This is a genomic window from Falsiroseomonas sp. HC035, from assembly GCF_050563525.1.
Taxonomy (GTDB): Bacteria; Pseudomonadota; Alphaproteobacteria; order Acetobacterales; family Acetobacteraceae; genus Falsiroseomonas.
Genome location: NZ_JBNXUN010000001.1, coordinates 444,067 through 553,348 on the forward strand (window position 1 = coordinate 444,067; position 109,282 = coordinate 553,348).

The window sequence follows — 109,282 nt, forward strand, 5'->3', positions numbered from 1 at the left end:
CGCCTGCTGCGCCTGGTGCCTGCCGCGCTGCGCTGCGTCGGGCAGATCGCCCCCGGAGACCCGGTGCCCGGCCCGCTGCTGGACGAGGATCCCGAGCCGATCGAGGACCATCACCTCTATGCCGCGACCAGCGAACTCGTGGCCCGCCTGGCTGCGACGGCCGGCGAGGAAGGGGAGGCGCTGGCGGCGGCAATGCGGCGCCGCCCGCCCGGCCCGGACATGTTCGAATCGGCCATCGCCCACTGCATCACCGCCGATGGCCTGCCGATGGCCACCATCGCACCGCTGGCCCGCCGGCTGCAATTGCTGGCCAATGCCCATGCCCGTGTCCTGGCCGCCGCCGCGGCCCAGCCCGACTACGCGGCGATGGAACGCATGATCCGCCGCACCCGCGACTCGCTCAACAACGACCGCCGCTGGGTGGGCGATCTGCTGACGCGGGCGATGGACGGGCTCATCCCGCTGATCGCCCGCCCCGGCCGCACCGCCACCGCGCTGCTGCGCCATGCGGAGGAGGCGATGCGCCGCCCGCTGCCGCTGGAGGCGCCCACCCGCCTGATCCGCGAACAGCACGCCCTGCGAGACCGGCTGCTGGACCTCGCCGTGTTCTGGCACCGCCTGGCTGCCGCCTGGCTCGCGGTGGACCCGACCACCACGGACCGGCGGGAGATCGAGTCCCTGTCCCGCAACGCCCTGCGCCGCCTGGCGCTGGAGCCGCTGTACCGCAAGCCGGAGGAGTAGCCCTACTCCTCCACGTCCAGCGCATAGCCGGCGGAGCGCACGGTGCGGATGATGTCCGCCTCCTCCTCCCCGTTCACCGCCTTGCGCAGCCGCCGGATGTGCACGTCCACGGTGCGGGGCTCGACATGGATGTCCCGCCCCCACACCGCATCCAGCAATTGTTCCCGCGTGAAGACACGACCGGGGTGCTGCAGGAAGAATTCCAGCAGCCGGTATTCCGTCGGCCCCAGGTGCAGCGACCGCGCGCCGCGCGTCACCCGATGCGCGTCCTGGTCCATCACCAGGTCCCGGTAGCTCAGGCGCCCCTTCACCGGCACGCTGCCGGATCGCCGCAGCAGGGCCCGGATGCGCGCCATCAGCGCATCCATGACGAAGGGCTTCGAGATGTAGTCGTCCGCCCCGGTATCCAGCGCCCGCACCGCGTCCTGGTCCTCGGTCCGCGCCGTCACCATGATGATGGGCAGGTCGCGGGTGTTCGGCCGCCGGCGGATCTGCCGGCAGACCTCCAGCCCCGACAGCGCCGGCAGCATCCAGTCGAGCAGGATCAGGTCGGGCCGACCCTCGGCCACCCGCATCAGCGCCTCCTGCCCGTCCGTCGCTTCCTCCACCCGGAAGCCCTGCTTTTCCAGATTGTAGCGCAGCAGCGTCAGCAGCGGCGCCTCGTCCTCGACCACCAGGATGGTCGGCTTGGCCAGGCTGCCCAGGGCATCCGGCATGGTCGCATCCCCTCCGTTATTCCGGTGGCCGGACCACGGCATAGGCGGAGCTGTCCGCCTTCGGCCGCTCATCCGGCAGGCTGTCGCCGCGCACGGCGTAGTGCACGGTCTCGGCGATGTTCGTCGCGTGGTCGCCGATGCGTTCCAGGTTCTTGGCGATGAACAGCAGATGCGTCGCCGCGGTGATGTTGCGCGGGTCCTCCATCATGAAGGTCAGCATCTCGCGGAAGATGCCGTTGTAGACATCGTCCACCGGCTCGTCATTGCCCCAGACCCGCGCCGCGGCCTCGGCATCGTCGTTCACCAGCGCGTCGATCGCGGCCTTCAGGTTCTCCTGCACCAGGCGCGCCATGCGCTGGAAGCCGTTCAGGCTGCCGAGCGCCGGCTGCTGCGCCACCACCACGCTGCGCTTGGCGGCGTTGCGCGCATAATCGCCGATGCGCTCCAGGTTGTGCGCCACCTTCATGGCGGCCACGATGAAGCGCAGGTCGATCGCCATCGGCTGGCGCGTCGCCAGGATGCGGATGCAGAACGCCTCGATTTCGCGTTCCAGCTGATCCAGCGCCGCGTCGCGCCCGATCACCTCCGCCGCCAGCGTGGCATCGCGCCGGGTCAGCGCCACGGTCGCATCGTTCACCTGCCGCTCCGCCAGCCCGCCCATGCGCGCCAGCATGTCCCGCACGCGCCGAAGCTGCTCGTCATAGGACCGCACGATGTGGTCGGATTGCGCTTCCATCGGCATCTGCCTGCTCCTCAGCCGAACCGGCCGGTGATGTATTCCTGCGTGCGGCGTTCGCGCGGCGCGGTGAACAGCTGCGCCGCTGGCGCGACCTCCACCAGCTCGCCCAGGTAGAAGAAGGCCACCTGGTCGGCGCAGCGCGCCGCCTGCTGCATGTTGTGGGTGACGATGCAGATGGTGAAGTCGCGCTTCAATTCGTCGATCAGCTCCTCGATCTTCAGCGTGCTGATCGGGTCGAGCGCGCTGGTCGGCTCGTCGAACAGCATCACCTCCGGCCGCACCGCGATGGACCGCGCGATGCACAGCCGCTGCTGCTGCCCACCCGACAACCCCATGGCGGAGGATTGCAGCCGGTCCTTCACCTCGCCCCAGATGGCCGCGCGCGTCAGCGCCCATTCCACCCGGTCGTCCATCTCGGACTTCGAGAGCTTCTCATGCAGCCGGATGCCGAAGGCGATGTTCTCGTAGATGGTCATCGGGAACGGCGTCGGCTTCTGGAACACCATGCCGATCTTGGAGCGCAGTTCGTTCAGGTCGACATCGGCATCGAGCATGTTGCGCCCGTCCATCATCACCTGGCCTTCCGCGCGCTGGCCCGGATACAGGCTGTACATCCGGTTCAGCACCCGCAGCAGCGTGGACTTGCCGCAGCCGGAGGGCCCGATCATGCCCGTCACCTGCCGGTCCGGCAGGTCCAGGTCGATGCCCTTCAGCGCCTTGTTGGTCCCGTAGTAGAAATCCAGGTTGCGCACCGAGATCCGCGCCTGGACGTTGAGCGCCTCGGCGGAACGCGCCTGCATGCCGCCGAAGCCGGAGGTGGTGGCCGGCGCCCGCTCAGTGGTGGAGTCCATCGACCCGTCCCTTCTGCGTCAGTTCCGCCCGCGCAGCACGGCGCGGGCGATGATGTTGATGGCGAGCACGCCCAGCGTCACCAGCAGCGCGCCGGCCCAGGCGATCTCGATCAGGTCCGGGAAGCCGCTGTTGGCCTGCTGGTAGATGGCGATCGGCAGGCTGGCCATGGCGCTCGACAGGTCGAGGCTGGTCACGTTGTTGCCGAAGCTGGTCAGCAGCAGCGGCGCGGTCTCCCCGGCGATGCGCGCCACCGCCAGCAGGATGCCCGTCAGGATTCCGGACGCCGCCGCCTTGTAGCAGACCAGCGTGATCATCTTCCACTTCGGCGCGCCAAGGCCGATCACAGCCTCGCGCAGCGTGTTCGGGATCAGTTGCAGCATGTCCTCCGTCGTCCTGACGACGACGGGGATGACGATGATGGCCAGCGCCAGCGCGCCGGCGATGCCGGAGAAGGCGCCCATCGGCAGCACGACAAGCTGGTAGATGAACAGCCCGATCAGGATCGACGGCGCCGAGAGCAGCACGTCCGAGACGAAGCGCACCGCATTGCCGAAGGCCGACCCCCGCGCATATTCCGCCAGGTAGGTGCCCACCAGCAGCCCGACCGGCGTGCCGATGGCGGTGCCGATGGCGGTCTGGATCAGGCTGCCGATGATGGCATGCCGCAGCCCGCCCGGCTCCGCCGTATCCTCGCCGTAGCTGGTCGGCCGGAATTCCGAGGTCAGCGTGGTCCAGTCGAGCGCCGCCAGGCCGCGCCACAGCAGCGTTCCCATGATCGAGGCCAGGAAGAACAGCCCCGCCACCGTCGCCAGCAGGCAGAGCCACTTCACCGCCGCGTCGACCAGCCTGCGGCGGCGCCCCAGCGCCCGGGCCGCCGCCTCGTTCCGCGCCCGCGCCAGCGGCGGCATCATCGTCGTGCTCATGGCGTCAGGCCTTCAGCCGGGACCGCAGCAACCAGCGCGACAGCGCCAGCACCAGGAAGGAGATCACGAACAGCAGGAAGCCCAGCGCGAACAGCGCCGACTGCTTCATGCTGCCGGACAGGCTCTCGGGAAACTCCATCGCGATGACGGAGGCGATCGTGGTCGCCGGGTCGAAGACGCTCTGCGGCATGCGGTTAGCGTTGCCGATGACGAAGGTCACCGCCATCGTCTCCCCCAGCGCTCGGCCCAGCCCCAGCATGATGCCGCCCACGACGGAGATGCGCGTGTAGGGCAGCACCACGCCGCGCACCACTTCCCACCGCGTCGCACCCAGCCCGTAGGCGCTTTCCTTGAAAACCGGTGGCACCTGCAGGAACACGTCGCGCATGGTCGCCGCGATGAAGGGCAGGATCATGATGGCGAGCACCAGCGCCGCGGTGAACAGCGACGTGCCGGCGAAGGAGCGGCTCTCGAAGATGAAGCCGACCAGCGGGATGGCTTCCAGATACTCGCCGAAGGCGATCTGGATGTGCATCTGCACGAAGGGCACCACCACGAACAGGCCCCACATGCCGTAGATGATGGAGGGTACCGCCGCCAGCAGCTCGATCGCCGTTCCCACCGGTCGCCGCAGCCATTCCGGCGCAAGCTCGGTCAGGAAGAACGATATTCCGAAGGCGACCGGCACCGCGAAGATGATGGCCAGCACGGCGCTGACCACGGTTCCGAAGATGGACACCAGGGCGCCGTATTCCTCCCGGTGGTCCTCCACCGGGTTCCAGGCATCGCTGGTGATGAAGGCCGGGCCGTAATGCAGGAAGGCCGGCAGCCCGCCCAGGAACAGCGTCAGGATGATGCCGCCCAGCACCAGCAGCACCAGCACGCCGGCGCCGGTGCATAGGCCGGCGAAAAGCCGGTCGCCGAGCCTGCCGGTGCGCCGGCGGGTGCCGCCCGTGGGAAGGGCCGGCCCATGGGCCGTCAGGGTTTGCTGCAAGGCGGGGCTTCCCGGGTGGTGCTCAGGCCATCATGACAGAAGTCGCGCCGGACGCGCGAGGCGTCCGGCACCAGGCAGCCTCAGCTTACCGGCCAGAGCGACTGGCCGTTCGGACCCTTGACGTTCGCGGCCCAGGCGGTGCGGATCGCATCATGTGCGCCGGTCGGCAGCGGGATGTATTCCAGCCGCGTCGCCGCCTCGCTGCCGTTCTTGAACGCCCAGTCGAAGAAGCGCATCGCGTTCTGGCTGCCGGCCACCTTGTCCGCCGGAGGATCCGTCGGCAGCAGGATGTAGGTGGGCGAGGTGATCGGCCACACGGTCGCGCCGGCCAGGTCGATCGTGTCGGCCTGGAAGTTCGGCACGTTCCAATCCGCCGCGGCCGCCGTCGCGATGAAGGCCGGCGATTCGGCCCGGACGAAGTTGCCGGACTTGTTGCGGATCTGCGTCGTCGGCATGCGGTTCACCACCGCGTAGGCGTTCTCGATGTAGCCGATGGTGCCGGGGCTGTTGCGGATGATGTTGGACACACCCTCGTTGCCCCGCGCCCCATTGCCGACCGGCCAGCGGACGGAGGTGCCGGCGCCCGGGCCGTTCTTCCATTCCTCGCTGACGCGGGACAGGTAGGTCGTCCACACCCAGGTCGTGCCCGAGCCATCGGCGCGGTAGGCCACGCTCAGCGGCATGTTCGGGATGGTCACGTCGCGGTTCAGCTCGACGATCTTCGGGTCGCGCCAGCGGGTGATCTTGCCCAGGAAGATGTCGGCGATCACCTCAGGCGTCAGCTTCAGCGCCTGGTCGGCGACGCCCGGCAAGTTTGCCGACAGCACGACGGAGCCCATCACGGTCGGGAACTGCAGCAGCTTGCGCTCGGTCAGCTGTTCCTGCGTCAGCGGCGCGTCGGAGGCGCCGAAATCGACGGTGCGTGCCGTGATCTGGTTGATGCCGCCGCCCGAGCCGATCGACTGGTAGTTCAACTGCGCCACGCCGGCGTCGCGCGCCTGGGCGGACCACCGCTCATACAGCGGACGCGGGAAGGTGGCGCCGGCGCCGGTGACCGTCGCCGGCTGTGCGAAGGCGTGGCGTGCTGGGATGATCCCGGCCCCGAGCGCCGCGCCGGTGCCAAGCAGAAGGGTGCGCCTGTTCACTGTGTCTCTCCGGTCCTGTTCCAGCGGGGGTGGCCGGAAGCCGCGATCCCCGTGGCGCGCCTTCTAGGCGCGGCAGGCGACCGCCTGATTGCAGTTCGATGAAGCTTCGATGACACCCACCCCCACAACCATTGCGTGTTGTCTACAAGCCGTCCGCACCTCAGCCCAGCCGCACGCTGAAATTCACCCGATTGCCGCCCTCCGGCAGGGGCAGGTACCGCAGCCCAGATGTCATCTTCCGCACCAACCCCAATCCAAGGCCGCCGACCCGATCGCCCTCCAGCCGCGGCGCCGCCGCCTCCCGCGCCCGGGTCGGATCGAAGGGCCCCGCCGCATCCTCCAGCACCGCGGTCAGGCTGCCCGGCCGCCAGGCCACCTCCAGCCGCGCCGGCACCGGGCCCGCCGGCCAGGCCGCGTGCTCGACCAGGTTTGCGACCAACTCCTCCACAACCAGCCGCAGCCGCAGCGCCGCCGGCCGCGGCACGCCCGCCGCCGCCGCCCAGTCCTCCAGCGCATCCTGCGCCGCGGCCAGGCCTTGCAGGTCGATCGGGATCTCGATCTGGAAGAAGGTCAGGGCAGCAGCGCCCGCGCCTCGGCTTCGGTCGCCACCAGCGGCAGCACCTCCTCCAGCGCCATCGCGTCCATCACCTCCGCCACCATCGGCTGCGCGCCGAACAGCACGACCCGCCCGCCCCGCCGCGCCACCACCCGCGCCGAGGCCAGCAGCAACCGGATGCCGAGGGAGGACAGGAACTCCAGCCCCGTCAGGTCGAGCACCGCGCTGCGCCCCGATGCGGCGACGGCGGCGGTGAACCGCGTCTCCACCGCCGCGGCGCCGGCCGCGTCCAGCCGGCCCAGCATCACCACCTTGTTGACCGAGGGCGAGATCTCCACCACGTCGAACTGCACCAGCCGTCTCCATCAAGCCCAGCCGCGATGATCTAGCGGCGCCACCGCCGGCACGGCGTGACAGTTTGCTGACAGCGACCGCCGCTGCCAGCATCCCCGGCAACGAAAGCCGGAGGAACCCCATGCTCGACCCCGCACCCGAAGCCCCGCTGCCCTCCCCCGCCGCCAGGCTTCGCGCGGTACTGGATGCGCCCGGCATCGCCGTGGTCCCCGGCTGCCATGATGCGCTCGGCGCCCGGCTGATCGCCCGCGCCGGGCTGCCGGTCGCCTTCCTGTCCGGCTACGCCGTCAGCGCCGCCCGCCTCGGCCTGCCGGATGCCGGTCTTATCTCGTACCGGGAGATGCTGGATGCCGGCCGGGAGGTCTGCGCCGCCACCACGCTGCCCATCATAGGCGACGCCGACACAGGCTTCGGCAACCCGGTGAACGTCCGCCGCACCGTCGCCGGCTACCACCAGGCCGGCTTCGCCTGCGTGATGATCGAGGACCAGGTCTTCCCCAAGCGCTGCGGCTTTGCCCAGGGGCTCGAAGTCGCGCCGCGCGCCGAAGCCCTGCTGCGCCTGCGCGCCGCGCTCGACGCCCGCGATGCCATCCGCCGCGCCGGCGGCGACCTGCTGGTGATCGGCCGCACCGACAGCCGCGCCGCCGTGGGGCTGGAGGAGGCGCTGTGGCGCGCCGAGGCCTTCTGCGACCTCGGCGCCGACATCGTCTATTTCGAGGCTCCCCAATCCACGGCCGAGATGGCGGCGCTGCACCGCGTCACCGGCGCCACGCCGACCATGCTGGCACAGGTGGAAAAGCCTGGCCGCCCCTTCCTGGCGCCGGCCGAGGCGGAGGCGATCGGCTACCGCATCCTGCTGCTCGGCATCACCCTGCTGAACGCGACGATCCGCGCCCAGCAGGACGCGCTGGCGCTGATCGCGCAGGGCACGCATCCCGGCCCGGACCGGCTGCTGCCGTTCGACGAGCTGTACGACCGCGTCGGCTTCAACGCCTACTACGACATGGAAGGGCGCTACGCCGCGCAACCGGACTGACGGCCCCTTCAACACGCAACGATGATTGGCATGGCGTGCTGGCCCAGGCAGGATCGCCCCAGGTCCAACGCATCGGCAGTGCGAGGGAGGCATGGCGGAGCCGGCTCCGGGACGATCCTGGTGGACGACCCTTCCGGGCATCCTGACCGGCGTGGCCGCGCTGCTGACCGCCGTGACCGGCCTGCTCGCCGTACTGCTGCCCCTGCTTCAAGGCCGTGCCGAGCCCCGGGGCAATACCGTGGTGACGCCCGCGGTCTCTCCGCCACGCCCTGCGCGGCCGGCAGAGGTTCCGGTGCCGACCCGGCCCGCGATCCCCACGACGCCACCCCCGGCACCCGCCACGGCCGGCGTCCCGGTCGCCATCGCCGACGCGTCCTTCGAGGTCCTGACGGTGGACAGCCACGCCCGTCGCGGCGGCCTGCGGGACATCCGCGTCACCTTCCGCGCCACCGCGGGAGCGACCAGGCTAGAACTCGCCCGCAGCAATGTCCGCATCCTGACACCCGGCCAGGTTCATCAGCCGGTCGAGGGCTTTGCCCTGACGACCCTGCCAGCGGGGGCCAGCCGCCAGTTCTGGGTACGCTTCGAAATCAGGGAGCCCATCCTCAACCCCATCCTGAGCCTGACAGACGACATGTCCGCGCCCCGGGGGGAAGCCCGCATGCCGATCGGGCCGCAGGTCGCGGCGCGGCCAGATGCGCGCGCGGATGGCCCGCCGCCCCTTGTCCTGGGCCAGGTGCAGGACATCGCCGGCGCCGCCTTCGAGGTTCTGGACGTCCAGAACGACGCCCTGCACGGCGACCTGCGCGAAATCCGGGTGACCTTCCGCGTCACCGCCCGCGAGACCCGGATTGAACTGGCCCGCAGCAACGTCCGCATCCTGACACCCGGCCGGATCCACACACCCATCGAGGGCTTCGCCCTGACGAACGTGCCACCCGGCGCAACCCGTCAGCTGTGGGCCCGCTTCGAGATCCCCGGGCCGCTCCTCGACCCGGTCCTGAGTCTGACGGACGACATGTCGGCCCCACGTGGCGAGATGGGCGGCGCCCTTTAGCCAAGCCGCCTCAATCCGCGGTGGCGCCCGAGCTTCGGATCACCCCGGCCCATACCTCCGCTTGCGCCCGCACGAATGCCTGCGCCGCCTCCCCGGACAGGCCCGGATCGGTCAGGGACAATGCCGCCAGCCGCGCCTTCAGGTCCGGCGCCGCCATCGCCTTCGGCACCTGGTCCAGCAGCAGCCGCATCGCCTCCGGCGAGGTGCGTGCCGGGGCGAACAGGCCGAACCAGGTGCTCGCCTCGAAGCCGGGAAAGCCCTGCTCGGCCACCGTCGGCACATCCGGCAGCGTCGGGTCGCGCTGTGCGCCCGCCACCGCGATCGGCCGCACGCGGCCATCGCGGATCAGCGGCAGCGCCGGCGGCAGGCTGGTGCTGCCGATCGGCGCCTGGTTGCCCACCACCGCGGTCGCCGCCTGTGCCGGCCCGAAGGCCACCGGCGTCGCCTGCACGCCGGCCAGCGTGCGGAACAGCAGCTCCGCCCCCAGATGCGGCGTGGTGCCGGTGCCGGAATGCGCGTAGCCGATACCCGGATTGGCCCGGATATGCGCGATCAGCTCCGCCAGGTTCGTGGCGGGCACGGAGGGATGCACGAACAGCGCGTTCGGCGCCGTCGCCACCACCGCGACGGTGGCGAAATCCTCCAGCGTGTAGCCGGCATTGCGATACAGGTTCGGGTTCACGCAGATCGCCGTCGAGTGCATCAGCAGCGTGTGCCCGTCATTCGCCGCCTTCACCGCGAGCGTGCCGAGGTTGCCGCCGGCGCCCGCCCGGTTCTCGACCACCACGGCATGGCCGGTCTGCTCGGTGAACTTCTGGCCGAGCGCGCGCGCCACCACATCGGTCGAGCTGCCAGGCGGGAACGCCACCAGGATGCGGATGCTGCGTTCCGGCCAGGCCGCCAGCGCGATGCGCGGTGCCGCCAGCAATCCCACGGCGCCGGCCATCGCCGCGCGCCGCCCCATCCCGATGCTTCGCATTCTTTTTGTTCCTCCCCAATCCGGCCGGCCCGTTGCCGCCAGCCCGTGTCAGAAGGCCGGATCATCCGCGATGCTGTTGCGCAGCACGCCGATGCCCTCCACCTCGACCTCCATGGTCATACCCGGTGCGAGGAACAGCGGCGGCTTGCGCGCATAGCCGACGCCGGACGGCGTGCCGGTGGCGATCACGTCGCCCGGCTCCAGCGTCATCACCTCGGACAGGATCGCGATGCAGCGCGCCACCGAAAAGATCATGTCGCCCGTCGTGCTGTCCTGCACCGTCTGGCCATCGACGCGCGCGGTGATGCGCAGCGGTGCTGCACCCGGCGGCAGCTCGTCAGCCGTCACGATCTCCGGCCCGAAGGACCCCGTGCGGTCGAAGTTCTTGCCCATGGTCCATTGCGTCGACTTGCGCTGGTAGTCGCGCACGGAGCCATCGTTGAACAGCGAATAGCCGGCGACGTAGTCCAGCGCCTCCGCTTCGCTGACCTTCCGCGCCGTGCGGCCGACGATGATCGCCAGCTCCGCCTCGTAGTCCAGCTTCTCGGACGCCCCCTTCGGCCGCAGCATCGGCTCGCCCGGCCCGGTGAGGGAGGTCTGCACGCGCAGGAACACCGCCGGATAATCCGGGATCGGGTTGCCGCCTTCCTTGGCGTGCAGGGCGTAGTTCAACCCGATGCACACCACCTTGCCCGGCCGCGCGATCGGCATCAGCAGCTTGAGGCCGGACAGCGCCCGATGCGTGGCAGCCGGTGCCGCCTTGGCCGCATCCTGCAGCCGCGCCAGCATCTCCGGCCCGCCTTGCAGCACCGCCAGCGCGTCATCCGGAAAGCCCGACAGCGCCGAGACCGGTACGACCTGATCCCCAAACCGCACGCCGAGCGCCACGCGCCCCGCATCCGCAAAACTCAGCAACCGCATTCTGCTCATTCCCGACAAAGCTGGCGTGCGAATACTTTTGTCGATAAACCTTTCCCGTGCAAGAGAACTCCGAAAACACCCTCGCCACCCTGGTGCATCGCCGCCTGCGCGCCGACCTGCTGCGCGGCGTCCTGCCGCCCGGGTCCAAGCTCAAGGTCCAGGCGCTCGCCGCCAGCTACGGCGCCGGCCCCTCCCCGGTGCGGGAGGCGCTGGCCTCGCTGGCCGCCGAGGGCCTGGTCGAGCGTCTGGACCAGCGCGGCTTCCGCGCCGCCGCCGCCACGGTCGCGGATTTCGACGAGCTGGTGCGGGCCCGCTGCTGGCTGGAGGAAGTGGTGCTGCGCGAAAGCCTCGCCGCCGGCGACACGGCGTGGGAGGAAGCGCTGGTCCTCGCCCACTGGCGCCTGAAGCGGCTGGAGCGTGCCGACCCGGCCTGGGAGTCGGCCCATGCCGGCTTCCACCAGGCCCTGCTCGCCGCCTGCCCCTCCACCACCTTGCAGGCCAGTGCCGAGACGCTGCGCGAGCGCGCCGAGCGCTACCGGGCGCTCGCCCGCCGGATCGCCTACCCTGGCCGCGACGTCGCCGCCGAGCACGCCGCCATCGCCGATGCGGCGCTCGCCCGCGATGCCGGTCGCGCCATCCCGCTGCTGCAATCCCACTATCGCAGCACGGCGGCCTTCGTGCGGGAGGCGCTGGCGGCGCGAAGCTGACGCCGTTCCGCCTTCAGTTCAGGAACGGATTGCGCGCCCGCGCCGGCGCCTGTGCCGGTCCGTAGTGCCGCGCCAGGTAGTCCACGATGGTGTCGCGGAACTCGCCCTCCAGCGGGTTCATCCCGTGCCGCTCCGTCATCCAGTCCATCAGCCCGTCCCATTGCGGGCGGGTGAAGCGGCTGCGGCGGATCAGCGCGGTATTGTGGCAGGCGGTGCAGTAGCCGAAGGTCTCGGAGCGTCCTTCGCCCTCGGCCAGCACCGTCTCCTCCTCAGCCGTCTGCTCGATGGCCCGCGCCTGGTCGGCCTGCCGCGCCGCATCCGCCTGCGCGAAGGCGGGCGCGATGAAGGCCAGCCACAACGCGGCCGCACGAAGCCACATCATCCGACGAGGATGGCCGCGCGGCTGATCGGATTGCCGCCATAGCCCTGCGGATTCCAGTTGGCCGCCTGGTGCGGCTGCATCCGCCCCTCGCTGTCGGTCGCCCGGTACCAGACCTCGTAGTAGCCATCGGAGGGCAGCGCCACGCGCCCGGTCCAGCGCTGCCAGGCATGGGCATTGGCCGGCGCCGCAACCTGCATCTCGGTCCAGGTCGCGCCGAAATCGACGCTCGCATGCACCGCCCGCACCGTCTGGTCCCCGGCCCAGGCCGCGCCGCGCAGATCGAGGCTGCGCGTCCCGGCCGGTAGCCGCGAGCCGTGCGCGTGCGAGGACAGGATGGACCGCACCGGCATGCTGGTCATGTCGACGAAATCCGCGCCGTTGTTGCTGCTGCCCGGCACGATCGGCCGCACCGGCACGCGGTAGCTGGTGCCGCCCATCCCGGGTCCGTCATGCGGCTTGTCGCGCACCCACACCCGCGTCAGCCATTTCTGGCTCAGGCTGCCCGGCCAGCCCGGCGTCACCAGCCGCGCCGGCGCGCCATGCAGATGCGGGATCGGCTGGCCGTTCAGGCGGAAGGCGATCAGCGTATCCTCCGCCATCGCCTTGTCGATCACCATGCCCCGCGCGATGGAAGGCCGTCCCGGCTCGCCGCTCAGATGCGGGTCGGCGCCGTAGTGCCCCGTCGCCACGGCCGAGGATTTCAGGCCCGCCGCGCGCAGCACGTCGCGCAGCCGCACGCCGGTCCATTCGCCGTTGCTGATGGCGCCGTTGCCCCATTGGTTGCCGCGGGTCTGCGGCGCGTAGAAGCTGCGCCCGTTGCCGCCGCATTCCAGCTGCAACTGCCGCGTCACCACCTCGAAGCGACTTTCCAGCTCGCCGACCGTCAGTTCCAGCGGCGTGTTCACCTCGCCGTCGATGGTGATCTTCCAGGCGCGCGGATCGGCCGGCACCTCCGGCACGCCGCCATTGTTGCGGACGAACATGTTCGCCGCCGAGGTTACCGGCTCATCGAGCAGCGTCTCCGGCGTCTCCGCATTCAGCGGCCGCTCGCCCTGGAGGATCAGTGGTCCCTTGCCCTCCATCCGCAGCACCGGTGTGTCCTGCGCCGCGGCCGGCCGCGCGAAGATCGCCGGCAACGTGCCGCCCGGCATCGAGCCCGCGAACGGAATGGCGGCGCCGACCGCGCCCCCCATCGTCGCCAGCGCCGCGCCCTTCAGCACGCCGCGCCGCCCGAAGGCCACGGCATCCGCCCGCTCCGGGTCGTCGCGGTACAGCTCCTGCACCGAACGTTCCAGCTTGCGCGCCATGGCTTTCTCCTCCGTTGGTTGCGGAGAGAATTGGCCATGCGCGCAAGGCTGGCAAGCCGCTGGAATCTACTCCGCCGCCATCGGCAGCGCTGGCTTGCCCCAGCCATACTTCGCATCCAGCCCGAGCGCCCGGACGATGCCGAGCCCCTTCGCCAGGTGGTCCGGCTTCAGCCCGGACAGCGGCCGGCGCAGATCGCCCGCCGGCAGGCCCACGGCCTTCATCAGCGACTTCACCGCCACCGGGTTGATGGCGCTGTAGGTGAAGTGCAGCAGCGGCAGCAGCCGTATGTACGTTTCGCGGAACACCACCGACTGTGATGGGTCCGCCCAGGGCGTCGACAGCAGTGCCATGCCCGCCGGGTCCAGATTCCCCGTCATGTTCGCCGTGCCGTGGCCGCCGAGCGACATGGTCGGCACCACAAGACCCAGGTTCGGGCTGTCGCAGCACATCACCGCCGCATCCGGATTGGCCGCCAGCACCTGCGCCACCTGGCCGACCCGCGTCGTGCTTTCCTTCAGCACCACCACGTTCGGGTGCTTCATCAGCCGCAGCAGATGGTCCCAATGCAGGTCGGTCTTCACCCGCGGCGGGTTGTTGTAGATGCCGATCGGCAATTCCACCGCATCGGCGCATTCGGCGAAGAACGCCTCGATGTCGTCCTCCGGCGCGCAGATATAGGCCGGCGCGGCCAGGATCGCGCCATCTGCGCCCGCCGCCTTGGCGTGCTTCAGATAGGCGATGGTCGCCGCCGTGCTGGTGCCGGTGCAGCCATAGAAGAACTTCATGCGGGACGCCGCGCCGGTCTTCATCGCCGCCGTCCGCTCCACGATCTCCCGCCGTTCCTCCGGCGACAGCATGGAAACCTCGCCGGTCGAGCCCATGATGAGCACGGCGGAGGTGCCGTTCGTCGCGTGCCAGTCCAGCAGCGTCCGGAAGCCGCCGAAATCGACGCTGCCATCCGCATTGAATGGGGTGATGAGGGCCACGAACGACCCCTCGATCCGCATCTTCGCCATCGCTGCTCTCCAACCTGATGCGCCGAGCCTAGCAACTTCCGGCCGCCGCTTGCTACCGCCCCTTCCGCAAACGTCCTGCCCGCGCAATTGTCGCGCCACCCTGCCAGGAGTCGCTCCATGCCCTCGCGCCGCACCCTGCTCCGTGCCTCCGCCCTGCTGCCGCTGGCAGCGCCCGGCCTGGTCCAGGCCCAGGCGCCCTGGCCATCCCGGCCCGTCACCATCGTCGTGCCCTTCCCGCCCGGCGGTTCCAACGACCTGCTGGCCCGCCCGGTGGCGCTGAAGCTGCAACAGGCGCTCGGCGGCCATCCGGTGGTGGTGGAAAACCGCGGCGGCGCCGGCGGCACCGTGGGCGCGCAGATGGTCACCCGCGCGGCGCCGGACGGCCACACCCTGATGTGGGGCCATGTCGGCACACTGGCGGTGAACCCCTGGATCTACCCCAACATCCCCTACGACGTGCTGCGCGACTTCGCCCCGGTCGCGCTGGTGGCGACCCTGCCCTCCATCCTCACCATCCACCCCTCCCTCCCCGCCCGCACGCCAGCCGAGTTCATCGCCTATGCGAAGGCGAACCCGGGCGCGCTGGACTACGGATCCGCCGGCAACGGCGCCGCCTCCCACATCACCATGGCGGCCTTCTGCGACGCTGCGGGCATCGAGCTCACCCACATCCCCTACCGCGGCAACGGCCCGATGCTGGCGGACCTCATCGCCGGCCGTCTGAAGGCCAGCTTCGCCGGCGCGCCCGTGGTGCTGCCCTCGGTCCGCGACAACCGCCTGCTGGCCTTGGGCATGAGCGCGCTGACGCCCTCCCCCGCCTTGCCCGGCATCGCCCCGATTGCTCAGGCGCTGCCGGGGTTCGAGGTGGTGCAGTGGCACGGCCTCGTCGCCCCCGCCGCAACCCCGCCCGAGGTCGTCGCCCGTATCAACGCCGCCGTGAACGGCCTTCTCGGCGACGCCGATCTCGCCGCGCGCCTGACCCTGGAGGGCGCCGATGCCGCGCCACGCTCGCCGGAGGCCTTCCGAACCCTCATCGCCAGCGAGCTGGAGCGCTTCCGCGCCCTCATCACCCGCGCCGGCATCAAGGCTGACTGACCTTGCTGACCCTCACCGTCGCCTGCGCCCCCTATGACCGCACGCGCGCCTTATTCGATGGGCGCGTGAAGATCCCAGGCGTGCGCCTGGTACAGGTGCCGATTCATTCGGAGCAGAGCTTCCCGCGCGCCTTCGGCCGTGCCGAATTCGACGTGACGGAGCTTTCGCTGTCCTCGCACCTGCTGCAGGTGTCGCGTGGCGAGGCCGCCTACGTCGCCATTCCCGCCTTCGTCTCCCGCGCCTTCCGGCACGGCTGCATCTACCTGAGCCGCGACGCCGGCATCACCGAGGCGAAGCGGTTGGACGGCCGCCGCGTCGGCATCCCGGAATACCAGATGACGCTGGGGCTGTGGCTGCGCGGCATCCTGGCCGACGACCACGGCGTCGACGTCAACGGCATCAGCTGGCGCACCGCCGGCACCAACGCCGCCGGCCGTCGCGAGCGCCTGCCCCTGGAACTGCCCCCCGGAATGGACGTGCAGCCCCTGCCCGGCACGCTGAACGACGCGCTGCTGGCTGGCGAGATCGACGCCATCCTGTCCCCAACCGAGCCCGCGTCCTTCGCCGCCGGCGACGCCCGCATCACCCGCCTGTTCCCGGACCCGCGCGCCGCCGCCACCGCCTGGCACCGCCGCACCGGCTTCCACCCCATCATGCACCTGGTCGGCATCCGCCAGGACATCCTGGCGCGCGAGCCCGGTCTCGCCCGCCGCCTGTACGACGCCTTCCTGGAGTCAAAATTTCTGGCGCTGGCCGATATCGAGGCCGACCTCCGCCACTCCTCCCTGACCCGGATGGTGCCCTTCCACGCCGAGGAATGGGCCGCCACCAAGGCCCTGCTCGGCCCCGACCCCTGGACCTACGGGGTCGAGGCCAACCGCGCGGAGCTCGACGCCATCTGCCGCTGGTCCCACGCGCAGCATCTGTCGCGGCGGCGGCTGGCGGTGGAGGAGGTGTTCGCGCCGGATACCGTGAACAGCTGATCCGCTGCCGTCCCGCCGATCCCGCGCCTAGCCTTGCCCGCACCGGGTCGCAGACGCCCGGACGATGGGAAGGAACCGACCATGACGCCACGCCGGACTTGGCTGCGCGGCCTGCTCGCCGCCTGCACCGCCCTTGCTCTCCTCGCCACGCCCGCCCATGCACAGCACGCGCATGACGCGGCGGAGGTTCCACCGAACTTCCAGGTGGACCCGTTCTGGCCGAAGCCGCTGCCGAACAACTGGATCATCGGCGCCGTCGCCGGCGTCGCGGTCGACCGCCGCGACCATATCTGGATCATCCACCGCCCGGCCTCGCTGGCGCCGCGCCAGGTGCTCGCCGCCACCACCCCGCCGCAGACGCTGTGCTGCGTCGCCGCGCCACCGGTGCTGGTCTTCGACATGTCGGGCAACCTGGTCCGCGCCTGGGGCGGCCCGGCGCAGGGCTTTGAATGGCCGCAGAGCGAGCACGGCATCTACGTGGATGCGGAGGACAATGTCTGGCTCGCCGGAAACGGACCGCGCGACCACCAGATCCTGAAGTTCAGCCTCGACGGCCAGTTCCGCATGCAGATCGGCCGCGCCGGCGCCTCCAGCGGCAGCAACGACACGCAGAACCTGAACCGGCCGGCGGACACCGAGGTCGATGTCGTGGCCAACGAGATCTTCGTCGCCGACGGCTACGGCAACCGCCGCATCGTGGTCTTCGATACCGAGACCGGTGCCTACAAGCGGCACTGGGGCGCCTATGGCGAACGTCCGCACGACAACCCGATGCCCGCCTTCGACCCGGCTCAGCCGCCCTCCCGCAGCTTTGCGAATCCCGTGCACTGCGTGCGGCTGACGCGCGACAACCTGGTCTATGTCTGCGATCGCGTGAACAACCGCGTGCAGGTGTTCCGCCGCGATGGCACCTTCGTGCAGGAATTCTTCGTCGCCAGGGAAACCCGCCTGAACGGCGCCATCGCCGACCTCGTGCCCTCCCCGGACGCCGGCCAGCGGTATCTCTACAGCGTCGACAACACCAACAGCGTCGCCCGCGTGCTGCGCCGGCAGGATGGGGAGGTGCTGTCCACCTTCGGCCGCATGGGTCGCTACGCCGGGCAATTCATGGTGCCGCACAACGTCGCCGTGGACAGCCAGGGCAACCTGTACATCTCGGAAGTCGATACCGGCCAGCGCGTGCAGCGCTTCCGGCGGATGGACGCGCAGCGATAGGTTCTCGGAAGGCGGGCGGCGATCCTCTCGCCGCCCGTCGCTTCAGATGCGCCCCATCAGCAGCAGCACCACCACGATCAGCAGCACCACGCCCAGCACGCCGATCCCGCCGCCGCCGAAGCCGTAGCCCCGGCCGCCGAAGCGCCCGCTGAAGCCGCCAAGCAGAAGCACGACCAGCACGATGGCAAGGATCAATCCGATGGACATGTCACAGACTCCCGTAGGCAGTTCAGGCCAGGCGACGGTTCAGCGGGTCTCGACGCTGATGCTGCGTCCGCCGACGCTCAGCTCCACGGCATTGCTGTTCTGCTCCTGGTAGACCCAGAAGCCGAGGGCGCCCACGGCGACCAGCAGCACGCCAAGGACCGGATAAAGCAGGTTGCGGCTCATTCTCTTGCGTCCAATCTCGTCTCCCGCCGGCAGGCCTTGCCACCGAAGCGGTTGGGTACAGATCGCGCCAGCGTCACGAAAGTTCGCGCCGTTCCACACCGAAGCGAAATAAATTTTTTGGAGGTTGCCGGATGGCGCCGTGCCGCCGGCCCGCGCACCATGGGCCGATGCGCCCCGGCCGTTTCCTCGCCGCCATCGTGACGGCCCAGGTGCTGGCACAGATCGGCGCCTTCATCCTGCCCGCGCTGCTGCCCGGCTACATGGAGGCGTGGTCGCTGTCCGCCGCCGAGGCCGGCTGGCTGATCGGCGCCTTCTTCGCCGCCTATGTCCTGTCCGTGCCGGTGCTGGTCGGGCTGACGGACCGCGTCCCGGCGCGCCGCATCTACCTGGTCGGCGCCGCGCTGACCTGCGCCTCCCACCTCGGCTTCGCCCTTCTGGCGGAGGGGTTCTGGTCCGGCCTGCTGCTGCGCCTGCTGGCCGGCGCCGGCTGGGCGGGCTGCTACATGCCGGGGCTGAAGGTCATCGCCGATGGCCTGCAAGGCGCCGCGCAGTCTCGTGCCGTGTCCTGGCACGCGCTCGGCGTCGGCATCGCCGGCGCGCTGTCCTTCGCCGTCGCCGGCGCGCTGGATGCACTCGACGGACCGCAAGCCGCCTTCCTGTTCGGCGCCGCCGCGGCCGCCACCGCCGGGCTGATCGCGGGCTTCGCCATGCCGAGGACGGCACCGGCCGCCACGGGCAAGGCCGGCGCGCTGCTGGATTTCCGCCCGGTGCTGCGCAACCGTGCCGCCATGGCCTGGATCGCAGGCTACACGGTCCACACCTGGGAACTCGCCGCGCTGCGCGCCTGGGGCGTCACCTTCCTGGCCATGGTCATCGCCCGCAACGGCGCACCCGCTTGGCTGCCAGGCCCCACCGCGCTGTTCACCGCCGCGGGCCTGCTCGGCATCGCCGTCTCCATCCTGGGCAACGAGACGGCGCAGCGCATCGGCCGCGCCCGGCTGGTGGCGGCCGCGATGGGCAGCGCCGCGGTGCTGTCCCTGCTGGCGGGCGCCTCCGCCCTGGTCTCGGCGCCACTGGCAGCGGCTTGCGTCCTGCTGTGGAACGCCGCCATCTACCTCGACAGCGCCGCGCTGACCGCCGGCACGGTGCAGGCCGCCGGCGAGGGAAGGCGCGGCGCCACCATGGGGCTGCACAGCATGTGCGGCTATGCCGGCGGCTTCCTGGGTCCGCTCGGCGTCGGCCTGGCGCTGGACCTCGTCGGTCCCGGCGCGCTCGGCTGGGCGCTCGGCTTCGGGCACCTGGCGCTGGTCACGCTGGCCGGCCTGCTGGTGCTGCGCCGGCTCACCTGATCAGGCGCTGAGCCGCTCCATCGCCGCCGCATCCACCTCGAAATTCGCGAACACGGTCTGCACGTCGTCCTGGTCGTCCAGTGCGTCGAGCAACTTCAGCACCTCCCGCGCCCGGTCCTCGTCCAGGTCCACGGTCGCGGTCGGCCACCATTCCAGCTTCGCCGCCTCGGCCGTGCCGAACTTCGCCTCCAGCGCATCGCGCACGCTGGCGAAATCCTCCACGGCACAGGATACCTCGTGCCCGTCCTCGCCGCTCTCCACGTCGCCGGCCCCGGCCTCGATCGCCGCCTCCAGCATGGTGTCGGCATCCGCGGCGGCGGCCGGGTAGCGCAGCACGCCCTTGCGCTCGAACTGGAAGGCTACCGAATTGGTCTCGCCCAGCGCCCCGCCGCCCTTGGCGAAGATGGACCGCAGGTCGCCACCGGTGCGGTTGCGGTTGTCGGTCAGCGCCTCGACGATCACGGCGACGCCGTAGGGCCCGTAGCCCTCGTAGCGTACCTCGACGTAGTCCTCCCCCACCCCCGCCGTCGCGGCGCGCTTGATGGCGCGGTCGATGGTGTCGCGCGTCATGTTCGCGACAAGCGCGGCCTTCACCGCGGCGCGCAGCCGCGGGTTCATCGCCGGGTCGGGCAGCCCCTGCTTGGCGCTGACCGAGATCTCGCGGATCAGCTTGCCGAAGGCCTGCGCCTTCTTGGCCCCCTGCGCCGCCTTGCGGTGCATGATGTTCTTGGCGTGCGAATGGCCGGCCATCGCCCTGATCTCCGTCAATCCAGGGGGCTTCGCCCCGCCCGGTTCCGGCGTCGCTATACCGGCGAGGCCCCCGGCCCGGCAAATCGCACATCGCATGCAGTCGTCAACGCCGGGTTCACACAACCGGCGCAGTCTGCGCCACATGGCCCGCTCTCCGCATCAGCCTGCCGCCGCCGCCGACTCCGTCCAGCGCCTGATGCTGTGGCTGAGCCTGTTCGTCGTGCTGCTGACCCTGGCCGCCGTCGGCGTCAATCAAATCCTGCTGCACCGGCTGCTGATCGGCTTGGCCGCCGTCTGGACTCGCGGCCTGGCCGCCGACCTGCTGCGTGAAGACCCCGCGCTGCCGCAGCTGCTTCGCGGCGCCGAGCCAGGCCCGGGCCAGCTCGACCGCCTCGGCCGCATCGCCACCGCCACCGAGATCGCGAGCTTCCGCCTGCTGCGCCCGGATGGTTCGGTCCTGTTGGCCGCACCGCCACCGGACGTGCCCGCCGCCACAGCCCCCCGCCGGCGCCACCAGTCCATCCCCCGCGAAGCGGCCTCCCAGGCCCCGATCCCCTCCCCGGACAAGGCCGAGCCGGCCGGCACCCTGGTCATCTCCCTGCGCGAGAACGGCCGCCGCGCCGAGTTGCGCGATGCCTTCGGCCTGGCGCAGTTCGGCATCGGCGGCTTCGGCGCCAGCATGCTGCTGCTGCTGGTCTGGCTCGGCCATCGCGGCCGACGGGCGGAGGCCGAGGCAACCCGCACCCGCCACCTGCTGCGCCACGACCGCCTGACCGGCCTGCTCACCCACGCCGAGCTGCGCGAACGCCTGGCGCTGGCCCTGGCCGCGGCGCAGCCGCTGGACCAGCAGGTGGCCGTGCTGGTGCTGAACCTGCGCGGCTTCCGCCAGATGAATGCCCTGCATGGCCGCGCCACCGGCGATGCGGTCCTGGCAGCCCTCGCCGGTCGCCTGCGCACGCTTGTGCGGCGATCCGACACCGTGGCCCGCCTGTCGGCCGACCGCTTTGCCGTGGTGCAGACCTCGCCCGAGGCCGAGGAGGATTCGGCCGCCCTGGCACATCGCCTCGCCGCCGCGCTGGCCGGGCCGCTGGTGCTGCCGAACGGGCAGTCCCTGGCGCTGAAGCTGCAGATCGGCTTCGCCACCGCACCGAAGGACGCCCAGGACGCGGAGCTGTTGCTGGCCTGCGCGGAGGCCGCCCTCTCCTCCGCCGGCACGGACGCACAGCCCGACATCTGCGGCTACGACGCCGCCATGGACACGCTGCTGCGCCTGCGGCGTGAGACCGAGGACGACCTGCGAATGGCCATCGAGCAGGGCACGCTGACGCTGCACTACCAGCCGCAGCGCCGCCTTGGCGACCGCGGCCTGCTGGGGTTCGAGGCGCTGCTGCGCTGGCCTCACCCCACCCGCGGCCTGATCAGCCCCGCCGAGTTCATCCCGCTCGCCGAGCAGACCGGCCTGATCGTGCCGCTCGGTGCCTGGGTGCTGCACACCGCCTGCGCCGAGGCGGCGCAATGGCCCGGGGAGGCGCGCATCGCCGTCAACCTCTCCCCGGCGCAGTTCCGCCACGGCGACCTGGTTGCCACGGTGGCGGAGGCGCTGGCCACCACCGGCCTGCCGGCGCGGCGGCTGGAGCTGGAGGTCACCGAAAGCCTGCTGCAGGACGACCCGGAGGATGTGGTGCGCCTGCTGCGCGACCTGCGGGCGATGGGCGTTTCCATCGCGATGGATGATTTCGGCACCGGCTGGTCCAGCCTGGCGCATCTCTGGCGCTTTCCCTTCGGCAAGCTGAAGATCGACCGCGCCTTCATCACGGAGATGCCGCGCGACCCGAAGCTGCGCGCCATCGTCACCACCATCGTGGGCCTCGGCCGCATCCTCGACATGACCGTGATCGCGGAAGGCGTGGAGACCGAGGAACAGGCCCGGATGCTGGCGGCGGAGGGCTGCGAGCAGGGCCAGGGCTGGCTGTTCGGCCGTCCCATGCCCGCCGCCACCGCCCGCCGCCTGATCGCGGAGGATCAGTCCCGCGTCGCCCGCAGCGCGGCGTGACGGTTCGGCGTCGCAGGCCTAGCCTTCGCCAATGCTCATTCGCCCCGCCGCCCTGTCTCCGCATCTGCCGGAGGTCGCCACCTGGCTGCACGCCGAATGGTGGCAAGGCGAGCCCGTGGAGGCGACGGAAGCCTATCTCCGTGCGGCCACTGGCCCGGCAGCGCCCTGCGCCCTGGTCGCGGAAGATGGCGGCCGTCCGGTCGGCACCGCGACGCTGGAGCGCGAGGACCTGCCGAGCCGCCCGGACCTCTCGCCCTGGCTCGCCTCCGTCCTGGTCGCCCCGGCGCATCGCCGGAAGGGTGTCGCCACGGCACTGGTCCAGGATGTGCTGCGCCGGGCGCGGCAGCAGGGCCACCGCCGCATCTGGCTGTTCACCCCGGACCAGGCGCCCTTCTACGCGGCGCGGGGATGGGCAGCGGCAGGGACGGAGACGTATCGGGGCCGCGCCGTGACGCTGATGTCTTTCGCGCTGGCGCCGTAAACTTCGGCTCCTCCCCGCGATCCAGCGCCGCCAGGAAGCCCGCCGCCTCCGCGCGCATCGCCGCCACCTTCTGCCGGTCCATCTTCCCCAGCGTCCGCAGCGGCATCGCCATCCGCATGTTGCGCGCGAAGCGCTCCGCATGCCGCGCCACGAAATCCCAGTAGAGGAAGTTGAACGGACACGCCCCCGGCCCCGTCGCCCGCTTCACGTCATAGGCGCAGCCGCGGCAATGGTTGGACATTCGGTTGATGTAGGCGCCGCTGGCCGCATAGGGCTTCGATGCCATGACCCCGCCATCCGCATGCAGCGCCATGCCATGCGTGTTCGGCAGCTCCACCCATTCATAGGCGTCCGCGTACACCACCATGTACCAGTCGTTCACCTCGACCGGATCGAGCCCCGCCAGCAGCGCGAAGTTGCCGGTGACCATCAGCCGCTGGATGTGGTGCGCATACGCCAGGTCACGCGTCTGGCTGATGGCGGATTTCATGCAGGCCATCGCCGTCTCGCCCGACCAGTACAGCCAGGGCAGGCGGCGTCCGGCCTCCAGCGCATTGGTCCGGACATAGTCCGGCATCTTCAGCCAGTAGATTCCGCGCACATATTCCCGCCAGCCGAGGATCTGGCGGATGAATCCCTCCACCGCATTCAGCGGCGCCTCGCCGCGCCGATACGCCGCCTCCGCCGCGCGGCACGCCGCCATCGGGTCGAGCAGCCCGCAATTCATCGCCGCCGAGATCAGCGCGTGGAACAGCGTCGCCTCGCCTTCGGCCATCGCATCCTGGAAGTCGCCGAAGCGCGGCAGCCGGCGCGCCACGAAATCCTCCAGCGCCTGCTCCGCCTCGGCCGCGGTGACCGGCCAGCCGAACTGCGCGCAGTCGCCGAAATGGTCGGCGAATTCCCGCTCGACCAGCGCGATCACCTCCCGCGTCGTCGCATCCGCAGGAAAGCGCCGCGGCGCCGGCGGCACCACGCCGGCCGGCATCGCGCCACGGTTTTCCGCATCGTAGTTCCAGGCCCCGCCGGCGGGCTCGTCCGGCGCCGCCATCAGCAGGCCGGTGGCGCGCCGCATCTCGCGGTAGAAATACTCCATGCGGAGCTGCTTCTTGTCCCCGGCCCATTGCCGGAAGCGCGCCATGGAACACAGGAACCGCGTATCCTCCCGCAGCTCCACCGGCAGGCCGGTCGCTGCCTCCCAGCCGCGCATGTCCTGCAGCACCCGCCATTCGCCCGGCTGGGTGCAGATGATGCGCGCAGCGCCGACCTGCCGCGCCACCCGCGCCACCTCCCCGGCCAGGGTCTGGGTGTTTGCCGGATCATCCAGCCGCGAGTAGGCGACGCGAACGCCACGCTGGCGCAGCGCCTCGGCGAAGTGCCGCATGGCGGACAGCACCAGCGCGATCTTCTGCTTGTGGTGGCGGACATAGGTGCATTCGGCCCGCACCTCCGCCAGCAGCACCACGTCCCGCACCGGGTCCAGCCCCTCCAGCGCCGAAAGACCCTCGGAACACTGGTCGCCCAGCACCACGCGCAGGATGGTCATGCCCGCGCGTAGCGCACCGCGCTGCCATCCTCCCCGGTGGTGGCGAAGCCGGTCCAGGTGCCGGCGGCGTCGTACAGCACCTCCGCCCCCTCGCCACCGACCAGCACCACCCGCGTGCCGCCGGCCACCGCCGTCAGCCGCAGTTCCGGCTCCACGGCGATCGCCTTGCGCGGGTCGAACAGCGGTACGCCCGGGCGCAGCGTCGCCTTGCGCCACCAGGTCAGCGGGGCGGCCTGCGCCGGCATCCGCACCTCCCCCGCCGGCCCGCGCAGCACCAGCCCGGCGCCGACCAGCCGCGCCTCGCAGAAGCCCGCCGTGCCGTTCTTGTCGATCCGCGAGTTCAGCCCGACCAGACGGTCGCCGCGCCAGCTTTCCACCGTCTCATGCAGGTAGCGATAGACGGTGAAGCCCATCAGCTTCACCTCGATCCGCACCTCGCTGCGCGCCTCCAGCAGCCCGGCTTCCTCGCGGAAGCGCACGGTGTGGCGGCCGACCTCGCTGCCCTCCCGCACCACGCGGAAGGACAGGTCGGGCGGTGCGGCCCGCGCCGGCTCGGCCAACGCCAGAAGCGGCAGGGCCAGCACGCCACGCCGCCGCATCACCCGCGCCCCGCGATATGGCCGCGCCCGCCATCGACGCCGATCACCTGCCCGGTGATCCAGCCGGCGGCCTCGGACAGCAGGAAATCGGCCAGCGCCGCGCTGTCCTCGCCCTCTCCCAGGCGCGGTATCGGGTGCTGCTTCGCGATCGCATCCGCCATCTGCGGGCTCCTCGTCAGGGGTTCGGCAAGTGCCGTGCGGGTCAGGCTCGGCGCGATGCAGTTGACGCGGATATGTGGCGCCAGTTCGGCGGCGAGCGCCACCGTCACGCCCTCCACCGCCGCCTTCGCCGCCCCGATCGCCACATGGTTCGCGAACCCCATGCGCGCAGCGACGGAGGAAAACAGCACCACCGACCCCTTGCCGCGTGCCAGCGCCGGCGCCGCCGCCTGCACCGCCAGCGCCGGCGCCGCGGCATTCAGCCGGAAGGTCTCGACCAGGTCGGCCTCCGTCATCCGCGCCAGCGGCTTCAGCAGGATGGAGCCGACGCAGAAGGCCAGCCCGGCCAGTTCGTCTCCCGCCGCCGCCGCCGCCGCCTTGCGCCCCTCCGCCTGCATCACATCCGCGGCAAGGTGGCCGCAGCCCAGTTCGCCCGCCAGCGTGGCCAAGGCCTGCTCCCCGCCGGTATTCCCCCGCGCCACCAGGAAGGGCTCGACGCCACGCGCCACCAGCCGCCGCGCCAGCGCCGACCCAACCCCGCCCGTCGCCCCGAACACCAGCACCCGCCCAGCCATCACGCGCATCCCGATCCAATGGTCCGCTCAGATGGCCCTGCCCTGCCGGTCTCCAAGCGCGCACGCCAAGCAGGGGGCCATGCAGCCCGTCGCCAATCCCGCGGCGGCATGGCATGGTGCCGACAACATGCGCCAATTGCTGCTGCTGCGGCACGCGAAGTCCTCCTGGGACGATCCGCGCCTCTCCGACCACGCCCGCCCGCTGAACGCGCGCGGACGGCGTGCCGCCATCGGTATGGGCGCTGCGATGCGCGACCTCGGCCTGGCGCCGGACATCGTGCTGGTCTCCTCCGCCCGCCGCACCCTTCAAACGCTGGAGGCGCTGGCCCCGCTGGAGGGCCCGCCTTTGGTCGAGCCGATGGACGACCTCTACCTCGCCGCCTGGCCATCCCTGCTCGACGTGCTGCGCGGCGTGCGGGAGACGGCGCGCAGCGTGCTGCTGATCGGCCACAACCCCGGCCTGCACGACCTCGCCATGGCCCTCGCCGGTCCGGCCGCCATGGCCGCCGCTACCCCCACGACCCGCCGCCTCGCGGAGGGCTATCCCACCGCCACCCTCTCCGAATTCGCCCTCGCCTTGCCCTGGCGCCGGCTGGAGCCAGGCGGCGCGCGGCTGCTACGCCTGCTGTCACCCGCCGACCTGCCCTCGACCGAACCCGGCGACACGCCCGAGATGACGGCCTGAGCCTCCCATGCCAACCCTGACCCTCGAAGCCACGCTGCCGGCCGAGGCCGCCGCCACCCTGTTCCGCCAGCCCGCGCTGGCCACCCGCCGCGCCGGCCGCACGCGCTCCGTCGCCGCCGACTTCGCCTGGCTCGACACACCGCAGCATGCTCTGGCGGAGCAGGGAATGGCGCTGGAGGCCCCCGCCAACCCCCGTGCCGCGCGCCGCCTGGTCCGCAGCCTGCCGGAGGCCGGTGCCCCCTGGTGTCCCGCCACCCCCGCCGAGACACTGCCGCCCGAGGCCCTGCCGGAGCCTGCCGAGCTGCCACTGGCCGCCTTCGCAGGCCGCCGCGTCACGGTGCCCCTGGTCGATGCCGTCGAGGCCACCCTGCTGCACGGCACTATCCGTGCCCTGTCGCGCGATCTCCCGATCGCCCGCCTGACCCTCACCGGCCCGGCCGAGGCGGTGCTGGAGACCATGCAGGCCCTCGCTGCCGACCTCCCCCTGCTGCCGCCGCGCAGCAGCCTGGCGGAGGAGGCACGCGCCTTCGCCCTGGACGACAAGCTGCGCCCCCGCCGCCTCGGCGCCCCGCGTCTCGACCCCGATCTTGGCGTGGAAGCCGCGCTGCGGCTGCTGCTCGGCCACCTGGCGGAGGTGCTGGTCTGGTTCGCCCCCGTCGCCGAGGCCGGCACCGACCCCACCGGCGTGCACCAGATGCGCGTCGCACTGCGCCGCCTGCGCTCCGCCCTCAAGGCCTTCCGCGCCGCCGCGGACGGACCTGCCCTGCGCCGCTTCGATGCGCAGGCGAAGGCGCTGGCCGGCAGCCTCGGCCCGGCGCGGGACTGGGACGTGTTCCTGGCCGGGCTCGCCGCGGAACTGGCGGAGGCGCTGCCGGACGAGCCGCGCATCGCCGCCCTGCTCGCCACCGGCCGCCGCCACCGCGACGCCGCCTACGCCGCCTTGCGCCTCCAGCTCTCCGGCCCGGCCTTCCGCCGCCTGGCCTGGGACGCCGTGGCGCTGGATGTCCGCACCCCCTGGCGCGCGGAGGCATCGGAGGAGGCCGCCGCACGCCGCGACGCTCCGCTACCCAACCTCGCCGACCACCTGCTGGCCAGGCGCTGGCGCCGCCTGACCGCCGTCGGCCGCGACATCGCCCCGCTGCCGGATGCCGAGTTCCACGCCCTGCGCCTGGACGGCAAGCGAATGCGATACCTGGCCGAGCTCTTCGCCCCCCTCTACGGCCGCAAGAAGAGCCGCCGCTTCCTGGACCGGCTGGCGGAGGTGCAGGAACAGTTCGGCCTCGCCAACGATGCCACCGTGGCCCGCGCCCTGGTCGGGCCGGAGGCCGATGGACCCGGCGCCTGGGCCGCCGGAGTGGCCGAAGGCTGGGTTCGCGCACGCTCCCGCCGCGCCCGCAGCCGCTCGGCGAAGGCCTGGGCGGAGCTGCTGGCGGCCGAACCCTTCTGGAATCAAGGCTGAAGCCGCTCAATCTCAAGTAGAAATTAAGGTTTCTGAATAGCTTGCGTGGCGAGGCATGCATGGGTTACGCGTGGGTCCCACGCACACCCCTGCCAGGCATCGCATCCTCCCCGTGTTCCGACGCCGCCGCATCTTCCGCCCCGCCGCCACGCCCCGCCGCTGGCGCGCCCCTCTCGTGGCCCTGGCCGGCGCGATCATCGTCGCCGCACTGTCCGGCATTGGCCTGCCGCCGGACCTGATGGGCTCCGCGCCGCGCGAGCAGGAATGGTCGGCGCTCGCTGCCGAGGTCCGCGTCGTGGATGGCGACACACTCCGCCTCGGCGATCGCACCCTCCGCCTTTCCCGCATCGACGCGCCGGAGCGCGGGCAATCCTGCACCGATGCCGCCGGCCGCTGGTTCGATTGCGGCGCCGCGGCGGCGGAGGCGTTGTCCCGCCTCGTCAATGGCCGCTCCGTCCTGTGCCGCGTGCAGGGCCGCGACCGCTATGGCCGCGGCCTGGGCGAATGCACCGCCGGCGGCGCCGAGTTGAACAGCGGCCTTGTGATCTCCGGCTGGGCCCTGGCCTATGAGGGCGACGACCTGCCCATGCAGGCCGCCGAACTCGCCGCCCGGATCGCCGGCCGTGGCCTGTGGGCCGGCGACTTCACCCGCCCGGACGCCTGGCGCCGCCGCAACAACTGACGCGGCCCCTGGCGCTGCATTCATCAAGCGTTTACCTGTCTCCGGACCCTCGCGCCAGAATGGCGGCCTGCACCGCAAGGATCCGGCGATGCGACACCTCACGCCTTGGCCAGCCCTGGCCACAGCCGGCCTGCTGCTGTCGGCCCCACCGGCCCTCGCCGCCTCCGACCCACTGGAGGGATTCAACCGCCGCATCCACGACTTCAACCTGATGTTGCGCGAGCGCGTGCTGGACCCAGCGGTCGCAGCCTATGTCGCCCATGCCAGCCCCGCCTTCCGCGCCGGCGTCGCCAACGCGTTCGCCAACCTGCGTGAGCCGGTGACAGCCGCGAGCGGCCTGCTCGCCGGGCAGTTTGATGTGGCGCTGAACGCGGCGGCACGCTTTGGCATCAACACCAGCCTCGGCCTCGGCGGCGTGCACGATGCGGCCGCCGATCGCGGCTATCCAAGGCAGGATTTCACCCCGGCCGATGCGGTGTGCCGCTGGGGCGTGCCCGGCGGCCCCTTCCTGATGCTGCCGCTGCTCGGCCCCTCGACGCTGCGCGACGCTGGCGCGCTGGTCGGCACCGGGCTCGCGCTGTCCGCGACGCTGGGGCCGGAGATCGCGTTGTCTTGGCGCGGCAGCGACGCGCTCGTCGCCTATGCCGGCATCGCGGAGGATTTGGCGCGCACAGACGCGCAGGCGCTCGATTCCTACGCCATCTACCGTAGCGCCTACCTCCAACGCCGCGCCGCCCGCTGCGGCGTCGAGGTGACCGAGGATTCGGCAACCGACTGAGCCAGCGCGGCTTGATGCGGCGCCACGCTCCGTCCTAGCCTGCCCGCAAGCGTGACGGACCAATCTGTCGCGCATTGAGGGAGACCTGTCCGATGCCGATCCTGTCCCGTCGTACCCTGCTGGCCGCGAGCGGAGCGGCCCTCGCCGCCCCCCTGGCCGCACCGGCCCTCGGGCAGGCCAACTACCCCAGCCGCCCGATCCAGCTCCTCGTGCCCTGGGGCGCCGGCGGCGGCACGGATGCCACTGCGCGCATCATCGGCAGCCTGCTGGAACGCGACCTCGGCCAGCCGGTCAATGTGGTGAACCGCACCGGTGGCTCCGGCGTCGTCGGCCACTCCGCCATCGCGACGGCGCAGCCGGATGGCTACACGATCGGCATCATCACGGTCGAGATCGCCATGATGCACTGGCAGGGGCTGACCCAGCTCAACCCCACCTCCTTCACGCCGCTCGCCCTGATGAACGAGGATCCGCCCGGCGTGCAGGTCGCCAACAACTCGCCCTATGCCGACATCAAGGCGCTGGCGGATGCGATCAAGGCGCGGCCGGCCGGCAGCTTCAAGGCCAGCGGCACCGGCCAGGGCGGCATCTGGCACCTGGCGTTGGTCGGCTGGCTGCAGGCGATGGGCCTGCGCGGCGACCATGTCCGCTGGGTCCCCTCCAACGGCGCGGCGCCGGCGATGCAGGAACTGGCGGCCGGGGGCGTCGACATCGTCACCTGCTCCGTGCCCGAGGCCCGCGCCATGATCGATGCCGGCCGCGCCAAGTCGCTCGCCATCATGGCAGCCCAGCGCAACCCGCAATTCGCCCAGGTGCCGACGCTGAACGAGACACTCGGCATCAACTACTCCACCGGCGCCTGGCGCGGCATCGCCGGGCCGAAGGGCCTGCCGGCGAATGTCCAGGAACGGCTCGGCACGGCGCTGAAGAAGGCCTACGACAGCAGCGAGTTCAAGGACTTCATGGCATCCCGCGGCTTCGGCGTGGTCTATGCCGACCAGGCCGGCTTCACCGAGTTCATGGCCAAGGCCGATGCCGGCATGGGCGAGGCGATGCGCGCCGCGGGTTTGGCGCGCGGCTGACCGACCGACGGAAGGCCCACGCCCATGCGGGTGAACGATGCCCTGCTGGGCGCGGTGCTGCTGGTGTTCGCGGGGTGGATCTGGTGGCTGACCACCTTCTTCCCCGCCTTCCCCGGCCAGGATTACGGCCCGAACCTGTTCCCGCGCATCCTGGCCGGCGGCATCGCCATATGCGCCGCGGTGCTGGTCCTGCGCGGGCTCAAGGCACGGGGACGGCTTCTGGTGCTGGAGGATTGGGTGCGCCAGCCGGCGCGCCTCGCCTCCTTCCTCTCCATCCCCATCGCGGCGCTGGCCTATATCCTGCTGTCCGACCCTGTCGGCTTCATCCCGACCGCCTTCCTGCTGCTTTTGGCGCTGGGGCTGTGGTACCGGGCGCGGCCGGTGGTGGCGGTGCCAGTCGCGGCCGGGATGACCCTGCTGGTGCATTGGTTCTTCGCCGGGCTGATGCGCGTGCCGCTGCCGCGCGGCATCCTGGACAGCGTTCTGTGAGGACCAGCCCATGGACGCGATGATCCAGGCCTTCGGGCTGGTCTTCGACCCCTTCGTGCTCGGCGTCATCGGCGTCTCCGCCATCTTCGGCATGTTCGTCGGCGCCATGCCGGGGCTTACCGCCACCATGGCGACCGCGCTGCTGGTGCCCGTCACCTTCTTCATGCCGCCGGTGCCGGCGCTCGGCGCCATCGTCACCGCCACCGCCATGGCGATCTTCGCGGGCGACATCCCGGCGGCGATGCTGCGCATGCCAGGCACCCCGGCCTCGGCCGCCTATGCCGATGAATCCTACGCCATGACGCAGAAGGGCCAGTTGAACCTCTGCATGGGCGTCAACCTGGTGTTCTCTGTCGCCGGCGGGCTGATCGGGGTTGCGGTACTGATCGCCTTCGCGCCGATGCTGGCCGAGGTCGCAATCAATTTCTCCTCCTACGAATACTTCTGGCTCGCCTGCCTCGGCCTGACCTGCGCCGTCTTCATGTCCAACGCCGACCCGGTGAAGGGCTTCCTGTCGCTGTTCTTCGGCCTGCTGCTGGCCACGGTGGGCATCGACCCGGCCGCCGGCTTCCCGCGCTTCACCTTCGAGAATGTCGACCTGATGTCGGGCATCAACTTCGTGCCGACCATGATCGGCATGTTCGCGGTCAGCGAGTTGATGCGCGGCGCCGTGACCGTCGATGTCGCGGCGAAGGTGGTGACCCAGGCCGTCGGCAACCTGTTCCGCGGCGTCGGCGGCGTCTTCCGCCGCTACTGGTGGAACTTCCTGCGCGGCAGCGGCATCGGCACCGCCATCGGTGCCCTGCCCGGCGCCGGCGCCGACATCGCCGCCTGGATCAGCTACGCCGTCGCCAAGCGCTTCTCCAAGCAGCCCGAGAAATTCGGCACTGGCGAGATCGAGGGCATCGTCGATGCCACATCCGCCAACAACTCGGCCTTGGCCAGCGCCTGGATTCCCGCCCTGGTCTTCGGCATCCCCGGTGACAGCATCACCGCCATCGTCATCGGCGTGCTCTACATGAAGGGCATGAACCCCGGGCCCACGGTGTTCCAGGAAAACCCGCAGCTCATCTACTCGGTGTTCCTGATCTTCATCCTCGCCAACCTCATCATGCTGCCGCTCGGCTGGGCTGCCATCAAATCGGCTCGCCAGATCCTGCGCGTGCCGCGCAACCTGCTGCTGCCGGTCATCCTGCTGTTCTGCCTGGTCGGCAGCTTCGCCATGACCAACAGCCTGTACGGCGTGGTGCTGATGCTCGCCATGGGCATCCTCGGCTGGGTCATGGAGGAACACGGCATCCCGGTCGCACCCCTGATCCTCGGCCTGGTGCTGGGGGAGATGCTGGAACAGACCTTCGTGCAGTCCATGATCAAGGCGGATGGCGCCTGGCTGGAGTTCTTCGCCCGCCCCATCGCCGGCACGCTCGGTGTTGCGACTCTCGGGATCTGGCTGCTGATGCTGGCCCGCGGCTTCCGTCGCGCACCGGTTCCTGCCACGGCATGACGCCACTCCGCTCCGCCGACGACCTCGCGCCAGGGATGAGCTTCGACCTTGGCGGGTTCGTGCTGCCGCGGGCGGAGGTGCTGGAATTCGCCAGCCGATACGACCCGCAGCCTTTCCACCTGGATGAGGAAGCCGCGCGGCATTCGGTGTTCGGCCGCCTCGTCGCCAGCGGCCTGCACACCTATTCGGCTTCGCTCGGCCACCTGATCCGCAGCGGCCTGCTGTCCGAGATCAACCTGGCCGGCGGCGGCGCGCAACTCACCTGGCCGGCGCCGCTGGAACCGGACGAGCCCGTTACGATGAAGCTGGTGGTGGAGGAAATCCGCGCCAGCCGCAGCAAGCCGGAGATGGCGGTGGCGAAGCTGCGCTACGTCGTCGCCACGGCCCGCGAGGGCGTGGTGGTGCTGGATGCCGTCGGCACCCACTTCCTGAAGCGGTAGGCCGGAACGCCAAACGGCGCGGAGGTTGCCCCCCGCGCCGTTCGCGCCAGCCGGACCCGGATGGGGTCAGGCGGACTTCTTCATGATCTCGTCGGCGACGTTGCGCGGCACCGGGTCGTAGTGGTGGAACTGCATCGAGAAGCTGGCGCGGCCCTTCGTCATGCCGCGCAGGTTCGAGATGTAGCCAAACATTTCCTTCAGCGGCACATGCGCCCGCACGATGACCGAGGTGCCGGCCATGTCCTGCGACTGGATGACGCCGCGGCGGCGGTTCAGGTCGCCGACGACGTCGCCGACATGGTCGGACGGCGTGGTGACTTCCACATCCATGATCGGCTCCAGGATCACCGGGCCGGCCTTCTTCATGCCTTCGCGGAAGCAGGCCTTGGCGGCGATTTCGAAGGCGAGCGCGGACGAGTCGACGTCGTGGTACTTGCCGTCCACCAGCGTGTACTTGAAGTCGACCGTCGGGAAGCCGGCCAGCACGCCAGTGTCGGCCTGCACCTTGATGCCCTTTTCCACCGCCGGGATGTATTCGCGCGGCACGGAGCCACCGGTGGTGCCGTTGACGAACTCGATGCCTTCGGTGCGCTCCTTCGGCTCGAAGACGATCTTCACCTCGGCGAACTGGCCCGAGCCACCCGACTGCTTCTTGTGGGTGTAGGTCTCGGTGTGGCTCTTGGTGATTGTCTCGCGATAGGCCACCTGCGGCGCGCCGATATGCGCATCCACGCCGTATTCGCGCATCAGGCGATCGACGATGATCTCGAGATGCAGCTCGCCCATGCCGGACAGGATCGTCTGGCCGGTTTCCTGGTCGGTCCGCAGGCGCAGGCTGGGGTCTTCGCCCGCCAGCTTCTGCAGGCCGAGCGTCATCTTCTCAACGCCCTCCTTGGTCTTCGGCTCGACGGAGATGTCGATGACCGGCACCGGGAAGGCCATGCGCTCCAGGATCACCGGGTCGTCCTGCGACGCCAGCGTGTCACCCGTGCCGGTGTCCTTCAACCCGACGAAGGCGGCGATGTCGCCAGCGAAGACCTCCTTGATCTCCTCGCGCTTGTCGGCGTGCATCTGGAACATGCGGCCGATGCGCTCGCGGCTATCCTTGGTGGTGTTCATCACCATGTCGCCCTGGCGCAGCGTGCCGCGATAGACGCGCACGAAGGTCAGGTTGCCGTACTTGTCGTTGATGATCTTGAACGCCAGGCCGGCGAAGGGCGCGTCCGGGTCGGCCGGGATCACAGCGCGATCGGCGGTCTCGTCCTCGCCCTCGGCGGGGGCCACCTTGATGCCCGGGATGTCGATCGGGCTCGGCAGGTAGTCGAGCACGGCATCGAGCAGCGGCTGCACGCCCTTGTTCTTGAACGCCGTGCCGCACAGCACCGGGCGGAACTCGCCGCTGATGGTACCCTTCTTGATGCAGCGCTTCAGCGTCTCGACAGAGACATCGCCCTTGTCGAAGTATTCCTCCATCGCCGTCTCATCGATGCCGACGCAGATGTCGATCATCTTCTGGCGATATTCGGCTGCCTTCTCGGCCATATCGGCCGGGATGTCCTGGTATTCGTACTGCGCGCCCAGCTCGTCGCCGAACCAGATGATCGCCTTCATCTCCACCAGGTCGACGACGCCCTTGAAGGTGTCCTCGATGCCGATGGGAAGCTGCAGCGCCACCCAGTTGATGCCGAGCTTCTCCGTCAGCGTGTCCGCCGCGCGGTAGAAGTCGGCGCCCGTGCGGTCCAGCTTGTTGATGAAGATGATGCGCGGCACGTTGTAGCGGTCTGCCAGGCGCCAGTTCGTCTCGGACTGCGGCTGCACGCCGGCCACGCCCTCGATGATGAAGATGGCGCCGTCGAGCACGCGCAGCGAACGGTTCACCTCGATGTTGAAGTCGATGTGGCCGGGCGTGTCGATGATGTTGATGCGGTGGTCCTTCCACATCGCGGTCACGGCCGCGGAGGTGATGGTGATCCCCCGCTCGCGCTCCTGCGCCATGTAGTCGGTCGTGGTGTTGCCGTCATGGACCTCACCGATCCGGTGCGACTTGCCGGTGTAGTACAGGATCCGCTCGGTCGTCGTCGTCTTCCCGGCATCGATATGCGCCGTGATGCCGATGTTGCGGATCAATCCCAGTTCAGTGCGCGCCACGGTGGGTCTCCATAGGCAAAAGCGGGTCCGGCAGCGGGCGCTCTCGCCCGTTGCCGCCCGCGCAATGATTCCAAGTCAAGGCTTCTCGCCGCGGGACATGCCCTCTCCCGGCCGCATTTGCAAGCACCGATCCTTGTCGGCCGACCTGTCACGCATCGTCACGAAGGTGACGAAGACGCTGGCTGCGGCCTCTGCTATACTAGAATGCACATGGACAAGAGCGGCGAGATCGCGGCGATTCGATTCGGGCACGGCATTCGCCTCGGCGAGGCGCCACCGGCCGACCCCAAGGGCTGGCTGCTCGGCCAGCTGGACCAGCCAGACCAGGCCCCGCCAGGTCCAAGCCTCACCGAGGGTCTCCAGGTTCGTACGGCAGACCTGCTGGCAAGGCGGACCATGGACCCGGTCGGCGACCCGGAGGAAACCCGCCGCGCCTTCGTCGCGCTGACCCGGGCGGAGGTCGAGTCCCACGCCGCCTGGCGCCTGGAATCGCCGCAGCCCTTCCGGGACCGGCTGGTCGATTTCTGGCTTAACCACTTCACCGTCAGCCGACGGGATTTCAACCTTTCCGTGCTGATGGGCACCTATGAGCGCGACGCGATCCGGCCGCACGTCACCGGCCGCTTCGCGGACATGCTGCTGGCGGTGGCGCGTCACCCCGCCATGCTGCTCTACCTCGACAGCACCGTCTCCATGGGCCCGTCCAGCCCGGCCGGCCAGCGCAGCCGGCGCGGCCTGAACGAGAATCTCGCGCGGGAGATGCTGGAGCTTCACACCCTGTCGCCCGCCGGCGGCTACACCCAGGGCGACGTCCAGGAACTGGCGAAGATCCTGACCGGCTGGAACATCCAGACGAGCCGCGAGCCCTTCGGCTTCATGTTCCGCCCCTCCATGCATGAGCCCGGAGACAAGTTCCTGCTCGGCCGCCGCATTCCTGCCGGCGAGGAAGGAGGACATGCGGCGCTGCGACTGCTGGCCGAGCATCCGGCCACCTACCGGCACCTGGCCGTGAAGCTGGCGCGGCATTTCGTCGCGGATGACCCGCCGCCCGAAGCGGTGCGGGCGCTGCACATGGTGCTGCGCGATACGAACGGCGACCTCGGCGCCACCGCCCGCGCCCTCGTTGCGCTGCCGCAGGCCTGGGCGCCGCCGCTGGCCAAGTTTCGTACCCCCGCGGACTACGTGCTGGCCACTTGCCGCGCGCTCGGCGCCACCTCGGCCCAGGCTGGCCTCGTGGTGCAGGGCATGGCGCAACTGGCGCAGCCGCTCTGGACCGCGCCGCAGCCGAATGGCTGGTCCGACACCGCCGCCGAATGGGCTACGCCGGAGGCGCTGATGCGGCGTGTGGACTGGGTCTTCACCATCGCCGGGCGCATCGGCCGCCGCGATCCGGGCGAGGTCGCGGAAGCGGCGCTCGGGCCGCTGGCGCGGGCGGAGACGGTGGCCGAGATGCGCCGCGCCGGGTCTGCCCGGGACGCGCTGACCCTGCTGCTGGCCAGCCCGGAGTTCCTGCACCGATGAACGCCGCTCCGCATGCCTCCTTCCAACCCGGCCGCCGCGGCCTGCTGCTCGGCCTCGGCGCCAGCTTCGCCGTCGGCCGCGCCCGCCTCGCCTTCGGCCAGGCGCCGGGCGACCGCCGGCTGGTGGTGATCCTGCTGCGCGGCGCGGTGGATGGCCTGTTCGTTGTGCAGCCCTACGGCGATGCCGCGCTCGCCGGGCTGCGCGGCCCGCTGGCACTGCCCGAGCCAGGGCAGGCGGACGGGCTGCTCGACCTCGGCGGCCATTTCGGCCTGCATCCCGGCTTCGCCAACCTGCACGCGATGTTCGCGGCGCATGAGGCGCTGGTCCTGCACGCCATGGCCGGCCCGTATCGCAGCCGCAGCCATTTCGAGGCGCAGGACCTGCTGGAAGGCGGCACCGGCCAGCGCCTGGCCAGCGGCTGGCTGAACCGCGCGCTGGAGGCGATGCCGCATGGCCAATCCTCCCCCCGCACCGGTCCCGCCCGAACCGGCCTCGCCATCGGCACCGGCGTGCCGCTGCTGCTGCGCGGCGCGGTCCCGGTCGGCGCCTATGCACCACCCGGCCTGCAGCACCCGCCGGAGGAGTTGCTGCACCGCCTGGCCGCCCTGCAAAGCCAGGATCAGCGGACCGGCCCGGTGTTCGAAGAAGGCCTGCGTGCCCGCGGCTTCGCGACGCAGACCCTCGGCGCGCCGACCGCCGACCGCGAACGCGGCAGCTTCCCGGCGCTCGCCGCCGCCGCGGGGCGCCTGCTGGCGGAAACCGATGGGCCGCGCGTGGCGGCGCTGGAACTCGGCGGCTGGGACACCCACGTCCAGCAAGCCGGTCGCATCCTTGGCCCGATCCGCGCACTGGACGCCGGCCTCGGCCGGCTGCGCGACTCGCTGGGCGCCGAATGGACCCGAACCGCCGTGCTGGTCGTCACCGAATTCGGCCGCACCGCCCGCGTCAACGGCAATCTCGGCACGGACCACGGCACCGGCGGCATCGCGCTGCTCGCCGGCGGTGCGGTCCAGGGCGGCCGCGTCATCGCCGATTGGCCGGGCCTTGCCGAAGGCCAGCTCTTCGAGAACCGCGACCTGCAGGCGACGCAGGACCTTCGCAGTATCGCCAAGGGTCTGCTGCGCGACCACCTGCGCCTGCCGGAAGCCGCAGTGGCGCAGGCCTTCCCCGGCAGCGCCGATGCGCCAGCCATGTCCGGCCTCATCCGGGCCTGAGCCGGCCACCCTGGGCAACCGCCCGTTCGTTCCGGCGTTGCCATGCCGACGGAACAGGAGCCATCCATGGCGGAACGCATCGCGGTCTATCGCTACCAGGTCGAGACGGAGGGTGAGCCGGCCGAGCTGCGCTACACCCTCGCCCCGGTCGAGGGCGTCGGCTACGCCGGCCGCGGCACCCCGCCCGACGCCGAAGAGACCGGCGAGCAGCACGCCACCCGCGCCCGCCCCGCCGGCCACCTGGAGGCACCCGACGGCACCCAGGTGGTCGATGTCGAGCCACCCACACTCGAAATTCCCGGGCGCGGCCGGGTCGACGTCTCCGCCGTGCTCGGCGTGACGGAGGGCGATGCCTCCGAACTCGGCCAGTACCTGCGCTGGGTCCCCGCCTGACGCCCGGGCGGGCCTCCAAACTGGACAAGCCGGCGGCCGGGCGCCACATGCCCGCGCCATGCCAGATCTCCCCGCCCCCCCGCCGCTGCGCACCGGGGATTTCGACTTCGACCTGCCCGAGCGGCTGATCGCCCAGGCCCCGGCCCGGCCGCGCGATTCGGCGCGGCTGCTGGTGGTCGGCCCGGACCGGCTGGAGGATCGCGGCATCCGCGACCTGCCCGCGCTGCTGGCACCGGGCGACCTGCTGGTGGTGAACGACACCCGCGTCATCCCCGCGCGGCTCCAGGCCCGCCGCGGCGACGCGCGCATCGAGATCATGCTCAACCGCGCCGAGGGCGGCGGCATCTGGCAGGCCCTGGTGCGCAACGCCCGCCGCCTCCGCGCCGGCGACCAGGTGACCATCGAGGGCGCGCCCGGCTGCGCGGCGCGGGTGCTGGAAGCCCCCGAAGGTGGCTCCGTCCGCCTCGATTTCGGCCCCGACCAGGCGGCCCTGGCCGCGGCCCTGGACCAGGCCGGCGCCATCCCCCTGCCCCCCTACATCACCCGCGCGGATGGGCCGGATGCGCAGGACGCGGCGGACTACCAGACCGTCTTCGCCCGTACCCCCGGCGCCGTCGCCGCTCCCACCGCCAGCCTGCACTTCACCGAGGCGCTGCTGGCCGCCCTCGCCGCGCGCGGCATCGGCCGCGCCACCATCACCCTGCATGTCGGCGCCGGCACCTTCCTGCCGGTGCGGGACGACGACCCGCGCGCGCACCGCATCCACCGGGAGTGGTGCGAGGTCTCGCCGGAAGCCGCCGCCGCGATCAACGCCGCCCGCGCCGCCGGCGGCCGCATCATCGCCGTCGGCACCACCGCCCTGCGCACGCTGGAAAGCGTGGCCGATGAGGATGGCCGCGTCGCCGCCTTCCAGGGCCTGACCGGCATCTACATCCTGCCTGGCCACCGCTTCCGCGCCGTGGATGCGCTGCTGACCAATTTCCACCTGCCGAAATCGACCCTGCTGATGCTGGTCTCCGCCTTCGCCGGCACCCGCCGCATGCGCGCCGCCTACGCGCATGCAATCCGGAGCGGCTACCGCTTCTTCTCCTACGGCGACGGCAGCCTGCTGTTCCGCTGCGACCAGGATTCTGCCGGATGACCCTGCACTGGAAGGTGGCCGCCCGCGACGGCGCCGCCCGCGCCGGCACCCTGCACACCGCGCATGGGGAGGTACCGACCCCCGTCTTCATGCCGGTCGGCACCGCCGGCACGGTGAAGGCGATGACGGCCGATGCGGTGCGCTCCACCGGCGCCCGCATGGTGCTCGGCAACACCTACCACCTGATGCTGCGGCCGGGCGCGGAACGCGTCGCCCGCCTCGGCGGACTGCACCGGATGATGGACTGGCGCGGCCCGATCCTGACCGATTCCGGCGGCTTTCAGGTGATGAGCCTCTCCGGCCTGCGCAAGCTGGACGCGGATGGCGTCACCTTCCAGTCCCACATCGACGGATCAAGGCACCGCATCACGCCCGAGCGGTCCGTGCAGATCCAGCACCTGCTCGGCGCTGACGTCACCATGTGCTTCGACGAATGCACCCCCTTCCCCGCCACCCCGGACCAGGCCGCCGACAGCATGCGCCTGTCCATGCGCTGGGCCGCGCGGTCGCGGGAGGCCTTCGTGGCACGCGAAGGCCACGGGTTGTTCGGCATCGTCCAGGGCAGCACCTACCCCGACCTCCGCGCCGAAAGCGTCGCCGCGCTGACCGCCATCGGCTTCGAGGGCTATGCCATCGGCGGCCTCGCGGTTGGCGAGGGCCAAGCCGAGATGCTGCGGATGCTGGACGTCACCACGCCCCTGCTGCCGCAGGCCGCGCCGCGCTACCTGATGGGCGTCGGCACCCCCTCCGACCTCATCGCCTCCGTCCGCCGCGGCGTCGACATGTTCGACTGCGTCATACCCACGCGTTCCGGCCGCACCGGCCGCGCCTATACCAGCCGCGGCGTGCTGAACCTGCGCAACGCCCGCCATGCGGAGGATCTGTCGCCGCTCGACCCGGATTGCGACTGCCCAGCCTGCCGCAACCACTCCCGCGCCTACCTGCACCACCTGATCAAGGCGGAGGAAATGCTCGGCCCGATGCTGCTGACCTGGCACAACATCCGCTACTACCAGACCCTGATGACCCGCCTCCGCGACGCCATCCTCGCCGGCCGCTTCGAGGCCGAGGCGGCCGCCATCGAGGCCGGCTGGGCGGAGGCGCCTATTCCTGTGGAGACCACCCCCGCAGTTCCATGAACACCTGCCGCACCGCCGCCGGGATCCGGCTCGGTGGTGCCTCCCCGGGCCAGGAGACGCCGACCAGGCGGCCCCCCACCTCCTGCGTCAGCGAACAGGTCACGTTGCCGGGGCGGTTTTCAGCCAACCGCGCAAAGCCGGCCGCCTCCAGCGCCGCGACCCAGCGCTGATACGCCTCCCAGTCCCGGCCGAGCGGCGTGTGCACAAGCGGCACGCCCGCGCGCGGCTGCTCCAGCCGCGTCACCGCCCCATCCGCCATGATACGCGTGCCACCGCCACCGCCGGTGACGCCGCCGCCGCAATGCGCCGTCAGGCTGCCGACGGGGCGCGGCTGCGGCGGCGCGACCGGCCATTGCTGCGAAAGCGCCGGCTGCGCGCCTATCGTCAAGGCCAGCAGCGCCCCGTACCCCAGCCCCCGAAGGCTCCGCCCCGTCCCAGCCCTGCGCATCGCCGCCCCCTGCACCCTTCGCTGCTATACGCCGCGCCCCCGTTGGCGCTAAGGAGCGCCCTCGGTCGGCATCCCGAAGCACAAGGCTAGCGCATCTTGGCGGCGAACAACTCCCCCGGTTCTCCACCCCCCGCTTCAACGGTTCCTGAAACGGGCATCGCCACGGACACCAGCGGCCTCACCCTGCTCGGCCGCAGCACCGGCGCGCCGGACCATCCGGACGCCGCGGTGCTCGAACGCGTGCCCAACCCGCATCCCGGCCTGCGCTACTGCGTCCGCTTCACCGCGCCGGAATTCACCTCGCTCTGCCCGATGACGGGCCAGCCGGACTTCGCCCATCTGATGATCGACTACATCCCCGGCGCCTGGCTGGTCGAGAGCAAGTCGCTCAAGCTGTACCTCACCGCCTTCCGCAACCACGGCGCCTTCCACGAGGCCTGCACCGTCGGCATCGCGCGCCGCCTGATGGCGGAGATCGCGCCGGAATGGCTGCGCATCGGCGGCTACTGGTACCCGCGCGGCGGCATCCCGATCGATGTCTTCTACGCGACGGGCGACGCACCGATTGGCGTCTGGATCCCGCCGCAGGACGTGCCGGGATACCGTGGGCGAGGCTGACGCGATCCGCGCCGAGGCGCTGCGCCTCGGCTTCGACGCCGTCGGCTTTGCCCGTGCGCATCTGGCGCCGGAGGCTCGTGCCCGCCTGCGCCAGTTCCTGGCGGAGGGTCTGCATGGCGGCATGGCCTGGATGGAGCCGCGCGCCGACCAGCGGGCCCATCCCCAGGCTCTCTGGCCCGAAGCCGTCAGCGTCATCTCCCTCGGCCTGAACTACGGGCCGGACTCGGATCCGCTCGAATCCCTCGCTTGGCGCGACCGCGGCACGATCAGCGTCTATGCGCGCAACCGGGACTACCACGACGTGGTCAAGAAGCGCCTGAAGGCGCTTGGCCAGTGGATGGCGCAACGCTTCAAGGGCCAGCCGCTGAAGGTCTTCGTCGACACCGCCCCGGTGATGGAAAAGCCGCTGGCGCAGCAGGCCGGACTCGGCTGGCAGGGCAAGCACACCAACCTGGTCAGCCGCACGCATGGCTCCTGGCTGTTTCTCGGCGAGATCTTCACCACGCTCGACCTCGCGCCCGATGCGGCCGAGCGCGACCATTGCGGCTCCTGCCGCGCCTGCCTCAATGTCTGCCCGACGGACGCCTTCCCCGCGCCCTACCGCCTCGATGCGCGCCGCTGCATCTCCTACCTCACCATCGAGCATCACGGCCCGATCCCGCACGAACTGCGCCCGAAGATGGGCAACCGCATCTATGGCTGCGACGACTGCCTCGCCGTCTGCCCCTGGAACAAATTTTCACAAGTTCACGCCGAGCCAGGATTCGCGCCGCGCGCCGAACTGACGGCGCCGCGCCTGGCCGAACTGGCTTTGCTGGACGAGGCGGCATTCCGCGCAAAATTCTCCGGCAGCCCCATCAAGCGCATCGGCCGCGACCGCTTCATCCGCAACGTCCTCGTCGCCATCGGCAATTCTGCCGACCCGGCGCTGCGCCCCGTGGCGCAGGCACTGTCCGAGGATGCCGACCCCACCGTCGCCGAATGCGCCCGATGGGCCACCGAAAGATTGCCTGCATGACCGAGAAAGCCCTGGTCCTGTTCAGCGGCGGCCAGGACAGCGCCACCTGTCTCGCCTGGGCGCTGGACCGCTTCGACCATGTCGAGACGCTCGGCTTCGACTACGGCCAGCGCCACGTCGTGGAACTGGAAGTCCGCGGCGCCGTGCGCGATGCCATGGCCGGCCACACCGGCTGGGCCGCGCGCCTCGGCCCCGACCACCTGCTGGACCTGGGTGCCTTGGGCGGCATCAGCGAAACCTCCCTCACCCGCGACGTCGCGATCGAGATGGAAACAGGCGGCCTGCCCAACACCTTCGTGCCCGGCCGCAACCTGATCTTCCTGACCTTCGCTGCCGCACTCGCCTTCCGGCGCGGCATCCGCCACATCGTCACCGGCGTCTGCGAGACCGATTACTCCGGCTATCCCGATTGCCGTGACGACACCATCAAGGCCCTCCAGGTCGCCATCAACCTCGGCATGGAGCGGCGCTTCGTGCTGCACACCCCGCTGATGTGGCGCGACAAGGCGGCGACCTGGGCGCTGGCTGAAACCCTGGGCGGCGGCACCCTCGTCGAGCAGATCCGCGCCCTGACCCTGTCCTGCTACCTCGGCGACCGCACGCCCCGCGACTGGGGCGCCGGCTGCGGCACCTGCCCGGCCTGCGAGTTGCGCGCCCAGGGGTGGAGGCGGTATCGCGCCGCATGACCGCACGACAGGAAGGCTTCCTCTATCTGCTCGGCTTCGCGCTGTGCATCCCGGCCGCGAACTGGATGATCGGCAACGTCGGCACCGTCTGCGTGCCGCAGGGGCCGTGCCTCATCCCGGTCGCACCGGGCGTCATGGCACCCTCCGGAGTGCTGATGATCGGCCTGGCGCTGGTGCTGCGGGACCTGGTGCAGCGACGGCTCGGGCTGGCCTGGGCCTTCGCCGCCATCCTGGCCGGTACCGCGCTGTCGGCCCTGCTGGCGCCGCCGGCGCTGGTGCTGGCCTCCGCCGTCGCCTTCCTGCTGTCGGAGGTCGCGGACCTCGGCGTCTACACCCCCCTGCAGCGCCGCGGCCTGGTGCTGGCGGTGCTGGCGAGCGGCCTGGTCGGGCTGCTGGTGGACAGCCTGGCCTTCCTCTGGCTGGCCTTCGGCAACCTGGACCTGCTGGCGGGCCAGGTGCTTGGCAAGCTTTGGATGGTGCTGGCCGCCCTGCCGCTGCTGCACTGGCTGCGCCGCCGCGATGCGCGGCTGGGACTGGCGGCATGAAGATCCTGGTGGTGCGCAATTCCGAAACCGCGCCGGAAGGCGCCTTCGGCGACTGGCTGCGCGACCAGGGCCACGACCTGTCAGTCGTCGCCGGCGCCGACCTGACCCCCGAGGCGATGCAGCAGGCCCCGCTGGTCGTCCTGCTCGGCTCCCCCCACGGCGTCTACCAGACCGAGATCCCCTGGATCGCAGGGCAGCGCGGGATGGTCGCCGCACGCCTCGCGGCCCGCCGCCCCCTCATCGGCATCTGTTTCGGTGCACAAATGATCGCGGTGGCCGCCGGCGGCGAGGTCGGCCGCATGCCGGATGGCCGCTTCTTCCGCGGCTGGCTCGGCCTCGACCAGGCCAGCGACCCTGCCCTCGCCGGCCCCTGGCCCCGCTGGCACGGCGACGCCATCACGCCGCCGCCTGCCGCCGAAATCCTGGCCCGCGACGCCGGCACCGTGCAGGCCTTCGCCCTGCCCAACGCCATCGGCGTGCAGTTCCACCCGGAGGCGACGCCGGCCCTTCTCGCCGATTGGGCGCGCCTGTCCCCCGACGGCAGCGTGGACGCCGAGGCCCTCGCCGCCGACAGCACGCGCCACTTCGCCGCCCGCCACGCCGCGCGCGACGCCCTGTTCGCCCTGCTGCTGCGCCGCACAGGCGCATGATCCCGCGCCTCGACACGCCGCGCCTGGTCCTGCGCCCCCACACCGCCGCGGATTTCCCGGCACTCGCCGCCCTCTGGGCCGACCCGGAAGTGACCCGCCACATCGGCGGCCGCCCCTTCACCGCGGAGGAAAGCTGGTCCCGCCTGCTGCGCTACGCCGGCCTCTGGCCGCTGCTTGGCTTCGGCTACTGGGCGGTGGAGGATCGCGCCACCGGCGCCTATCTCGGCGATGTCGGCTTCGCCGATTTCCATCGCGCCCTGGACCCGCCGGTGGAGGCCCTGCCCGAGATCGGCTGGGTCCTTGCCCCCGCCGCCCACGGCCGCGGCGTGGCGTCGGAGGCAGCCGGCGCGGCCCTGTCCTGGCTGCGCCGCGACTGCTTCTGCATCATCGCCCCGGCCAACGCCGGATCGCTGCGCGTCGCCGCCAAGCTCGGCTTCCTCCCGCGCGGACCGGCGCGCTACGGCGCCACCCCCATGCTGGTGTTGGAAAGGCCCTGCGCCCCCGGTCCTTAGGCCACCGGTCCTTAGGCGCCCGGTCCTTAGGCGCCCGATCCTTAGGCGCCCGGTGTCTGCAGTACGAAATAACCGTGCCGCCGCCGCGCCTCGGCCAGATCCACCCCGGCGCGGATATCCTTGAGGATCGCCTCCTCCTTCGCCTCGATCGCCTCCGCCACCCCCAGCACATCCGCCGCGCGGCTGGCCGGCACCACGACGACGCAGCTGTCGTCGGCGCAGATCACATCGCCCGGATCGACGCGGATGTGGCCCAGCACGATCGGCACGTTCACCGCCTCCAGCGCCACGCGGTCCTTGCCGGTGCGCGAATGGTTGGCCCGCGACCAGATCGGGTAGCCGTATTCCCGGCTTTCCCCCACGTCACGGTTCACACCCTCGATCACCGTGCCGGCGATGCCCTTGGCCTTCGCCGATTCCGTCAGGATGTTGCCCCACACGGTGCAGTCCAGCCGGCCGCGATTGTCGATGCAGATCACGTCGCCGGCCTCGGCCAAGTGCAGGAAATCCCCCACCGTGCCTCCGGCCGGCCCGACCGGCAGGTACAGCAGCGTCACCGCCTGCCCGCAGATCGTCGCCCCGTTCAGCATCGGCCGCAGCCCATCCACCTGTCCGGGCAGGCCCAGTTTATCCAGCGCGTCGGAGACGCAGGAGGTCGGCAGCTTGCCGAGGCGCTTGAGGATATCGGCATCCAGACGGTTCATCAGGTTCAATCCGGCTGAATGTTGGCGGCGCGGACCAGACCGCCCCAGGTTTCGACCTGGCCCTTGAAGAAGGTGCCAAGCTCGGCGGGCGAGGACAGGATCAGCCGCGCCTGCTGCGTCTCCGTCATCACCGTCTTCGCGCGTTCCTCGGACAGCGCCTCGCGCAGCGCGGTGTTCATGCGCGTGATCATCTCCGCCGGCGTGCCCTTCGGCGCGAACACCGCCCACCAGGCTTCGGCCTCCATGTTCGGGAAGCCCGCCTCCGCCGCGGTCTGCGTCTCGGGCAGCTTGGACAGGCGCTGCGGGCCGAACTGCAGCAGCGGCCGCAGCGACCCGCCGGAGATATGGGGCAGCATCAGCGCCGCGCTGCCGATCATCATGTCGACATGGCCGGCGACGGCATCGTTCACCGCCAGCCCGCCGCTGCGATACGGCACATGCGTGATGCGGATGCCCGCGCGCTCCGCCAGCCGGATCATCGACAGATGCCCCAGCGTGCCGTTGCCGGTCGATCCATAGGACACAGCATCCGGCCGCGCCTTCGCCGCCGCCACCACATCGGCGATGGTCCGGTACGGCTTGTCCGGCTTGCAGGCCACCGCATAGGGCGACCCGCCGATCAGCATCACCGGGTCGAGGTCGGTCAGTACGTCGAAAGGTGGGTTGCGCAGCAGCGCCGGGATCGTCGAATGGCTGTCGAAGGTCAGCAGCCAGGTCAGCCCATCCGGCCGCGCCTTGGCGACGATATCCGCCCCGATCGAACCCGCGGCGCCGGAGCGGTTCTCCACCACCACCGTCGCGCCGAGCCGTTCCGTCAGCCCCGCCGCCGCCAGCCGCGCCACCGCATCGGTCGATCCACCCGGCCCGAACGGCACGACGATGCGCATGGTCTGCCCCTGCGCGCGGGCGATGTGCGGCGTCGCGAGCAGGGCCGCCATGGCGCCCAGGCCCGTGCGGCGTGTGATGCTGGTCATTCTTGTGGTTCCTCCCGTTTGTCGCCGGCGCCTTCAGGTGCCGTGCGTGGTCGCGTCGAACAACTCCTCCACCCCAACCACGCGCGAAGTCAACCCATCCGCCTCGGCGTAGCGGCACATGGCGGCGAGTTCCGCACGGTTGCGGCCGAAGCCGTAGGGCCACGGATCGCCGCCCATCAACGCCGTCTGCGCTGCCGCCTCCGCCGCGATCCAAGGCAGCGAGACGCGCAGCACGTTGATCAGCGCAAGGTCCGCCAGCGCCTGCGCCTTGGCGCCGTTGAAGGCGGCGAACACCGCACCCGCCAGCCCGGGATGAGCCGCCGCCACGTCGCGCCGGATCGCCATGCAATGCATGATCGGGAAGAAGCCGGAGGCACGGAGATACGCCTCCTCCTCCGGCCGGCTGTCCGGCCACAGCCGCGCCACCGGCGCCGTGCCATTCACGAAGCAGGCAGGCGGCCGCGGCCCGATGATGGCGTCGATCCGCCCCTCCGCCAGCATCGCATCCAGCGTCTCGCCCGCCGCGATCTCGTGCATGTCGATGCCAGGCGGCAGGTCCAGCTTCGTGCGCTCGCCGGAGGATTTCCAGGCGATGCCGGACAGGTCCACGCCGTAATGCTCCCGCAGCATCCCGCGCACCCACATCGCGGCTGTCTGCTGGTATTCCGGCACGCCGATGGTGCGCCCCGCCAGGTCGCCCGGCCCGGCGATGCCGCGATCCGTCCGCACATAGACCGCCGAATGCCGGAAGGCGCGGGAGGGAAACACCGGCACGCCGATGTATCTCGAATCACCACGTCCGACCGACAGGATATGGCTCGCCATCGACAGCTCGGTGATGTCGTAACGCGCCTCCCGCATCGCGATGCGAAACAGCATCTCCGGCTCATCCGCCGTCGCCTCGATACCGAAGCCTTCGATGGCCCTGCGGCCATCCAGCACCGCCTGGGTGCGGTCGCTGCGGTGGCAGGCGAGCGTCAGTCTGGTCATGGCAGCGCCTTTGCGATGTTGTCCGGCGTGAAGGGCCAATGCGAAACGCGCACGGACAGCGCATCGGCGATGGCATTGGCGATGGCCGCGATCACCGGCCCCATGCTGCATTCCCCGGCGCCCAGCGGTGGCGCCTCCGGCCGCGCGATGATCTCCGCCTGCACCCGCGGCACCTCCGGGAAGCGCAGGATCGGGTAGGTCTCCCAACTGTCGGAGGTGACGTTGCGCGCATCGTGCCGCACCGCCTCCAGCAGGCACATGGAGGTCGCCTGGATGGCACCGCCCTCGATCTGGTTCAGCGTGCCGTCGGGGTTGATCACCTCCCCCACATCGGTCGCGAGCCACAGCCGTCGGCAGAAGATCCGTTCACGCGCCTCGATCTCCGCGACGGCCGCGCACCAGGCGCCGGTACCCTTGTAGCGCGCCACAGCGAGGCCCATCCCGAAGCCCTCCCGCGCCTCGCGCCCTGCCCATCCCGCCATCGCCGCGGCACGCGACAGCACGTCCCGCGCCCGCGCATCGTCCAGGTGACGCAGCCGGTGCGCCAGTGGGTCCTCCCCCACCGCCGCCGCCATCTCGTCCATCACGCTCTCGATCGCCCAGACATTGATCAGCGCGCCGAGGCCGCGCAGCGCACTGCTGCGCATCGGCATGACCGAAAGCTGCGACATGCCGACGCGCAACGCCGGCACCCGGTATTGCGGCACCGCATTGCGCTGCGCCCCGCCGCCACCCGCCAGCGCCGGGTTGATCGACAGCGGCACGGGAAACGCCTCCGCGATCATGGAGGCCGCCAGCAGCGTCGGATGCTGCCCGCGCCCGGGCCGCCCGGAATGGCCGTTGGAGGTCACGTGCTGGTCCCAGCGCAGCAGCGTCCCTTGGGCATCCGCCTCCGCCGCCACATCCACCAGCATCGCCGGCGACATCGGCCCCCAGCCCAGCTCCTCCGCCCGCGACCACAGCACGCGCACCGGCACGCCGGGATGCGCGCGGGCCACCAGCGCGGCGTCCAGCGCCACGTCATCGGCGCCGTTGTGGCCGTAGCAGCCGGCACCTTCGACATGCTGGATCAGAATGTCCTCGGCCGGCATCCGCAGCGCCTTCGCCAGGTCGCTGCGCAAATTGTAGATGCCCTGGCTGTGGCTCCACACCCGCACCGTCTCGCCATCCCACTGCGCGATGGCGCAGCTCGTGCCGATCGAGCCATGCGTCACGAAGGGCCGGAAGAACGTCCGCGCGATGCGATGCACGGCTTCGGGCGTCTCCGCCGCGCGCTCCGCCACCACGGACCGCTCCGCCGCCGCGTCGCGCAGCCAGGCTTCCAGCGCGCCGTCCTCCGGCAGCGTATCGCGCTGCTCCCACTCCGCCCGCGCCGCCACGCGCGCCGCCGCGGCTTCCGCGTGGTATTCCTCCGCCGCCACCACGGCCAGCACGCTGCCGTCGCGGAACACGCTGGCCCCGCCCGGCAACGCGCCGTCCCGCACCGCCAGCAGCCGCGCGCCGCGCGCCACAGGCCGCACCATCCGCGCATGCAGCATCCCAGGAAAGCGGAGGTCGTGGATGAAGCGCGGTGCGCCGAACACCTTTTCCGGCAGATCGAGCCGCGGCGCGGAAGTCCCGGCGATGCGCCGCGCCGACGCGGGCCGCGCCGCCACTTCGGGCGTCGCCTCCACCGCCAGCAGGTCGCTGTTCGCGAGCGACCAGTAGCTGCCCAGCACGCGCCCATCCGGCGCCACGAAATCCCCGTTCCGCACCGCGATGTCGTCGCGCGACACGCCACTGCGCTGCGCCACCACGCCCAGGAAGATGCCGCGCGCCTCGGCGCAGGCGTGCCGCACCGCCATCCCGGATTCCTGCACGGACAGGCTGCCGCTGGTCACCGCCTCATCCGGGCTCTCCGGGGTGCTCGCCGCCTGCACGCGAATGCGCGACAGCGCCACCTCCAGCTCCTCCGCCGCGATCTGTGCCAGCGCGGTCAGGATGCCCTGGCCGAGTTCCACCTTGCCCGGCGTCAGCACCACCACCCCATTCGGCAGCAGCCGCAGCCAACGATCCAACCGCCGGTTCACATGCAGGCTGCCCGGCAGCCTGGGCCGCCCATCGGCCGCCGCCGTGCCGTGAAAGGCGAGGTTCATGCCGCCATCTCCGCCGCCGCCTGCATCAGCGCACGCAGGATGCGGTTGTGGCTGCCGCAGCGGCACAGATGCGGCGCCAATGCCTCCCGCCACTCCTCCTCGCTCGGCCGAGGATTGTCGCGCAGCACCGCCACCGCGCGGATCTGAATGCCGGACAGGCAGAAGCCGCACTGCCCCGCCTGATGATCCAGCAGCGCGCGTTGCACTGGATGCGGCACCTCGGCCGTGCCGAGGCCCTCCACCGTCACCACGCGCCGCCCGGCCACGTCACCCACCGGCAGCGTGCAGGCGGTGCGCGGCACGTCATCCACCAGCACCAGGCAGGCGCCACACTGCTCCGCGCCGCAGCCAAAGCGCGTGCCCGACAACCCGAGCGGCCCGCGCAGTTCCGCCAGCAGCGACGCCTCCGGCTCGATCGGCGCGGAAACCTCCGCGCCGTTCAGGATGAACGCAACACTCAAGCCGGCGTCATCTTCGCCATGCGGATGAACTCCGCCTGCCGCGTGATGTCAGCGCGCAGATAGGCATCAAAGGCCTCGATGCTCATCGCCAGCGGCTGTGCGCCGAGCCTCGCCTGCGCCTCCTGCGTCGCCGGCAGCGCCAGGATGCGGTTGACCTCCGCGTTGATGCGCTGGCGCAGCTCCAGCGGCGTCGCCGCCGGCGCCATGAAGCCGAGCCAGATGGAGGCCTCGTAGCCGGGGATGGTCTCCGCCACCGCCGGCAGGTCCGGCATCAGGCTGCTGCGCGTCGGGCCGGTCGTCGCGAAGCCGCGCACCCGCCCACCCTCGATCTGCGGCCGCATGGTCGGGATCGCGTCGAACATGATCGGCACGGTGCCGGAGATCACGGCGGTACGCGCCTCGTTCGATCCCCGGAAGGGCACATGCGTCGCGGTCGCGCCGGCCATCGCCAGGAACACCTCCCCCGCCACGTGATACGGCGTGCCGGGGCCGGAGGAGGCGTAGTCGTACTTCCCTGGATTGGCCCGCAGCAGCGCGATCAGCTCCGCCAGGTTGTTCGCGGGTACGGAGGGATGCACCGCCAGCACGTGATGCGCGATGTTGATGGAGGCGACCGGCGCCAAGTCCCGCATCAGCACATAGGGCCGGTTCGGCAGCAGCGTCTCGTTCGCCGTGTGGGTGTTCGACATCAGCAGCAGGGAATGCCCATCCGGCGCCGACTTCGCGATATTGTCGGTGCCGATGGTGGCGCCGGCGCCCGGGCGGTTCTCCACCACGAAGGGCTGCCCGAAGGCCTGCGCCAGCGGCTCCGCCAGGAAACGCGCCGCGACATCCGCCGATCCGCCGAGGCCGAACGGGACCACGATGCGCACGGGCCGGTTCGGCCAGGCGCCCTGCGCCCGAAGCAGTCCGGGCGCCGCCAAGGCGCCCGCGGCGCCGAGCATCAACCTGCGTCCGATCATTCTTCGTTCCTCCCGTGCAAACTGTCAGCAGAAGATTGCGCCACTGCGCCGGAAGGGCAAGGCCCAGCCCGGGACGGGCAACGACCAAGTCAGAACCGCGCCAGGCGCCCGCGCACCCGCGCCAGGAACGCCGCCCGCCGCGCGTCGGAGGCCCGGTTCATGTCGTACAGCGCATGGTAGTCGATGGCCGCGCGCCCGGCGGTGATGACGCGGAGGTAGCGCGTCACCGCCATGCGCGGCGGATCGCCCACCAGCATCGCTGTCCAGCGCGGCCTGCCGTAGGTGCTGATCCCGGCGATCTTCCGGATGTGCAGCAGGTTCGGCTTCGCCACGCCGCCCTCCAGCCGGAAGGACACGCCGGGCAGCAGCACGCGGTCCATCCAGCCCTTCAGGATCGCCGGCAGCCCGAAGCACCAGGTCGGGAAGGACAGCACCAGCGCCTCGGCGGTCTCCAGCCGGCGCACGTAGTCCTCCACCGGCGCCCGGTTGCCCGGCACCTCATGGTAGCCGCGCCGCTCCGCCGCACTCAGCACCGGATCGAACCCCTCCGCATACAGGTCGCAGAGATCCGTCTCGTGCCCGGCGGCGCGCAGCCCGTCCCGCGCCGCATCGCGGATCGCGGCATGGAAACTGTCCTCCAGCGGATGCGCGTACAGGTACAGCACGCGCATCAGCGGTGCGTCCCGGCGATCACAGCGATATCCTCCGGCGCCAATTCCACCGGAATGCCGTTGCGGATGAGTTCGGCGAAGCCCTCGTTCGGCGCCATGAAGGTCAGGCAGTACAGTTTTTCCGCGGTGTCGTTGACGACCACATGCTCCACCCCCGGCCGCAGCACGAAGGCATCGCCCGGCCCGACCGGCATCTCCACGCCATCCGCATAGGCCTTGCCCGCACCGGCGAGGACGAAGAAGCATTCCTCCGCCGCCGCATGGGTGTTCGGCGGCGTCCGCCCGCCCGGCTCGAAGATCTCCACCACCATGGTGAAGCTCACCCCATCCGCCACCGGGTCGAACAGGCAGGCGAAGTAGTTGCTGTCCCCCGCGGCGATGCGGAAGCCGCGCAGACCGGCGGCGCGGCGCGCGAGCACGGGAGCGGACATCATCGGCGCGGATTCTCCATTGCAGGCCAGCACCGGAAAGTTGCATCACCCGCGCCGTCCCCAACAAGGCCCGATGCATGCGCGTGCTGATGATCTACTGCCACCCCCGCCCGGACAGCCTCTGCGCCGCGCTGCGCGACGCGGCGAAGGCGGCGCTGGAGGCGAAGGGTCACCAGGTGGATCTGCGCGACCTCTACGCCGAGGGTTTCCAGCCGGTGCTGACGGCCGAGGAACGCGGCCGCTACCACGACCCGGAAACCAACCTCGCCGGCATCGAGGACCATGTCGAAAGCCTGCGCCGCGCCGACGCGCTGCTGCTGGTGCACCCCACCTGGTGGTACGGCATGCCGGCGATGCTGAAGGGCTGGTTCGACCGCATCTGGGCGCCTGGCGTCGCCTTCCGGCTCGGCGAGGGCGCCATCGAGCCGTTGCTCACCAACATCAAGCGCATCGGCGTCATCACCACCTACGGCTCGCCGCACTGGCTGCTGTGGTACATCGGCCGCATCGACCGCAAGCTGCTCGGCCGCGGCATCCGCCGCCTGTGTGCCAAGGGCTGCCGCACGGATTGGTACACGCTGACCAGCATGGACCACCGCAGCCCTGCCGAATGCGCCGCCTTCGTCGCCCGCGTCAGCCGGCAGATGGCGCGCTGGTGAGGCAAAGCAGCGCCGCCACCGCCTGCTCCGGCCGCTCCACCGCCACCGCCCCGGCCGCCGCCAGCACCGCCAGCTTCGCCGCCGCCGTCTCCCGCGCCGCGCCGGCCAGCGCGCCGGCATGGCCCATCCGCGTGCCCTCCGGAGCGTGGCGCCCCATCACCAGCGCGACCAGCGGCTTGCCGAAGTCCTGCAGCGCCGCCGCCAGCGCGTATTCCTTGTCGCCGCCCAACTCCCCGCAATACAGCACCGCGCGCGTCGCCGGATCGGCCGCCAGCAGCGCCAGGTAGTCCTGCGGGTTGCGGCCGATCACCAGATCGCCGCCCATATGGATCACGGCGCTCTGGCCGATCCCCGCCTCGGTCAGCAACCGCGCCAGCGCCAGGGTCAGCGTGCCGCTACGGCACAGCAGGGCGACAGGACCTGGCGTGCAGAACTCCGGCGCGATGGAACCCAGCAGCGTGCGCTCCGGAATGCACAGCCCCAGCGTGTTCGGCCCGACCAGCCAGCACCCGCCGGCGCGGGCTTCCTGCGCCGCCTTCAGCCCGTCATGCACCGGCACGTATTCGGCCGCCGCGACAATCAGGGGAATGCGCGCCGCAACGGCCGCCCGCACCGCATCCAGCACCCCCTCCGGCGGCGTGTAGAGCACCGCCGCATCGGCGGGCGCGTCCAGTTCGGAAAGATCATCGAGCAGCGGCAGCCCGTCCAGCATGGTGCCGCCACGCCCGGGCGCGATGCCCGCCACCAGCGCCGTGCCCGCCGCGCGCATGGCGGCGACCTGCGCCATGGCGTAGCGTCCGGTCGGGTTGACGATGACGACGCGCCGCGGCGCATCGTGCAGGAAGTTGAACGGCATCACGGGGCGGCACGATGCGGCTGACGGAGTGGGACGGCAAGGTGGCGCTGCGCCGCCATGGCATCGCGGTGCCGCAGGGCCTGCTGCTGCACGACCAGGCCGCGCCAGCCGGCTGGGTGGACGCTGTGGTCAAGGCGCAGATCCTGGAGGGTGGCCGCGGCAAGCGCGGCCTGGTGCAGCGCGGCGATGCCACGATCCTGGCGCACGACATCCGCCATCGCCTGGACGACCCGGCGGCACCGCTGCTGCTGGAACGCCCGCTCGCCATCGCGCAGGAGATCTTCCTGGCACTCCGCGTCGACGGCACCGCGCAGGCGCTGGAAGTGCTGTGCTCCCCCGCCGGCGGCATCGAGGTCGAGGACGGCCCGCCGCCGCTGCGCTGGCACCTCCTGCCGGATTCGCCCACCGCCCCCGCCGACAGCCTCCGCGCCCTGCGCCAGGGCTTCCCCCCTGACCTCGCCGCCCGCCTCGCCCGCCTCGTGCTGCGCCTGGCGCGGCTGATGGTGGCGGAGGATCTGGAGAGCCTGGAGATCAACCCCCTCGCCCGCCTCGCCGATGGCACCCTCATCGCCTGCGACTGCAAGGCGGTGCGCGACGAGGCCGCCGGCTTCCGCCACGATGCGGAGGCCACCGCCCTGTCCGCCGCCCTGGACTCCGCCGCGATGACGCCGTTGGAACGCCGCGCCCGCGCCGAGGGCTTCCAGATGGTGGAACTGCCCGGCGGCCGCGTCGCTATGGTCACCGCCGGGGCCGGGCTCGGCATGATGATGCTGGACCTGCTGGGCGATGCCGGCTGCCCCGCCGCCTGCTTCATGGACAACGCCCAGGGCGGTCCCGCCGAGACCGCGCCCCAGCGCTTCGCCCTGGCCTTCGAGATGGCGGAGCGGCCGGAGGTGGAGGCGGTGCTGTTCTATACCACCCTCGCCTCCCGCCCCCTGCGCGGCCGGGTGGAGGCGCTGGCCGCAGCCCTGCGCCAGCGCCCCTCGCCGAAGCCGCTGTTCGTCGGGCTGGCTGCCGGGCACGCCGCGCTGGCAGGATATTCCATGGCGCAGGCCGCGGCGGATCTCGCCGCCGTCGGCGTCACGGCGCTGGAGGCGGACCCGCACGCCCTGGTAAGGCAACTGGCCGCGACGATCGGCCCGAGGAGTCCCGCATGACATCCCTGCCCGACCTCTTCGCCCCGCTCGACCCGGCCACCCAGCCGGTGGTCCCGGTCGAGGGCTACCCCAACACCATCCGCCGCAACCCCGCCCGCGCCGCCTTCCGCCGGCCGCTGACCCGGACCGAACTGACGGGACCGCTCGACCTCTCCGCCAAGCTGCGGCCGGGCGACGACAACCTGGCGGTGCTGGAACCCGGCCGGCCAGCGCAGGGCCAGTTGATCCATGTCGGCGGCCGGGTGCTGGACGAGGATGGCAGGCCGGTGGCCGGTGCCATCGTCGAGCTGTGGCAGGCCAATGCCGGCGGCCGCTACTTCCACCCCATCGACCAGCGCGACGCCCCGCTCGACCCGAACTTCATCGGCAATGGCCGCACCTGCAGCGACGACGAGGGACGCTATGGCTTCTTCACCATCAAGCCCGGCGCCTATCCAGTGCCCGACAGCGGCCGCTGGTGGCGACCGCCGCACATTCACATCTCCGTCCTCGGCCCGGGCTCACTCATGCGCCTCGTGACGCAGATGTACTTCCCGGGCGACCCGCTGAACGCCATCGACCGCATCCTGAACTCGGTGCCCGACGCCGGTGCCCGCGCCCGCTGCATCGCCGGCGCCTTGCGGCCAACGGAAGTCGCCGGCGACTGGCTCGGATACACCCATGATTTGGTGCTGCGCGGCCGCCACGCGACGCCGCCGCTGTGATGCGAACCAACGCCCCGCTGGTGCCGACCGCCTGGGCCACCATCGGCCCCTTCTTCCCGCAGACCTTCTTCCACGAGGGCGACAACGACCTGACCCGCATGGCGCCCGGCGCGCCGCCCACCGCACGCGGCGAGCCGATGTGGCTCACCGGCCGCGTGCTGCAGGAAGGCGGCGGCGCCTGCGTCAATGCCGTGCTGGAAGCCTGGCAGGCCGATGCCGAAGGTCGCTTCCGCCACCCGCGCGACCCGGACTGGCAGCTTGCCGACCCCGGCTTCCATGGCTGGGGCCGCGCCTGGACCGATGCCGAGGGGCGCTTCGCCTTCCGCACCATCGTCCCCGGCGCCTATCGGGACGCGGCCGGCCCGCGTGCCCCGCACATCAACCTGACGCTGATCGGCAGCGGCATCATGGGCCGCCTGTCAACCTGCGTCTTCCTCCCCGGCGAGGCCAATGCAGCCGACCCCGTGCTCTCCACCCTGCCCGCCCCGCTCCGCCCCCTGCTGGTGGCACGGCCGGACGGCGTCGCGGAGGATGGCGCCAGGCGCTTCACCCTCGACCTGCTGCTGCGCGGCGCGCCGGAGGCCGAGACACCCTTCTTCGAGGACTAGCAGACAGCGCAATTTGTCTGGAGAAGCTCTCTCCCCACTTCATCGGGGAGAGGGCTTTTCCGCAGTCAGGCCACCCCATCCTCCGCCTGCCGCATCATCGCATCGATGCGCTGCGCCAGCGCCGGCTGGGTCCGGTCCTGAAACCGCGCCGCCTGCGACGGACCGACCAGGTTGCGGCAGAACTCCGCCAGCAATGGCCCCATCAACTGCATGTCGCCAGCCTCGAAGGCATGCACCCTGCCGCGGCCGTAGGCCTCGTCATAAGCCTGGATCCGCCCATGCATCAGCACCACTGCATTGTGCAGCAGGCTGCGCTGCGGCGGCGACATGTGGTCGGGGTTGCGCGCCTGCGGCGCGATGCGCAGCGCCACGTGGTTCGCGGTGCATTCCTGGCAGGCCTCCGCCAGCCGAAGCACCGCGTCCTCCGCGATCCCGCAGCCGCGCAGGGCCACCAGATGCGCCCACAGCGTCAGGATCGCGGGCTCCAGCACCTGCTGGCCCTCCGCCGGCCATTCCGCCCGGCGCCGCACCTCGATCACCTCCTTGTCAAAGGCCACCAGCCGCGGCGGCAGGTCCCGCAGCAGGGTCTTGTGCAACCGGCTTTCGCGGGAAAACCCGAACGCCATCGCCGCTACAGCACCGCGTAGACGTCATAGACCGGCCCGGCCGGGAACCGGTGGCCGACGGCGACCGCCAGCACCCGGTTCAGCCATTCATGCGGCCCCGGACCGGTTTCGAAGCGGATGGCGGTGCGCATGTAGTAGCTGCCCGGCGGCACCTCCTCCCCGGCCGCCATCCGCGCCGCCACCTCCGGCGGGGCGTGGCGGATGCCCTGGTAGGTCGCGCCGATCAGCTGGCCGTCCTCGGCCTGCAGAACCACCCGAACATCGAGCCGGGTGCCGCCATCCGATTCGGTCAGCAGCCAGTCCGAACCGCCCGGCAGCACCGTCCCGGTCAGCCCTGGCCCGCGGAAATGCCCGCCGGTGATCAGGAACACCCGCCGGTCGCCGATCGGCCCGGTGCCGATCGCCTGCGGCCCTTCCACCGTCAGTTCCATGCGGAACAGGAAATCCGAATGCAGCGGCATGCGATCCATGGCGGCGCCCTCAGCGCTGCCGCCAGGGCAGGCCATCGGCCTTCCAGCCGGCGACGCCCCCGCGATGCCCCTCCGCATCCACCGGCCCCTCGAAGCCGTCGGCGACGTTGAACGCATGCGGAAACCCCGCCTGCTGCGCCGCCTGCCCGGCCGCCAGGCTCCGCGCCCCGGACCGGCAGATGAAGTACAGCTTGGACAACGGCGAGGCCCCGGCTCGGCGCAGATGTTCCACGAAATTGCCGTTCACCTGCATGCCCGGATAGACCTGCCAGGGGATCAGCGCGACCTCCTTGCCGACCCCGCCCAGTTCCGGCAGACCGACGAAGTTCCACTCCGCGTCGGTGCGCACATCGACCAGCATCGCATCGGGGTCCTCGGCCAGGGCCTTGTAGGCGGCGCGGGGGCTGACATCCGGAACGCCGGGCATGGCTTCCACTTCCTCAAGTTGGTACTGTAGGGAGGATGGGGCCACGGCCCGCGCGGCACAACATCCGGCGCCCTGCGTGCCGGGCATAAGGGAAGATGAAGACATGTCCGAGCCTCAGCCGACCCACGATTTCCTCGGCCGCAAGATCGTGAACTCCAAGACCGAGGCCTTCAAGCACGACCTGCCGTGGATCATCGCGCTGATTGGCGTGACGATCTTCACCATCATGGCGCTGGCCGGCTACTTCCGCCTGTAGCACCTCCTGTAGCAACTCGTCCGGCGCGGCCCCCGAGTCGCCGCGCCGACCGACCTGCAGGCGCCCTTCCGGCTGGGGAGCGGGCGCTACCCGCGCAGCCCCAGCTCCCGCACCAGCCCGCCCCACTTGGCAACCTCCGCCGAAAGATGCCGCGCCGCGGCTTCCGGCGAATTGTCGGCATAGGCATCCACCCCCGCCTCGTTCAGCCGCCGCAGCGTCGCCGCGTCGCGCAGCGCCGCCGCTGCCGCGTCCGAAATGGCCTGGATCGCCGGCGCCGGTGTGCCGGCCGGCGCGTAGATCGCCTGCCAGGCTGCGGCGTCGTAGCCCGGCACCCCGGCTTCGGCGATGGTCGGCAGGCTGGGCAGCAGGCTCGAGCGTTCGGCGCTGGTCACCGCCAGCCCGCGCACCCGGTTGTCCGCCATCAGCGGCGCCAGCAGGGTCTGGCTGTCGATCATGAAGTCGATCCGCCCCGCCGTCAGGTCCGCCACCGCCGCCGGCGTGCCGCGATAGGGCACCACCGTGAACGCGACCCCTGCCATCTTCCGCAGCAGCTCCGCCGCCAGGTGGGAGGACGCGCCGATGCCCGCGGTGCCGAAATTCGCCTCGCCGTTACGCGACTTCAGCCAGGCGATGAAGCCCGCCAGGTCCGTCACCGGAATTGCGGGATGTACCGCCGCCACGAAGGGCTGCCGCGTCACCAGGGACACTGGTGCGAAGCTCGTCACCGGATCGAACTGGAAGCTGGCATACAGGGCCTTCATCGCCGCATGGCCGACGCTGCCGACCATGATGGTGTTTCCATCCGGCGCCGCCCGCGCCACCGTGGACGCCCCGATGGTGCTGCCCGCGCCCCCTTGGTTGTCGATCACCATCGGCCGCCCGAGCGTGCCCGACATGTGCTCCGCCAGGATGCGCGCCACCACGTCGGTCAGCCCGCCCGCCCCGAACGGCACCACGACGCGCAGCGGCCGCGCCTGGGCCAGGGCAGGCGTGGCGAGCAGGGCCGGCGTGGCCAACAGCAGGCGGCGTGACAGCAACATGACAGGGGTCCCTTTCCGTGGATGCACGCGTGTTGTCTCATGCGATGACAAGATGGAGAACCGCGTGACCCCCATTACCTTGCAAGAGCCGTTCCGCGCGCTGTTCTACAGCCCGTTCTACGCCGCCCTCGCCCGCGGCGACTTCGCACGGGAAGGCGTGGAGGTCCGGATCATCACCGTCGGAGAACCGGACCGCGCCGTCGCCAACCTGCTGTCCGGCGCCGCGGACCTCGCCTGGTCCGGCCCGATGCGCGTCATCCGCGACCACGCCGCGAACCCGGCGAGCCCGCTGGTCAGCTTCGCCGGCGTCGTCATGCGCGACCCCTTCCTGCTGGTCGGCCGCGCGGCCCGCCCCGGCTTCACCCTGCCCGACCTGAAGGCACTCCGCCTCGGCGTGGTCAGCGAGGTGCCTACCCCCTGGTGGTGCCTGCAACACGATCTTTCACAAGCCGGCATCCGGCCCGACGAAATCATCGTCAGGGCCGGCCGCACCATGCCCGAGAACACCGCCGCCCTGCTGGCCGGCGAAATCGACGTGGCGCAGTTGTTCGAGCCCTTCGTCAGCCAGGCGGTCGCCGCCGGCGCCGCGGTCTGGCACGCCCAGGCCAGCCGCGGCCCCACCTCCTACACCGCCTTCTACGCCACCCGCGCCGCCCTCACCGCCAGGCGCCCCGCCCTCCTCGGCATGGTCCGCGCCCTGGCCACCATGCAGTCCTGGCTGCACGCCGCCCCGGTGGCGGAGGTCGCCTCCACCGTCGCGCCGTATTTCGAGGGGCTCGACCGCGCCGTGCTGGAATCCGGCATCGCCCGCTACCGCGACCTCGGCGTCTGGGCACGCGATCCGGTCTTTCCGCAGGCCGCCTTCGAGGCGCTGGAAGCCGCCATGTTCGGCATCGGCGCCATCCCCCGCCGCCCCGGCTTCGCCGCCTGCGTCGACACGGACCTGGTGGCGGAGGCGCTCGGATGAGCAAGCTCCTGCCAACCCGGGATGCTTTCCGCTTCTTCCTGGAAATCCCGACGCGCTGGATGGACAACGACCTCTACGGCCACGTCAACAACGTCACCTACTATTCCTGGTTCGACACCGTGGTGGCGCGCTTCCTGCTCGACAGCGGCGCCATCAACCTGGTGGACAGCCCCGTCATCGGCGTCGTCGTCGAAACCCAGTGCCGCTACCACGCCCCCATCGCCTTCCCCGACCCGATCACCGCCGGCCTGCGCGTCGACCGCCTCGGCACCACCTCCATCCGCTACGCCATCGGCATCTTCCGCGCAGGCGATGCCACCGCCAGCGCCGACGGCCACTTCGTCCACGTCTATGTCGACCGCGCCACGCAGCGCCGCCCGACCCCGCTGCCGGAGGTGCTGCGCCGCGCCGCGGAGGCGCTGGTGATCCCGGGTGGATGACGCGCTCAAACCCGGCCTGCTGATCGCCGCCGCCGCTGGCCTTGCCGCCGGTGGCGTCCTGTACCTCGCCAGCCTTCCCGCCTGGTCCAGTGCCGCCCTCGCCGCAGGCACCCTCGCGGTGCTCGCCGCCCTCCTGGTCCAGATCGCCCGCAGTATCGCGAAGCGGGACTTTGCGCTGGATATCGTCGCCGCGCTCGCCATGGGCGGCGCCCTGCTGCTCGGCGAAGTTCTCGCCGGCGCCGTCGTCGCGCTGATGTTCGCCGGCGGCCAGGTGCTGGAAGCCCGCGCCGGCGCCCGCGCCCGGCGGGAGATGACAGCCCTCCTCGCCCGCCAGCCCCGCAGCGCGCTGCGCCAGGTGGATGGCCGGCTGGAGGAGATCCCCATCGCCGCCCTCGCCCCCGGCGACCACCTGCTGGTCCGGCGCGGCGAAGTCCTGCCAGCCGATGGCGTCCTCGCCGCCCCCGCGACCCTGGATGAATCCGCCCTCACCGGCGAGCCGCTGCCGGTCGCCCATCCGGCCGGCGCCGCCGTGCGCAGCGGCACCACCAATGCCGGCGACAGCGTGCTGTTGGTCGCCAGCCGCCCCGCCGCCGCCAGCAGCTATGCCGCCATCCTGCGCATGGTCGAACAGGCCGCCTCCGCCAAGCCGCCGATGGCCCGCCTCGCCGAGAGCTGGTCCGTCGCCTTCCTGCTCGCGACCCTTGCCCTGTCCGGCGGCGCCTGGCTCGCCACCGGAGACCCGCTGCGGGCGCTCGCCGTCCTGGTCGTCGCCACCCCCTGCCCGCTGCTGCTGGCGGTGCCCGTGGCCCTGGTCGCCGGGCTGAACCGCGCCGCGCGCGCCGGCGTGATGATCAAGTCCGGCGCGGCGCTGGAGGCGCTGGCCCAGGTCTCCATCCTGGTGCTCGACAAGACCGGCACGCTGACCGAGGGCACTCCCAGCCTCGTCGCCATCCGCCCCGCTCCCGGCTTCACCGAAGCCGAGCTCCTCCGCCTCGCCGCCGCGCTGGACCAGGCGAGCGGCCACGTCCTCGCCGCCGCCCTGGTCCAGGCGGCGCAGGCGCGCGGCCTGGTCCTGCCGACGCCGACGCAGGTGGCCGAAGCCGCCGGCGCCGGCCTCGCCGGCCTGGTGGAGGGTCGCCGGGTCGCGCTCGGCGCCCGCCCCTTCGTCGCCACCCACGCCACGCTGCCGCCCGCCACCACGGAGCCCCCCGGCACCGCCTCGGTCCAGGTCGCGGTAGAGGGTCGCCACGCCGGCACCCTGCTGTTCCGCGACGCGCTGCGCCCCGATGCCGCCGCCATGGTCGCTGCCGCCCGCCGCGCCGGCATCACCCGCGTCGTGCTGCTCTCGGGCGACGACCAGCTCGCCGCCGAGGCGGCCGCCGGCCAGATCGGCGCCGATGCTGTCTTCGGCAACCACGACCCGGCCCAGAAGATGGCCGCCATCGCCTCCGAACGCCGGCGCGGCCGCGTGCTGATGGTCGGCGACGGCGTCAACGATGCACCGGCCCTGGCCCTCGCCGATGTCGGCATCGCCATGGCCGCCCGCGGCCAGGCTGCCAGCAGCGAGGCCGCCGACGCCATCATCCTGGTCGATCGACTGGACCGCGTGGCCCTCGCGCTGGTCGCCGCGCGCCGCGCCCGCGGCATCGCCCGCCAGAGCGTCGCCGCCGGCCTCGGCCTCTCGGCCCTCGGCATGATCGCCGCCGCCTTCGGCTATCTCACGCCCGTCCAGGGCGCGCTGCTGCAGGAGGCCATTGACGTGGCGGTGGTGCTGAACGCATTGCGGTCGCTCGGACCAGGTAGAAACCAGCAAGGAAACACCAGGGCATGACTTCGCTGAGCCGACTCGCGATCCTCGACGACTACCAGGGAGTGGCGCTTGAGATGGGCCCCTGGTCCCGCCTGCCCGGCCTGAAGGTCGAGGCGTTCCACGACGCCCTGGCGGACGAGGACGCGCTGGTGCAGCGGCTGCTGCCCTTCGACGCCATCCTCGGCATCCGGGAACGCACGCCCTTCCCCGCCAGCCTGCTGCAGCGCCTGCCGAACCTGAAACTCCTGATGACGACCGGCGAACGCAACCGCTCCTTCGACGTCGCCGCCGCCAACGCCGCCGGCATCACCGTCTGCGGCACGCCGAGCGCCGGCGCCCCCACCGTCGACATCACCTGGGGCCTCATCATCTCCCTGCTGCGCGACCTGCCGGCGCAGACCGCAAGCCTGCGCGCCGGCACCTGGCAGGCCAGCGGCAAGCCCAACAGCATCGGCCGCGCGGCGGAGGGTCTGACCCTCGGCATCCTCGGCCTCGGCAAGCTCGGCACCCGCGTCGCCAAGGTGGGCCAGGTCTTCGGCATGAAGACCATCGCCTGGAGCCGCAACCTGACCACGGAAGCCGCCGCCGCCGTCGGTGTCGAGCGCGTGGACAAGGCTACGCTGTTCGAGCGTGCGGATGTCGTCACGCTGCACCTGATCCTGTCACCGCAATCCCGCGGCGTCGTCGGCGCCGACGAACTCGGCCGGATGAAGCGCGACGCCGTCATCGTCAACACCAGCCGCGGCCCGCTGATCGACCAGCCCGCGCTGATCGCGGCCCTCACCGAAGGCCGCATCGGCGGCGCCGGCCTCGATGTCTTCGACCGCGAGCCGTTGCCGACGGACCACCCGATCCTTTCCGCGCCGAACACGGTCCTGACCCCGCACCTCGGCTACGTCTCCCGCCAGAATTTCGCTGCGTATTTCGAAGGCGCGGTGGAGACGGTGGAAGCCTACCTCGCCGGCACCCCCGTGCGCGTGCTGACGCCATGAGCGCGCTTCCCGACTTCTGGGCCAGCGCCAGCCAAGCGGAACGCGACGCCGCCTACAACAACGCCGAGGCCGTCGCCGACAGCCCGACCCTGATCGCCGAGCGCGACGCCGCCGCCCTGGCCTTCCGCGCCGACCACCCCGGTCACCTCGACCTGCTGTATGGCGAGGGCGAGCGCGAGGCCTGGGACCTTTTCCCCGGCCGCGATCCCGCCGCGCCGTGCCTGGTCTTCATCCATGGCGGCTACTGGCAACGCAACAGCCGCGAGAACTTCTCCCACCTTGCCGAGGGGGCGCTGGAGATGGGCTGGTCCGTCGCCATGAATGGCTACACCCTGGCCCCCGACGCCTCGCTGACGCGCATCTCCTGGCAGATCCACGCGGCGCTGGACTGGCTGTCCCAGCACGGCCCGCAACATGGCATCGCCGGCCCCCTCGTCGCCTCCGGCTGGTCCGCCGGCGGGCACCTGACGGCGCTGGCACTGGAACACCCCGCCGTCACCGCCGGCCTCGCCATCTCCGGCATCTTCGAACTGGCCCCGATCCGCGACACCTACCTGAACGCCGCGCTGCACCTGTCCGACACGGAAATCGCCGAACTCTCCCCGATGCGCCGCCCGGTCGTGCAGAAGCCGCTCGCCATCGCCTACGGCACCGCGGAACTGCCCGAACTGGTGCGCCAGAGCCGCGATTTCCACGCCCTGCGCAGCGCCGCCCACGCCCCAGGCCCGCTGGTGCCGATCCCCGGCGCCGACCATTTCCGGGTGCTGGAAGCGCTGCGCCAGCCGGGCGGATCGCTGCTGCGGCTGGCGGAGACGCTGCTCAGCTGAATGTTGATCCGGCCGGGCAATTCGTCAGAATCAGTGCGCGGCCCGATGGAGCCCGGCGCGGACCTGCCGCATGATGCCCGCGCACCCGCCGCGCATGGCGGATGAGCAGGAGGTCGCCACGCGCATGATCCGCGCCGCCATCATCGGTCTTGGCACCTGGGGGCAGCACCTGGTGCGCTGCGCCGAGGGCGCCAGCGACATCCGCTTCACCGCCGCCGCCACGCGCACCCCGGCCAAGGCGCAGGATTTCGCCGCGCAGCACGGCCTGCGCATGCTCGACAGCTACGAGGCCGCGCTGGCCGATCCCGACATCGATGCGGTGGTGCTGGCGACGCCGCACACGCAGCACACGGACCAGATCGTCGCCGCCGCGCATGCCGGCAAGCACGTCTTCTCGGAAAAGCCTCTCGGCGTCGATGCCGCCAGCGCGCAGCGCGCGGCGCAGGCCTGCGCCGATCGCGGCGTGACGCTCGGCGTCGGCTACAACTGGCGGTTCCAGCCGGCGCTGCAGGCGATCCGCGGCATGATCGAGGACGGCACGCTCGGCCGCGTCCTGCACATGGAGGGCAATTTCTGCGGCCCGAGCGCCTACCGTTTCCCGAAAGGCCACTGGCGGCACGACCGCAGCGAGGGTCCGGCCGGCGGCATGACGGGGCGCGGCGTGCATGTGGTGGATGCGATGCTCTACCTCGCCGGCCATGTGCAGCAGGTCACCGCGCAGAGCTTCCGACTGGTGCAGGATTTCGGCATGGACGACACCACCTCCATGTTGCTGCGTTTCGCCAGCGGCGCGACCGGCTATGTCGGCACCGTCATCGCCACCGCGGAAACCTGGCGCCTGCAGGTGTTCGGCAGCAATGGCTGGGCCGAGGTCGGCGATGTCGAGCATCTGACGACCTGGGACCTGAAGGTCTGCCTGATCGACCGCGACAACATCGGCCTCAAGCGCCGCCCCGAGATCCGCAGCTTCCCGAAGACCAGCACGGAACGCGCGGAACTCGACCACTTCGCGCGCGAGGCGCTCGCGGGCCGGAAGCTCGCCCTGCCGGGCGGCGACGCCGTGCACAACGTGGCGCTGCTCGGCGCCATCCTGTCCTCGATCGAGACCGGGCGGCCGGTCAGCCTGAGCTGAAGGAAACGGGAACATGGCGCAGATCAATCGTCGCGACCTGATGCTCGGCGTGGCCGGCCTCGCAGCCGGGACGTCCAAGGCCCAGGCCCAGGGCGCGCCGGGATACCCTGACCGGCCGATCCGCGCCGTCGTCCCCTCCCCGCCCGGCGGGCCGCCGGACCTGATCCTGCGCATCCTCGCGCCGCGCCTGTCGGCGGCGCTGGGCCAGCCCGTGGTGATCGAGAACCGCCCCGGCGCCGGCGGCGTCGTCGGTACCGCGCATGTCTCGCGTCAGCCGGCGGATGGCTACACCTGGCTGTTCACCACGGCCTCGCACGTCAACACGCCGCCCTTCAACCCGAACGTCAACTTCGACCCGATCGGCGACTTCACCCACGTCACGCTGGCCGTGCAGAATTTCGGCCAGGCCCTGGTTGTGCATCCCTCCGTTCAGGCGACCAACCTGGCGGAGCTGATCGCACTGGCGAAGCGCGAGCCCGGCCGTCTCACCTACGTCAACGCCGGCAACGGCACCGCCAGCCACATCCCGGCCGAGCTGCTGAAAAGCATGACGGACACCGACATCCTGTCCGTTCCCTATCGCGGCGTCGGCGAAGGCGTTTCGGATCTGCTGGCCGGGCGGGTGGACATGTTCTTCGTCGGCACCAACGTCGCGCTCGAACATGTGCAGGCCGGCCGCCTGCGCGCCATCGCGCTGACCGGCAGCCGCCGCTGGAAGGGCCTGCCGGAGGTGCCGACGATGCAGGAGGCCGGGCTGCCCGGCTTCGCCGTGGTGAACTGGTTCGGTTTGTGGATGCCCGCCGGCGCGCCCGCCGAGATCGTCCGCAAGGCGCATGCGGCGATGGCCACCGCAGTCGCCGACCCGATGGTCCGCCAGCAATTCGAGACCCAGGGCCTGGAAGGCATCGCCATGCCACCGGATGGCTTCGCCGCCTTCGTCGCCGAACAGGCCCGCGTGGCGCAGGAGATCGGCCGCCGGGTCAACGCCCGCCCCGGCTGAGCGTCAGGCGTTCGCACCCAGGCACCGCGCAGCACCCGCCGCCAGCACCTCCACGCACAGCGCCAGGTCCTCGTCCTTGGTATCCTCCGCCCAGTGGTGGCTGATGCCGCCGATGGAGGGCGAGAACAGCATCGCCGCCGGCATCCGCTTCGCCAGGTACTGCGCATCATGCCCCGCGCCGGAGGGCATGTGCCGCCACGCCCCCGGCGCCAACTCCTCCGCCGCCGCCGCCAGCGCCGCCTGAATCGCGTCGTCGCACAAGGCGGGCTTGGACAGGCTCATCGCCTCCAGCGTCGTGGTGCAGCGCTCCCGCCGGTTGCTCTCCTGCACGCAGGCGCGCAGGCAGGCCTCCATCCGGTCCAGCATCGCCTGGTCCACGTCGCGGAACTGGAACAGCACCTCCGCCCGCCCCGGGATGATGGAAGCCGCGCCCGGCTCCAGCGAGATCCGCCCGCAGGTCCAGGTGCTGCGCGGCCCGCAGGCAAACGGCATGCGCGCATCCAGCATCGCCAGCAGCCGCACCGCCGTCAGCCCGGCATCGCGGCGTTCCGCCATGGTGGTGCCGCCCGCATGGTCCTGCATGCCCTCGATCACCAGCTTCCACTGCCAGATCGCGACGATGCCCGTCACCACGCCGACGCGCAGCCCCGCCGATTCCAGCTGCGTTCCCTGCTCGATATGCAGTTCGAGGAAGCCCTTGTGCCGGCCCGGCTCAAGCTGGATGCGCGGCAGCCCCTCCAGCCCCGCCTCCCGCAGCGCCTCCCGCAGCGTCTTGCCATGGTAGCGGTTGGCCAGCCGGTCGATCTCCTCCTCCGGTAGTTCGCCGATGAAGGACCGGCTGCCGATGAAGCCGCCGTAGTGGCCTTCCTCATCCGCCCAGGCCGCCACGTCCACCGGCAGCCCGGCGCGCGCCAGCGCCACCCCCGCCACCACGCCAAGCGCGCCATCCAGCCAGCCCGCCTGGTTCTGGCTCTCGATATGGCTGCCCACCAGCAGCTTCGGCCCCGGCCCCGGATGCCGCCCGATGACGTTGCCTATGCCGTCCATCATGGGCTCCAGCCCGCACTCGGCCATCCGGTCCATCAACCAGCGCCGGCTTTCCATGTCCTCCGCCGAATAGGTCGGGCGATGCACGCCGGTGCGGTAGGCGCCAATCTGCCGCAGCTCATGCAAATCTTTCAGGAAACGGGCGGTATCGACCTGCGGCATGTCGTGAAAATCCGGGCTGTTGCATCGCGAGGATGGAACGCGCCTCCTGCCGCCGTCCAGCCAGGGAATCCGCCGCCATGCCCGAGATCAGCCGCTTCATGCCGCCCGCAGGTGGCCGCCAGTACCCGCCCTTCGCCATCTCCGTTCGCCACGGCGCCACACTGTATGTCTCCGGCATCGGCCCGATGGGCCCGGACGGCGTGCCGGAAGGCGATTTCCCCGCGCAGTTCGCCCTGGTCATCGCGCATCTGAAGCGCGCGGTGGAGGAAGGCGGCAGCAACATGCGCAGCATCCTCAAGGCCAACGTCCTGCTGACCCGTGCCTCCGACGTTGCCGAGATGAACCGCCTCTACGCCGAGGCCTTCCCTGCCGACGCCCTGCCCGCGCGCACCACTTGCGTCGTCGCCGCCCTGCCGGTGCCGGCCTTCCTGCTCGAGATCGAGTGCATCGCCGCCGTCTACTAGGAAGCCCGCCATGGGCTGGTGCGCCAGATCTCGGCGTAATTCGCATTCTCGCGCCGCACAAACTCCGTCATCGCGGCGCGGTCCATGTAGCGCAGGATCAGGTAGTCGCGGTCGGTCAGCGCCTTGAACTCCGGGTCCTGCGCCGTCCGTCGCACCGCCTCCTCCCACCGCGCCAGCACCGGCGCGGGCGTTGCCGCCGGCAGCGCGAAGCCGCGCGCGGACCCGGCATTGACTGGCCAGCCATGTTCCGCCGCCGTCGGCAGGTCCGGCGCGCGGTCCCAGCGCTGCGCATCCATCAGCGCCAGCACGCGCAGCGCGCCCTGGATATGCGCCCGCACCGTCAGGCTGACGGTGGAGATGGAGCCCGCGACGTGCCCGCCCTGCACCAGCTGCATCGCCTGCCCCGCACCCGGCGTCGGCACCCAGGTGAACTTCACGCCGGCGCTGCGTTCCAGCTGCATCAACGCGAGATGCGGCGCGCTGCCGACGCCCGCGCCCGCCATCGTCACATGCTCCGGCCGCTCCCGCGCCGCGGCGATCAGCTCCGGCAGCGATCTGTAGGGAGACTCCGGCCCGACGAAGATGGTGTAGGGCTCATCGGTCAGCAGCCCGACATAGGCGAAGCTGTCCACCGTGTAGCGCGGCCGGTTGTCGTACAGCGCCGTCACCAGCGCGGGAAACGACACCAGCGCCGCCGTCCGCCCGTCCGCCGCCGCCGCCGCCACCTCGTTCAGCATCACCATGCCGCCGGCGCCCGGCCGGTTCACCACGATGATCTGCTGGCCTAGGAACTTCTCGAAGAACGGCGCCGCCATGCGCGCCGCCAGGTCGATGTTGCCGCCCGGCGCGAAGCCCACCATGAGCTGCACCGGCCGGTCCTGCGCCCGAACAGCGAAGGCCGGCAAGGCAAGGCCACCGGCGAGAATGGCGCGACGCGTTGCCATGGCGGAAGGCCTCCGGATTGCTGCGCCGCGATCCTAGCACCCGCACGGGCGCGTGACGCAACAACGAAGGTTGCCCTCCGCACCCGCTCTGATAGGCTCGCCCAAACCCTGCGGGAGCCACGACGGATGCTGCGTTTCAGCAACTTCCTCTTCCCCGAAAGCCGCGACCCGGACCGCGACGCGACCGCGATCCGCGAGGCGATGGAGGAAGCGCAGCTCTGTGAGGCGCTCGGCTTCGAGGTCATCTGGCTCGCCGAGCACCACTTCGACGGCAACTGCGCCTATGTCGACCCCGTCACCTTCGCATCCGCCATCCTGTCCGCGACCAAGCGCATCAAGGTCGGCTTCGCCGTGGCGCAGGTCTCGTTGCACCACCCGGTGCGGCTGGCGGAACAGATGTCGCTGCTCGACAACCTCTCGGGCGGCCGCGTCATCGTCGGCCTCGGCCGCGGCACCGCCTACAACGTCTACGAATACCAGGGCTACGGCATCCCGGCGGAAGAAGCGCTCGAGCGCTACGAGGAAGCCGAGGGCATCATGCTCAAGGCCTGGACCAGCCCGCAGGGGATGCGGCACGAGGGCAAGTTCTGGCAGCTCAACATCCCGCGCCTGCGCCCCACGCCCTTCACCAAGCCGCACCCCTACGTCATCCGCGCCGCATCCTCGGAAGCCGGCGCGCTGCACCTGGCCCGTCGCGGCGTGCCGTTCCTGATGAACGTCCAGTCGCTGGAGACCACCGCCGCGCGCCTGGTGCAATACCGGCAGACCATGCTCGAATCCGGTTTCGACGAGGCGCAGGTTCAGGCATGCCTCGCCGGAAGCTGGTGCTGGCGCAATATCTTCGTCGCCGACACCGATGAGGAAGCCCGCAGCATCGCCGTGCCCAACTTCCTCGCCATGCAGGACCAGCGGAAGGCATTGCGGGAGAAGATCTACCGCGAGCAGGGCATCATCATGAAGAAGGAAACCGCCCCGCCCGCCCGCGTCGATCCCGACAAGGCCCTGATCGCCGGCTCGCCCGCCACCGTCGCCGCCCGCATGGCGGAACTGGAAGCGACCGGCATCGGCGGCGTCATCGGCAGCTTCCGCCTTGGCCCGATGCCAGCCGACCTCGCCGCCCGCTCGCTCCGCCTGTTCATGGAGGAAGTGGCACCCCGCTTCCAGGCAACGCCGCAGGCGCTGGCGGCGGAATAATCACCAAACCCGCGCCCGCAGCCGCGCATCGCGCAGCCACAACCCGAACCAGGCCAGCACGCCGAGATACACGCCGAACAGCGTGTGGCTGAACAGCGGGCTGCCGATGCGCGCATGCGCTGCGACCGCCCCGCCCAGATACGCCGTCAGCACGATGGCCCCGACCAGCGCCGTACGCGGCCAGGCATACAGCAGCGTCGCACCGATCAGCATCGTGCCCAGCCCGCGCCGCGTCAGCACATCTTCGGCCAACCCAGCGTCGCCACCGTGGATCACCGGCTGGATCGGCACCAGCTTGATGACGCCATCCAGCCGCAGGAACAGGATCAGCAGGCCGCTCGGCAGACGCTGCGGCGCGGGCCCGCGCTCAGGCCGCGTCGCCCTTGGCCATCGCCGCCGACGCGGCCGCCATGTCCATCCACATCACCTCCCAGATGTGCCCATCCGGATCCTCGAAGCTGCGGCCGTACATGAAGCCGTGATCCTGCACCGGCGTTGGATCAAGGCTGCCGCCCGCCTCCTCGGCACGCCGCACCATCGCGTCCACCTCATCCCGGCTGTCGGCGGAGACGCAGATCATCACCTCGCTCGCCTTGTGCGCGTCGACGATCGGCTTGCTGGTGAACTGCCGGTACTTGTCGTGCGTCAGCAGCATGGCGTGGATGGTCTCGGAGAACACCAGGCAGGCCGCCGTGTCGTCGCTGAACTGCGGGTTCTTCCGCGCGCCGACCGCCTCGTAGAAGGCCACGGCGCGGCCGAGGTCGCTTACGGGCAGGTTCACGAAGATCATCCTGGGCATCTGGCTCTCCTGATCGGCGCTGATGCCCTTTGGTAAACCATTCAGTTAAGTTTTTTCACCCGTTTGCCCAGCGGCCTGTCCTCACCTTCCCGTGCGCGAACGCCCCTCAGGTCGTCAGCCCGCCGTCCACCACCACCGTCTGCCCCGTCACCATCGCCGCGCCGGCGAGCAGGAAGACGATCACCTCTGCCAGATCCTCCGGCGTGCAGCGCCGCTTCAGCAGCGCGTTGTCGATCGAGGCGGCGCGCTGCTCATTCGTCCACTCGATCATCCAGGTGCTGTCCACCGCCCCCGGCGCCACCGCATTCACCCGCACCTCCGGCGCCAACCCGCGCGCCAGGTTCTTCGTCAGGCTGATCACCCCCGCCTTGGTCGCCCCATAGGCCATCGACGACCCCGCCGAGTTGATCCCGGCGATCGACGCGATGTTCACCATCGCGCCGTGCGCCTTCCGCAGCGCCGGCCCCGCCGCCTTCGCGCAGCGGAACACCCCGAGCAGGTTCACCTGCAACACCGTCGCCCAGAGCTCCTCCGTCAGCCGATCGAACTCATCCGGCGCGATCGCCGTCGGCGTCCCCGGCGTGCCGGCATTGTTCACCAGGTAGTCCAGCCGCCCGAGATCGGCCACCGCGCGCTCCACCATCCGCACCGCATCCGCCGCATCGCCGACGTTGCCCGGCGCCGAGATGATCCGGCTGCCGGTCTCCCCCGCCAACCGCTCCACCGCCTCCGGCCCTCGGCTATCGCCCTCCAGATGGTTGATCGCCACCGTGCAGCCGCCGCGCGCCAGCATGGTCGCCGTCGCCAGCCCTATGCCGGACGCACCGCCGGTCACCAGCGCCGCCTTGCCCCTCAGATCATAGGTAATCATGCCTCGCGCCCTTCGCCCGCCATGGTGCCGATCTGCCGCAGCGCCCGCTTCAGCGCCATCAGCCGCCGGTCGCGCGCCTCCAGCACCTCCGCCGTTTCGCCCGGCCAGTCATAGAACCCCGCCCCCGCCATCACGCCCGTGCGCCCCTGCGCCACCAGCGCATCCACCGTGTCGCAGCGCCCGCGCACCGGCGGCGGCTCGTACATCCGGTTCGCCAGGCTGGTCTGGGTGAAGGCCAGCCCGGTGAAATCCGCCTTCGCCAGCACGCCGAGAATCGGCAGCCGCAGGGCGATGCCCTCGATGATCGCGGTATCGATCTCGGAGGCCGTCGCCACCCCCTCGTCCAGCAGCTTCTGGACCTCCAGCGCGATCGCGGACTGCACGCGGTTGGCGATGTAGCCCGGCACGAATTTGCGCATCACCACCGGCCGCTTGCCCATGTCGCGGCAGAATTGCACGCAGAAAGCCACCACCTCCGGATCGCATTCCGGTCCGCCCACCACATCCACCAGGTCCACCAGGTAGGGCGGCGTGTACCAGTGCAGGATCAGCGCGCGCGATTGCCGCCGGACCGGGATCAGCGGAAACGGGTCGAGGTAGGACGTATTGCTGGCGATGATCGAGGTCTCCGGCGCCAGCCGGTCGATCTCCGCGAACAGCGCGCGCTTGGCGTCCGGCTGCTCGATGATCGCCTCGATGATGAGGTCCGCCTCTTCCACCGCCTCCGCCAGCACCGGCAGCCGTGTCACGGCATGATGCAGCCATTCGGCATCGGCCTCGCGCGGCGCCTCGCCCGCCATGGTCAGCGTCGCCAGCGCCGTCTCCATCAGCCCGCCGGCCTTGTCGAGCACCGTCATGCTGCTGTCGGTCAGCCGCACCTCATGCCCGCCGAGCGCGAACACCAGGGCCAGCGCATGCCCCATCGTGCCGGCGCCGATCACCGCGACCTTCAATCCCATGCCGCGCGTCCCCATTCCCGAATCAGGCGGCGAAGGTGACGCGCGCCGCGCCCTCGGGCAAGCCGCCGTTCAGCGCAGCTTCGTGCGCGTCCAGGCCGCACAGAAGGCCGGCAGGAGCCCGCCCGCGACAAGTTGTGCCGCCACATCCGGCTCCCGTGGTGGCAGCGCCGCCACTGGTGCCGCAAAGATGACCGCGCCCGCCAACCCCAACGCCAGCACCCGGCCCGCGCCGCCACCCCGCCCGCCATCCGGCCGACCGCCAACCCAGGTCCCGAGCGCCACCGCCACGCCGCCCAGCCCGAAGAACAGCAGGTCCCACGGCAGCGGGTCCGCCACATCCTGCCGGATGCGGTGCAGGCCGAGGATCCAATGATTCAGCACCGCATCCAGCAGGTGCCACGCTCCGAAGCCGATCAGCGCGCTGCCCGCCAGCACCGCGCCCGCCACCGCCGCATGGCGCCGCCGCACCAGCAGCAGCCACAGTCCGATCACCGCCAGCAGGTAATGCGCCGCATGGAACATCCCGTCCCACAGCATGTGGAAGCGCAGACGGCCCGGGTCGACCACACCACTCAGCAGGTGGTGCCATTGCAGGATCTGGTGCAGCAGGATTCCATCGAAGAACCCGCCGAGGGCGAAGCCGATCAGCAGAGCGGGCAGCTTGAGGCGGTTGGCATCGGGCTCCATGCGCAACGGAACGCCACACAAGCCGCCCGCGTTCGTTCAGCTTCCGCGATAGGTCGCGTAGGACCAGGGCGAGCACAGCAACGGCACGTGGTAATGCCCCTGCCCCGCCTCCAGCCGCACCAGGATCGGCACCACGCCGAGAAATCCCGCCCCGCCGAAATGGGCCCCGACGTGGAAGCGCAGCTCATAGGTCCCGGCCTCGAACTCCCACGCCGCCAGCAGCGGCGCATCCGTGCGCCCATCCGCATTGGTCAGCGCCTCGGTCACTTTCACCGTCCCCGCCGCCTCATGCCGGAACAGCTCCACCCGCACCCCCGCCGCCGGCGCCCCCGCCGCGGTGTCCAGCACATGCGTGGTCAATGCGGAGGCCTTCATTCCCGCGGCGCCCCGGCGGCGACCCAGGCCACCAGCGCGGCGCGCTCCTCAGCCGTGATATCCGTGAGGTTGCCTGGCGGCATCGCCTCCGTCGAAACCTGCTGGCGGATGGATTGCGCCCAGCGGCGGATCTGCCCCGGCTCGTCCAGCCGCACCCCCTTCGGCGCCTCCACGAACCCCTCCTGTGTCGGATGCGCCGCGTGGCAACTGGCGCAGCGCGCCGCCACGATGCCCTGCACCTCGGCGAAAGCCGGCGCCACCACCCCCGCCGGGCCGCGCGCCGGCATCAGCGCGAAGGCCAGCAGGCAGACCACCGCGGTTGCCGCCGCCGGCAGCGCCCAGGGGCTGCGGCCGAACTGCCGCTGCACGAAGAACTGCCGCACCAGCGCGCCGGCCAGGGTAATCGCCAGCAGCACCACCCAGTTCCACGGCCCCGACCAGGTCATCGGGTAGTGCGGGCTGATCATCAGGAACAGCACCGGCAGCGTCAGGTAGGTGTTGTGCACACTGCGCTGCTTGCCCCAGCGCCCGTATTTCGGGTCCGGCTCCTGCCCCGCCTGCATCGCGGCCACCATCTTCCGCTGCCCGGGAATGATCACCATGGCGACGTTCGCCACCATGATCGTGCCCGTGATGGCGCCGACCTGCAGGAACGCCCCGCGCCCCGAGAACACGTGGCAGGCGATGAAGGCCACCACCACCAGCAGCCCGACCCCGAAGGCCGACAGCAGCCGGTCATCCTCCCCCCACTTGGACTTGCAGGCCAGGTCGTACACCACCCACCCCGCCACCAGCATCGTGGCGGAAACCGCCACCGCCACCTCGGGTGAAAGGTCCAGCACCGCCGGATCCACCAGGTAGGTGCTGGCCTGCCCCCAGTAGATCAGCATGAACAGCGAAAACCCAGACAACCAGGTCCAGTACGCCTCCCACTTGAACCAGTGCAGCTTCTCCGGAAGCTGCGCCGGCGCGTTGAGGTACTTCTGCTTGTGGTAGAACCCACCCCCATGGATAGACCACTGCTCGCCCTTCACGCGCGGGTTGCCGTCGCGCGGTGGGTCCAGCTGGTTGTCCAGGCCGATGAAGTAGAAGCTGGTGCCGATCCAGGCGATGCCGGTGATCAGGTGCAACCAGCGGATCAGCAGGTTGGCCCATTCGGAAAGGTAGGCGAGGTCCATCGTGTCGGGCGTCCGGGTGCGCCGGGGCATCCGGCCGCGCATATTGCAGAGCAACATTCGCGCCAGCCGCGTCCCGCCGCAAGCATGATGACCTCCGGCCCCGCCGTGTTATGAACTTGAGGACATGCGCCCGCCTCCCGCAGTTGCGGACAGGGGGCACCCCAGGGGAGTCCGATGGACGGTTACACGCTTGCCATGGTCGCGATCATCGTGGTGCTGCTCTGCGCCTCGGCGATGTTCTCCGGCACGGAAACCGCCTTCACCGCCGCCAGCCACGCCTTCGTCACCCGCCGGGCGCGGGAGGGTGACCGTCGCGCAATGACCTTGGCTCACCTGTCCGGGCGCAAGGACCGCGTGGTCGCCGCCATCCTGGTTGGCAACAACCTGGTCAACACCACCGCCACCGCGCTGGCCTCCGCCCTGCTGATCTCCTGGTTCGGGGAGGGCGGCGTCGCCTACGCCTCCCTGGTCATGACCGCGCTGCTGGTCGTGTTCTCCGAGGTCCTGCCCAAGACCGTCGCGCTGCGTGCCCCGGATGCCACCGCGATGCGCGCCGTCCCGGTCCTGCGGGCCACGATGACGGTGCTCGGCCCTGCCGCCAGCGCCGTGAACGTCCTCGTGCGCTTCACGCTGCGCCTGTTCGGCTCGCCCCCGCCGGTCGACCGCCCCGGCATCACGGAGGATGAATTGCTCGGCGCCATCGACCTGCACGGCATGGGCCAGGACGGCGCCGCCGACCTCGCCGCACGCCAGGAACGGGGCATGCTGCGCGGCGTGCTGGCGCTGGACGACATGACGGTGCGCGACGTGATGACCCACCGCTCGCGCGTCGTCGCCCTCAACCTCACCGACAAGCCGGAGGCGCTGCTCGCCAAGGTCCTCGGCTCGCCCCATGCCCGCTTCCCGCTGTGGCGGGGGGAGGACATCGTCGGCGTGGTGCATGCCCGCGACGTGCTGCGCGCCCTGCAGGCGGCCGGCGGCGACGCCGCGAAGCTCGACCTCGCCGCCGTCGCCCACCCCGCCTCGCTCGTCATCGAATCCCGCCCGCTGCGCGACCAGTTGCAGGAGTTCCGCAAGGCGCCGATCAAGATGGCCATGGTGCTGGACGAATACGGATCCCTGAAGGGCATCGTGACGCTCGAGGACATCGTCGAGGTCGTCGTCGGCCAGATCGCCGAGCGTGGCGAGGCCATCCTCGGCGACCTTGCCGAGACCGGGGAGGTCGAGGTGCGCGGCGATGTCCGCGTCCGCGACATCAACCGCGAACTCGGCTGGATGCTGCCGGAAGACGAGGCCGCCACCATCGGCGGCCTGGTCGTGGCGCGCCACCGCGGCATCCCCACCGTCGGCACCGAACTGACCATCGCCGGCCACGTCGTGCGCGTCCTCGAACGCCGCGGCCTGCGCATCGACCGCCTGGTGATGCGCCCCACGGCGGAGCCGCCGTCGGTCTGAGTGGCGGAGCCGCCGGATATCAGCGGGCTGCGGAAACTCCTGGCCTGGAACCCTCTCCCCCCACCTGGGAGGGAGAGGGCAGGGTGAGGGAGGACCGCAGACGGACGAACGGTGCCAGATACCGCATCGCCCCTCCCCCGGTCCTCTGCCCCAGCAGAAGCGCGGTAGATGGCTTTCCTGAACTTCGAATCCGTTGAAGGTCCGAACCGCGAAACCGTGCCGCTGTGGTTTCCCTACTTCCGCAGATGCCGCGCGGGCAGCCGGATCGTGCAGCACAGCCCGCGCGCCTCCCAGTCGAGCACCAACTCGCCGCCCAACTGCCGGCGCGCCACCGTCTCCAGCACGGTCATGCCGAACCCCTTTCGCCGCGGCGCCCCGATCGGCGCCGGCAGCGTCTCGCGCCAGCACGGCCGCAGGCCCGCCGCCTCCCGCGCCCAGGACACATCGAGGCGCCCACCCGGCATGGCGAAGGCGCCGTACTTGGCCGCGTTCGTGGCCAGTTCGTGCAGCACCATGGCCAGCGGCTGCACCGCATCCGGGGCCAGCGCCACTGCCGGCCCCTCCAGCCGCACCGGCTTCGCGCCCGGCTCGGACTCCGCCGTGAAGGGCGCGATCTCCTCCGCCACTAGAAGCCGCAGGTCGGCGCCGCTCCAGTGCGATTTCGCCAGCAGCGTGTGCGCCCGCGCCAGCGCCGCGACGCGGTCCTGCACCACCCGGGCGAAGTCCTCCGGTGCTTCTGCACGCGTCAGGCTCAGGATGGACTGCACCACCGCCAGCACATTTCGGGCGCGGTGGTCCACCTCGCGCGCCAGCAGCGCCTGCTGCGCCGCCGCCTCGCGCTGCGCCGTGGTGTCCTGCACCGCCGCCACGGTGTGCCGTGTCCCGCCATGGCCATCGCCGATCAGCGCGAAATCCACCCGCACCCACACCTCGTCGCCATCCGGCCGCACATAGCGCTTTTCGGCCACATACCGCTCGCCCCGCGCCATCGCCTCAACGAAGCCGGCAAGGTTCGCGGCGCGATCCTCCGGATGCGTCAGATCCAGGAAGGTCATCCCGCCGAGCAGTGCCGCGCGGTCGCGGCCCACCATCTCGCAGAAACGGTCATTCACCCGCAGCAGCCGCATGCTGTCCGGGTCCGCCTGCACCATGCCAATCGAGGTGCCCTCGAACACCGCGCGCAGATTGGCCTCGCTCGCGGCCGTGCGGCGCTGGCTGCGCACCACCAGAAAGGCCAGCAGGCCGAGGATGCCCGCCGCCGGCACCGCCACCGCAGCGGCCGCCGCCATTTCCGATCGCCATTTCCGCACCAGCGCCGTCCGCGGCCGCGACGCCGTCGCATAGATCGGCAGGCCGGCCAGCCGCCGATACGCCACCAGCACCGGCTCCCCCACCTCGCGCAGCGGCACACCGGTCATCGACACCCGCGCGACGAAGTGGCCCTCGGTCGCGCCCGCCGCCATGGCGGCTCGCAGCGGGCTGTCCGGCGACACCGGCGGGAGCCGCGCCGTGAACCCTGGATGCCGCGCCAGCACCTCGCCATCCTCCCGCACCAGCGCCATCAGGTCCGCGGGCTGGCTGGTGAGGGCGCCCAGGCCCTCGCCGAGGCGCAGCGGGCTGACCGAGATGTTGACCACGCCATCGAACTCCGCCGGCGCCAGCCCATTGCCGGTGCCGGCGCGGCGGATGCTGACGCCGAAGAAGAAGTTGTCGTCGAGCCGACCGGTGGTCACGCTGCTGACATGCACCGTCGGCGCATCCGCCCGCCGCAGCGCCTGTACCCATTCGCGATCGAGGATGGAGAGGCGCGGCACCGGGTAGACATTGGCCGTCAGCAGCGCATGGGCGTCGCGGTCGGACAACGCGATGGTCAGCGCCATCGGCACCGAATCCAGCAGCCGCTTCAGCCGCGCATGCAGCGCCGCCTCCTGCGCACGGATCTCCGCGTCGGACAGGTCGGCCAGCATCTCGTTGACCATCTCGGCGCCCAGGCGCTGGGTGCCCAGCACGCGCTGCGCGTATTCCGCCGCCGCCTCCGCCGTATGTCGCAGGTCGCGCCGCGCATCCTCCCAGGCGTTGCGCCAGGCGACGGCAGCCATCACGCCAACAATCGCCAGCGGCAGGACAACGGCCGCCAGCAGCAGCAGGCGCGTCATCGTCCGCGCGCTGAAGGGCTGGTCGGCCGCCTCGGGCCGCAGCACGTAGCCGGTGGCTGCCAGCGGTGGGCCGCTAGTGGTTCCGTGCAAGCGATTGAGCCTCCCGGGCCAGCCGCCGAACCGCAGGCATGTACTGTCGTCGTCCGGACAACAAACTTACCTAAAACCCCCACACGGTGTCACGCCATTTTGAGCAGCCATCACGGCAACGTTGAGTTCGGCGTGGTTCCGCCGGCACGCGTCTTGCGCTCGTTCCAGCGCCTGGGCTCAGGCAGCGAAACACCACAAAACGGCCATGCAACGCTCTGCATTGGACCCACCGGCCGCATCGCGACTAGGCTGCACAGATCGACCCTGGAGCCCCGCCATGCGCCACCGCCTCGCCACGCTCGCCTTCGCCGGCAGCTTCAGCGCCATCATGGCGCTCGCCGGGGCCGGCGCCCTGGCCCAGGCGGAGGCCGAGCGCCAGCTCGATGCCGCCCTCGAACGCCTGCGCGCCAGCTTCGGCCCCGAAGCCCGCCTGACCACCGCCCTCCGCCAGGTGGACCCCGTTACCGGCCGCGCCCGCCTCGGCGACCTCTCCATCACCGCCCCCGGCGAAAGCCTGTCCGCCGCCGAACTGCTGCTGTCCGACGTCACCGAGACCCGCCTCGGCCGCGCCGAGGCCCGCTCCCTCATCCTCGTCACCCGCAAGGGTGGGGAGGAAGACCGCTTCGAGTTGGCCCGCCTGGTTCTTGGCGGCATGGCCCTGCCGCCGCCCGGCCAGCCCTTCTCCGCGTCGACCTTCGAGCTTGGCCAGTTGGAAGCCGAGGGCCTGCGCGGCGCCGGCGGCTCCGGCACCCTCACCGCCGGGCGCATCACGGCGGAAGGCTACGGCCCCGGCGTGCTCGGCGCCGGCCAGATCGAGGGCATGGAGTTCCGCGAGGGCAGCAAGGGCGGCACCTCCTTCCGGCTTGGCCGCGTCGCCGTCCAGTCCCTGGTCATGCCCGCCTTCGACAAGCCGGACCCGGACCCGCGCGATTTCTCCGTGCAGGTGCTGACGCTGGAAGGCGGCGAGCTGCGCGACCCGGCGAAGGACGTGGACCTCGGCATCGGCCGCTTCGCGGTGCGCGACTGGGTCCGCGGCCGCACCACGGACATCGCGCTGGAGGGCCTGCGTCTCGGCGCGCCATTCGGCCAGCTCGGCACCGGCACCATCCGCATCGGCCGCATGGCCGCCCAGGGCATCGACGCGGCCACGAGCCTCGCCGCCGCCATGGACGGTCTCCAGGTCCCGGACCCCGTCCCCGGCACGCCGCAGACGGTGACCTTGGAAGGCATGGTCGCCGAAGCCGAGGGTCGCCAGGTCTTCGCCCTCGGCCGCATGCTGGTGGACGCCTCCATGGATACCACCGGTCTCGCCACCGGCGGCCTGATGCTGCAGGGCCTGCGCATCACCCTTCCCCAGGGCACATCCGACTGGCTGGAAGGCCTCGGCTACCGCGAGATCTCCGGCGGCAGCGAATTGCGTGGCAATGTCCGCCGCGAAGGCGGCATCCTGGACATCGAGCCGTTCCGCGTGGGCTGGGACCAGGCCGCGACGCTGACGCTGCGCGCCGCCCTCGCCAACATGCCGGTGCCGAAGCCCGGCGAGCCGCGCAACGACGACGCCTACCTGGCGCAGCTCATGCAGGGCCAGCTCCGCTCGCTGACGCTCGGCCTGCGCGACCAGGGCCTGCTCGGCCGCGTCATCGCCCAGCAGGCCCGCCAGCAGCGGTTGCCGGAGGCGCAACTGCGCGAGCAATACGCCCAGATGGCGCTGGGCATGCCGATCCCCGGCGCCAGCCCGCGCGGCCGCCCGCCCGCCGCTCCTGCTCGCAAGGGCGCTCCGGCCCCCGCGGCGACGGCCTCGCAGGCCGACCCCTTCCAGTCGGTGCGCGAGGCCCTGGCCAAGTTCATCCGCCAGCCCGGCGAGATCGACATCCTGCTGCGCCCCGCCCAGCCCGTCAGCTTCGCGGATTGGCAGACCCTGGCCTCCCAGGGCCCGCTCGAAGCCGCCCGCCGCCTCGGCCTCTCCGCCGTCGCCCGCTGAGAGGCGTGGCCGGCCGCCTCGCCCGACCTACGGCGCAGGCGGCCTTGGCCGCAGCAGGTCTTCCACCGCATCGAGCCAGGAGGCCGTCACGCCATTCGCACGCGCGACCAGCGTCACCTCCCGCATGTACATGCGCTGGACGCCGTTGCGCAGGACTACGGACCTGATCTGGTCGTCGCTCACATCCTCGGCGAAGGCCGAGGGCCTCTCGAGCCCGGCGGCGCGAAAGTTCAGCATCGTCCTGATGCACTTCTCGCAGCGGCAGCAGTTGCGCCCGGTCTGCGGCCCCTGCCAGCAGACACGCAGGTTGCGCATTGCGCCCGGCCAGTCCGCGATGTGGGACACCCGGGCGGTGCGTGAATAGCCCGCCCCGTCCGTGACCACCTCCAGCGCCCCCGAAGACAGCATCCAGTTGGTGACGGGATGCGAGCCCCAGGGCGTGACGATGTGCTGGTAGGGCTCGTCGCTCGCCAACAGGCCGGAGGCGTAGGTGCCGCTGAACTGGTGCAGGCAGGCGGCGAAGCCCGCCGCGAAGTTCATCTCCCACTGCGGCAGGAAGGCGGCGAGGTTGGTCCACACCGTATGGAAGGCGAGGCCGGTCCCGTCCAGGCTGTCGCGTGCCCCTGCACTGGCCACCGCGAAGGCCGCATCCTGCCCCGGCGGGATGTCGAAGCCCTGCACCAGCATCACGGCGGCGAGGTTGCGATGATGGCGCCCTGGCGTCTTCCGGTGGTGCCGCCACACGGTAAATGAGGCATCGACGCCCCCTGAGAACGCGGCGATGGCCGGCGCCGCCGGGTGAGAGGCCGGCGGATCGGCAACCTCATCCGTCTCGCGCTCGGCACGGATCTCGATCGGCGCGTAGAGTTTCGGCAGCCACGCCGACCAGGCCAGTTGGAACTCCTCCAGGTTCTCCAGCAACCGGCGCGAGACCGCGCCATGCAGCACCAGGTCGCGGCGCTCATGCATCGCGGAGAACACCAGCCCCGCCGCCGCCGAATCCATGTTGCCAAGCTCGACCTGCGCCAGCCCGCCAATGCGGAACCGAAGCTCCCGCCTCCGGTCGGGGATCCCTCCCCCGCGGTCCTCGACGGTATAGCTGCGAAGCAAGGCGCCGCCCGGCAGGTGCGTCTGCGTCAGCCAGACATGCTTCTCGAGCATCATGCAACCGCCGGATCCGTTCCGGTGTCGCATAGGCTCTAACCCCGCCGCCCCGCAAGCATGTCGCCCCGCACGTCGTGATCGCCGCCGGTCGCGTGCGCCCCGCTCTGCCGCCGGCCATATTGATCACGAGCGCACAAGCCCGCAGAACGCCGGTTCCGAGCAGGAGCACGATCCGACCATGCCCAGCGCAGCGACCCAGGCCCCTGTCCCGGCGGTGCATGTCGACGAGGCCCGCCACTGGGACCGCCTGATGCAGATGGCCCGCCTCGGCGCCATCCCCGGCGAGGGCGTGAACCGCGCCGCGCTGTCCGACCTCGACCACCAGGCCCGCCGCCTGCTGCTGTCCTGGGGGGCCGAACTCGGACTCGCTTCCTCCGTCGATGCCCTCGGCAACCTGTTCCTGCGGCACGAGGGCACCGACCCTACCCTCGCGCCCCTTCTCGCCGGCAGCCACATGGACAGCCAGCCGAAGGGCGGCCGCTTCGACGGCATCTGGGGCGTCCTCGCGGCGCTCGACGCCGTGCAGGCTATCCGCAAGGCAGGCCTCGCCACCCGCCGCGCCATCGAGATCGTCGCCTGGACCAACGAGGAAGGCGGCCGCTTCGCGCCCGGCTGCATGGGCAGCATGGCCTTTTCCGGCCACAGCCCGCCCAACACCTGGGACGACACGCGGGACCGCGAGGGCCTGCGCTTCGGCGATGAACTCGCCCGCCTGCTGGCCGCGGAATCCGACATTCCGCGCCGCAAGCTCGGCTTCACCCCGTTCGCCTATATCGAGCCGCACATCGAACAGGGCCCGCTGCTGGAAGCCGGGGGCCTCGACATCGGCGTCGTCACCGGCATCCAGGGCAGCCGCTGGTTCCTGGTCGAGATCGCCGGCAAGACCGACCACGCCGGCACCGCCCCGCTGTCGCTGCGCCAGGACGCGGTGCAGGACATGCTGCGCGCCATCACCGCGCTGAACGCCCTGATGGCCGACCCGACCGACGTGCTGCGCTTCACCGTCGGCCGCATCGAGGTGGAGCCCAATTCCTCCAACACCGTCGCCGACCTCGCCCGCTTCAGCATCGATTTCCGCCACCCCGACGCCGCCATCCTGACCGAGCGCGGCGACGCCATCCCGGCTACGATCCAGTCCGCCATGACCACCTGCCGCGCGACGGTGCGGGAGACATTCCACGCCCTGCCCGCCCGCTTCGACCCGATGGTGCAGGATGCGGTGGAGGCCGCGGCCCTCGACCTCGGCCTGAAGCCCAGGCGCCTGCCCTCCGGCGCCTTCCACGACGCCCAGTTCCTGGTGCCGGTCTGCCCCAGCGGGATGATCTTCATCCCAAGTCGCAACGGCATCAGCCACCACCCCGCCGAGTATTCCTCCCCGACCCAGGTGGCCAACGGCACCCGCGTGCTGGCGCTGACGCTGCTGCGGCTCGCTTCGATGTGACAATGCATTAACGGGCAGCAAGCCTTCTCAACCGCCACCGTTGCAGGCTCTATGGCCCGGACGCGCCGGGCCTCTCCGCCTGCGCTGAACCGGAGCAACCTCACGGTAACGTCCCGTGGCGGGAGGCAGCTTGCAACGCATCGTCTGGCGCACGGCCCTCCTGGCCTTCGCCGTCACGCTCGCCTGCGTCTGGATCTTCGTCGTACTGCGCGACCGTGCGGAGACGCTGGAGCAGGCGCGGCACCGCCTGGATGCCACGGCGTGGGTCCTGGACCAGCATGCCGACCGCGCACTGGAGACCGGTGACCGCGTACTGCGCGGCCTGGTTGAAGTCGCCCGGCCGCTCGACCTCACCGATCCGGCGCAGGCTTCGAACGCCTACGCGCAGACGCGCCGCATCATCGCGGACGGCCTGCAGATCAGCTCCGCCTGGCTGATGGACGCGCTTGGCGTCGCCCGGGTGGAAAGCTGGTCCGACCCCCCGGCCAGCGAGGGCTCCTACGCGCACCGGCCCTATTTCCAGGCGCTGCGGGACAACCTCGATGCCGGCCTGCACATCGGCGAGGCCCAGGCCGGTACCGTCAGCGGTCGCCCCCGCTTCACCATGAGCCGCCCGCTGCTCGATGCCCAAGGCCGCTTCGCCGGCGCCGCCGTCGCCGGGATCTTCACCGACTACTTTGACGAGATCTACGCGGAAGCCGACCTGGGCCGCGGCGCCCGACTTCACCTGACGCGGCTGGACGGCGCAGTCCTGGTAGCCTGGCCGGCGGAGCAGGCCCTGCCGGCACCGGAGAAGGTGATCCAGGCCTCGCGCACGCTCGACCGCTTTCCGATACGAATCACCCTGGTCCAGCCATTGGCCGACATCCTCGCGGATTGGCAGGCGCGAACCGTCGGCACCGGCGCCGCCGCGCTCGCCATCCTCGCAGCCTTCGGCGCCCTCACCCGCCTCGGCCTGCGCGGTGCGGAGCGGGAGGCCGCGGCACTGGCGCGGCTGGAGGCAAGCAACCACGCCCTGGAACGCCGCGTCGCCGAACGCACCACCGCCCTCGCCGCGAGCGAAGCCGAACTCCAGGCACTGTACCAAACCGCTCCCGTCGGTCTCTGCGTCCTGAGCCCGGACCTGCGCTTCCTGCGCGTCAACCGTCGCATGGCGGAAATGAACGGTCTGCCCGCGGAAGCCCATATCGGCCGCCGCGTCGCGGAGATCGTGCCCGACCTCGATCAGGCCGCGAATGCCCTGGCGGTGCGCGTGCTGCACGGCGGCGAGGCGGTGCATGGGCTTGAGATCGAGGGCGAAACCCCCGCCCATCCGGGCGTCCGCCGCCACTGGTCGGAAAGCTGGCTGCCGCTGAAGGATGCGGCCGGCACCATCATCGGCCTCAACATCGTGGCCGAGGAAGTGACGGAGCGCCGCGCCGCCGAAGTCGCGCTGCGCGCCGCGAACCAGCGCCTGACCCAGTTGCTGGACGGCATGGGCGAGGGCTTCGTGGTGTGCGACCGCGATTTCCGTGTCGTCATGGTGAACCGGCAGGCGGAGACGCTGGATGGCCGGCCGCGATCCGACCTGATCGGCCGCACGCCCTGGGAGCTTTGGCCAGCAACGCTCGACACCCCGCTGGAATCCGCCCTGCGGCGGGTCATGCAAGACCGGGTTGCGGAGACGCTGGAGCAGTCGTGGCGAGGCAGGCGCCGCCTCATCTGGCTCGACCTGCGCCTGTTCCCGACCGAGGAAGGCGTCGGCGTGCTGTTCCGGGACGTCACCGCCCGCATCCGCGCCGAGACCGAGATCCGCCAGTTGCTCGACCGCACCCAGCAGCTCTCCGCCTACAACGAGGTGGCGGCGCGGGAGATGGGCCACCGCATCATGAACAGCCTGCAGACCCTGGAAGGCCTGCTGCTGCTGCAGGCCCGCGCCACGGATGAACCGGCGGCCCGCGCGGTGATGAACCTCGCCACCCAGCGGGTTCGCGCCATGGCCGTGGTGCAGCGCCGGCTGTTCCACGCGACCCGCGCCGATGCGATGTCGCTCGACCTCGGCGACTATCTCCGCGACCTCGCCACCGACCTGACGCGGTCCTTCATCGGCGCCGATCGCTGCAGCCTTGAGATCGAGGCCGCCCCAGGCATCCGGGTCGGCGCCACGGATGGCTCGGCCGCCGCGATGGTGGTGGCGGAGCTCTGCGTCAACGCTTGCAAGTATGCCTTCGAGGATGGCGACCGCGGCCGCGTCACCGTGCGCCTCGAACGCTTGGGCGAGGGCTATCGGCTCGAGGTTCGTGACAACGGCCGGGGCCTGCCGCCAGGGTTCGAACCGAAGTCCTCGCGCGGCCTCGGCATGCGCATCATGCAGGGCATGACCCACCAGCTCGGCGGAACGCTGGAGATCGACCGCACACGGCCCGGCACCGGCTTCACCCTGGACGTGCCCGTCAGCCGTCCCCCGCCTGTCGCAGATCCGCCACAGGCCGCCGGCAGCGCGCCTCTCTCAAACACTTGATGGTTACACCAGGGACCCACCACCAACCTGCCATGGTTGTCTGTCCGTGGCCTCCATGGCCACCGGCCGGGTTCAGGCCGCCACAGCATTGGAACGCGTAAATGACGGAGTGCGTGCCCCGCGACGATGCCACCACCGCGCTGTCGGAGCGAAGCTCGGGGGCGCGGCGCTTCCCCGTAATCGACTGGGCACGCACCACGCTGGGCCCGCGCGCCGGCTGGCCCACGGCGCTGGAGACGGTGGCACGGCTGATGCTCCATTCGCGGCAGCCGATGTTCCTCGCCTGGGGCCCGGACCTCGCCTTCCTCTACAATGATGCCTACGCGCCCATCCTCGGGGCCCGCCATCCCGGCGCGCTCGGCCAGCCTTTCCGCCAGGTCTGGCCGGAGATCTGGGAGGAGCTGGTCCCGCTGGTCCAGCGCGCGCTCGACGGCCAGTCGACCTGGGCCGAGAACCTCCACCTCGTCATGCACCGCAACGGATACCCCGAGGATACGTGGTACACCTTCTCCTACAGCCCGCTGCACGACGATGAGGGCCGCGTCGCTGGCATGTTCTGCACCTGCATGGAAACCACCCGCCAGGTGCTGGCCGAACGCGCGCTCCGGGAGAATGAGGGCCGCTTCCGTGCCTTGCTCGATGCCGCACCGGCGATGATGTGGGTGACCGACCGCGACGGCCACTGCACCCACCTGAACCGCAGCTGGTTCGAATTCACCGGCCAGGCTGCCACCGATGCGAAGCATCACGACTGGATGGCGCCGCTGCATCCGGACGACCGACCCGAGGTGGAAACCGCCTTCGCCCGCGCGATCACGGACCACGCGCCGTTCCGCCTCGACTACCGCATGCGCCACGCCGATGGCGGCTGGCGCTGGGTCATCGATGCCGCCGAACCGCGCCGCGATGCCGCCGGCCGCTTCCTCGGACATGTCGGCTCGGTCATGGACATCACCGACCGGCGCGAGGCGGAGGAACGCCAGGCCATGCTGGCGCGGGAAGTCGACCACCGCGCCAAGAACATGCTGGCCGTGGTTCAGGCCGCGCTCCGCCTGACCCGTGCCCCCGACCAGGCGAGCTACGCCCGCGCCGTCGAAGGCCGCGTCGCCGCCCTCGCCCGCGCGCAGACGCTGCTGGCCAACGACCGCTGGGCCGGCGCCGACCTGCGGGCGATGCTGGAGGGGGAGCTGGCCGCCTTTCTCGGCAGCCTGCCCGGCAGCGCCCGCTGCACGCTGGAGGGACCACCCGTGGCCCTGCCGGCGGAAGCCGCGCAGCCTCTGAACATGCTGGTGCACGAACTCGCCACCAACGCTGCGCAGCACGGCGCCCTGTCCACCCCCGGCGGGCGGGTCCAGGTGGGATGGCAGGTCAACGCCGGGCGGCTACGGCTGCGCTGGACCGAAACCGGGGGCCCGGAAATCCCCGCCCCGCCGACCCGGCGCGGCTTCGGCACCCGGGTCCTGGAGGGCACGGTGCGGGGCCAGCTCGGCGGCCGGCTCCTGCTCGACTGGCGCCGGCAGGGCCTCGACTGCACCCTGGACCTGCCGCTCGCGGCCCGCACCACCGTGTCGGAGGCCATTTGAGCCGCGAGCAGGACCAGCTCAGGTGAACCAGAGCAGGCCGTCGAACTGCACCGCCGACGGCAGCTGCGACTGGCTCGTCAGTCCGCTCCAGGTCACGCTGGTCTCGATGGCGCCGTCCCCGTTCAGGTCGCCATGCATGGTCAGGCCGCGATAGCCTTCCGTCCCGGCATCCTGGACCCAGGTCAGGGTGCTGACCCCGGGGCGGTAGCCGAACATGCTGAGCTGCTCGCCGGACTCCCAGTCGGTGATGGTGCTCCAGGTGGTCGCACCCGCCCGGCCATCGAGGAAGAACACGTCGAGGCCGGCGCCGCCGGTCAGGAAGTTGGAACCGCCGCCGCCATCCAGCACGTCGCGCCCCGCCCCGCCATTGGCCGCGTCGTCACCGCCCAGCAGGTTCATGAAGTCGTTGCCCGACGTCCCGCCCACCGCCTCGCCGCCATCGGAGCCCAGCAAGACGTACTGCAGGTAGTCCACCGGCCCGGCATAGACCTCCGCCAGCAGGAAGCCACTGCTGCCTTCGCGCGTGATCGACATGACGCCGCCGCTGAACGGGGCGAAGCCGTTGCCCTGGACCAGCAGACGGCCCTCGTTGATCACCAGCAGCTCCGGGATCGCATCCAGGTTCATGTCCGCCGCACCCAGCCCGAGGAAGGAGGCGGAGGAGCCTGGCGTGAACCGGCCGGCGCCATCGTTCACCAGCGCGAACGGCGCACCCTCGGACGGCGTGGTGCGCCAGACCAGCAAATCCTTGTCGCCATCGAGGTCGAGGTCGAGACTCAGAACGGATTTCGGCCATAGCCCGGGCTCGGTGCCGCGGGATGCGGTGGATTGCGGCAGCCGCAGCGCCGTCTCGTCGTCGAACTGCCCGTTGCCCCGGTTCACCAGGAACTGCAGGTAGCTCACGGTGAAATAATCGGTCCCGTAGGTGCCGCCATCGGTCACCGCCAGGACGAGGTCCTGCAGGCCGTCGCCGTTGAGGTCCGTCGGCACCGCCTGCAGCACCACCTCGTTCGCGACGCCCGAGGGCGGCAGGTTCCAGACCTCCGGCAGGGTGAAGGACCCGGTGCCGTCATTGCGGAAGATCTGCGTCGGCAGGCCGGAGCCGAACCAGGTGCCCGCCAGCAGGTCGAGGTCACCATCGCCATCGGCGTCGAACAGCGTGCCGGCCATGGAACCGGCCCGCGCCACCGCCGGCTGGTAGTGCAGCGGCGCCCGCCCCGCCTGCTCCGCAAAGTTGCCGAAGCCATCGTTGACCATCACCTGCACGCCATGGCCGGTGGCGTCATGCAGGTTGAACAGCACCACATCGATGTCGCCGTCGCGATCGATGTCGCCGGTCGCGCCGCCATAGGTCAGCCGCTGGGCGCCCGACAGATTGCCATTGGCCACCGCCAGCCCGGTCGGCGTGGTCAGGATGAGCTGGCTGAAGCCACCCACGGATGACCCTGCCGCGCCATGGTCCAGCAGGATGACATCGCTGCGCCCGTCGCCATTGAAGTCCGCGATCAGCCCCCGGGTCGGGTTGACCGCTAGCGGCGTGCCCGCCGCGCCGAACAGCGCCGCACCATCGACGAAGGCGCCGCCCGGGACGCCGAGGAAGATGCGCTGCGATACCGAATCACTGCCATTGCCCGCCGCCATGGGCAGGAAGGCGTCCGGGCGGCCATCGCCGTTGAAGTCACCCACAAGGATCTGGGTTGCGTAGGACGGCTGTGGGCCGCTGCCAATGCTTGAACCTGACACTTCAAATCATCCCGCCGATGTTGTCCGACCAACGCTTTCCTGCGACGGCCTAACCAATCAGATCAGGAGTCCAATAAAATCCACAACAAAACCTTCTGTGACCCCAAAATATCGGACAATAATTCGGTTCCTGCGTGGGCAAACCGCCAGTTTTTGCGTGATTCCTTACTCTGCATTGACCTTTCATAAACAAACTATTCTGGTTACATTTTGCGTTTAGGGCTCGAGGACTGCTGGGAATCATTTCGGACCGGACTCAATACTGTAACAACCTGAGTTGCAACGTTGCCGCGACCCGCCCCCACCGCGCCACGCGCGCCTGCCTCTTGCCGCCGCCGTCCCAAGCGGGCAGAAGGCGCCGCTTCCCCCTCGGCCAGGCGCATGAACGACCGCATTTCCCTCCCCAAGGACCGCATCCGCATCCTGCTGCTGGAGGGTATTGCCGACAGCGCGGTGGACCTGTTCGGCCAGGCCGACTACGCCGCCATCCAGCGCGAGAAGAAGGCGCTCGAAGGCGCCGCGCTGGTCGAGGCGGTGAAGGGCGTCCACATCCTCGGCATCCGCTCCCGTACCGAGGTCACCGAACAGGTGCTCGCCGCCGCCGACCGCCTGATCGCCATCGGCTGCTTCTGCATCGGCACCAACCAGGTCGACCTCGCCGCCGCCGCCCATCACGGCGTCGCCGTGTTCAACGCCCCCTTCAGCAACACCCGCAGCGTCGCGGAACTCACACTGGCGGAAGCCGTGATGCTGATGCGCGGCATCGTCGACAAATCCGTCGCCGCCCATGCCGGCGGCTGGGACAAGTCGGCCGCCAACAGCTGGGAGATGCGCGGCAAGACGCTCGGCATCATCGGCTACGGCAACATCGGCAGCCAGCTATCCGTCCTGGCCGAAGCCTTCGGCATGCGCGTGCTGTACTACGACCACACCGGCAAGCTGCCGCACGGCAACGCGACGCCCGCGGCCTCGCTCGACCAGCTTCTCGCGCAGTCGGACGTCGTCACCATCCACGTGCCGGAAACCCCCGGCACCATGGGCCTGATGGGCGCCCGCCAGTTCGCCGCGATGAAGCCCAGCGCCGTCTTCATCAACAACGCCCGCGGCACCGTCGTCGACGTGCCCGCCCTGGCCAAAGCCCTCCGCGAGAAGCGCATCCTTGGCGCCGCCGTGGACGTCTTCCCCGAGGAGCCGAAGCGCAACGGCGAGGCCTTCGTCTCCGAGCTCCAGGGCCTGCCCAACGTCATCCTGACCCCGCATATCGGCGGCAGCACGGCCGAGGCCCAGGATCGCATCGGCCAGGAGGTCGGCCGCAAGCTGGTGGACTACTCCGACACCGGCGCCACCATGGGCAGCGTCAACCTGCCCCAGGTGCAGCTCCCGCCCCGCCCCACCGGCGCCCGCTGGACCCACCTGCACCGCGACGCCCCCGGCATCCTGTCGCAGATGAACGCCTGCTTCGCCCGCCGCGGCCTGAACATCACCGCGCAGTACCTGCAGACCGATGGCGACCTCGGCTACTGCGTCATCGAAAGCGTCGAGGCCCGCGCCGAAGCCGAGGCGATCCTCGAGGAACTCCGCACCCTCCCCGGCACCATCCGCGCCCGCCTGATCTACGAACGCAGCTGAAAGCCCTCTCCCCTGAAAGGGGGAGAGGGTTGAGTGAAAGGGGCCCCTTCAGCTCGCCTGGATTCCCGCCGCCCGGATCAGCCCCTGCCAGGTCGTGCTATCCGCCGCCAGCTGCGCCGCGAAATCCGACTCGCCGGTCGGCCGCGGCGTCAGCCCGCGCTGCGCAAACGCCGCCACCACCTCCGGCTCCGCCAGCACCGCCCGGATGGCATCGCCCAGCGTCGTGCGGATCGCCGCTGGCGTCGCCCTCGGCACCAGGATCCCGTCCCAGTTCAGCACCTCATACCCGGTCAGCCCCGTCTCGATCATCGTCGGCACGCCGGGCAGCCCTTCCGCCCGCGTCGTGGTGGACACCGCCAGCGCCCGCAGCGTGCCAGCCGCGACATGCGTCGCCACGTTGCCCAGCGGCGAGAAGGAGAAATCCTGCTCCCCCGCCAGCAGCCCCAGCATCTGCGGCCCGCCGCCCCGGTACGGAACCGCGACCGTCCGGATGCCCGCCAGATCATCCAGCCGGATGCCGCACAGATGCCCCGGCGATCCCACGCCGCCGGTGCCATAAACCAGCGTCTCCGGCCGCGCCTTCGCCGCCGCCACGATATCCGCGACACTGCGATACGGCCGCGCCGCCTGCACCACCAGCACGTTGGTCGCGTTGAACACCAGCGACAGCGGCGCCAGGTCGTCGCTCGGATGGAACGGCATCTGCCGCACCAGCGCCGGGTTCACCGCCAGCGTGCCGATATTGGCCGAGACCATGGTGCTGCCATCCGGCACCGACCGCGCCGCCGCCTCCACCGCGATGTTGCCGCCCGCCCCCGCCCGGTTCTCCACCACCACCGGCTGCCCGAGGCGTGCCGCCAGCCGCGGCTGGATGATGCGAACCGCGGCATCCGAGGCACCGCCCGGCGGAAATCCGAGCAGCAGCCGCACCGGCCGGTCCGGCGTCCAGCCCTGCGCCCGCGCGAGTTGGGGCGCGGCCAGCGGCGCGGCCGCGAGGGCGGCAAGCAGGTGGCGGCGGTTCATGGTGGCGGCTCCCGTCGGTGGATATCGCCCCGGCCAAGCAACATCCGGACCAGCCCTTGCCATCCACCCGCCCCGCGGCTTCAACGCGCGCCCCTCCCCCCTCCGGTGCCCCCTCCCATGCGTCCCACCATCGGAATCGATTTCGGCACCACCAACAGCGTGGTCGCGTCCCTGCAACCGGACGGCCAGGTGCGCGTCCTGCGGCAGGCGACGGACGACGTGTTCCGCTCCGTGCTCTGCTTCTGGAACGGCGCCGACGGCCGCGTCCGCCACGCTGCCGGCCCCGCCGCCATCGAGGCCTATCTCGACGACCCGCTCGACGCCCGCCTCATCATGTCGATGAAAAGCTACCTGGCCCAGCGCAGCTTCGCCGAGACCCGCATCCTCGGCCAAGGCTACGCGCTGGAGCCCCTGGTGGCGCTGTTCCTGCGCGCCCTGCTCGCCCCCTTCGCCGATGATCTCGCAGGCGCCCACATCGTGGTTGGCCGCCCGGTGCGCTTCGTCGGCGGCAGCGCCGACGACGCGCTCGGCGAGCGCCGCCTGCGCGCCGGCTTCGCGCTGGCCGGCCACCGGGACGTGCAGGTGGCGCTGGAGCCCGCTGCCGCCGGCCACCGCTTCGCGGCGACGCTGGATCGCCCGGCGGTGGTCCTCGTCGCCGATTTCGGCGGCGGCACCAGCGACTTCTCCCTGCTCCGCTTCGACCCCGGCCCGCCGCGCCGCGTCACGGCGTTGGGCCAGGCCGGCGTCGGCGTCGCCGGCGACGCCTTCGACTACCGCATCATCGACCGCGTGATCTCTCCGCTGCTCGGCAAGGGCGGCAGCTACCGCGTCACCGGCACCGAACTCCCCATCCCGCCCGCCTGGTATTCCAGCTTTGCGCGGTGGCACCTGCTGTCCCTGATGCGCGCGCCGAAGACCCTGCGCGACATCGAGGCCGTGGCCCGCACCGCCGACCACCCGGAGCAACTCCGCGCCCTGATCGCCCTGGTGAAGGACGAGGCCGGCTACGCCCTGTACCGCGCCGTCTCCACCGCCAAGGCCGCCCTTTCGCGTGCGAAGACGACAGTGCTGGATTTCCGCCACGGCGAATTCGAGGTTTCGGCGGACATCGCCCGCACCGATTTCGAATCCTGGATCGCCCCCGAACTCGCGCAGATCCGCACCGCCGTCGACGCCGCCCTGGTGGACGCCGCACTGACCCCGGACCAGGTGGACCGCGTCTTCCTCACCGGCGGGTCCTCGCTGGTCCCGGCGGTGCGGCGCATTTTCGAGGAGCGGTTCGGGGAGGATCTGGTAGTGGCAGGAGGCGAGTTTGTTTCGGTGGCGGAGGGGCTGGCGCTGATGGGGTGGGAGGCCGAAACGAAGGTGGCTCAGATCGGCTCAGTTTAGCGAGTAAGTTGCCTCAAACATAAGAAAATTTTCCGGATGGAACACTTTGGAGCAGCCAAAAACATAGCGCTCAGTAGATCGCTCCATGCCGAACACCAGGGAGGTACCCACTCAAATGCTCTATAATATTTTCCCGATGATCAATCTGAAAATGTCGGCCGCCGACGAAATGCTCCGTGAGTACGGGCGCCTCTGACTGATACAAAACCGCGTCCTTCGGATAAATCTGCACGATCTGATTGAACGCATCCGCTTCATCTGGCGCTATAACTAGAGTCGAAAGTCTAGGCTCTGGGCCAAACTGAATTGACCTGACGATGACTATACTTATCGTTGGCGTCAAAGGAACACAGACAATAGGCCGAATCGAAAGGTTGGCAGTCGCCGACAGATTACTGTAGAAACCATCGGCAAAAATAAATTCTCGAAGTGCGAAAAACTTAGGCAGAATTTCGCGTGAACACCGAGACCCTTGCATATCTGACGCTGTCGACCCTTCAAATTCGCTGCGATGAGTAAGTTGCGCTCACGCTCTGACAGCCCTTCGCGCAAACGCTCCGCCAGCCCTGCAGACGCAAGCCGGCTCATTGGGCTGCGGACTGCCAGTGAAACAGTGCATTCAACAAGAATCTCAAGCATTGCATCATCTATAACCTGCGGCACGAACCTCTGTTGCTCAGGAAAACCCTATGTTCGATCTTCCGTTCCAAGCGACTCGAGCCATTTTCGTGCAGTCGGGAAATTGTCGTCTGCCTTTTCAAACTCCGGCTCAAAACTCTCATCCCAAACCGTATGGTCACCGGGTATTTTGCCAAGTTGAATGTAATGGCCGTCGCCGATAACGCCGAGATTTTCAGGCTTCAGCGGCCGAACGATGCCATTGGGAAGGAGCCAATTCACGCATCCGCTCTCGTTGGTCCAATGGCGGGATATTGCCTTGGGCCACCAGTGGTGACGCTCGGATTTACGCTTGCCCATTCGCTACATATAGTCACCACCGAAACGAAGATCAGACACAGGCACGACAGCTCGCTCGTGGTTCGATCCAGAGCATTGCCCCTCAATACAGCCCCGCCGCCAACCTCCCCGGCGCCGCCTGATCATACGCCTCCGCGTCAAACGCCCCCTGCATCGCCGAGGCCAGGAACTGCCCCGCCGTCGGCACCCCCGCCGGCCTTGCCGTCTCCCCCCAGATGCGCGACCGCATCAGCGCCCGCGCGCACTGAAAAAACACTTCCTCCACCCGAACCCGCAGCACCGTCGCCGGCGCCCGTCCCTGCTGCGCCATCGCCGCGCACAGCGCCGGGTCCGCGCTGATCGTCGCCCGCCCACTCACCCGCAGCGTCTCCCCCACCCCCGGAATCAGGAACAGCAGCGCCACCTGCGGATCACCGAGGATATCCCGCAGCGCATCCAGCCGGTTGTTCCCCCGCCGGTCCGGCAGCGCCACCTCATTCCCCGACAGCACGGAAACGAACCCCGGCGCATCCCCCCGCGGCGTCCCGTTCACGCGCCCATCCGCCCCGCGCGTGGACAGCACGCAGAACGGGCTGCGCGCGATAAAGTCGCGGCTCGGCACATCCAGATCCCGCCGCACCTTTTGCAGCGAAGCCGGCACCGCCTCCCCGTACAGCGCCTCCAGCTGCGCCAGGCTCGTTACCGCATGCGCGTCCTGCATCATCGAATTTCCTACCGCCGCAGCGTCGGCGCCGGCTGCCCGTCCAGCACCACATTCACCACGGCGGGCTTGCCGCTGTCGAAGGCGCGTTGCAGCGCCGGCGCCAGCTCCCGCGCCGCCGTGACGTTCTCGCCATGCCCACCGAGCGCCGCCGCCACCAGGTCGTACCGCGTCCCCGGCGCCAGCTCGCAGCCATGCGCGCGGTTGGCGCCGTAGTCCCGCACCTGGATCTGGAACTCGGCATTCCAGCGGCTGTCATTGCCCACCACCGCCACGAAGGGCAGCCCGTGCCGCGCCGCGGTGTCCAGCTCCGCCATATGGAAACCGAAGCTGCCATCGCCCATCAGCGCCAGCGTCGGCGCCGCCCGCGCCGCCCGCGCCCCGATGGCGAAGGGGATGCCCACGCCGATCGCCCCCGCCACGCCATTCACGATGCGCGTTCCCGCCCGCACCATCGCCATGCCCCATTGCCCGATCTCGCCGCCATCGCAGACGAAGGTCGCATCCCGCTCGGCCATCGCGGCATTCACCGCGTGCCCAAGCGTCGCCGACCGGATCGGCCCCTCCGGTGCACCCGCCAGCTCCGCCCACGCCGCCGGCCGCCAGGCCACCGCCTCCCGCACCCGATCCGCCCAGCCGGATTGCGCGGCAACGGGCTGCATCACGCTGGCCAGCGCCGCGACCGATTCCGTCGCATCCGCCACCGCCGCCAGCACCAGCCGGTCCCCGACCAGCCTTTGCGCCCGCGCCACCACCGCGCCCTCCGGCTCCAGCACGATCCAGCGGCACCCCGCCGCCACCGCCGGAGCCCGCCCAAACTTCAACGTGAAGTCCAGCGGCTTGCCGACCAGCACGATCAGGTCCGCCTCCGCCAGCACCTCCGGAAACGCGCCCAGCGAGGGATCGGCCAGCCCGCGCGGCGACTGCATCGGCACCACAGGCAGCCCGCTCGCCGCCTCCAGCGCCGCCATCGCCAGCACGCCGGCCGGCGTGCACAGCGCCGGCGGCGCCACCAGCAACGGCCGCGCGGCGGCTGCCACCGCCTGCGCCACCACCAGCGCGCTCGGCCCGCCCAAGCGCATCGGCCGCCGCGCAAATGCGGAGGCTTCAGGCGCCGGCGCCTCCTCCACCTCCGCCTCCAGCACATCCGTCGGCAGGCTGAGATGCACCGGCCCCGGCCGCCCGCCGAGCGCGATGGCAAACGCCCGCGCCACATCCGCGGCAAGCCCCTGCGGTGTCTGCGCCGCCCAGGCCGCCTTGCTCACCGGCGCCGCCATCGCCGCCTGCGGCAGTTCCTGGAACGCGCCATTGCCGATATCCGCCAGCGGCGCGTGCCCCGACAGCAGCAGCACCGGCACTTCCCCGGCCAAGGCGGAACACAGCGCCGCCGTCGCGTTCGCATGCCCCTGACCGCCGGTCACCATGGCGACGCCGACCTGGCCCGTCAGCCGCGCCCAGGCATCCGCCATATGCACCGCCGCCGCCTCGTGCCGCGTGTGCACCAACTCGATGCCGGAGCCCACCAGCGCGTCGAACACCTCCATGATGTGGTTGCCCGACAGGGTGAAGATGCGGGTCACCCCAGCCGCCCGCAGCCCCTGCACCAGAACATCCGCGCCGCGCCGTGCCATGCTTCGTCCATTCCCGTCTGCTTGGCCCGGACAGGACCATGCAGCCCGCGTCGAGACAAGACTACGGACCCCGCCAGGGGGGCTTCCCCGGCGCTGCCCGCCGGGCTTCCCTGCCCGGCATGATCCCCCCGGAATACGTCGTCCTGCTGGCCGGCTGCTTCGCCGCCGCCTTTGCCTCCGGCATGGCCGGCTTCGCCTTCGGCCTGGTCGCCGCCGGCATCCTGTTCCACTGGCTCCCACCGCAGCAGGTGGCGCCGATCGTCGTCTTCGGCTCCCTGCTGATCCAGTTCGGCACGCTCGGCGCCATCTGGCCGAGCATGCGCTGGGCTGTCCTGCGCCCCTACGTCATCGGCGGCGTGGTCGGCACCCCCTTCGGCATCCTGCTGCTCGCCCGCATCGAACCCCAGGTCATCGCCGTGGCCATCGGCCTGCTGCTGGTCGGCTACTCGCTCTGGGCGCTGTCTGGCATGGCGCTGCGCCGCAACCTGCCGCTGCTGCGCGGCAGCCCCGGCGCCGATGCCGGCATCGGCCTGGCCAGCGGCATCCTCGGCGGGCTCGGCGGCTTCTCCGGCCCCATCATCACCATCTGGGCCGATCTCAAGGGCCTGCGCGGCAACGAGGCCCGCGCCATCTTCCAGCCCTTCATCGTGGTGATGCAGGCCGCCGCCGCCATCGGCCTGGTCGCCGGCGGCTTCTTCGACCGGGAAGTCGCGCGCATGCTGCTGGTGGCGCTGCCTGCGCTGCTGCTCGGCGGCTGGCTCGGCGTGAAGGCCTACCGCCACATCCCCGCCACCGGCTTCCGTCTGGTCCTGCTGGGCCTGCTGCTGCTATCCGGCATCTCCCTGCTGTTCTGAGGCATCGCCATGCCGGTCCTGCTGATCCTTCTCCTGCTCCTCGCGGCTCCTGCCGCCGCGCAGCCCGCCCCACCTCCACCCGCCGAGGACTGCGGCTGCGGCGTCCCCGCCTCCCCCCGCGGACCGCGCTGATCGCTTGTATTCCGCGCCCGCGCCGCCACGTCGCGGTCGCGGGTTTGCACCCGCCGTGGTACGCCACCCCGGGCACCGCGCCTGATTGGACCACCAGGCACATGCCCTCCCCCTTCGTGCTCACCCCGCAGCAACTCTCTCGCCTGATCGGCCTGCCCGACGGCCCGGTGCTGGTCGATGTCCGTGATGCCGCCGACCGCGCCGAGGACCCCCGCCTGCTGCCCGCCAGCCAGGTGCTGGAGCACCAGGATGTCGCCGCCTGGGCCCCCGCCTTCCGCGACCGCGACGTCATCGTCATCTGCCAGAAGGGCCTGAAGCTGTCGGAGGGTGTCGCGGCCTGGCTGCGCCACGAAGGTGCCGTGGCCCAGGTCCTCGAAGGTGGCTTCGCCGCCTGGCGCGCCGCCCGCATGCCGCTGCTGGAACCCGCCGCCATCCCGGCGCGGGACGGCCAGGGCCGCACCGTCTGGGTCACCCGCGCCCGCCCCAAGGTGGACCGCGTAGCCTGCCCCTGGCTGATCCGCCGCTTCGTCGACCCCTCCGCCATGTTCCTGTTCGTCGCCGCCTCCCAGGTCGAACTCGTGGCGGAACGCTTCGGCGCCACCCCCTTCGACATCGAGGGCGTGTTCTGGACCCACCGCGGCGATGGCTGCACCTTCGACACGATGCTGGACGAATTCGGCCTGCGCACGCCGACGCTCGAACGCCTCGCGATGATCATCCGCGGCGCCGAGACCTCCCGCGCCGACCTCGCCCCGCAATCCGCCGGCCTGCTCGCCGCATCCCTCGGCCTGTCCCGCCTGCACCGGGACGACCTCGCCCAGCTCGAAGCCGGCCTCGCGCTCTACGACGCCTTCCACCTCTGGTGCCGCGACGCGACGGAGGAAGTGCACGACTGGCCCAATCAGGGCTACGCTTGACGGCGCCTCAACCGGCTTCCTAAGCTTGCCGGCATGGGGCCAGCGCGATCGCCCCATCAGGCCGCGCCCTTCGCACCAGGCCCAAGCATCGCGTCCACCGCCCTTCGGGACTGGACGCACCATGCCTGCCACCACATCGATCTCCCTCCACGAACTTTTCCAATGCATCGGCCGCCCCGACGCGCCGCTGCTCATCGACGTCCGCACCGCGGAAGATGCCGCGGCCGACCCCCGCATGCTCCCGGCCGCCATCGCCCGCGATTCGCGCGACATCGCCGCCTGGGCGCCCGCGCTGCGCGGCGCGAGCATCGTCGTCGCCTGCCAGAAGGGCCTGAAGCTTTCGGAGGGCACCGCCGCCTGGCTGCGCCACGAAGGCGCCGAGGCCCGCGTGCTGGAAGGCGGCTTCGTCGCCTGGCGCGACGCCGGCCTGCCCCTGGTCCGCACCGGCCTGGTCCCGCCCCGCGACGCGCAGGGCCGCACCATCTGGGTCACCCGGTCGCGCCCGAAGGTCGACCGCATCGCCTGCCCCTGGCTGATCCGCCGCTTCATCGACCCCGCTGCCCTGTTCCTGTTCGTCGCCCCCGCCGAGGTCGCCGCCGTCGCCGACCGCTTCGGCGCCACGCCCTTCGACATCGAGGGCGTCTTCTGGAGCCATCGCGGGGAGGGCTGCACCTTCGACACCATGCTCGATGAATACGGGCTGCAAACGCCCGCCCTGCGCCGACTCGCCCTGCTGGTGCGCGGCGCCGATACCGCGCGGCCCGACCTTGCCCCGCAAGCCGCCGGCCTGCTCGCCGCCTCGCTCGGCCTGTCCCGCCTCTATCCGGACGACCTGGCACAGCTCGAGGCCGGGCTCGCGCTCTACGACGCCTTCCATCTCTGGTGCCGCGATGCCACAGAGGAAACCCACAACTGGCCTGCGTCCGCGCTCGCCCGAGGAACCGCCGCCTTCGGCCCGGGAGCCGCCTGATGGACCAGCAGCCCACCACCCCCTTCCCCACACTGCGCGAGGCGTTCCGCGTGTGGCTCCGCATCGGCCTGCTGTCCTTCGGCGGCCCCGCCGCCCAGATCGCGCTGATGCACCGGGAGGTCGTGGAACAGCACCGCTGGGTCTCCGATGCGCGGTTCCTGCACGCGCTGAACTTCTGCATGCTGCTGCCGGGGCCGGAGGCGCAGCAGCTTGCCACCTATCTCGGCTGGCTGATGCATGGCGTGCGCGGCGGGCTGATGGCCGGCCTGCTGTTCATCCTGCCCGGCGCCGCGGTGATGCTGGCGCTGTCCATCCTCTACGTCACGCTCGGCACCGTGCCGCTGGTCGCCGCGCTGTTCTTCGGCCTGAAATGCGCCGTGCTGGTGGTGGTGGTGGAAGCCCTGCTGCGCGTCGCGAAGCGCGCCCTGCACGGCGCCGCCGCCTGGGCGCTGGCCGCCGCCGCCTTTCTCGCGCTGTTCGCCTTCGACCTGCCTTTCCCCGTCGTCGTGCTCACCGCCGCGCTCCTCGGCTATGCCCTGCCGCAGCACTTCACCGGCGGCGGCCACGGCACGGCCAAGGACGGTCCGCCCGCCCTGCTGGATGCGCTGATCGCTCAGGACCCGGACCGCATCCCCCGCATGGCCCGCATGGCCCGCCGCGCCGGCCTGATGGCCCTGGTGCTCTGGGCGTGGCCGGTGGCGCTGCTCGCCGGCACCGTGCCCTGGGGCGACATCGCCTGGTTCTTCTCCGTCATGGCCGTCGTCACCTTCGGCGGCGCCTATGCCGTGCTGGCCTATGTCGCGCAGCAGGCGGTCGAGACCTATGGCTGGCTGACGGCGGCCGACATGCTGGCCGGCCTCGGCCTTGCCGAGACCACCCCCGGCCCGCTGATCCTGGTGCTGCAATTCGTGGGCTTCCTTGCCGGATCCGCCCAGGGCATCTGGACCGGCATCCTGGCCTCCCTGCTCGCGCTCTGGGTCACCTTCGCGCCTTGCTTCGCCTGGATCTTCCTCGGCGCCCCCTTCGTGGAGCGCCTGCACGCCGAACCGCGCCTGAAGGCGGCCCTGGCCGGCGTCACCGCCGCCGTGGTCGGCGTCATCGCCAACCTCGCCTTGTGGTTCGCGCTGCGCGTGCTGTTCGCCCGCGTCGAGACCACATCCCTCGGCCCGCTCCGCCTCGACCTGCCAGTGGCCGAGACCCTGCAGCCCGAGGCGATGCTGCTCAGCATGCTCGCCGCCGCCTGCCTGTTCGCGGCAAAACTCGGCCTGCTGCGCACCCTCGGCGTCACCGCACTCGCCGGCTTCCTGATGCGCGCCCTGCTGGGCTAGATCGTTACGCCTTAAACACTGTGACAACACACCCCGCGATAGGCTGCATCTCCCATCCCCCAAGGGTCACGAGATGCCACTTCCCAAACTCAGCTTCGCGCGGGGCCTGAAGCCGCGCCTGATCCTGTTGGCACTGATGCCGGCCGTCCTTGCGGTGGCCGTCGTCGCCGGCACCGAGATCGTCAGCGCGACGTTGCAGGAGGCGGAGCGGACCGAGCAGACCCTGCAGCGCGCGGCGCAACAGGCCGAGTTGCGGGTCTCGGGCCAGGAGCAGCGCATGCTGGCGCATGCCAGCAACATCGCCCAGCGCGGCGACCTCGCCGCCGCACTCCAGTCCGGCGATGCCGCCGCCCTGCGCGGCATGCTGGTGCCCGCCATCGCGGCCCTCCGTGCCGTCGATCCGGTCGTGGATGTCCTCGAGGTCACCGACATGCGGGGCCGCGTGCTGCTGCGCGGGCACAATCCCGACCAGTCCGGAGATGACAAATCCGGCCTCGCGGATGTCGCGCGCGCCCTCCAGGGCAGTGCCCTGTCCGGCCTGACCTTTTCGCCGGCCAGCCGGCAACTCGCGATGGGCGCCGTGGTGCCGGTCCGTCCCGGCGCCCCCGGGGCGCCGGTGCTGGGAACCGTGCGGGTCGCCAGCCGCATCGGCCAGCCCGGCGCCATGGAAATCGCCGCGGCGACGAACATGCAGGTGCTGCTGTTCGCCGGTGATCGGCTGAGCGGCTCCACCCTGCAAAACCTTCCCCAGGAAACCCTCGCGCCACTCCTCGCGCCGACCCTGCCCGAGATCGCCACGCTCGGCACCCACGGCAGGTTCCAACTGCGGTCCTTCCCGCTGACGGACCTGCGCGGCCAGCCGGCCGGCCGCGTGGTGATCGGCGAAAGCACCCTCGCGGCGGAAGCCGCCCACCAGACGCAGCTCCTCAAGAACCTCGGCATCGGCGCCGTCGTGCTGCTGCTGACCGTGCCGCTCGGCCTCTTCGCCGCCCGGTCCCTCGCCGTGCCGCTGGCTGGCATGGCGGAGGCGATGCGGCGGATGTCGGGCGGCGACCTGCTCGTGGCGGTGCCCGGCCAGGGCAGAGCCGACGAAATCGGCGCCATGGCTGCGGCGCTGGAGGTGTTCCGCCACAATGCCGAGCAGACACGGCAACTGGAAAGCGCCGCCGCCGCCGAACGAACGCGGCGCGAGCAACAGGCGAAGGAGATGGAACGCCAGACGCGCGATTTCGGCGGCGCGCTGTCCGGCGTCATGCGTGGCCTGTCCGCGGCGGCGGACCACATGGGAGTCGCCTCCCGCGACATGGCCGCGACCGCGGAACAGACCGAACAGCGGGCGCGGCAGACCGCGGCCCATGCCGATTCCTCGGTCAACGATCTCGGCTCGGTCGCCGCGGCGGTGGAGGAACTCACGGCCAGCGTCGGCGAGATCGCGCGTCAGGCCGGCGGTGCCGCCAGCGCAGCGCACAGCCTGGCCGGCCGGGCCGAACGCGCCGACGCCACCATGGTGAAGCTGGCCGAGGCCGCCGCCACCATCAGCGACGTCGCCCGCCTGATCGGCGACATCGCCGGCCAGACCAACCTGCTGGCGCTCAACGCGACCATCGAGGCCGCCCGCGCCGGCGAGGCCGGCAAGGGCTTCGCCGTGGTGGCGAACGAGGTGAAGGCCCTGGCCGCACAGACCGCCAAGGCCACCGGCGAGATCAGCGGCCAGATCCAGGCGATCCAGGCCGCCGCCGGCGAAGCGGTGGACACGGTGCGCGGCATGGCGAACGAGGTGCAGGAAATGGGCGCCACCGCCTCCGCAATCGCCGCCGCGGTCGAACAGCAGGGCGCCGCGACGCGCGACATCGCCGGCAACGTCAGCACGGTGCTCGATACCTCCCGCCGTACCGTCGCCGCGATGGAGGAAGCCGCCGCGGCGGCGCGGCACGCGCGGGAATCCAGCGCCTTCGTGCAGAACGCCGCCAACGAGGTCGGCGCCGAGACCACGACCCTCGGCAAGGAAGTGGATTCCTTCATGGCCGTGCTGCGCGACACAACCGGCGACCGCCGCCAGTACAAACGTGTCCCGGGTGACCAGCGCCGCCTGAGGATGCATCCCGCCAGCGGCGAGCCTTTCGCCGGAAAATTGCGGGACGTCTCGCTCGGCGGCGTCGCCCTGGAAGGCGAGGGTCCCACCCCGCCGGGTCTGCGCGCCGGGCTCGGCCTGCGACTGGACCTGGGCGCGGGCGCCATCGTCGAGGCCCGCATCGCGCGGCTGGACTGGCCGACCCTCGGCCTGGTGGTGCGGCAGGAGGCGGAGAATACCCGTCACCTGCAGCACCTGCTGGATCAGCTTGCCGCCCGCAAGGCCGCCGCGTGAAGCCAGCGGCCCGGCGCGTTCATCCGGCGGGGGCCAGCGCCTCCGCCGCCAGGATGCCCAGCAGCCGCCCGGCCCGCTCGCCGGGCGCGAACACCGCCAGCGCGCCCTCCGGATACTCGGCCTGCGCCAGCCCGCGCCCGAGCACCATGCCCATCGGCACGATATGCCCGACCAGCACATCGGTGCGTCCGGGCGCGGAGGGCCGGCCACTTCGTTCGCGCAGCCAGGCAATGTTGGCGGCCAGCATCGCGGGGTCCGGCGTGTAGTCATCCGCCGTCAACCGCGGCTCCACCACCGTCCGCGCGCCGAAGGCCAGCTCCGCCGTATCCCGCGCCCGGAACACCGGGCTGGCCAGCACCTCCCCCAGCGGCACGCCCAGCGCCGCCATCGCCCGGCCGAGCGCCCGCGCCTGCGCCCGCCCGGCATCGCTCAGGTTGCGCTGCGCCGCCCGATCGGACAGGTCGCCCCGGTCCACCTGCCGGCGATCCGTGATCGCATGCCGCAGTACCACCACCACGCCCCCGTCCAGCAGCGCCCGGATCAGCGCCGCCGCCTCGGCGCCCCGAGACGTCGCCGCAACGGCCTCGCCCGCCCCGAAGCTCGCCAGCGCCAGGCCGCCCAGCCTGCGCCGCGTCCACCCCACGCTCACCCGCCGCTCGTCAGCGCCACGGCACTGTAGGGGTTGATCCGGGTCGTGCCGCGAACCAGCCGCACCTCCCGACGCAGCCAGATGCCCGTCGCCAGATCCCACCACAGCGTCTCCACCCGCAAATGCCGGTTCGTGAACATGCCCTCGACGGACCGGCTGAAAACCAGCGCGGCATGCGCCCGCCCGGCCACCGACGTCTGATCCTCCCGCAGCAGGCGCCAGTGTTCCTGCCACATCCCGTCGCTGGCCGCGACGGTCAGCCGCGCCTCCCGCCCCGCCGCCCGCCCCGCCGGCGCCGGCCAGAACGGCGCCAGCGCCTCGCGGAACGCGGCTTCATGGGCGGAAGGCAGGGTCAGGAAGTTCAGCAGCCGCCGCTCAACGCCACCGCGCACCACGACAAGGCAGACCAGCGGATCGGCAGGATCGGCGCCGCGAAAGGCGATTTCGCCGCCATCGTCATACCGCACCTGCGCGCCGGCTGCCGGGCAGCGGAAACCCCATGGCAACCCCGGCACCGCCGGCCGCACCACCCCCGCCATCCCGGCCGGCGCCTCGGCGGGTGGCGGCGCCTGCACCTGCGGCCGTCCCGGCGCCGCGGCGCGCAGCACCACCGGCTCCAGCAGGCTGCTGTTCTCCCATGGGGTCTGCCGCCCCGCGGTTGCCTGCCGCACCTCGCTCCGCACCCGCCGCAGCGTGATCTGCAGGTCGACGCCCGGCTGTTCGATATGGCGCAGCAGCGCCGCGGTGAAGGGGCTGTTGCCGGTGCGCCCATCCTCCGCCACCGCCCCCGGCGAGGTGGAGAACGCGATCAGCGTGCCGGAATCCTGCGCCTGCACCGGCGCCAGTCCCCGCCCCAGGCTGCGCGTGCCACCCAGCCCGCGCATCTGCACCGCCAGCGGATTGTCGCGGCAGGCGTCGAGGATGACGATCCGCGTTCGCGCCCGCTCCATCTGCCGCAGCACGGTATCCAGCCCGACCAGTTCGAACGCCACCTCCCGTGCATCGGCAAGTCGCGCATCGGTCGGCACCAGCCAGTTCTCGCCGCCGAGTTGCAGCCCGTGCCCGGCGAAGAACAGCAGGGCGATGTCCGCCCCCTCCGCCGCGCGCCCGAAGCGGCCAAGTGCCTGTTCCAGCCGTGCCCGCGTCGCATCCGTCACCAGGTCCACGCCGAAGCCCAGCCGCCGCAGCGCCGCCGCCACCCCGGCGGCGTCCCGCGCCGGATTCTCCAGCCGCGCCGCTGCGGCGTAGTTGCCATTGCCCACCACCAGCGCCACCCGCTGCGCCAGCGCCGGCTGGATCGCGCCGACGACCAGCGCCAGCACCAGCACGGCCAGAACCCTTCGCCCCATCGCCCTGCTCCCGCCTTTTTCCGGCGAGGCTACAGGCGAGGCGCGCGGTCAGCCCAAGGTAAACGCCTCATGTACCGCCGTCTTGATGCCGCCGCCCACAACCGGGCCGCCGCCGGCCACGTAGATGAAATCGCCGATCGTCACCGCCCCCATGCCATGCCGCGGCGTCGGCATCGGTGCATGGTGCTGCCAGGTGTCGCTCGCCGGGTCGTAGCTTTCCATCTGGCCGTGCACGCGGCCGGTCAGCACGCGGTTCTCGAACCAGCCGGATTCCCCGCCCATGGCAAAGAACCGCCCGCGATACAGCACCAGCCCATGGCCTGACCGCGGCGTCGGCAGCGGCGCGCGCTCCACCCAGGTGTCCTGCGCCGGCAGGTACACGTGGTGCAGGCCGGTGTTGTATTCGAAGGTGTTGAAGCGCCCGCCGATAATGTGGATGACGCCCTCATGCGCCAGCACGCCGGCATGGTCGCGCGCGCCCGGCAGCGCCTTGCGCATCTCCCATTTGTCCGCCTGCGGGTCATACACCTCGTGCCATCCCACTGAGGCGCGCTCCCGCTCCGGCTCCGAGGCGCCGCCGATGTGATGGATCTTGCCGTCGATCACCGCCAGCGCGCCCGCCCCGCGCGGTCGCGGCATCGGCGCCAGCCGGTCCCAGCGGTCAGCCGCCACGTCATACGCGAAGGCCAGCGTATCCGCCCCGCGGTTCTGGTTGCTGAAGCCGCCGAAGGCGTACACGCGCCCGGCCGCCGCCACCACGCCCACATGGTTCGCCCCGCGCGGCAGGCGCGCCGCCTCCCGCCAGGTGTCGGAGGCCGGGTCATAGATGTGGTGCCAGGTGTTGTTCACCTGCTGCTCGGCATAGCCGCCGACGACATGCAGCTTGCCGTCCCATTCGGCGGCCCAGGCCATTTCCGTGCGCGGCAGCGGCAGCGGCGCCCGCTGCACCCAGCGCCCGGGTGTCCCGGCCGGCGCCGGGCTGTCGACGAAGCGCTGCGCATACTGCGCCGGCGTCAACTGCACCGGCCCGGCGCCCCGCAGCGGCGCCATCCTGTCCTGCGGAATGGCCAGCCCATGATGCGGCGCCGGCGCCGCCTGCTGCGCCCGTGCCGCCCCGGCCCCGCCCAGCAGCGCCATGGCGCCACCCAGCATCATCCTGCGATCCATCCCGACCTCCATCCCGAACCCGGCGAAGCATAATCAGGTCCCCGACCGCGCGAAGCCCGATTCCAGCGGCATCCTTCGATGCCATCCTGTATCAACCCGGCGAACCCCCGGCGGTGGGCAGCGTTGATCCCGTCGAGATGACCCGGCCCCAGGAGACACTGCCCATGACCCGTACCGCCCGAATGGCCGCCCTTGCCGCTCCGCTGGCGCTGCTGGCTGCCTGTTCCGACCCGAACGACCGCAACCAGCGCGCTCTGGCCGGCGGCGCCCTCGGCGCCGGCGCCGGCGCCCTGGTCGGCTCGGTCACCGGCAGTGCCGGACGCGGCGCGCTGATCGGTGGCGCGCTGGGTGCGGTCGGCGGCGCCCTCACCCCGGCCCCGGCGCCCGAGCGCATCCCGCCCGACCCCTACGTCGCCGCCCCGGTCGATCCTGCCTATGGCGGCTGGTACGACCAGTACGGCCGCTGGCACCAGGGCCCGCCTCCAGCCGGCTACCGCCCCAACTACCGCTGACGCTCGAAGCCCTCGCCCCCATGAGGGGAGAGGGCTGGGTGAGGGGGTGGTCGAGGTGGACGAGCGCCCTCAGGCCACACCCCGCGTCGGCAGCGGCTCGAAGCACAGCCCCCGCGCCAGCAACCCGGTCACCAGATCCTCGAAGATCGCGGCGAACGGCTCCCGCCGGCTGCGCACGCCCCAATGCATCACCAGCACCTCCCCCGGCGCGATATTCGCCAGGTTGCGCCGCAGCAGCGCCGCGTTCGGGTGCGCCCCGCTGTCCAGCTCATCGCCGAGAAACCCGTTCCGCGTCCAACCCTGGTGCCGCAACCCGCATTGCGCCGCCAGCGCCACCGCATTGGGCGTGGTGATCCCGCCCGGCGCTCGCCACAGCGGCAGCACCCGTGCTTCCGGAGAAAACCGCCGCAGCGCATCCACCGGCCGCTGCAATTCGGCGCACATCCCCGCCTGGTCGAGCACCACCTGCCCTTCGCCGCGTCGCGACCGGAAGGTGGTCCGCCCCGGCCCCGGATCACCGGCAAAATACCAGTGCCGCCAGGTGTGCGAGGCAAAGCTGTGCCCCTCCGCCACCCGCGCGCGCCAGAATGGCGCCCAGCTGTCGGACAGGCTGGTATCGCCGCGGAACGTCGGCTCATCGGCGATGAACAGCGTCGCCGTCACCGCATGGCGCCGGAGCACCGCCGCGATCGCCTCCGCCTCCCGGCTCCAGCCGGTATCGATGGTCAGGTAAATCGGCCCGCGGCAGCCACGCGGGGCCACCTGCGCCAGGGCCGGGCTGGCCAGTAGCGCCGCCCCTGCCGCCAGCAGTCCCCGCCGGGTCACGGCGAGCGCCGCAGCGCCGCCGGCAGCACCGGGCTGGGCGAGATCGGCGCCGGCACCAGCCCGGCTGGCGCCGGCGGCGCCATCGCCGGCCGCCCCGGCATCGGCGTGAACAGCGGCCGCGTGCCGGACATCGCCCCCATCCCCGCCAGCGCGAAATCCGCGCCCTGCGCCAGGGACTTGAAGAAGATGCCATGCGGCGAACGCCCGACCCGCGCCGTCTCCCAGGTCTCCCCGGCCGGGTCCAGCACGGCCACGCTCCGGCTCCAGCGCAACGTCATCCAGATGCGGCCCTGCGGGTCGAAGGTCAGGCAATCCGGCCCGCCCGGGATGTTCCACACCCGGCGCACCGCCAGCGTTTCAGGATCGATCTCCGCCACCCGGCTGTCCACCCGGCTGGTGGCGTACAGCGCCCGGCCGTTCGGCGCCGGGTAGATGGTGTGCGCCCCGCGCCCGAGCGTGAAGGCCGGCTTCACCTCCCGCGTCCCCGGGTCCAGCGTCACGAAATGGGTGCTGCCCATGATGCCCATGATCAGCCGGCCACGATGCCAGATGATCCCGGCCGGCTCCGGCCCCACAGGCTGCACCCAGGCCTGCGTCATGTCGGTCAGGTCGAAGGCGGCGACGGTGCCGTCGCCCTGGATCGTCACATAGACCATCCGGCTGTCCGGGCTGAACGCCACGTGGCTCGGCTTGTCCCCGGGCCGAAAGCGCTGCACCAGTTCAAGCGTCCGCGCATCCAGCACGTCCACCTGCCCACGGCGCAGGCTGGCGATCACCAGGAACCGGCCATCCGGGCTGAATTCCAGATGGTAGGGGTTCGAGATCGCCGCCCGCCGCTGCACCTCGCCCGTTGCCGGGTCCAGGAAGAACACCTCGTTCCCACCCGAATCCGCCACCACCAGCTGCGAGCCATCCGGCGTCAGCACCAGGTGATGCGGCTCCCGCAGCACCGGAATGCGCAGCTTTTCCGCCCGCGTCGCGGCATCCAGCACCGAGATCGTCGCGTCGGCGGAGTTCAGCACATAGACGAGGTCCGCCCGCGCCGGCGCCCCCCCGAGCAGCAGCGCGACAAGGACGGGAACGCAGCGCCAGGCCAAGGTTCAGGTTCTTCCGGCTACGAGACAGGCCCGCAAAATCGCCGCTGGACCGGCGAAAGTCCAGCGGCGGCGCCGGTCATTCCGCCGGCTGAAACACCATCGCCACGCCGTTCATGCAGTAGCGTTCGCCGGTCGGCGCCGGCCCGTCCGGAAACACGTGGCCGAGATGCCCGCCACATTGCGCGCAATGCACCTCCGTCCGCGTCATGAAGAAGCTGCGGTCCGTGGTGGTGGCGATGCCGCCGGGCAGCGGCTTGAAGAAACTCGGCCAGCCGGTGCCGCTCTCGAACTTGGTGGCATTGTCGAACAGCTCATGCCCGCAGGCGGCGCAGGCGAAGGTGCCGGGCCGCTTTTCGGTCAGCAGTTTGCTCGTGCCCGGCCGCTCCGTGCCGTGCTGGCGCAGCACCTTGAAGGCCTCCGGCGAAAGCTCGGCCCGCCACTCCGCCTCCGACTTCTGCACCGGGTAGGTGTCGGCCGGCTTGTCCTTGCTGAACAGCGACATCGATTTGCTCCTCAGGCCGCCTGCGCCTTCAGGCGGGCAGCGAATTGCTTGCGGAACTTGGCGACCTTCGGCGCCACCACCACACGGCAATAGCCCGACCACGGGTTGCGCGCGAAGTAGTCCTGGTGCTCGGCCTCGCCCGGCCAATACTCGGTCGCCGGCACCAGCTCCGTCACCAGCCGGCCGCCCCAGATTCCCGCCGCCTCGATCTCCGCCATCACCGCCCTGGCCGTCTCCGCCTGCTCGGGCGAGTGGGTCATGATGATGCTGCGATACTGCGGGCCGACATCGTTGCCCTGGCGATCCTTGGTGGTCGGGTCGTGCAGCGTGAAGAACATCCGCAGCAGGTCGGCATAGCTCAGCACCTCCGGGTCGAAATCCACCCGCACCACCTCGGCATGCC

At 71.1% G+C, this 109,282-nt stretch carries 113 protein-coding genes (2 of these 113 running past the window's edge); 56 read left to right on the forward strand and 57 right to left on the reverse strand.

What is annotated here, in order from left to right; translation table 11 throughout:
- Positions 1–741, forward strand: partial view of a hypothetical protein gene (locus ACLF3G_RS02185; protein ID WP_430667672.1) — the 3' portion only. 258 nt of this gene lie to the left of the window's left edge; 741 of the gene's 999 nt are visible here — the last part of the coding sequence; its start codon lies beyond the left edge, outside the window; it ends in the stop codon at positions 739–741.
- Positions 742–743: 2 nt separating this feature from the next.
- On the opposite strand, the gene phoB is transcribed toward ACLF3G_RS02185, so the two are convergent.
- The 8 genes from phoB to ACLF3G_RS02225 form a co-directional block, all read right to left on the reverse strand.
- On the reverse strand, positions 744–1,457 hold the full coding sequence (gene phoB / locus ACLF3G_RS02190; protein ID WP_430667673.1) for a phosphate regulon transcriptional regulator PhoB: 714 nt from the start codon (positions 1,455–1,457) through the stop codon (positions 744–746).
- 16 nt (positions 1,458–1,473) lie between these two features.
- Positions 1,474–2,193, reverse strand: coding sequence for a phosphate signaling complex protein PhoU (gene phoU / locus ACLF3G_RS02195; RefSeq protein WP_430668129.1), 720 nt, complete (start codon positions 2,191–2,193; stop codon positions 1,474–1,476).
- 17 nt (positions 2,194–2,210) lie between these two features.
- Positions 2,211–2,996, reverse strand: a complete 786-nt coding sequence (gene pstB / locus ACLF3G_RS02200) for a phosphate ABC transporter ATP-binding protein PstB (protein ID WP_430668130.1) — start codon at positions 2,994–2,996, stop codon at positions 2,211–2,213.
- A gap of 69 nt (positions 2,997–3,065) precedes the next feature.
- Complete coding sequence (pstA, locus tag ACLF3G_RS02205; RefSeq protein ID WP_430667674.1) at positions 3,066–3,971, reverse strand: phosphate ABC transporter permease PstA; 906 nt, start codon at positions 3,969–3,971, stop codon at positions 3,066–3,068.
- Positions 3,972–3,975: 4 nt separating this feature from the next.
- Complete coding sequence (gene pstC, locus ACLF3G_RS02210; RefSeq protein ID WP_430667675.1) at positions 3,976–4,965, reverse strand: phosphate ABC transporter permease subunit PstC; 990 nt, start codon at positions 4,963–4,965, stop codon at positions 3,976–3,978.
- Between the two features lie 80 nt (positions 4,966–5,045).
- On the reverse strand, positions 5,046–6,110 hold the full coding sequence (gene pstS / locus ACLF3G_RS02215; RefSeq protein ID WP_430667676.1) for a phosphate ABC transporter substrate-binding protein PstS: 1,065 nt from the start codon (positions 6,108–6,110) through the stop codon (positions 5,046–5,048).
- A gap of 160 nt (positions 6,111–6,270) precedes the next feature.
- Positions 6,271–6,684, reverse strand: a complete 414-nt coding sequence (locus ACLF3G_RS02220) for an ATP-binding protein (RefSeq protein ID WP_430668131.1) — start codon at positions 6,682–6,684, stop codon at positions 6,271–6,273.
- Entirely contained in the window at positions 6,681–7,019 is a 339-nt protein-coding gene (locus ACLF3G_RS02225; protein ID WP_430667677.1) for an STAS domain-containing protein, read from the reverse strand. The genes ACLF3G_RS02220 and ACLF3G_RS02225 overlap by 4 nt, the downstream gene beginning before the upstream one ends.
- Positions 7,020–7,141: 122 nt before the next feature.
- Here ACLF3G_RS02225 and ACLF3G_RS02230 point away from each other — a divergent pair, with 122 nt between their 5' ends.
- Together ACLF3G_RS02230 and ACLF3G_RS02235 are read left to right on the forward strand one after the other, a co-directional pair.
- Positions 7,142–8,056 (forward strand): isocitrate lyase/PEP mutase family protein, encoded by a 915-nt coding sequence (locus ACLF3G_RS02230; protein WP_430667678.1) that lies wholly within the window; start codon positions 7,142–7,144, stop codon positions 8,054–8,056.
- A 91-nt stretch (positions 8,057–8,147) separates the two neighbouring features.
- On the forward strand, positions 8,148–9,113 hold the full coding sequence (locus ACLF3G_RS02235; protein WP_430667679.1) for a hypothetical protein: 966 nt from the start codon (positions 8,148–8,150) through the stop codon (positions 9,111–9,113).
- A 10-nt stretch (positions 9,114–9,123) separates the two neighbouring features.
- Here ACLF3G_RS02235 and ACLF3G_RS02240 read toward each other — a convergent pair whose 3' ends face one another.
- Positions 9,124–10,092, reverse strand: coding sequence for a Bug family tripartite tricarboxylate transporter substrate binding protein (locus tag ACLF3G_RS02240; protein ID WP_430667680.1), 969 nt, complete (start codon positions 10,090–10,092; stop codon positions 9,124–9,126).
- Positions 10,093–10,140: 48 nt separating this feature from the next.
- On the reverse strand, positions 10,141–11,013 hold the full coding sequence (locus tag ACLF3G_RS02245) for a fumarylacetoacetate hydrolase family protein (protein ID WP_430667682.1): 873 nt from the start codon (positions 11,011–11,013) through the stop codon (positions 10,141–10,143).
- A gap of 56 nt (positions 11,014–11,069) precedes the next feature.
- On the opposite strand from ACLF3G_RS02245, the gene ACLF3G_RS02250 reads away from it, so the two are divergent.
- Positions 11,070–11,720, forward strand: a complete 651-nt coding sequence (locus ACLF3G_RS02250) for a GntR family transcriptional regulator (RefSeq protein ID WP_430667683.1) — start codon at positions 11,070–11,072, stop codon at positions 11,718–11,720.
- A 13-nt stretch (positions 11,721–11,733) separates the two neighbouring features.
- On the opposite strand, the gene ACLF3G_RS02255 is transcribed toward ACLF3G_RS02250, so the two are convergent.
- The 3 genes from ACLF3G_RS02255 to ACLF3G_RS02265 form a co-directional block, all read right to left on the reverse strand.
- Entirely contained in the window at positions 11,734–12,102 is a 369-nt protein-coding gene (locus ACLF3G_RS02255) for a hypothetical protein (protein WP_430667684.1), read from the reverse strand.
- Positions 12,099–13,409: a sulfite oxidase gene (locus ACLF3G_RS02260; protein ID WP_430667685.1), complete on the reverse strand. Its 1,311-nt coding sequence runs from the start codon at positions 13,407–13,409 to the stop codon at positions 12,099–12,101. Before ACLF3G_RS02260 ends, ACLF3G_RS02255 begins: the two co-directional genes overlap by 4 nt.
- Before the next feature lie 66 nt (positions 13,410–13,475).
- The gene (locus ACLF3G_RS02265; RefSeq protein ID WP_430667686.1) at positions 13,476–14,426 is read right to left on the reverse strand and encodes a dihydrodipicolinate synthase family protein; all 951 of its coding nucleotides are present in this window, start codon (positions 14,424–14,426) and stop codon (positions 13,476–13,478) included.
- 117 nt (positions 14,427–14,543) lie between these two features.
- On the opposite strand from ACLF3G_RS02265, the gene ACLF3G_RS02270 reads away from it, so the two are divergent.
- The 3 genes from ACLF3G_RS02270 to ACLF3G_RS02280 all read left to right on the forward strand — a co-directional run bounded on the left by ACLF3G_RS02270 (position 14,544) and on the right by ACLF3G_RS02280 (position 17,719).
- The gene (locus ACLF3G_RS02270) at positions 14,544–15,521 is read left to right on the forward strand and encodes a Bug family tripartite tricarboxylate transporter substrate binding protein (protein WP_430667687.1); all 978 of its coding nucleotides are present in this window, start codon (positions 14,544–14,546) and stop codon (positions 15,519–15,521) included.
- A gap of 2 nt (positions 15,522–15,523) precedes the next feature.
- Positions 15,524–16,504, forward strand: a complete 981-nt coding sequence (locus ACLF3G_RS02275) for an ABC transporter substrate-binding protein (RefSeq protein ID WP_430667688.1) — start codon at positions 15,524–15,526, stop codon at positions 16,502–16,504.
- Between the two features lie 81 nt (positions 16,505–16,585).
- The gene (locus tag ACLF3G_RS02280; protein ID WP_430667689.1) at positions 16,586–17,719 is read left to right on the forward strand and encodes a hypothetical protein; all 1,134 of its coding nucleotides are present in this window, start codon (positions 16,586–16,588) and stop codon (positions 17,717–17,719) included.
- A gap of 42 nt (positions 17,720–17,761) precedes the next feature.
- On the opposite strand, the gene ACLF3G_RS02285 is transcribed toward ACLF3G_RS02280, so the two are convergent.
- The gene (locus ACLF3G_RS02285; RefSeq protein ID WP_430667690.1) at positions 17,762–17,926 is read right to left on the reverse strand and encodes a DUF3309 family protein; all 165 of its coding nucleotides are present in this window, start codon (positions 17,924–17,926) and stop codon (positions 17,762–17,764) included.
- A gap of 39 nt (positions 17,927–17,965) precedes the next feature.
- A complete protein-coding gene (locus ACLF3G_RS02290) occupies positions 17,966–18,109 on the reverse strand; it encodes a hypothetical protein (protein ID WP_430667691.1) in 144 nt (47 codons plus the stop codon).
- A gap of 167 nt (positions 18,110–18,276) precedes the next feature.
- Between ACLF3G_RS02290 and ACLF3G_RS02295 the strand changes: the two genes are divergently transcribed.
- Positions 18,277–19,458, forward strand: coding sequence for an MFS transporter (locus ACLF3G_RS02295; RefSeq protein WP_430667692.1), 1,182 nt, complete (start codon positions 18,277–18,279; stop codon positions 19,456–19,458).
- Here the strand turns inward: ACLF3G_RS02295 and ACLF3G_RS02300 are convergent, their stop codons facing one another.
- Positions 19,459–20,208 carry a YebC/PmpR family DNA-binding transcriptional regulator gene (locus tag ACLF3G_RS02300; RefSeq protein ID WP_430667693.1) on the reverse strand — a complete coding sequence of 250 codons (750 nt, stop codon included), beginning with the start codon at positions 20,206–20,208 and terminating at the stop codon, positions 19,459–19,461.
- A 142-nt stretch (positions 20,209–20,350) separates the two neighbouring features.
- Between ACLF3G_RS02300 and ACLF3G_RS02305 the strand changes: the two genes are divergently transcribed.
- Positions 20,351–22,261: a putative bifunctional diguanylate cyclase/phosphodiesterase gene (locus ACLF3G_RS02305; protein WP_430667694.1), complete on the forward strand. Its 1,911-nt coding sequence runs from the start codon at positions 20,351–20,353 to the stop codon at positions 22,259–22,261.
- A gap of 31 nt (positions 22,262–22,292) precedes the next feature.
- Positions 22,293–22,742 carry a GNAT family N-acetyltransferase gene (locus ACLF3G_RS02310; protein ID WP_430667695.1) on the forward strand — a complete coding sequence of 150 codons (450 nt, stop codon included), beginning with the start codon at positions 22,293–22,295 and terminating at the stop codon, positions 22,740–22,742.
- Here ACLF3G_RS02310 and ACLF3G_RS02315 read toward each other — a convergent pair.
- From ACLF3G_RS02315 to ACLF3G_RS02325, 3 genes are read right to left on the reverse strand one after another with little or no spacing between them, the layout of a single operon-like run.
- Positions 22,633–24,285 (reverse strand): cryptochrome/photolyase family protein, encoded by a 1,653-nt coding sequence (locus ACLF3G_RS02315; protein WP_430667696.1) that lies wholly within the window; start codon positions 24,283–24,285, stop codon positions 22,633–22,635. The two genes, ACLF3G_RS02310 and ACLF3G_RS02315, sit on opposite strands and share 110 nt — an antisense overlap.
- Entirely contained in the window at positions 24,282–24,884 is a 603-nt protein-coding gene (locus ACLF3G_RS02320) for a DUF6134 family protein (protein WP_430667697.1), read from the reverse strand. Before ACLF3G_RS02320 ends, ACLF3G_RS02315 begins: the two co-directional genes overlap by 4 nt.
- Positions 24,884–25,618: an SDR family NAD(P)-dependent oxidoreductase gene (locus ACLF3G_RS02325; RefSeq protein WP_430667698.1), complete on the reverse strand. Its 735-nt coding sequence runs from the start codon at positions 25,616–25,618 to the stop codon at positions 24,884–24,886. The genes ACLF3G_RS02320 and ACLF3G_RS02325 overlap by 1 nt, the downstream gene beginning before the upstream one ends.
- A 79-nt stretch (positions 25,619–25,697) precedes the next feature.
- Between ACLF3G_RS02325 and ACLF3G_RS02330 the strand changes: the two genes are divergently transcribed.
- From ACLF3G_RS02330 to ACLF3G_RS02365, 8 genes are all read left to right on the forward strand, one after another.
- Positions 25,698–26,303 (forward strand): SixA phosphatase family protein, encoded by a 606-nt coding sequence (locus ACLF3G_RS02330; protein WP_430667699.1) that lies wholly within the window; start codon positions 25,698–25,700, stop codon positions 26,301–26,303.
- Positions 26,304–26,310: 7 nt separating this feature from the next.
- Positions 26,311–27,762: a CHAD domain-containing protein gene (locus tag ACLF3G_RS02335; protein ID WP_430667700.1), complete on the forward strand. Its 1,452-nt coding sequence runs from the start codon at positions 26,311–26,313 to the stop codon at positions 27,760–27,762.
- A gap of 112 nt (positions 27,763–27,874) precedes the next feature.
- Complete coding sequence (locus ACLF3G_RS02340) at positions 27,875–28,444, forward strand: thermonuclease family protein (RefSeq protein WP_430667701.1); 570 nt, start codon at positions 27,875–27,877, stop codon at positions 28,442–28,444.
- 88 nt (positions 28,445–28,532) lie between these two features.
- Complete coding sequence (locus ACLF3G_RS02345; RefSeq protein ID WP_430667702.1) at positions 28,533–29,222, forward strand: MlaA family lipoprotein; 690 nt, start codon at positions 28,533–28,535, stop codon at positions 29,220–29,222.
- Between the two features lie 92 nt (positions 29,223–29,314).
- A complete protein-coding gene (locus tag ACLF3G_RS02350; protein WP_430667703.1) occupies positions 29,315–30,304 on the forward strand; it encodes a tripartite tricarboxylate transporter substrate binding protein in 990 nt (329 codons plus the stop codon).
- Positions 30,305–30,328: 24 nt separating this feature from the next.
- Positions 30,329–30,793 carry a tripartite tricarboxylate transporter TctB family protein gene (locus ACLF3G_RS02355; protein WP_430667704.1) on the forward strand — a complete coding sequence of 155 codons (465 nt, stop codon included), beginning with the start codon at positions 30,329–30,331 and terminating at the stop codon, positions 30,791–30,793.
- A gap of 10 nt (positions 30,794–30,803) precedes the next feature.
- Positions 30,804–32,297, forward strand: coding sequence for a tripartite tricarboxylate transporter permease (locus ACLF3G_RS02360; RefSeq protein WP_430667705.1), 1,494 nt, complete (start codon positions 30,804–30,806; stop codon positions 32,295–32,297).
- Positions 32,294–32,737, forward strand: a complete 444-nt coding sequence (locus ACLF3G_RS02365; protein ID WP_430667706.1) for a MaoC/PaaZ C-terminal domain-containing protein — start codon at positions 32,294–32,296, stop codon at positions 32,735–32,737. The genes ACLF3G_RS02360 and ACLF3G_RS02365 overlap by 4 nt, the downstream gene beginning before the upstream one ends.
- A gap of 66 nt (positions 32,738–32,803) precedes the next feature.
- Here ACLF3G_RS02365 and fusA read toward each other — a convergent pair whose 3' ends face one another.
- Positions 32,804–34,885 carry an elongation factor G gene (gene fusA, locus ACLF3G_RS02370; protein WP_430667707.1) on the reverse strand — a complete coding sequence of 694 codons (2,082 nt, stop codon included), beginning with the start codon at positions 34,883–34,885 and terminating at the stop codon, positions 32,804–32,806.
- Positions 34,886–35,095: 210 nt separating this feature from the next.
- On the opposite strand from fusA, the gene ACLF3G_RS02375 reads away from it, so the two are divergent.
- The 5 genes from ACLF3G_RS02375 to tgt all read left to right on the forward strand — a co-directional run bounded on the left by ACLF3G_RS02375 (position 35,096) and on the right by tgt (position 40,293).
- Positions 35,096–36,406, forward strand: coding sequence for a DUF1800 domain-containing protein (locus ACLF3G_RS02375; RefSeq protein ID WP_430667708.1), 1,311 nt, complete (start codon positions 35,096–35,098; stop codon positions 36,404–36,406).
- Entirely contained in the window at positions 36,403–37,620 is a 1,218-nt protein-coding gene (locus ACLF3G_RS02380; RefSeq protein WP_430667709.1) for a DUF1501 domain-containing protein, read from the forward strand. The genes ACLF3G_RS02375 and ACLF3G_RS02380 overlap by 4 nt, the downstream gene beginning before the upstream one ends.
- A 66-nt stretch (positions 37,621–37,686) precedes the next feature.
- The gene (locus ACLF3G_RS02385; RefSeq protein WP_430667710.1) at positions 37,687–38,013 is read left to right on the forward strand and encodes a hypothetical protein; all 327 of its coding nucleotides are present in this window, start codon (positions 37,687–37,689) and stop codon (positions 38,011–38,013) included.
- Positions 38,014–38,071: 58 nt separating this feature from the next.
- Positions 38,072–39,154: a tRNA preQ1(34) S-adenosylmethionine ribosyltransferase-isomerase QueA gene (queA, locus tag ACLF3G_RS02390; RefSeq protein ID WP_430667711.1), complete on the forward strand. Its 1,083-nt coding sequence runs from the start codon at positions 38,072–38,074 to the stop codon at positions 39,152–39,154.
- Positions 39,151–40,293, forward strand: a complete 1,143-nt coding sequence (gene tgt, locus ACLF3G_RS02395; protein WP_430667712.1) for a tRNA guanosine(34) transglycosylase Tgt — start codon at positions 39,151–39,153, stop codon at positions 40,291–40,293. The genes queA and tgt overlap by 4 nt, the downstream gene beginning before the upstream one ends.
- On the opposite strand, the gene ACLF3G_RS02400 is transcribed toward tgt, so the two are convergent.
- Positions 40,259–40,681, reverse strand: coding sequence for a hypothetical protein (locus tag ACLF3G_RS02400; RefSeq protein ID WP_430667713.1), 423 nt, complete (start codon positions 40,679–40,681; stop codon positions 40,259–40,261). The two genes, tgt and ACLF3G_RS02400, sit on opposite strands and share 35 nt — an antisense overlap.
- Positions 40,682–40,897: 216 nt before the next feature.
- On the opposite strand from ACLF3G_RS02400, the gene queF reads away from it, so the two are divergent.
- The 6 genes from queF to ACLF3G_RS02430 are packed head-to-tail and all read left to right on the forward strand — an operon-like array spanning position 40,898 to position 44,770.
- The gene (queF, locus tag ACLF3G_RS02405; RefSeq protein ID WP_430668132.1) at positions 40,898–41,359 is read left to right on the forward strand and encodes a preQ(1) synthase; all 462 of its coding nucleotides are present in this window, start codon (positions 40,898–40,900) and stop codon (positions 41,357–41,359) included.
- Positions 41,346–42,377, forward strand: coding sequence for a tRNA epoxyqueuosine(34) reductase QueG (queG, locus tag ACLF3G_RS02410; RefSeq protein ID WP_430667714.1), 1,032 nt, complete (start codon positions 41,346–41,348; stop codon positions 42,375–42,377). Before queF ends, queG begins: the two co-directional genes overlap by 14 nt.
- Positions 42,374–43,063 (forward strand): 7-cyano-7-deazaguanine synthase QueC, encoded by a 690-nt coding sequence (gene queC / locus ACLF3G_RS02415; protein WP_430667715.1) that lies wholly within the window; start codon positions 42,374–42,376, stop codon positions 43,061–43,063. Before queG ends, queC begins: the two co-directional genes overlap by 4 nt.
- Positions 43,060–43,608, forward strand: coding sequence for a VUT family protein (locus tag ACLF3G_RS02420; protein ID WP_430667716.1), 549 nt, complete (start codon positions 43,060–43,062; stop codon positions 43,606–43,608). Before queC ends, ACLF3G_RS02420 begins: the two co-directional genes overlap by 4 nt.
- Positions 43,605–44,258 (forward strand): type 1 glutamine amidotransferase, encoded by a 654-nt coding sequence (locus ACLF3G_RS02425; RefSeq protein ID WP_430667717.1) that lies wholly within the window; start codon positions 43,605–43,607, stop codon positions 44,256–44,258. The genes ACLF3G_RS02420 and ACLF3G_RS02425 overlap by 4 nt, the downstream gene beginning before the upstream one ends.
- Positions 44,255–44,770, forward strand: a complete 516-nt coding sequence (locus ACLF3G_RS02430; RefSeq protein WP_430667718.1) for a GNAT family N-acetyltransferase — start codon at positions 44,255–44,257, stop codon at positions 44,768–44,770. The genes ACLF3G_RS02425 and ACLF3G_RS02430 overlap by 4 nt, the downstream gene beginning before the upstream one ends.
- A gap of 41 nt (positions 44,771–44,811) precedes the next feature.
- Here the strand turns inward: ACLF3G_RS02430 and ACLF3G_RS02435 are convergent, their stop codons facing one another.
- The 8 genes from ACLF3G_RS02435 to ACLF3G_RS02470 all read right to left on the reverse strand — a co-directional run bounded on the left by ACLF3G_RS02435 (position 44,812) and on the right by ACLF3G_RS02470 (position 52,101).
- Positions 44,812–45,474: an RraA family protein gene (locus tag ACLF3G_RS02435; RefSeq protein ID WP_430667719.1), complete on the reverse strand. Its 663-nt coding sequence runs from the start codon at positions 45,472–45,474 to the stop codon at positions 44,812–44,814.
- Positions 45,475–45,479: 5 nt separating this feature from the next.
- Positions 45,480–46,448, reverse strand: a complete 969-nt coding sequence (locus tag ACLF3G_RS02440) for a Bug family tripartite tricarboxylate transporter substrate binding protein (protein WP_430667720.1) — start codon at positions 46,446–46,448, stop codon at positions 45,480–45,482.
- Positions 46,449–46,481: 33 nt separating this feature from the next.
- Positions 46,482–47,438: an ABC transporter substrate-binding protein gene (locus tag ACLF3G_RS02445; protein WP_430667721.1), complete on the reverse strand. Its 957-nt coding sequence runs from the start codon at positions 47,436–47,438 to the stop codon at positions 46,482–46,484.
- A complete protein-coding gene (locus ACLF3G_RS02450; RefSeq protein WP_430667722.1) occupies positions 47,435–49,573 on the reverse strand; it encodes a molybdopterin cofactor-binding domain-containing protein in 2,139 nt (712 codons plus the stop codon). The genes ACLF3G_RS02445 and ACLF3G_RS02450 overlap by 4 nt, the downstream gene beginning before the upstream one ends.
- The gene (locus ACLF3G_RS02455) at positions 49,570–50,034 is read right to left on the reverse strand and encodes a (2Fe-2S)-binding protein (protein ID WP_430667723.1); all 465 of its coding nucleotides are present in this window, start codon (positions 50,032–50,034) and stop codon (positions 49,570–49,572) included. Before ACLF3G_RS02455 ends, ACLF3G_RS02450 begins: the two co-directional genes overlap by 4 nt.
- Positions 50,031–50,996: a tripartite tricarboxylate transporter substrate binding protein gene (locus ACLF3G_RS02460; RefSeq protein ID WP_430667724.1), complete on the reverse strand. Its 966-nt coding sequence runs from the start codon at positions 50,994–50,996 to the stop codon at positions 50,031–50,033. Before ACLF3G_RS02460 ends, ACLF3G_RS02455 begins: the two co-directional genes overlap by 4 nt.
- A gap of 89 nt (positions 50,997–51,085) precedes the next feature.
- Positions 51,086–51,667: an NAD(P)H-dependent oxidoreductase gene (locus ACLF3G_RS02465; RefSeq protein ID WP_430667725.1), complete on the reverse strand. Its 582-nt coding sequence runs from the start codon at positions 51,665–51,667 to the stop codon at positions 51,086–51,088.
- Positions 51,667–52,101, reverse strand: a complete 435-nt coding sequence (locus tag ACLF3G_RS02470; RefSeq protein WP_430667726.1) for a cupin domain-containing protein — start codon at positions 52,099–52,101, stop codon at positions 51,667–51,669. The genes ACLF3G_RS02465 and ACLF3G_RS02470 overlap by 1 nt, the downstream gene beginning before the upstream one ends.
- A gap of 74 nt (positions 52,102–52,175) precedes the next feature.
- On the opposite strand from ACLF3G_RS02470, the gene ACLF3G_RS02475 reads away from it, so the two are divergent.
- Positions 52,176–52,757, forward strand: a complete 582-nt coding sequence (locus tag ACLF3G_RS02475) for an NAD(P)H-dependent oxidoreductase (protein WP_430667727.1) — start codon at positions 52,176–52,178, stop codon at positions 52,755–52,757.
- On the opposite strand, the gene ACLF3G_RS02480 is transcribed toward ACLF3G_RS02475, so the two are convergent.
- A complete protein-coding gene (locus ACLF3G_RS02480) occupies positions 52,732–53,613 on the reverse strand; it encodes a CoA-binding protein (RefSeq protein ID WP_430667728.1) in 882 nt (293 codons plus the stop codon). The genes ACLF3G_RS02475 and ACLF3G_RS02480 overlap by 26 nt on opposite strands.
- Before the next feature lie 14 nt (positions 53,614–53,627).
- Between ACLF3G_RS02480 and ACLF3G_RS02485 the strand changes: the two genes are divergently transcribed.
- The 3 genes from ACLF3G_RS02485 to pcaG are packed head-to-tail and all read left to right on the forward strand — an operon-like array spanning position 53,628 to position 56,082.
- The gene (locus ACLF3G_RS02485) at positions 53,628–54,770 is read left to right on the forward strand and encodes an ATP-grasp domain-containing protein (protein WP_430667729.1); all 1,143 of its coding nucleotides are present in this window, start codon (positions 53,628–53,630) and stop codon (positions 54,768–54,770) included.
- Positions 54,767–55,474 carry a protocatechuate 3,4-dioxygenase subunit beta gene (locus ACLF3G_RS02490; RefSeq protein WP_430667730.1) on the forward strand — a complete coding sequence of 236 codons (708 nt, stop codon included), beginning with the start codon at positions 54,767–54,769 and terminating at the stop codon, positions 55,472–55,474. Before ACLF3G_RS02485 ends, ACLF3G_RS02490 begins: the two co-directional genes overlap by 4 nt.
- The gene (gene pcaG / locus ACLF3G_RS02495; RefSeq protein ID WP_430667731.1) at positions 55,474–56,082 is read left to right on the forward strand and encodes a protocatechuate 3,4-dioxygenase subunit alpha; all 609 of its coding nucleotides are present in this window, start codon (positions 55,474–55,476) and stop codon (positions 56,080–56,082) included. Before ACLF3G_RS02490 ends, pcaG begins: the two co-directional genes overlap by 1 nt.
- Before the next feature lie 65 nt (positions 56,083–56,147).
- Here the strand turns inward: pcaG and ACLF3G_RS02500 are convergent, their stop codons facing one another.
- From ACLF3G_RS02500 to ACLF3G_RS02510, 3 genes are read right to left on the reverse strand one after another with little or no spacing between them, the layout of a single operon-like run.
- Positions 56,148–56,708 (reverse strand): hypothetical protein, encoded by a 561-nt coding sequence (locus tag ACLF3G_RS02500; protein WP_430667732.1) that lies wholly within the window; start codon positions 56,706–56,708, stop codon positions 56,148–56,150.
- 5 nt (positions 56,709–56,713) lie between these two features.
- Complete coding sequence (locus ACLF3G_RS02505; protein WP_430667733.1) at positions 56,714–57,178, reverse strand: DUF3237 domain-containing protein; 465 nt, start codon at positions 57,176–57,178, stop codon at positions 56,714–56,716.
- A 10-nt stretch (positions 57,179–57,188) separates the two neighbouring features.
- Positions 57,189–57,605 (reverse strand): rhodanese-like domain-containing protein, encoded by a 417-nt coding sequence (locus tag ACLF3G_RS02510; protein WP_430667734.1) that lies wholly within the window; start codon positions 57,603–57,605, stop codon positions 57,189–57,191.
- Positions 57,606–57,708: 103 nt separating this feature from the next.
- On the opposite strand from ACLF3G_RS02510, the gene ACLF3G_RS02515 reads away from it, so the two are divergent.
- Entirely contained in the window at positions 57,709–57,861 is a 153-nt protein-coding gene (locus ACLF3G_RS02515) for a hypothetical protein (RefSeq protein WP_430667735.1), read from the forward strand.
- Between the two features lie 86 nt (positions 57,862–57,947).
- Here ACLF3G_RS02515 and ACLF3G_RS02520 read toward each other — a convergent pair whose 3' ends face one another.
- Positions 57,948–58,901 carry a Bug family tripartite tricarboxylate transporter substrate binding protein gene (locus ACLF3G_RS02520; RefSeq protein WP_430667736.1) on the reverse strand — a complete coding sequence of 318 codons (954 nt, stop codon included), beginning with the start codon at positions 58,899–58,901 and terminating at the stop codon, positions 57,948–57,950.
- 64 nt (positions 58,902–58,965) lie between these two features.
- On the opposite strand from ACLF3G_RS02520, the gene ACLF3G_RS02525 reads away from it, so the two are divergent.
- The 7 genes from ACLF3G_RS02525 to ACLF3G_RS02555 all read left to right on the forward strand — a co-directional run bounded on the left by ACLF3G_RS02525 (position 58,966) and on the right by ACLF3G_RS02555 (position 66,069).
- Positions 58,966–59,868 carry an ABC transporter substrate-binding protein gene (locus ACLF3G_RS02525; RefSeq protein ID WP_430667737.1) on the forward strand — a complete coding sequence of 301 codons (903 nt, stop codon included), beginning with the start codon at positions 58,966–58,968 and terminating at the stop codon, positions 59,866–59,868.
- A complete protein-coding gene (locus ACLF3G_RS02530; RefSeq protein WP_430667738.1) occupies positions 59,865–60,308 on the forward strand; it encodes an acyl-CoA thioesterase in 444 nt (147 codons plus the stop codon). Before ACLF3G_RS02525 ends, ACLF3G_RS02530 begins: the two co-directional genes overlap by 4 nt.
- The gene (locus ACLF3G_RS02535) at positions 60,301–62,139 is read left to right on the forward strand and encodes a heavy metal translocating P-type ATPase (RefSeq protein ID WP_430667739.1); all 1,839 of its coding nucleotides are present in this window, start codon (positions 60,301–60,303) and stop codon (positions 62,137–62,139) included. Before ACLF3G_RS02530 ends, ACLF3G_RS02535 begins: the two co-directional genes overlap by 8 nt.
- Positions 62,136–63,110, forward strand: coding sequence for a D-2-hydroxyacid dehydrogenase family protein (locus ACLF3G_RS02540; RefSeq protein WP_430667740.1), 975 nt, complete (start codon positions 62,136–62,138; stop codon positions 63,108–63,110). Before ACLF3G_RS02535 ends, ACLF3G_RS02540 begins: the two co-directional genes overlap by 4 nt.
- Positions 63,107–63,937 (forward strand): alpha/beta hydrolase, encoded by an 831-nt coding sequence (locus ACLF3G_RS02545; protein WP_430667741.1) that lies wholly within the window; start codon positions 63,107–63,109, stop codon positions 63,935–63,937. Before ACLF3G_RS02540 ends, ACLF3G_RS02545 begins: the two co-directional genes overlap by 4 nt.
- A 94-nt stretch (positions 63,938–64,031) precedes the next feature.
- Positions 64,032–65,069 carry a Gfo/Idh/MocA family protein gene (locus ACLF3G_RS02550; protein WP_430667742.1) on the forward strand — a complete coding sequence of 346 codons (1,038 nt, stop codon included), beginning with the start codon at positions 64,032–64,034 and terminating at the stop codon, positions 65,067–65,069.
- A 13-nt stretch (positions 65,070–65,082) separates the two neighbouring features.
- Positions 65,083–66,069, forward strand: coding sequence for a Bug family tripartite tricarboxylate transporter substrate binding protein (locus ACLF3G_RS02555; protein ID WP_430667743.1), 987 nt, complete (start codon positions 65,083–65,085; stop codon positions 66,067–66,069).
- Positions 66,070–66,072: 3 nt separating this feature from the next.
- Here ACLF3G_RS02555 and ACLF3G_RS02560 read toward each other — a convergent pair whose 3' ends face one another.
- The gene (locus ACLF3G_RS02560; RefSeq protein WP_430667744.1) at positions 66,073–67,278 is read right to left on the reverse strand and encodes a Zn-dependent hydrolase; all 1,206 of its coding nucleotides are present in this window, start codon (positions 67,276–67,278) and stop codon (positions 66,073–66,075) included.
- A gap of 77 nt (positions 67,279–67,355) precedes the next feature.
- Here ACLF3G_RS02560 and ACLF3G_RS02565 point away from each other — a divergent pair, with 77 nt between their 5' ends.
- Positions 67,356–67,742: a RidA family protein gene (locus ACLF3G_RS02565; protein WP_430667745.1), complete on the forward strand. Its 387-nt coding sequence runs from the start codon at positions 67,356–67,358 to the stop codon at positions 67,740–67,742.
- Here the strand turns inward: ACLF3G_RS02565 and ACLF3G_RS02570 are convergent.
- The gene (locus ACLF3G_RS02570) at positions 67,739–68,686 is read right to left on the reverse strand and encodes a tripartite tricarboxylate transporter substrate binding protein (RefSeq protein WP_430667746.1); all 948 of its coding nucleotides are present in this window, start codon (positions 68,684–68,686) and stop codon (positions 67,739–67,741) included. The genes ACLF3G_RS02565 and ACLF3G_RS02570 overlap by 4 nt on opposite strands.
- A gap of 126 nt (positions 68,687–68,812) precedes the next feature.
- Between ACLF3G_RS02570 and ACLF3G_RS02575 the strand changes: the two genes are divergently transcribed.
- A complete protein-coding gene (locus ACLF3G_RS02575; protein ID WP_430667747.1) occupies positions 68,813–69,880 on the forward strand; it encodes an LLM class flavin-dependent oxidoreductase in 1,068 nt (355 codons plus the stop codon).
- Here ACLF3G_RS02575 and ACLF3G_RS02580 read toward each other — a convergent pair whose 3' ends face one another.
- The 7 genes from ACLF3G_RS02580 to ACLF3G_RS02610 all read right to left on the reverse strand — a co-directional run bounded on the left by ACLF3G_RS02580 (position 69,881) and on the right by ACLF3G_RS02610 (position 74,779).
- Complete coding sequence (locus ACLF3G_RS02580) at positions 69,881–70,225, reverse strand: DoxX family protein (RefSeq protein ID WP_430668133.1); 345 nt, start codon at positions 70,223–70,225, stop codon at positions 69,881–69,883.
- Positions 70,226–70,247: 22 nt separating this feature from the next.
- On the reverse strand, positions 70,248–70,679 hold the full coding sequence (locus ACLF3G_RS02585) for a VOC family protein (RefSeq protein ID WP_430667748.1): 432 nt from the start codon (positions 70,677–70,679) through the stop codon (positions 70,248–70,250).
- 106 nt (positions 70,680–70,785) lie between these two features.
- Positions 70,786–71,550 (reverse strand): SDR family NAD(P)-dependent oxidoreductase, encoded by a 765-nt coding sequence (locus ACLF3G_RS02590; protein ID WP_430667749.1) that lies wholly within the window; start codon positions 71,548–71,550, stop codon positions 70,786–70,788.
- Positions 71,547–72,509 (reverse strand): 3-hydroxyacyl-CoA dehydrogenase family protein, encoded by a 963-nt coding sequence (locus tag ACLF3G_RS02595; RefSeq protein ID WP_430667750.1) that lies wholly within the window; start codon positions 72,507–72,509, stop codon positions 71,547–71,549. Before ACLF3G_RS02595 ends, ACLF3G_RS02590 begins: the two co-directional genes overlap by 4 nt.
- Positions 72,510–72,578: 69 nt before the next feature.
- Positions 72,579–73,196, reverse strand: coding sequence for a DUF2243 domain-containing protein (locus ACLF3G_RS02600; protein ID WP_430667751.1), 618 nt, complete (start codon positions 73,194–73,196; stop codon positions 72,579–72,581).
- Between the two features lie 36 nt (positions 73,197–73,232).
- A complete protein-coding gene (gene uraH, locus ACLF3G_RS02605; protein WP_430667752.1) occupies positions 73,233–73,571 on the reverse strand; it encodes a hydroxyisourate hydrolase in 339 nt (112 codons plus the stop codon).
- A complete protein-coding gene (locus tag ACLF3G_RS02610) occupies positions 73,568–74,779 on the reverse strand; it encodes a urate hydroxylase PuuD (protein WP_430667753.1) in 1,212 nt (403 codons plus the stop codon). Before ACLF3G_RS02610 ends, uraH begins: the two co-directional genes overlap by 4 nt.
- Positions 74,780–74,923: 144 nt before the next feature.
- Here ACLF3G_RS02610 and ACLF3G_RS02615 point away from each other — a divergent pair, with 144 nt between their 5' ends.
- Positions 74,924–76,204 carry an HlyC/CorC family transporter gene (locus tag ACLF3G_RS02615; RefSeq protein ID WP_430667754.1) on the forward strand — a complete coding sequence of 427 codons (1,281 nt, stop codon included), beginning with the start codon at positions 74,924–74,926 and terminating at the stop codon, positions 76,202–76,204.
- A gap of 233 nt (positions 76,205–76,437) precedes the next feature.
- Here ACLF3G_RS02615 and ACLF3G_RS02620 read toward each other — a convergent pair whose 3' ends face one another.
- Entirely contained in the window at positions 76,438–78,450 is a 2,013-nt protein-coding gene (locus ACLF3G_RS02620) for an HWE histidine kinase domain-containing protein (RefSeq protein WP_430667755.1), read from the reverse strand.
- 277 nt (positions 78,451–78,727) lie between these two features.
- Here ACLF3G_RS02620 and ACLF3G_RS02625 point away from each other — a divergent pair, with 277 nt between their 5' ends.
- Positions 78,728–80,431 (forward strand): hypothetical protein, encoded by a 1,704-nt coding sequence (locus ACLF3G_RS02625; RefSeq protein ID WP_430667756.1) that lies wholly within the window; start codon positions 78,728–78,730, stop codon positions 80,429–80,431.
- A 27-nt stretch (positions 80,432–80,458) separates the two neighbouring features.
- On the opposite strand, the gene ACLF3G_RS02630 is transcribed toward ACLF3G_RS02625, so the two are convergent.
- The gene (locus ACLF3G_RS02630; RefSeq protein ID WP_430667757.1) at positions 80,459–81,595 is read right to left on the reverse strand and encodes a hypothetical protein; all 1,137 of its coding nucleotides are present in this window, start codon (positions 81,593–81,595) and stop codon (positions 80,459–80,461) included.
- A 178-nt stretch (positions 81,596–81,773) separates the two neighbouring features.
- Here ACLF3G_RS02630 and ACLF3G_RS02635 point away from each other — a divergent pair, with 178 nt between their 5' ends.
- From ACLF3G_RS02635 to ACLF3G_RS02645, 3 genes are all read left to right on the forward strand, one after another.
- A complete protein-coding gene (locus ACLF3G_RS02635) occupies positions 81,774–83,036 on the forward strand; it encodes a Zn-dependent hydrolase (protein WP_430667758.1) in 1,263 nt (420 codons plus the stop codon).
- 130 nt (positions 83,037–83,166) lie between these two features.
- Positions 83,167–85,536, forward strand: a complete 2,370-nt coding sequence (locus ACLF3G_RS02640; RefSeq protein WP_430667759.1) for a PAS domain-containing protein — start codon at positions 83,167–83,169, stop codon at positions 85,534–85,536.
- A 113-nt stretch (positions 85,537–85,649) separates the two neighbouring features.
- Positions 85,650–87,119, forward strand: coding sequence for a sensor histidine kinase (locus tag ACLF3G_RS02645; RefSeq protein ID WP_430667760.1), 1,470 nt, complete (start codon positions 85,650–85,652; stop codon positions 87,117–87,119).
- A gap of 18 nt (positions 87,120–87,137) precedes the next feature.
- On the opposite strand, the gene ACLF3G_RS02650 is transcribed toward ACLF3G_RS02645, so the two are convergent.
- Positions 87,138–88,862 (reverse strand): FG-GAP-like repeat-containing protein, encoded by a 1,725-nt coding sequence (locus ACLF3G_RS02650; RefSeq protein WP_430667761.1) that lies wholly within the window; start codon positions 88,860–88,862, stop codon positions 87,138–87,140.
- A 381-nt stretch (positions 88,863–89,243) separates the two neighbouring features.
- Here ACLF3G_RS02650 and serA point away from each other — a divergent pair, with 381 nt between their 5' ends.
- Entirely contained in the window at positions 89,244–90,491 is a 1,248-nt protein-coding gene (serA, locus tag ACLF3G_RS02655) for a phosphoglycerate dehydrogenase (protein ID WP_430667762.1), read from the forward strand.
- 48 nt (positions 90,492–90,539) lie between these two features.
- Here serA and ACLF3G_RS02660 read toward each other — a convergent pair whose 3' ends face one another.
- A complete protein-coding gene (locus tag ACLF3G_RS02660) occupies positions 90,540–91,514 on the reverse strand; it encodes a Bug family tripartite tricarboxylate transporter substrate binding protein (RefSeq protein ID WP_430667763.1) in 975 nt (324 codons plus the stop codon).
- Between the two features lie 117 nt (positions 91,515–91,631).
- Between ACLF3G_RS02660 and ACLF3G_RS02665 the strand changes: the two genes are divergently transcribed.
- Positions 91,632–92,903 (forward strand): Hsp70 family protein, encoded by a 1,272-nt coding sequence (locus ACLF3G_RS02665; RefSeq protein WP_430667764.1) that lies wholly within the window; start codon positions 91,632–91,634, stop codon positions 92,901–92,903.
- A 687-nt stretch (positions 92,904–93,590) separates the two neighbouring features.
- Here the strand turns inward: ACLF3G_RS02665 and ACLF3G_RS02670 are convergent.
- The 3 genes from ACLF3G_RS02670 to ACLF3G_RS02680 all read right to left on the reverse strand — a co-directional run bounded on the left by ACLF3G_RS02670 (position 93,591) and on the right by ACLF3G_RS02680 (position 96,212).
- Complete coding sequence (locus tag ACLF3G_RS02670) at positions 93,591–93,803, reverse strand: hypothetical protein (RefSeq protein WP_430667765.1); 213 nt, start codon at positions 93,801–93,803, stop codon at positions 93,591–93,593.
- Between the two features lie 160 nt (positions 93,804–93,963).
- On the reverse strand, positions 93,964–94,584 hold the full coding sequence (locus ACLF3G_RS02675; protein WP_430667766.1) for a pyridoxamine 5'-phosphate oxidase family protein: 621 nt from the start codon (positions 94,582–94,584) through the stop codon (positions 93,964–93,966).
- 8 nt (positions 94,585–94,592) lie between these two features.
- Entirely contained in the window at positions 94,593–96,212 is a 1,620-nt protein-coding gene (locus tag ACLF3G_RS02680; RefSeq protein ID WP_430667767.1) for a thiamine pyrophosphate-binding protein, read from the reverse strand.
- A gap of 119 nt (positions 96,213–96,331) precedes the next feature.
- On the opposite strand from ACLF3G_RS02680, the gene ACLF3G_RS02685 reads away from it, so the two are divergent.
- The 5 genes from ACLF3G_RS02685 to ACLF3G_RS02705 all read left to right on the forward strand — a co-directional run bounded on the left by ACLF3G_RS02685 (position 96,332) and on the right by ACLF3G_RS02705 (position 102,778).
- Positions 96,332–97,066 (forward strand): sulfite exporter TauE/SafE family protein, encoded by a 735-nt coding sequence (locus tag ACLF3G_RS02685; protein WP_430667768.1) that lies wholly within the window; start codon positions 96,332–96,334, stop codon positions 97,064–97,066.
- 233 nt (positions 97,067–97,299) lie between these two features.
- Positions 97,300–98,115 carry a chromate resistance protein ChrB domain-containing protein gene (locus tag ACLF3G_RS02690; protein ID WP_430667769.1) on the forward strand — a complete coding sequence of 272 codons (816 nt, stop codon included), beginning with the start codon at positions 97,300–97,302 and terminating at the stop codon, positions 98,113–98,115.
- Positions 98,116–98,236: 121 nt separating this feature from the next.
- The gene (locus ACLF3G_RS02695) at positions 98,237–99,085 is read left to right on the forward strand and encodes a chromate resistance protein ChrB domain-containing protein (RefSeq protein ID WP_430667770.1); all 849 of its coding nucleotides are present in this window, start codon (positions 98,237–98,239) and stop codon (positions 99,083–99,085) included.
- The gene (gene chrA, locus ACLF3G_RS02700; protein ID WP_430667771.1) at positions 99,085–100,413 is read left to right on the forward strand and encodes a chromate efflux transporter; all 1,329 of its coding nucleotides are present in this window, start codon (positions 99,085–99,087) and stop codon (positions 100,411–100,413) included. Before ACLF3G_RS02695 ends, chrA begins: the two co-directional genes overlap by 1 nt.
- A gap of 73 nt (positions 100,414–100,486) precedes the next feature.
- The gene (locus ACLF3G_RS02705; protein ID WP_430667772.1) at positions 100,487–102,778 is read left to right on the forward strand and encodes a methyl-accepting chemotaxis protein; all 2,292 of its coding nucleotides are present in this window, start codon (positions 100,487–100,489) and stop codon (positions 102,776–102,778) included.
- Between the two features lie 19 nt (positions 102,779–102,797).
- Here ACLF3G_RS02705 and ACLF3G_RS02710 read toward each other — a convergent pair whose 3' ends face one another.
- From ACLF3G_RS02710 to ACLF3G_RS02720, 3 genes are read right to left on the reverse strand one after another with little or no spacing between them, the layout of a single operon-like run.
- Positions 102,798–103,427 (reverse strand): histidine phosphatase family protein, encoded by a 630-nt coding sequence (locus ACLF3G_RS02710; protein ID WP_430667773.1) that lies wholly within the window; start codon positions 103,425–103,427, stop codon positions 102,798–102,800.
- Positions 103,424–104,776, reverse strand: a complete 1,353-nt coding sequence (locus tag ACLF3G_RS02715; protein WP_430667774.1) for a caspase family protein — start codon at positions 104,774–104,776, stop codon at positions 103,424–103,426. Before ACLF3G_RS02715 ends, ACLF3G_RS02710 begins: the two co-directional genes overlap by 4 nt.
- Positions 104,777–104,824: 48 nt before the next feature.
- Positions 104,825–105,943, reverse strand: coding sequence for a Kelch repeat-containing protein (locus ACLF3G_RS02720; protein ID WP_430667775.1), 1,119 nt, complete (start codon positions 105,941–105,943; stop codon positions 104,825–104,827).
- Between the two features lie 164 nt (positions 105,944–106,107).
- Here ACLF3G_RS02720 and ACLF3G_RS02725 point away from each other — a divergent pair, with 164 nt between their 5' ends.
- Positions 106,108–106,455, forward strand: a complete 348-nt coding sequence (locus ACLF3G_RS02725) for a YMGG-like glycine zipper-containing protein (RefSeq protein WP_430667776.1) — start codon at positions 106,108–106,110, stop codon at positions 106,453–106,455.
- Between the two features lie 69 nt (positions 106,456–106,524).
- On the opposite strand, the gene ACLF3G_RS02730 is transcribed toward ACLF3G_RS02725, so the two are convergent.
- The 4 genes from ACLF3G_RS02730 to msrA all read right to left on the reverse strand — a co-directional run.
- Positions 106,525–107,280 (reverse strand): polysaccharide deacetylase family protein, encoded by a 756-nt coding sequence (locus ACLF3G_RS02730; protein WP_430667777.1) that lies wholly within the window; start codon positions 107,278–107,280, stop codon positions 106,525–106,527.
- A complete protein-coding gene (locus ACLF3G_RS02735) occupies positions 107,277–108,377 on the reverse strand; it encodes a beta-propeller fold lactonase family protein (RefSeq protein WP_430667778.1) in 1,101 nt (366 codons plus the stop codon). Before ACLF3G_RS02735 ends, ACLF3G_RS02730 begins: the two co-directional genes overlap by 4 nt.
- Positions 108,378–108,453: 76 nt before the next feature.
- Positions 108,454–108,879, reverse strand: coding sequence for a peptide-methionine (R)-S-oxide reductase MsrB (gene msrB, locus ACLF3G_RS02740; RefSeq protein ID WP_430667779.1), 426 nt, complete (start codon positions 108,877–108,879; stop codon positions 108,454–108,456).
- A gap of 11 nt (positions 108,880–108,890) precedes the next feature.
- Positions 108,891–109,282: the 3' portion of a peptide-methionine (S)-S-oxide reductase MsrA gene (msrA, locus tag ACLF3G_RS02745; protein ID WP_430667780.1), read on the reverse strand. The gene runs 154 nt beyond the window's last position; the window shows 392 of its 546 coding nt (coding positions 155–546); the start codon falls outside the window, past its right edge; it ends in the stop codon at positions 108,891–108,893.

Bases quoted from the DNA above. Each gene is read 5' to 3' on its own strand.
- phoB (WP_430667673.1), bottom strand. From the start codon at position 1,457: ATGCCGGATGCCCTGGGCAGCCTGGCCAAGCCGACCATCCTGGTGGTC.
- phoU (WP_430668129.1), bottom strand. From the start codon at position 2,193: ATGGAAGCGCAATCCGACCACATCGTGCGGTCCTATGACGAGCAGCTT.
- pstB (WP_430668130.1), bottom strand. From the start codon at position 2,996: ATGCAGGCGCGTTCCGCCGAGGCGCTCAACGTCCAGGCGCGGATCTCG.
- pstA (WP_430667674.1), bottom strand. From the start codon at position 3,971: ATGAGCACGACGATGATGCCGCCGCTGGCGCGGGCGCGGAACGAGGCG.
- ACLF3G_RS02230 (WP_430667678.1), top strand. From the start codon at position 7,142: ATGCTCGACCCCGCACCCGAAGCCCCGCTGCCCTCCCCCGCCGCCAGG.
- ACLF3G_RS02235 (WP_430667679.1), top strand. From the start codon at position 8,148: ATGGCGGAGCCGGCTCCGGGACGATCCTGGTGGACGACCCTTCCGGGC.
- ACLF3G_RS02240 (WP_430667680.1), bottom strand. From the start codon at position 10,092: ATGCGAAGCATCGGGATGGGGCGGCGCGCGGCGATGGCCGGCGCCGTG.
- ACLF3G_RS02245 (WP_430667682.1), bottom strand. From the start codon at position 11,013: ATGCGGTTGCTGAGTTTTGCGGATGCGGGGCGCGTGGCGCTCGGCGTG.
- ACLF3G_RS02255 (WP_430667684.1), bottom strand. From the start codon at position 12,102: ATGATGTGGCTTCGTGCGGCCGCGTTGTGGCTGGCCTTCATCGCGCCC.
- ACLF3G_RS02260 (WP_430667685.1), bottom strand. From the start codon at position 13,409: ATGGCGCGCAAGCTGGAACGTTCGGTGCAGGAGCTGTACCGCGACGAC.
- ACLF3G_RS02265 (WP_430667686.1), bottom strand. From the start codon at position 14,426: ATGGCGAAGATGCGGATCGAGGGGTCGTTCGTGGCCCTCATCACCCCA.
- ACLF3G_RS02270 (WP_430667687.1), top strand. From the start codon at position 14,544: ATGCCCTCGCGCCGCACCCTGCTCCGTGCCTCCGCCCTGCTGCCGCTG.
- ACLF3G_RS02280 (WP_430667689.1), top strand. From the start codon at position 16,586: ATGACGCCACGCCGGACTTGGCTGCGCGGCCTGCTCGCCGCCTGCACC.
- ACLF3G_RS02285 (WP_430667690.1), bottom strand. From the start codon at position 17,926: ATGTCCATCGGATTGATCCTTGCCATCGTGCTGGTCGTGCTTCTGCTT.
- ACLF3G_RS02290 (WP_430667691.1), bottom strand. From the start codon at position 18,109: ATGAGCCGCAACCTGCTTTATCCGGTCCTTGGCGTGCTGCTGGTCGCC.
- ACLF3G_RS02295 (WP_430667692.1), top strand. From the start codon at position 18,277: ATGCGCCCCGGCCGTTTCCTCGCCGCCATCGTGACGGCCCAGGTGCTG.
- ACLF3G_RS02300 (WP_430667693.1), bottom strand. From the start codon at position 20,208: ATGGCCGGCCATTCGCACGCCAAGAACATCATGCACCGCAAGGCGGCG.
- ACLF3G_RS02305 (WP_430667694.1), top strand. From the start codon at position 20,351: ATGGCCCGCTCTCCGCATCAGCCTGCCGCCGCCGCCGACTCCGTCCAG.
- ACLF3G_RS02310 (WP_430667695.1), top strand. From the start codon at position 22,293: ATGCTCATTCGCCCCGCCGCCCTGTCTCCGCATCTGCCGGAGGTCGCC.
- ACLF3G_RS02315 (WP_430667696.1), bottom strand. From the start codon at position 24,285: ATGACCATCCTGCGCGTGGTGCTGGGCGACCAGTGTTCCGAGGGTCTT.
- ACLF3G_RS02320 (WP_430667697.1), bottom strand. From the start codon at position 24,884: ATGCGGCGGCGTGGCGTGCTGGCCCTGCCGCTTCTGGCGTTGGCCGAG.
- ACLF3G_RS02325 (WP_430667698.1), bottom strand. From the start codon at position 25,618: ATGGCTGGGCGGGTGCTGGTGTTCGGGGCGACGGGCGGGGTTGGGTCG.
- ACLF3G_RS02330 (WP_430667699.1), top strand. From the start codon at position 25,698: ATGCAGCCCGTCGCCAATCCCGCGGCGGCATGGCATGGTGCCGACAAC.
- ACLF3G_RS02335 (WP_430667700.1), top strand. From the start codon at position 26,311: ATGCCAACCCTGACCCTCGAAGCCACGCTGCCGGCCGAGGCCGCCGCC.
- ACLF3G_RS02345 (WP_430667702.1), top strand. From the start codon at position 28,533: ATGCGACACCTCACGCCTTGGCCAGCCCTGGCCACAGCCGGCCTGCTG.
- ACLF3G_RS02350 (WP_430667703.1), top strand. From the start codon at position 29,315: ATGCCGATCCTGTCCCGTCGTACCCTGCTGGCCGCGAGCGGAGCGGCC.
- ACLF3G_RS02355 (WP_430667704.1), top strand. From the start codon at position 30,329: ATGCGGGTGAACGATGCCCTGCTGGGCGCGGTGCTGCTGGTGTTCGCG.
- ACLF3G_RS02360 (WP_430667705.1), top strand. From the start codon at position 30,804: ATGGACGCGATGATCCAGGCCTTCGGGCTGGTCTTCGACCCCTTCGTG.
- ACLF3G_RS02365 (WP_430667706.1), top strand. From the start codon at position 32,294: ATGACGCCACTCCGCTCCGCCGACGACCTCGCGCCAGGGATGAGCTTC.
- ACLF3G_RS02375 (WP_430667708.1), top strand. From the start codon at position 35,096: ATGGACAAGAGCGGCGAGATCGCGGCGATTCGATTCGGGCACGGCATT.
- ACLF3G_RS02380 (WP_430667709.1), top strand. From the start codon at position 36,403: ATGAACGCCGCTCCGCATGCCTCCTTCCAACCCGGCCGCCGCGGCCTG.
- ACLF3G_RS02385 (WP_430667710.1), top strand. From the start codon at position 37,687: ATGGCGGAACGCATCGCGGTCTATCGCTACCAGGTCGAGACGGAGGGT.
- queA (WP_430667711.1), top strand. From the start codon at position 38,072: ATGCCAGATCTCCCCGCCCCCCCGCCGCTGCGCACCGGGGATTTCGAC.
- tgt (WP_430667712.1), top strand. From the start codon at position 39,151: ATGACCCTGCACTGGAAGGTGGCCGCCCGCGACGGCGCCGCCCGCGCC.
- queC (WP_430667715.1), top strand. From the start codon at position 42,374: ATGACCGAGAAAGCCCTGGTCCTGTTCAGCGGCGGCCAGGACAGCGCC.
- ACLF3G_RS02420 (WP_430667716.1), top strand. From the start codon at position 43,060: ATGACCGCACGACAGGAAGGCTTCCTCTATCTGCTCGGCTTCGCGCTG.
- ACLF3G_RS02425 (WP_430667717.1), top strand. From the start codon at position 43,605: ATGAAGATCCTGGTGGTGCGCAATTCCGAAACCGCGCCGGAAGGCGCC.
- ACLF3G_RS02430 (WP_430667718.1), top strand. From the start codon at position 44,255: ATGATCCCGCGCCTCGACACGCCGCGCCTGGTCCTGCGCCCCCACACC.
- ACLF3G_RS02435 (WP_430667719.1), bottom strand. From the start codon at position 45,474: ATGAACCGTCTGGATGCCGATATCCTCAAGCGCCTCGGCAAGCTGCCG.
- ACLF3G_RS02440 (WP_430667720.1), bottom strand. From the start codon at position 46,448: ATGACCAGCATCACACGCCGCACGGGCCTGGGCGCCATGGCGGCCCTG.
- ACLF3G_RS02445 (WP_430667721.1), bottom strand. From the start codon at position 47,438: ATGACCAGACTGACGCTCGCCTGCCACCGCAGCGACCGCACCCAGGCG.
- ACLF3G_RS02450 (WP_430667722.1), bottom strand. From the start codon at position 49,573: ATGAACCTCGCCTTTCACGGCACGGCGGCGGCCGATGGGCGGCCCAGG.
- ACLF3G_RS02460 (WP_430667724.1), bottom strand. From the start codon at position 50,996: ATGATCGGACGCAGGTTGATGCTCGGCGCCGCGGGCGCCTTGGCGGCG.
- ACLF3G_RS02465 (WP_430667725.1), bottom strand. From the start codon at position 51,667: ATGCGCGTGCTGTACCTGTACGCGCATCCGCTGGAGGACAGTTTCCAT.
- ACLF3G_RS02470 (WP_430667726.1), bottom strand. From the start codon at position 52,101: ATGATGTCCGCTCCCGTGCTCGCGCGCCGCGCCGCCGGTCTGCGCGGC.
- ACLF3G_RS02475 (WP_430667727.1), top strand. From the start codon at position 52,176: ATGCGCGTGCTGATGATCTACTGCCACCCCCGCCCGGACAGCCTCTGC.
- ACLF3G_RS02480 (WP_430667728.1), bottom strand. From the start codon at position 53,613: ATGCCGTTCAACTTCCTGCACGATGCGCCGCGGCGCGTCGTCATCGTC.
- ACLF3G_RS02485 (WP_430667729.1), top strand. From the start codon at position 53,628: ATGCGGCTGACGGAGTGGGACGGCAAGGTGGCGCTGCGCCGCCATGGC.
- ACLF3G_RS02490 (WP_430667730.1), top strand. From the start codon at position 54,767: ATGACATCCCTGCCCGACCTCTTCGCCCCGCTCGACCCGGCCACCCAG.
- pcaG (WP_430667731.1), top strand. From the start codon at position 55,474: ATGCGAACCAACGCCCCGCTGGTGCCGACCGCCTGGGCCACCATCGGC.
- ACLF3G_RS02500 (WP_430667732.1), bottom strand. From the start codon at position 56,708: ATGGCGTTCGGGTTTTCCCGCGAAAGCCGGTTGCACAAGACCCTGCTG.
- ACLF3G_RS02505 (WP_430667733.1), bottom strand. From the start codon at position 57,178: ATGGATCGCATGCCGCTGCATTCGGATTTCCTGTTCCGCATGGAACTG.
- ACLF3G_RS02510 (WP_430667734.1), bottom strand. From the start codon at position 57,605: ATGCCCGGCGTTCCGGATGTCAGCCCCCGCGCCGCCTACAAGGCCCTG.
- ACLF3G_RS02515 (WP_430667735.1), top strand. From the start codon at position 57,709: ATGTCCGAGCCTCAGCCGACCCACGATTTCCTCGGCCGCAAGATCGTG.
- ACLF3G_RS02520 (WP_430667736.1), bottom strand. From the start codon at position 58,901: ATGTTGCTGTCACGCCGCCTGCTGTTGGCCACGCCGGCCCTGCTCGCC.
- ACLF3G_RS02530 (WP_430667738.1), top strand. From the start codon at position 59,865: ATGAGCAAGCTCCTGCCAACCCGGGATGCTTTCCGCTTCTTCCTGGAA.
- ACLF3G_RS02540 (WP_430667740.1), top strand. From the start codon at position 62,136: ATGACTTCGCTGAGCCGACTCGCGATCCTCGACGACTACCAGGGAGTG.
- ACLF3G_RS02545 (WP_430667741.1), top strand. From the start codon at position 63,107: ATGAGCGCGCTTCCCGACTTCTGGGCCAGCGCCAGCCAAGCGGAACGC.
- ACLF3G_RS02550 (WP_430667742.1), top strand. From the start codon at position 64,032: ATGGCGGATGAGCAGGAGGTCGCCACGCGCATGATCCGCGCCGCCATC.
- ACLF3G_RS02555 (WP_430667743.1), top strand. From the start codon at position 65,083: ATGGCGCAGATCAATCGTCGCGACCTGATGCTCGGCGTGGCCGGCCTC.
- ACLF3G_RS02560 (WP_430667744.1), bottom strand. From the start codon at position 67,278: ATGCCGCAGGTCGATACCGCCCGTTTCCTGAAAGATTTGCATGAGCTG.
- ACLF3G_RS02565 (WP_430667745.1), top strand. From the start codon at position 67,356: ATGCCCGAGATCAGCCGCTTCATGCCGCCCGCAGGTGGCCGCCAGTAC.
- ACLF3G_RS02570 (WP_430667746.1), bottom strand. From the start codon at position 68,686: ATGGCAACGCGTCGCGCCATTCTCGCCGGTGGCCTTGCCTTGCCGGCC.
- ACLF3G_RS02575 (WP_430667747.1), top strand. From the start codon at position 68,813: ATGCTGCGTTTCAGCAACTTCCTCTTCCCCGAAAGCCGCGACCCGGAC.
- ACLF3G_RS02585 (WP_430667748.1), bottom strand. From the start codon at position 70,679: ATGCCCAGGATGATCTTCGTGAACCTGCCCGTAAGCGACCTCGGCCGC.
- ACLF3G_RS02590 (WP_430667749.1), bottom strand. From the start codon at position 71,550: ATGATTACCTATGATCTGAGGGGCAAGGCGGCGCTGGTGACCGGCGGT.
- ACLF3G_RS02595 (WP_430667750.1), bottom strand. From the start codon at position 72,509: ATGGGATTGAAGGTCGCGGTGATCGGCGCCGGCACGATGGGGCATGCG.
- ACLF3G_RS02600 (WP_430667751.1), bottom strand. From the start codon at position 73,196: ATGGAGCCCGATGCCAACCGCCTCAAGCTGCCCGCTCTGCTGATCGGC.
- uraH (WP_430667752.1), bottom strand. From the start codon at position 73,571: ATGAAGGCCTCCGCATTGACCACGCATGTGCTGGACACCGCGGCGGGG.
- ACLF3G_RS02610 (WP_430667753.1), bottom strand. From the start codon at position 74,779: ATGCCCCGGCGCACCCGGACGCCCGACACGATGGACCTCGCCTACCTT.
- ACLF3G_RS02615 (WP_430667754.1), top strand. From the start codon at position 74,924: ATGGACGGTTACACGCTTGCCATGGTCGCGATCATCGTGGTGCTGCTC.
- ACLF3G_RS02625 (WP_430667756.1), top strand. From the start codon at position 78,728: ATGCGCCACCGCCTCGCCACGCTCGCCTTCGCCGGCAGCTTCAGCGCC.
- ACLF3G_RS02630 (WP_430667757.1), bottom strand. From the start codon at position 81,595: ATGATGCTCGAGAAGCATGTCTGGCTGACGCAGACGCACCTGCCGGGC.
- ACLF3G_RS02635 (WP_430667758.1), top strand. From the start codon at position 81,774: ATGCCCAGCGCAGCGACCCAGGCCCCTGTCCCGGCGGTGCATGTCGAC.
- serA (WP_430667762.1), top strand. From the start codon at position 89,244: ATGAACGACCGCATTTCCCTCCCCAAGGACCGCATCCGCATCCTGCTG.
- ACLF3G_RS02660 (WP_430667763.1), bottom strand. From the start codon at position 91,514: ATGAACCGCCGCCACCTGCTTGCCGCCCTCGCGGCCGCGCCGCTGGCC.
- ACLF3G_RS02665 (WP_430667764.1), top strand. From the start codon at position 91,632: ATGCGTCCCACCATCGGAATCGATTTCGGCACCACCAACAGCGTGGTC.
- ACLF3G_RS02675 (WP_430667766.1), bottom strand. From the start codon at position 94,584: ATGATGCAGGACGCGCATGCGGTAACGAGCCTGGCGCAGCTGGAGGCG.
- ACLF3G_RS02680 (WP_430667767.1), bottom strand. From the start codon at position 96,212: ATGGCACGGCGCGGCGCGGATGTTCTGGTGCAGGGGCTGCGGGCGGCT.
- ACLF3G_RS02685 (WP_430667768.1), top strand. From the start codon at position 96,332: ATGATCCCCCCGGAATACGTCGTCCTGCTGGCCGGCTGCTTCGCCGCC.
- ACLF3G_RS02690 (WP_430667769.1), top strand. From the start codon at position 97,300: ATGCCCTCCCCCTTCGTGCTCACCCCGCAGCAACTCTCTCGCCTGATC.
- ACLF3G_RS02695 (WP_430667770.1), top strand. From the start codon at position 98,237: ATGCCTGCCACCACATCGATCTCCCTCCACGAACTTTTCCAATGCATC.
- chrA (WP_430667771.1), top strand. From the start codon at position 99,085: ATGGACCAGCAGCCCACCACCCCCTTCCCCACACTGCGCGAGGCGTTC.
- ACLF3G_RS02705 (WP_430667772.1), top strand. From the start codon at position 100,487: ATGCCACTTCCCAAACTCAGCTTCGCGCGGGGCCTGAAGCCGCGCCTG.
- ACLF3G_RS02715 (WP_430667774.1), bottom strand. From the start codon at position 104,776: ATGGGGCGAAGGGTTCTGGCCGTGCTGGTGCTGGCGCTGGTCGTCGGC.
- ACLF3G_RS02720 (WP_430667775.1), bottom strand. From the start codon at position 105,943: ATGGATCGCAGGATGATGCTGGGTGGCGCCATGGCGCTGCTGGGCGGG.
- ACLF3G_RS02725 (WP_430667776.1), top strand. From the start codon at position 106,108: ATGACCCGTACCGCCCGAATGGCCGCCCTTGCCGCTCCGCTGGCGCTG.
- msrB (WP_430667779.1), bottom strand. From the start codon at position 108,879: ATGTCGCTGTTCAGCAAGGACAAGCCGGCCGACACCTACCCGGTGCAG.